Here is a 114,247-nt window from a genome sequence, read left to right on the forward strand (position 1 = left end):
CGCCCGAGATCGAGGACGTGCTGGTCGAGGCCGAAGGTCGCCATCGCAACGATTACCGCAAGCAGATCAACGTCATGCGCGGCGGAACCGAACGGACGCTGAACGTTCAGGTGACGCGGGAAGAGGGCGGCGAGGCGAACGAATCCTACGTCATCACCATCGACGACATTACCGATCTCGTGATTGCCCAGCGCTCGACCGCCTGGGCGGACGTGGCGCGCCGCATCGCGCACGAGATCAAGAACCCGCTGACGCCGATCCAGCTTTCGGCCGAGCGCCTGAAGCGGCGATACGGCAAGCAGATCAACCAGGAAGACAAGGCCGTCTTCGACCAGTGCACGGACACGATCGTTCGCCAGGTGGAAGATATCGGCCGCATGGTGGACGAGTTCTCGGCCTTCGCGCGCATGCCGAAGCCGACCAAGGAACGGGCGGATCTTCGCGCGATCCTGAAGGATGCAGTGTTCCTGCGCGAAATGGGCAACAACCACATCAACTTCGTGCGCGACTTCGGCGACGAGCCGCTTGAAGGCCTGTTCGACGGGCGCATGCTCGGCCAGGCCTTCGGCAACATCGTCAAGAACGCGGTGGAATCGATCGAGGCGGTGCCGGCAGATGCAGTCCGCGGCCAGCCGATGGTTGTGGCGCGTGCTCGAACTGATGCGGCAACCGGCCTGTTCGTCGTCGACATCATCGACAACGGCAAGGGCCTGCCCACGGAAAACCGGCACCGCATTCTGGAGCCGTACATGACGATGCGCGAGAAGGGCACGGGCCTGGGTCTCGCCATCGTCAAGAAGATTATCGAGGACCATGGCGGACAATTGGAATTGCACGACGCGCCTGCCGAATACGACGGCGGTGTCGGCGCGATGATCCGCGTGATCCTGCCGCCCGCCGGAGAAACCGGGGGCGAAGACAGTTTGAAGGATGAGGGTGCGAGCGATGGCCGCTGATATTCTGGTTGTGGACGATGAGGAAGATATCCGCGAGATCGTGTCGGGTATCCTGTCCGACGAGGGGCACGAAACACGCACGGCCTTCGACAGCGACAGCGCGCTGGCGGCGATCAGCGATCGTGTGCCGCGGCTGGTCTTCCTCGACATCTGGATGCAGGGAAGCCGCCTCGACGGCCTCGCGCTGCTCGACGAGATCAAGGGGCGGCATCCCGACCTTCCGGTCGTGATGATTTCCGGCCACGGCAACATCGAAACCGCCGTCAACGCCATCAAGCGCGGCGCCTATGATTTCATCGAGAAGCCTTTCAAGGCGGACCGCCTGATCCTGATTGCCGAGCGCGCGCTGGAGAATTCCAAGCTCAAGCGCGAAGTCTCGGAGCTGAAGAAGAAATCCGGCGATCCGGTCGAGCTGATCGGCACGTCCGTCGCCGTCTCGCAGCTTCGCCAGACGGTGGAAAAGGTCGCGCCGACCAACAGCCGCATCATGATCCAGGGCCCGTCCGGCTCCGGCAAGGAGCTGGTGGCGCGCATGATCCACCGCAAGTCGACGCGCTCGGCTGGGCCCTTCGTGGCGCTCAATGCTGCGGCGATCACGCCAGACCGGATGGAAATCGCGCTCTTCGGAACCGAAGGCACGCCGGGCCAGCCGCGCCGTACCGGCGCACTCGAGGAAGCCCATGGCGGCATTCTCTATCTCGACGAGATCGGCGAAATGCCGCGCGAGACGCAGAACAAGATCCTGCGCGTGCTCGTCGACCAGCAGTTCGAGCGCGTCGGCGGCACCAAGCGCGTCAAGGTGGATGTCCGCATCATCTCGTCGACCGCCTACAACCTCGAGAACATGATTTCGGAGGGGCTGTTCCGCGAGGACCTGTTCCACCGGCTTGCGGTCATTCCGGTGCGTGTGCCGGCGCTTGCAGAGCGGCGCGAGGACATTCCGTTCCTCGTCGACATGTTCATGCGCCAGGTCAGCGAACAGGCCGGTATCCGCCCGCGCAAGATCGGCGACGATGCCCTGGCGGTACTTCAGGCGCATGACTGGCCGGGCAACATCCGCCAGTTGCGCAACAACATCGAGCGCCTGATGATCCTTGCCCGCAGCGACGGTCCGGATACGCCGATCTCGGCCGACATGCTGCCGACCGAAGTGGGCGACACCCTCCCGAAGATCTCGGCTCAGGGCGATCAGCACATCATGACCTTGCCGTTGCGCGAGGCTCGCGAAATGTTCGAACGTGATTATCTGATCGCGCAGATCAACCGATTCGGCGGCAATATTTCGCGCACGGCGGAGTTTGTCGGCATGGAGCGGTCGGCGCTGCATCGGAAGTTGAAGTCGCTGGGCGTCTGAACCGGATTTTCCGGCCAAACCGCTCGCGCTTGCATGTGAAAGAACGACATGAAGGTAGTCATTTGTGGCGCGGGGCAGGTCGGATACGGCATTGCCGAGCGGCTGGCGCAGGAAGACAACGACGTTTCGGTGATCGACACGTCGGCGGCGCTGATCGCCAACATCACCGAGAGCCTCGACGTGCGCGGCTATGTCGGCCACGGCGCGCATCCGGACGTGCTCGCCAAGGCCGGTGCCGACCAGGCCGACATGCTGATTGCGGTCACGCTGTCCGACGAGGTCAACATCGTCGCCTGCGAGGTGGCGCACGCGATCTTCAACGTGCCGACCAAGGTCGCGCGCATCCGGGCGCAGAGCTATCTCGCACCCGAATACGCCAACCTTTTTTCGCGCGAGAACGTGCCGATCGACGTTACCATTTCGCCCGAAGTCGAAGTCGGGCGGCTGGTGCTGCGGCGTATTTCCTTTCCCGGCGCCATCGACGTCGTGCGTTTCGCCGACGACCGCATCGCCATGGTCGCCTTCGAGTGCCTGGAAGACTGCCCGGTCGTCGGCACGCCGCTGCAGCAGTTGAGCGAACTGTTCCCCGATCTGCTCGCGACGGTCACCGGCATTTTCCGCAACGGCAAGGTGATCGTGCCGCATTCCGACGATCAGTTGCAGGCGGGCGATATCGCCTATGTCGTCTGTGACCGGGATCATGCGCGCCGCACGCTGACCCTCTTCGGGCACGAGGAACAGGAAGCCCGGCGCATCATCATCTTTGGCGGCGGCAATGTCGGCTACTTCGTTGCCAAGGCGATCGAGGAGCACCAGCCGCGCACGCGGGTAAAGCTGATCGAGAGCGATCGCGACCGCGCGGTGATGATGGCCGACAAGCTGAGCAGCACGGTCGTTCTCAACGGCTCGGCCATGGACCAGCGGATCCTCGCCCAGGCCGACGTTCAGGATGCCGATCTCGTCGTGGCGCTCACCAACAACGACCAGATCAACATCCTCGGCAGCATAATGGCGAAACATCTGGGCGCGAAATCCACGCTCGTGCTCATCAACGAGCCGTCCTACCAGGAGTTTGCCGCGACCGCCGGCGTCGATGCCTATGTGAACCCGCGCGCCGTCACGATCTCGCGCGTGCTCCAGCATGTGCGCAAGGGGCGTATCCGCTCCGTCTATGCGGTGCAGAAGGGCATGGCCGAGGTCATCGAGGCCGAGGCGCTGGAAACGTCGCCGCTCGTCGGCAAGGCGCTGCGCGACCTCGAATTGCCCGATGGCATCCGCATCGGTGCGCTCTATCGCGACAAGACGTTCATTCGTCCTGACGGCAACACGAAGATCAAGGCGAAGGATCGCGTCGTGCTCTTCGCCACCGCCGACGCCGTGCGCCACGTCGAGCAGCTTTTCCGCGTCAGCATCCAGTATTTCTAAGGTCGAGACGATGCCCAGAATTGCCTATGTCAACGGCGCCTACGTGCCGCACGCAGACGCCGGCGTCCACATCGAGGACCGCGGCTACCAGTTTGCCGATGGCGTCTACGAGGTCTGCGAAGTGCGTCACGGCTATATCGTCGATCTCACGCGCCATCTCGATCGCCTCGACCGGTCGCTCAGCGAGCTGCGCATCGCGTGGCCGATGAACCGGGCAGCGCTCGTCCATGTCATCCGCGAGGTCGTCCGGCGCAACCGGGTGAGAAATGGCCTGTTCTATCTGCAGGTCACGCGCGGCGTGGCGCGCCGGGATCATGTGTTCCCAGCCAAGGGAACGACGCCGACTGTTGTCGTGACGGCGAAGCGCACCGATGCTGAAGCCATCGCCAGGAAGGCGACCCACGGAATAGCGGCGATTACCGTGCCGGAAAACCGCTGGGACCGGGTCGATATCAAGTCGGTCGGGCTTCTGCCAAACGTGCTCGCGCGCCAGAAGGCGAAGGAGGAAGGCGCGCAGGAGGCGATCTTCGTTGATGCCGACGGCACGGTGAAGGAGGGTGCGGCCACCAATGTCTGGATCGTCGATCGCGACGGAACCCTGCGCACGCGGCCTGCCGAACACGGGATTCTGCGCGGCATTACCCGTACGACACTGATGGATGTCGCAGTACCGCTGGGGCTCAAAATCGAGGAGAGGGCATTCTCGCTAGACGAGATGCTCGCAGCGCGCGAAGTCTTCATCACGGCTGCCACCAGCATCTGTTTTCCGGTCGTTTCGGTCGACGGCAGGCCGATCGGCAACGGTCATCCGGGAAGCATAGCACAGAATATTCGCGAAGCCTTTTTCGGCGTTGCGGAAAAGACATTGATTTGATACCAAACTCTGACGGGGTGTCGGGGAAGGTACTTGTGGCGCCTCGGATTGCAGAATTTGACAAAAATGCACCGGCGCGAAACGCCGGCAAATAAGAAAGAAGCGGCGCGATGGCGGAACGTTCTCAAAACTTGCAGGATCTCTTTCTCAACACGGTCCGCAAGCAAAAGATTTCATTGACAATTTTTCTCATCAACGGCGTCAAGCTCACCGGCGTCGTGACCTCGTTCGACAACTTCTGCGTCCTGCTGCGTCGCGATGGCCACTCGCAACTGGTCTACAAGCACGCGATCTCGACCATCATGCCCGGCCAGCCGCTGCAGATGTTCGAGAACGAAGAAGCCGCATCCTGACGGGACGTTAGGCACATTACCAAACGGGATTCAAAATCGTCGTCGATCATTCCGGAGCTCGAGAAGCTCCGCGACGACATGCGCGCGGTCGTCATCGTTCCGGTCTTGAAGAAGACCGGGCGGCAGTCCGCAGAGATTCTTGCCACGACGACCACGCGATCGGACGAAAGCCGCCTCGAAGAGGCGACCGGTCTTGCCATGGCGATCGATCTCGACGTCGTGCACGGCGCCATCGTTCCGGTCTCGCAGCCCAAGCCCGGCACCCTGCTCGGCAGCGGCAAGATCGAAGAGATCGGTCATATCCTCGTCGAGCTCGATGCCGGCCTTGTCATCGTCGATCATCCGCTGACGCCGGTGCAGCAGCGCAATCTCGAGAAGGAATGGAACGCCAAGGTCATCGACCGGACCGGCCTCATTCTCGAAATCTTCGGCCGCCGCGCCTCCACCAAGGAAGGCACGCTGCAGGTCGATCTGGCGCATCTCAACTACCAGAAGGGCCGCCTGGTCCGAAGCTGGACCCACCTTGAGCGCCAGCGCGGCGGTGGCGGCTTCATGGGCGGTCCGGGCGAAACCCAGATCGAAGCGGACCGGCGCTTGCTGCAGGACCGCATTGTCAAGCTCGAACGAGAATTGGAGCAGGTGCGCCGCACCCGGCAACTGCACCGTTCCAAGCGCAAGAAGGTGCCGCACCCGATCGTCGCGCTCGTCGGCTACACCAACGCCGGCAAGTCGACGCTGTTCAACCGCATGACCGGCGCAGGCGTTCTGGCCGAGGACATGCTGTTTGCGACGCTCGACCCGACGCTGCGGCGTCTGAAGCTGCCGCATGGCCGCATGGTCATCCTCTCCGACACCGTCGGCTTCATTTCCGACCTGCCGACGCACCTCGTCGCCGCCTTCCGCGCGACGCTCGAAGAGGTGCTGGAGGCGGACCTGATCCTGCACGTGCGCGATCTCTCCGACCCGGACAACCAGGCGCAGGCAAGCGATGTTCTCAGGATTCTTGGCGATCTCGGTATCGACGAGAAGGAAGCGTCCGAACGGCTGATCGAGGTCTGGAACAAGATCGATCGGCTCGACGCCGAATCGCGCGAGGCGCTGCAGGGCAAGGCGGCGACGTCTGAAAACACCGTCGCCGTTTCGGCGATATCGGGCGAAGGTGTCGATGATCTGCTCGCGGAAATCGGCCGTCGCCTGTCGGGTGTGCTGACCGAGTGCACCGTCGTTCTCGGCATTGATCAGTTGCAGCTTCTGCCCTGGATCTATCAGCACGCCATCGTTGATGGCCGCGAGGATCTGGAAGACGGGCGCGTCAGCCTCGACCTTCGCTTGACCGAAAACGAGGCCTCAGATCTGGAGCGTCGTCTCGGCAACGGACCGAAGCCCGTCGCGGAAGACTGGTAATCCAAAAACCGATTGGTTTGGGCGACTTGCTCAGATGCGTGCGCGGACGATTCGTTGGCCGTTTGCGAGGGACGCATCGCGAACATGCGTCCCGCCGCGCTTAGCCGAGCTGCCGCTCGATCGCCTTTGCCGCCTGCCAGAGCTCTTCCATCCGATCCAAGGTTGCTCCGTCGAGCGTCTCGCCGCCAGCTTCGAGCTCGCGCTCGATATGGGCGAACCGTCGGCGGAACTTGGTGTTGGTGCCGCGCAGCGCCATCTCCGGGTCCGTGCCCACGTGGCGGCCGATGTTGACGACCGCGAAGATCAGGTCGCCCAGCTCGTCGCTGACCTTGGCGCGGTCCTTCTCGCGTAGCGCCTGGCGCAGTTCGCCGATCTCCTCCTCGATCTTGTCGAGGATCGGTTCCGGCTCCGACCAGTCAAAGCCGACCTTTGCTGCGCGTTCCTGCAGCTTCAGGGCCTCCACGAGGGCGGGAAACGAACGCTGCACAGAGCCGAGATGGGTTGCCGCGCCATCCGGTGTCAGGCCGCGCCGGGCGCGCCTTTCCTGGCGCTCGGCCTTTTCGGCCTGCTTGATCTCATCCCATTGCAGCTTCACCGCCTCGGCTGTGTCCGCGTCCGAGCGGGCAAAGACATGCGGATGGCGGCGGATCATCTTGCGGGTGACTGCCTCGACGACGTCGCCGAAGGCGAACTCGCCGGCTTCCTCGGCCATGCGGGCGTGGAAGACCACCTGCAGGAGCAGGTCTCCGAGTTCGTCGCAGAGGTCGTGCATGTCGCCACGCTCGATGGCGTCGGCGACCTCATAAGCCTCTTCGATCGTGTAGGGCTTGATCGTCTCGAAAGTCTGGACGATGTCCCAGGGGCAGCCGGTCTCCGGTTGGCGGAGCGCCGCCATGATGTCGAGCAGGCGCTTGATGTCGCGTGAAGGTTCCATGGATCTCAGTTCAGCGGAATGGCGTTGTCGTCCTTGCCCGACTGATAGCTGTCGGAAAGGCTCTGGTAACGGGCGCGGATGCGGGCGTCCTGGGCGGCAAGGCGGTCGCGGGTTTCGGGATCGGCATCCTTCGCAAGGGCTGCGATCGAGGCCGAGTGCCAGAAGGCATTGTCCTTTGCGTAGCCGCCCGGCTCCAGGCGGAAAACCTCTTTCAGGATCTTCAGGTCGTGCGGGATCGCGAAGGAGTCGCGGGAATCCTCGTGACTGAAAAAGTAGTAGAAATTGTCGAAGCCGGCCCAGGTGATCGCCGAAAGACACATGGAGCAGGGCTCGTGCGTGGACAGGAAGATGAGATCGCGCGTATCCGGCTTTTCCGTCATCTCGTAGAAACGCTTCAGCGTGTGCACTTCGCCATGCCAGAGCGGATTTTCCGTCTCGTTGTTGGTTTCGGCAAGCACCAGCGACAGGTCGGACTTGCGCAGAATCGCAGCGCCGAACACCTTGTTGCCGGCGGCGACGCCCCTTTCGGTGAGCGGCAGGACATCGTTCTCGATCACGGTCAAAAGCCGTTCGGCGAGTTCGGGTTGTGTCATGTCAAAAGCCTCCGGCAGGTCATTGACCGCATTTAACGGAGGTTGCCCATGCGGCGCAATGGCCGTGGGGAGGCCGAGGTTTTTGTGAGCCCGGAGATATTTGCTCAAAATGATGCGGCCCCGAGCAAAACAATACGGGACCGGAAAGGCATTGAAATTTCTGTTCCTTCAATTGTCGTGCCGCATGCGGGATATTCGCCGCAGCCTGTAGAAGGAACCGTTTGCCAGATCATGACGCAGCAACTCGCCGTTTTCCCCGCATTCTTTCGCGTCGCGCAAAAGCGCGTGGCGGTTTTCGGCAATGGCGACGAGGCTTTTGCCAAGGTGCGGCTGCTTTTGAACACCGAAGCGTCGATCGTCGTCTACGCTGACGAGCCGGCGGCGGAATTCGCTGAGTATCTGCGTGCCCGTGGCGTCGAGCATGTGGCCGCGCCCTTTGCGCCCGAACAGCTTGAAGGTGCCATTCTCGTCTTCGCTGCAACCGGTGATGCTGCCAGCGACCAGCGCATCGTCACCGCCGCGCGCAAACACAAGATCCCGGCAAATGCCGTCGACCAGCCCGATTTCTGCGATTTCTTCACGCCTGCTCTCGTCAATCGGGCGCCGGTCGCCGTCGCCATCGGCACGGAAGGGGCAGGGCCGGTACTGGCGCAGATGATCCGCGCCCAGATCGATCAGCTGCTGTCGCCCTCCCTTGGCGTCGTCGCATCGTTGGCAGCAAGCTACCGTGAGGCGGTCGATCGCCTGGTGCCGCGCGGCGTCGCCCGCCGCATGTTCTGGCGCCGGTTTTTCCAGGGTCCGGTGGCCGACAAGGTCGCCGGCGGCGATCTGGCCGCTGCCCGCCGTGAGGCTTCGCGCCTGCTCGACGCGCCCGAGAAGGCAGCGGGCCATGTCTGGCTCGTCGGTGCCGGTCCAGGGGCCGAGGATCTGCTGACGCTGCGCGCCCAGCGCGTGATGATGGAGGCCGATGCGATCGTTTATGATGCGCTGGTGCCGCAGGCGATCGTCGATATGGGCCGCCGCGATGCCGAGCGCCTGTCGGTCGGCAAGCGCAAGGGCTGCCACACGAAGTCTCAGGACGAGATCAACCAACTGCTGGTGAGACTCGCCGCCGAAGGCAAGCGCGTCGTCCGCCTGAAGTCCGGCGATCCGCTGGTTTACGGCCGCGCCGGCGAAGAGATGGCGGCACTGCGCGAAGCCGGCATCAGCTACGAGATCGTGCCCGGCATCACGTCGGCCTTTGCCGCGGCCGCCGATTTCGAGTTGCCGCTGACCCTGCGCGGCGTCGCGTCTTCTCTGGTCTTCACCACCGGCCACGACCTGACCGGCGAAGTTCTGCCCGACTGGGCGCGGCTTGCCGTGTCCGGCGCAACCATCGCCGTTTACATGGGCCGCACCGTGGCTGCCTCGGTCGCCGGCCGCCTGATGCAGGCCGGTCTTCCCGCGGAAACGACCGTCGCCGTCATCGAGAATGCCAGCCGCGCGGATCGCCGCCTGCTGCACGGCATCCTGAAGGACCTGCCGGACCTGGAAAATCGGACTGAGCTTTCCGGTCCGGTCATGGTGATCATTGGAGATGCAGTCGCCGGTGCCAACTTCGCTCGTTCCGAACCGCTCGTGGTCGGCAGCAGGCGTCGCACCGACAATGCTATTGACGTTGCTGCTGCGCGCAACGAACACGTACTGAACTGAGGACGAGGTCATGGTGAGCAAGGTTTTGACGGCAAATCGACTTTCGGACGGTATTTCCGTCTGGCTGGACGCCGCTGGCAACTGGGTCGAACAGCTTCAAGACGCGTTCGTCGCTCGTCATGCAGAGGCGGTGACGGCGCTCGAAGCCACGGGCAAACAGGCGTTTGACGACAACAAGGTCGTCGACGCCAATGTCGTCGATGTCGAAGAGGTCAATGGTACGCTTCGGCCGCTGCGCATGCGCGAACGCATCCGCGCCGAAGGCCCGTCGATCCCGTACGCTGCCGGCTACAATGGCCTTTCCGGCCCGAAACACGCTGCCTGAGGAAACGATACCCGATGTACCGCTACGATGAATTCGACCACGCCTTCGTTTCCTCCCGCGTCGAGCAGTTCCGTGATCAGGTCGAGCGCCGCCTGAGCGGCGAGCTCGCCGAGGACGCCTTCAAGCCGCTGCGCCTGATGAACGGCGTCTACCTGCAGCTTCACGCCTATATGCTGCGCGTCGCCATCCCCTATGGCACGTTGTCGAGCCGGCAGATGCGCATGCTCGCCCATATCGCGCGCAAGTATGACCGCGGCTACGGCCACTTCACCACACGCCAGAACATCCAGTACAACTGGCCGCGTCTTTCCGACACGCCGGATATCCTCGACGAACTGGCAAGTGTCGAAATGCATGCACTGCAGACCTCGGGCAACTGCATTCGCAACGTGACCGCCGATCACTTCGCCGGTGCGGCTGCCGATGAAGTCGCTGATCCAAGGCCTTATGCCGAAATCTTGAGGCAATGGTCGAGCGTGCACCCGGAATTCTCGTTCCTGCCGCGCAAGTTCAAGATCGCCGTCACGGGTGCCGAGCGTGACCGTGCAGCGATCCAGGTCCACGACATCGGCCTGCACCTGAAGAAGGATGAGGACGGCCGCATCGGCTTTGCCGTTTATGTCGGCGGAGGCCAGGGCCGCACGCCGATGATCGCCAAGAAGATCCGCGACTTCCTGCCGGAAGAGGATCTGCTGTCCTATACGACCGCGATCATGCGCGTGTACAACCTGCATGGGCGTCGCGACAACAAGTACAAGGCGCGCATCAAGATCCTCGTGCACGAGACCGGTGCCGAAGAACTGTCCCGTCAGGTCGAGGTCGAATTCGCGGCGCTCAAGGACACCGAGCTGAAGCTGCCCGAAGTGGACATCCAGGCGATCTCCACCTATTTCGCGCCGCCGGCGCTCGAAAACCGCGCCGAAGGCTGGGAAAGCCTTGCGCGCTGGAAGAAGACCGACCCGGAGTTCGCCCGCTGGGTGCAGCAGAACGTGCAGCCGCACAAGCACCCGGACTACGGCATGGTGACGATCTCGCTGAAGCCGATCGGCGGCATCCCGGGTGACGCAAGCGACGCGCAGATGGATGCCGTTGCCGACATCGCCGAGGAATACGCCTTCGACGAGATCCGGGTCAGCCACGAGCAGAACCTGATCCTGCCGCATGTGGCGCTGGCCGATCTCGAGCCGGTCTACCGTGCGCTGGTCGCCTCAGGTCTTGCCACTGCCAATGCCGGCCTGATCACCGACATCATCGCCTGTCCCGGGCTGGACTACTGCGCCCTTGCCAATGCGCGCTCCATTCCGGTGGCGCAGGAGATTTCGACCCGCTTCGGTTCGCCCGAGCGCCAGGCCGAGATCGGCGAGTTGAAGATCAAGATCTCCGGCTGCATCAATGCCTGCGGTCACCACCATGTCGGCCATATCGGCCTGCTTGGCGTTGAAAAGAAGGGTGCGGAACTGTATCAGATCACGCTCGGCGGTTCCGGCGACGAGAACACCTCGATTGGCGAGATCATCGGTCGCGGTTTCGAGCCGGAGAAGGTGACCGACGCCGTTGAGACGATCGTCGACACCTATCTCGGACTGCGTCGCGACGGCCAAGAGACCTTCCTCGAAGCCTATCGCCGCGTCGGCCCGCAACCCTTCAAGGATGCGCTCTATGGCAGCGCGCAGGAAGCTGCCTGAGGCGCTGAGGAACGGACATGACGAAAATCTGGAAGGAAACCGGCTTCGTGAGCGATGATCCCTGGATCATCGAGACCGAGGAAACCAAGGCAGGCTCGAACGAAAAGGCGATCTTCGGCCTCGATGCGTTCCTTGCCAAGGTCGCAGACAGCGACGAGTCTGGCCTCGGCGTCGTCATCGCACCGGCGGACGACGTCACCAAGCTTGCGCCGCATCTCGATCGGCTCGCGCTGGTGGCCGTGGCATTCCCGGCCTTTAACGACGGCCGCGCCTTCAGCCATGCGTCGCTGTTGCGCGCGCGGCTTGGCTTTGGCGGCGAGGTGAGGGCGGTCGGCGACGTCTTGATCGACCAGATCCCGCTGATGCTGCGCTGTGGCGTCGACAGCTTTGCCGTCAGCAATGCGACGGCTCTGAAGCGTCTTTCGGAAGGACGCCTGCCTGGTATCGCGGTGCATTACCAGCCGACGGCAAAGCCCTCCACTGACGCGAAATCCTATAGCTGGCGACGGGTGTCGTAGGGTAGGATTGGCCGCGACAGTGTGAAGCACGCCGAAATCCCGGAAAGCGACTATATTTGGAAGAGATTTCCTTTCAACAAGGCGCGGCTTGGAATATTGGCTTATTGTTGATAGACAGGGTCATCATTTACAGGACTTGTAGCTAAAATGAATGCTCCGGCAAAAACGGAAGATTTCGCGATCCAGGCACCGGCAGGCGTCTACGTCGAGACGGTAACCAGCGTTGAACACTATACGGATCGGCTCTTCCGCTTCCGCATGACCCGCCCTGCCGAATTCCGCTTCCGCTCGGGCGAGTTCGCGATGATCGGCCTGATGGTCGGCGACAAGCCGGTCTATCGCGCCTATTCGATCGCCAGCCCCGCCTGGGACGAAGAACTCGAGTTCTTCTCGATCAAGGTGCCGGATGGCCCGCTGACCTCGCATCTCCAGGCGATCAAGCCAGGTGACAAGGTGCTCATGCGCAAGAAGCCGACCGGCACGCTGGTGCTTGACGCGCTCGTTCCCGGCCGCCGCCTCTACATGTTCTCGACCGGCACCGGCATTGCGCCCTTCGCAAGCCTCATCCGCGACCCCGAGACCTATGAGAAGTTCGAGGAAGTGATCCTCACCCACACCTGCCGTGACGTTGCCGAACTGAAGTACGGCTTCGACCTCGTCGAGGAAATCCGCAACCACGAATTCCTGAACGAGATCGTCGGCGACAAGCTGCGCCACTACGCGACGGTGACCCGCGAGGATTTCGCCTTCAAGGGCCGCATCACCGACCTGATGGTCAACGGCAAGTTCTTCTCCGATCTCGGCCTGCCGCCGCTCGATCCGGCTGTCGATCGCGGCATGATCTGCGGCTCGACGGCGATGCTGAAGGACACCAAGGAAATTCTTGAGGCTGCCGGCCTGACGGAAGGCGCCAACAACAAGCCGGCCGAGTTCGTGATCGAACGCGCCTTCGTCGGCTGACGGTTTTTTGTGCAGTTTAACGTTCGAAGGGCGTGCCTTGGGCGCGCCCTTCGTCGTTTCTGGCTGAACGTCTGCCGAGCTATGCGCGCGCGGTAGCCCCGCATTTCCAATTCTGCGTACCGCCCGGCGCTTCCAGGAGATATCGTGCTCCCGCAAATCTTCATAGCGTGCGCACGCAGCCATGCGAAAACAAGCGCACGACGAACCAAGCCCGCGCCGTCCTGAATGAGCCTCGTGGGCCATTGCTGGGAGTGCCCGATGAGCCGAGTTCCGCTAACCGCCCTGGAAACCAGGATCCGCTGCAAGCCGTTGCGCGACCGTATCGCCACCCCGGAAGAAGCGGCCAGCCTCATCAAGGATGGCATGACCATCGGCATGAGCGGCTTCACCAAGGCCGGCGATGCCAAGGCGGTGCCGCTTGCCATGGCCGAGCGGGCAGCCCGCGAGAAGTTTCGCATCACGCTGATGACCGGCGCTTCGCTCGGTCATGACATCGACAAGACGCTGACGGAAGCCGGCGTCCTTGCCCGCCGCCTGCCGTTCCAGTCGGATCCGGTGCTGAGAGCTGCGATCAACCGTGGCGAGGTGATGTTCATCGACCAGCATCTTTCGGAAACGGTCGAACAATTGCGCTCCGGACAGATCAGCCCGATCGACTATGCGGTGGTCGAGGCGGTGGCGATCACCGAGGACGGCGGCATCGTGCCGTCGACATCGGTCGGCAATTCCGCAAGCTTCGCGATCCTGGCAAGGAAAGTGATCGTCGAGCTCAATCTCAGCCACAGTCCGGCGCTCGAAGGGCTGCACGATATCTACATTCCGGCGAAGCGCCCGAGCCGCACGCCAATTCCCGTCGTCGCCTGCGACAGCCGCGCGGGCACGCCCTACATTCCCATCGATCCCGAAAAGATCGTCGCGATCGTCGTCACCGAAAAGGAAGACAGCGCCGCGCGGATCTCGCCGCCGGATGCCGAGACGACGGCGATCGCCGGCCATCTGATCGGCTTCCTGCAGGAGGAGGTGCGCAAGGGGCGCCTCGACATGACGCTCAATCCGCTGCAGGCGGGCATCGGCGTGATCGCCAACTCGGTCCTGAGCGGCCTCGTCGACAGTCCCTTCCATGACCTGCGCATGTATAGCGAGGTGCTGCAGGACAGTACGTTCGAGCTTTTCGAGGCCGGCAAGCTGAGCTTTGCTTCGGCATCGTCGATGACACTCTCCAGTGCCTGGGCAGACCGGGTATTTCGCAACATCGGCGCCTACAAGGACAGGCTGGTGCTGCGGCCGCAGGAGGTGAGCAACCATCCGGAGATCATTCGGCGCCTCGGCGTCATCGGCATCAACACGGCGCTCGAGTTCGATATCTATGGCAACGTCAATTCGACCCATGTCGGCGGCACAGACATGATGAACGGCATCGGCGGTTCCGGCGATTTCGCGCGCAACGCCTTCCTGTCGATCTTCGTCGCCAAGTCGGTTGCCAAGGGCGGGGCGATTTCATCCGTGGTGCCGATGGTCTCCCACGTCGACCACACGGAACACGATGTCGATATTCTGGTGACCGAGCACGGCCTTGCGGACCTGCGCGGCCTGGCGCCGCGGGAACGCGCGCCCGTCGTCATCGAAAACTGCTGTCATCCGGCCTATCGCAACTTGCTCTCCGACTACTTCAGCCGCGCGGTCGCCTCCCGTGGAGGCCAGACACCGCATATTCTGGAAGAAGCCTTCGATTGGCATGTGCGCCGCCTGAAGACCGGGAGCATGATGCCCGCCGGCTGAGGTGGATTAATGAAATCATTGTGAAAACAATTTCTTGCAGTGATTTCTTTTGTTAGAGGCAGCGCCTCCTCAGGCGTCTGAAAGATAGGTCATCAGCTCCGCCATCGCTACCGACGCGCCATCGGCGTCTGCGCTTTCGATCGCATCGATCACGGTGACGTGGCGGCGGACCGATCCGGCCATCTTTTCAGGCGAGGACGAGGCAAACCAGATGCGCCGGGCGTGTGTCTGCAAGGGGGCAAGGGCTGCGGTCAGGAAGCGGTTCGGGCAGGCTTCCTCCATCAGTTCGTCGAACACCTTGTCGGCGACGAGGAAACCTCCCATGTCACCAGCACCGAGGCAGGCGGTCATCTCCGCGCCGCAGGCCTTCATTGCATTTCGATCATCGGGACTTGCGTGCGCAGCGACGAGGGCGGCCGCGAGCGGCTCCAGCTTCTGGCGCGTCTGCATGACATGCACCTGGTCATCGGGGCGGATCCTGCTAATTTGCAGGCCGACCCGTGGGCGAACTTCCATGAGGCCCTGCCAGGCCAGTTTCTGGATCGCCTCTCGAACCGGTGTTCGTCCGAGCCCGGCAAGTTCGATCAATTGGCGCTCGGTGACCAAGGCGCCGGGCTCGAGCTTCAACGTGACGATCAGGCGTTCGAGCGCGAGATAGGCGAGATGAGCCTGGGATTGCGGTGACATGCAGATCCTTCATTGTGATATATCAGTAGCTTGCACGATTTTCGGCAGTGAGGCAAGCGCGCCGCTCGTCCTGCGCAAACAGGTCATGAGGGGCGTTTGCGCGCACGGACATAAAAATAAGCGAATGCTTAAAAAATACGAATTTCAAAGGCATGAATAAAAGAACCTCATAGGCCGTTTCCAATAGAATTCGTGTTGACGAAGAGGAAGGTGCTTGCCACTCTCCCCAAAGGGCCGCGTGTGAAAGGGCCGCGAAGGCCGTTGTCGCACAGAGTTCGGTTGCATGCTGGTCGGCTGAGATCGAAGGCAATGGGCAGAGGGCAAAAGGCAACAACCGTCAGCCATCGGCGTTGAGGGGCGCAAGATGCAAGTGGGCGCGTTTCTGGTCTGGTCGTTGATGGCATTTGCGACACTGCTGGCCGTGCCGGCGGTCAGCCACACCAATGCGCTGACGACGTTCTCGCTGATGGCCTCGTCGGCCGCCTTCGTCGGCATGGCGATTGCCCAGTTCATGGCCGCGCGTCCGCCCTTTGTCGAAGGCCTGTTCGGCGGGCTCGATCGCGTCTACCACTTTCATCGCAGGATCGGCATCTCTGTGCTGGTCCTTATCCTCATCCATTATTTCCTGAAGCCCGATTTCAAGGGGTTGGCGCTGACGAGCGGTCTGAACCAACTGGCAGCTTCCGCAGGGAAGTACGCCTTCTACGCTTTCGTCGTTCTGCTCGTTCTCAGCATTGTCAAGATTATCCCGCGCACGAAGATCGAGATCCCCTACCACCTCTGGCGCTATGCGCACCGTTTCATCGGCCTGCTCTTCGTGATGGTCGCCTTCCACCAGATGTTCATCAAACGCCCCTATGACGGCACCGCGCTCCTGGCGGTCTACCTCAACGCCTTCGCAGCGCTCGGCATTCTGAGCTATGCCTACACCCAGCTTCTACCCTGGCTCAGAACCCGCGGTTACGAGGTTTTCGAGGTGGTGCGCGAAGACGGAGCGACGGTGATCGGTGCGCGGCCCCTGCGGCGCCCCTTGCGCGCCAAGCCTGGCCAATTCGGCTTTCTGCGCGTGCTGAAACCAGGACTGCGTGAGCCGCATCCGTTCACGATCGCCGGCATCGAGGCCGATGGCACCGTCCGCTTCGCGGTGAAGCCGCTCGGCGATTACACGAAGGCGCTTCGGGACAGTATCGCGGTCGGCGACCGGTTGAAGCTCGAAGGCGGCTATGGCCGCTTCAACCATCGCCGCGGCGGCAAGAAGCAGATCTGGCTTGCCGGCGGTATCGGCGTCACGCCGCTCCTGGCGATGGCGCGGCATCTGAGGGGCGACGAGGGACAGGAGATCCATTTGGTCTATTGCGTGCGTGATCGGCGCGAGGCGATCGGTCTGGATACCTTCGAGGCGCAGGCCGGAAAGCTCGGAAACTTCAGTTTTGTCCTGCACGACAGCTCCGTGGACGGACGCCTGGACGCGGCCAGGCTTGCGAGCAGCAGCACGATCGATCCGGCCGACGCCGATCTCTGGTTCTGCGGCCCGCCACCCCTCAGGGAAGCGATTCTCAAGGGCCTGAAAGATCTTGGCAAACGGCCGAAGCGGGTTGAGTTCGAACAGTTTCAGTTTCGATAGAGCAGCTTATTTCAGTAGCGATTCTATTGTTTTAGGGAGTAGATTTCATGCGCGGTCTGCAGAGAAAGCGAGAAGGCGCCTCGTTATTGTCCGGCCTTGGCCGCGGATCCTTGGCCGTTTCATTGACGGCGCTGATCGCCATCTCGCTCTGTCCCTCTGCCGCTTCGGCGCGTGATGCTTTTGCCGAGGATGCCTTCTCCACCTACAAGGCGAATGTCGACAACGGCAAATACATGTTCAACGCTGCGGGCTGCGGCGCCTGCCACGGATCCGGCGACAATACAGAACTGCTCTCCGGCGGCATGCAGATGAACACGGCGATCGGCACCTTCTATGCGCCGAACATTTCGCCGCACGCCAATGGCATCGGCGGCTGGACCAATGCGCAGTTTCTGAACGCCGTGCTGGTCGGTCTCGACCGGGAGGGTAACAACCTCTACCCGGTGATGCCCTACACCTCCTATGGCGGGATGAAGCCGGAGGATGCGCTCGACATCAAGGCCTATATCGAGACGCTGCCGCAGGCGGACGCGGCATCGAAGGAGCATGAGATCGCTTTCCCCTTCAGCCGGCAGACGACGATTACGCTGTGGAAGCGCAGCCATTTCACGGTCCCGGCCTATCAGCCGCGCAAGGAGACGCAGGCCGAGCGCGGTCGTTATCTGGTGGAGAATGTCGGCGGCTGCGGCGATTGTCACACGCCGCGCACGACCACCTACGGGGTGGACCTGGAGCGTTCCTATGAGGGCGAGAAGGATCTGACCGGTGCGGTCGCGCCTGACATCAGCAAGACGAAGATTGCCGCTCTTGCGTCGCCCGAGGTCTTTACCAGGGGTCTTATCGAGGAGGGTAAGAAGCTTTCAGGCGCGCCGATCAGCGATCCTGTGATGCGGCGTATCGCCAAGGGGCTAAATGTTCTCTCGGACGACGATCGCCGCGCGATCTATGCCTTCCTCGCCGATCGCGAGGTGAAGGCGCCGGCGCCGGTGGCGCAGTCGGTCACCGCCGTCTGCAAGGAGAATACCGCGACCGAAGCGCTGGGTGGCGGCAATGCGGCGCTGGCGCAGCAGGCCGACGCCTTCATCGGCAGATATTGCCGTAACTGTCACGGGCCGGGTGAAAGCTCGCAAGGAAGCTATCCGGCCGGTGACCTCGCATCGATTGCAGCCGACGCCAATTTTGTCGTTCCCGGGGACGCCGCGAAATCCCGCCTCTACACGACCGTCGTCAGCGGTCGCATGCCGCTCGGCAAGCGTCCGTCCGCCGACGAGATCAAGGTGTTGGAGGATTGGATCACGGCGCTGAACGAAGAGAGCCTGCCGCAAACGGCCGCTGCCAAACCGGACCGGGCACGGCCGATACTGACCTATGACCAGTTCGTCGCGGCGGCGCTCAAGGACATAGGGACGGTCAGCGCACTCGACCGGCCGTTCATGCGCTACTTCTCCTATCGCGACCAGTACAACGGCATGATGGGCTGCGAGGATGACCAGACCTTCATGAAACGCATGGACGTGCTTGCCGGCGGCTTCAAGAAGCTTCTGAATTCGCTGTCCTACGGGCCAGAACTGGTCCTGCCGACGGAGGTCGACGGCACCAACGGCTTGCTGGTACGGGTCGATCTGCGCGAATTGCAATGGGACGCGGCGGACTACGATTTCCTGATCAGGCGCTATTTCTATGGCGCCGATCCCGAGAGCGACGCGTCGCTTTCCGCACTCTCGAAGGAAACAGCGACGCAGTTGCCGATCATGCGGGTCGACTGGTTCATGAGCAACGGTGCACGACCGGAGATCTACAACCGGCTGATGCGGCTACCAACCGAGATCGGCGAACTGGAAAGGCGCTTCAACATCGACGTGGCCGACAACATACGCCGCCGCAACGTGCTGCGCGCCGGTTTCGCCGACGGCTCCTCCGGTGTTTCCGATCACAACCGCATGCTGGAGCGGCATGACATGCCCTTCGGCGGATACTACTGGAAGTCCTATGATTTCGGCGGCGACGTCGGCAAGCAGGTGCTGAAGCGCTTCCCGCACGGACCCAAGGAGCTGGCCCCGCTCGCCGCAGGACTTATGCCTTTCGAACACGACGGCGGCGAGATGATCTTCTCGCTGCCGAACGGCCTGCAGGGCTATTACCTCTCGACATCCGCTGGCAAGCAGCTTGATGTCGGGCCGACGACGATCGTGTCGTTCCGCAAGCGTCCGATCGGCAAGGGGGTCGAGATCATCAATGCGCGTTCCTGCGTCGACTGCCACGCCGACGGCATCCTTTCGAAGCGCGACCAGTTGCGCGAGCAGATCGAGACATCGACGCTGTTCAGCAAGGACCAGCAGGACGTGCTGCTCGCCATGTATGTGAAGCAGGAGGAGCTGGACGAAGCCTATCGCAAGGACCGCGAGCGCTTCGTCAACGCGCTGGACGCGCTCGGGGTGACAGAGCCGACGCCTGATGGCGGCCTGCAGAGCAGGCACGCGCCGGGCGAGGCGGAGATCATCACCTATTTTGCCGACAAATACGAAGACGAGCTCGATTTCGACGCCCTGGCGGCCGAGTTCGACATGACGCCGAAGCAGTTTTCGGAAGCGATCAGGCGGGTGACGGACAGCGATGTCCTGCGCCTCGGGCTCGACTGGGTAACGACGCTGGAGGCGGGGGGAACCATTCCGCGCAACGAGGTCGAGCAGCAATATGCATTGCTGCTGGAGCCGCTCAGCCAACGCCGTCCGCTCGATACGGCGGCGCTGATCGTCGCCGGTGCCGAGCCGGACGACGCAAAGCCGCAGTCGATCGCAGCTGCTGTTCCCGACTATCGCAAGCAGGATGCAGATTCTGGCAGCAAGCTCGCGCTGGTGCTGAACGTGAAGTCGACGACGGCAAAGGTCGGCGACGAGCTTTCCTTCGAACTCAGCGCCAACCAGGCCTGCGAGCTGCAGATCCTCTATATCGAGGAGAACGGCAACGTCGAGGTCATTCCGGATGTGATGATCGGCAACACGACATTGCAGCCGGGCGAACATCGTATGATCCCGCAGCCGGGGACGGGCACGCTTGCCTTCGATACACCGGCGCCGGCCGAAACCATGCTGGCCTTCTGCCGGGCCGGCGGACTTGGCGATCAGAAGCTCACGGTGGAGAAGGCACGTGAATATGTCGCGAAGTCGCGGTTGCCGCCGACACGGGGGCTGGCGATCAATCTGGCCAAGCGGGCGCAAGGCGATGGCGGCGCCAGCAGCGTTCAGATGGTGACGTTCGAGATCACGGAATGATGGGCAAGCCATGGCAACGGTGATGAAGCCCCTCATACTCGCCTCGCTGTTGGCGCTCCCTGTGGCCCTGCCGGCGACGGCCTGCGACGCCGTTCGCCAGGCGTCCGAAGCGCTGAACAGCGGCGACAAAACGACGGCGCGCGCGGCGGCCGGTCCCGACCGGACGGCTGGGTGCTCCGCTGCCGAAATCGCGCTGACCCGTCGCGTCGCGGCGCTTGCGACCTTCAACCGCGTGGTGGCGGCCGTGGGGCAGGGCGCCAAGCTTGAGAGCTTCGAAACAGAACTCACGTCTGCCAGCCGCGATGCCGGCGGCCCCTGGCAGATCCTCGATGCGCTCGGCGACATCAACCGCGAGCGCAAGGACTATGATGCGGCAGGGACCTTTTATCAGCAGGCACTGGAGGATGCGGCCAACGAAGAGCTGACGCCCGATTGGATGGCGCCGGATAGGGCGTATATCGAGCGGCTGGACCGGTTGGCTTCGGAAATGCGGCTCGCTGCGAGCAAGCCCGTCAAGCTTGCCACACGCGGTGCCTGCAGGTTCTCCTATCGCGGTGTTGCGATCCGGAAGAAGGCGACGCCGGTGCGTTACGTCTTCGGCACCGCCGAGTTTACGCCCGAAGGCCTAGAGTCGGCCAAGGATCTGTTCGAGTGCCTGAAATCGGCAAAGCCGGCGGCGATTACGCTGATCGGCCATACGGACCCGGTCGGCACCCCTGAGGCAAACATGGCGCTCTCCGTCGCCCGCGCAGAGGCCTTGGCGCAGTATCTCGTCGATGCCGGCTACCCCGGCAGCTGGAGCGTGGTTGGCAAGGGCGAGGAGGAGCCGTTCAAACCGGATGACCCGAGCGCCTATAGCGAGGAGATGCTGCACCAGCTCGACCGGCGCGTGGAAGTGGACGTGGGGAAATGACGGTCACGCGCAAGATCCTTCTGGCCACAGCCTTGCTGGCCTTGCCCGCAGCCTCGGCAATGGCTGCGACCTCGGCGCTGGTCGTCGGCGTCGATACCTATCCGCATGAAGTAAGCCTCGATGGCGCCGTCCGCGACGCGCGCGACGTCACGCAGGCGCTGAAGGCGGCTGATGTCGGCCCGATCCGCCAGTTCATCAATGACCAGGCGACCAAGGAGGCGATCCGCACGGCCTGGGTGGAACTCGTGACGGCTGCAGCTCGCGGCGACACGATCCTCTTCACCTATGCCGGCCATGGCGCGCAGATGCCGGAACTGGTCGCCGGCAGCGAGGAGGACGGGCTTGACGAATTCCTGGAACTGCCGGGCTTCGACCGGGCTCGCCTGGAGCAGACGGCAGGCGAAGTCATCATCGACAACGAACTCAGCGCCTGGTTTGCCGAAGCCGAGGCCAAGGGCATTCATGTGCTGTTTGTCTCCGACAGTTGCTATTCCGGCGGTATGAACCGATCCATATCCGGAAAGACGCGGCTGGCGCCGATGGTTCGCGCCAAGGTGCCGCCGCCGTCCAAGGAGGCGCTTTCCGGCGCCAAGGTGAGGGATGTGGAGCTGTCGCAGGTGACGATCCTCGCGGCGTCGCTCGAAAGCCAGCCGACGCCTGAGGTGGTAATCGGCGGCGAGCCGCGTGGCGCACTGAGTTGGAGTTTTGCCCGCGCGCTTGAAGGCGCAGCCGATCTGGATGGCGACGGGCGGATTTCCCGGGTCGAACTCGAGGATTACGTTTTCTCCAACGTCAAACTGCAGTCGGAAGCCTTGCAGATACCGAACTTCACGCCGCAACTGCCGCGATCCGACAAAGAGATCGTGCTGTCCCTGCCGCGCAGCGCCAAGGTCGGCAGCGCGGGAACGGCGGGCGCGACGATGTCCGGACTGACGTCGCCGCGCGATCTCGGATGGACGGGCAAACTGCCGTTGAGCGTCGTCGGTGAAAGGCCTGATCTTGCCAATGTCGGTGGCGATGGCGTGCCATACCGGTGGGAGGAGGCGTCCGGTGTATTCTATACGCCGAACGGTGATGTCGCCGGCGAGCACGTTGCGCCGGATATGGTGCAGCGCGTCGTCGACAAGTTCATCCTCGTCGATTTCCTGAAGGCGATGGCAGCACAGAGCCCCGGAACGGTTTCGCTGAAGCCTTTCAAGGATATCTACCTTGCCGGCGATCGGCTGACATTCGAGGCCGATCAGGGCCGCTACGCAAACATGCTGGTTTTCAACCTGGCAAACACCGGCGAGGCGCAGCTTCTCGACGTGCAGACTGCCGGAAGCGACAGCCACACCTTCAGGCTTCAGGGGCTGGAGGTGGTGAAGCCATTCGGCGCCGATCACCTCGTGGTGATATCGACCGACGCGCCGATCGATGCGATCGCCGCTGCCTTCTCCAACTCCAGCCTCGATTCAGCATCGCTGCTGCGGCTGCTGGAAACCCGGTTGGAGGGCAGCGAAAGTACGATCGCGATCCAGCCACTGTACACGAGGGATCAGGGTCAATGACCAGGTGCTGCGACAGGTGGATTTCGGGGCTGATCGCGCTTGTCTGCGTGATGACGCTTGCCGCTCCGGTCTTGGCGGCTGACCGGGCGCTGCTCATCGGGATCGGGCGCTTCGAGAACTTGCCGGCAAGGTTCGCGCTGAATGGTCCACCGAATGATCTTCGGGCAATGCAGGCGCTCCTGACGGAGCGGTTCGGTTTCGATGCCTCGTCGATCCGCGTCTTGCAGGATGAACAGGCGACGCGCGCGGAGATACTTGCATCGATGAACACCTGGCTCGTCGATGAGACCGAGCCGGGCGATCGCGTCTATCTCTATTTCTCGGGCCGTGGCCTGCAAGTGAAAGATGCGGACGGCGACGAGGAGGACGGACTGGACGAGGCGTTGGCGCCGTTCGATATCGGTGAAGGCGAAAGCGAGTGGCAAGGAGCGATCCTCGACGACGAAATCGACCGGACACTCGAGCGCCTGAAGGGGCGGGCCGTTACGGTGGTGATCGATGCCTGCCATTCCGATACGATCTCGCACCCGCGCGCCGGAGATAGCGCAGCGGGCGCCGAAGGCGCGCGTTTCCTGCCGCGCCCCGGCGCCAAGCCGGTCGAGCGAACCCTGACCCGTGGCCTTAGAATTGACCTTGCGGTCATCGACAAGCCGCAGCTGCTGGACACCGGAGTGACCGCCTGGAGTGCGGCCGCGCCCCAACAGGTGGCCTGGGACGACATGCGGCATCCCGCGCCCGAGCGGCATGGCGTGTTCACGTCCGCTTTCATTGCCGGTCAGATGGACAGTGTTGCGGACGGCAACGGCAACGGGCTGACGAGCAACGCCGAACTGCTCGAGTTCGTGAAGGCGCAATCGAACGCATACTGCGCGTCGCAGCAGACGTGCGGCAACCTCGATCCTCAACTGGAGACCAAGGCGCAAACGCTGGGCGACAGCGTCGTGGCGCCGGACGGGGCCGGCGGCAACGGGCCGGGCACCTACCAGCAGGCGAACGGCGAAAGCGTGGCCCACCCGGTCTATCAGGATGCCAATGCGGTCTACGCCGTCAGCGACATCGTCGGCAAGGCCGAGACCGGCGACGTCGACATTGCCCTTGATCGTCCGACGACGATGAGGGCCGGTGACGTTTTCAAGCTGACCGTCATCAGCCGAACCGGGGGCGACCTGCTGCTTTTCGATGTCGACGCCAAAGGAAAGGCGACGCAGATTTTTCCGAACGAATTCGCGCGGACGATTACGCCCCTTGCACCGGACGTGCCGCTGACGCTGCCGGACGACTATTACGGTTTCGATTTCGAGGCTTCGGGCGAGGGGGAAAACGTCTTCGTCGCGCTTGTCGTCAGTGACGCCGTCGATCTGAACGAGGTTGCGCCACGGGAGCGCGGGCTCAAGGTCGAGCTGAACGCGCGGGAAACCCTGGGCGAGGTCGTGGCGCGGCTGCAGAAAACCTGGGCGGATGATCTCGACCGGCGCGGCATCCGCTGGTCCGTTGGCACGTTGCGCTACCGTGTGGAGTAGGGTGGGCGTGCGATCTCCCAACTGAAAAAGCCCGCCTGGATGGGCGGGCTTTCTTGTGAGGCTCTTGCCGATCCTAGTGCAGGATCTGGCTGAGGAAGAGCTTGGTGCGCTCGTGCTGCGGATTGTCGAAGAACTCGGCCGGCGAGTTCTGCTCGACGATCTGGCCCTGGTCCATGAAGATCACGCGGTTGGCGACCTGGCGGGCGAAGCCCATTTCATGGGTCACGCACAGCATGGTCATGCCTTCTTCGGCGAGCGACACCATGGTGTCGAGCACTTCCTTGACCATTTCCGGGTCGAGTGCCGAGGTCGGCTCATCGAACAGCAGGATCTTCGGCTTCATGCACAGCGAGCGGGCGATCGCCACGCGCTGCTGCTGACCGCCGGAGAGCTGGCCCGGATACTTGTTCGCCTGCTCGGGGATCTTGACGCGCTTCAGGAAGTGCATCGCGATTTCTTCGGCCTGCTTCTTCGGCATCTTGCGCACCCAGATCGGTGCAAGCGTGCAGTTTTCGAGGATCGTCAGGTGCGGGAAGAGGTTGAAGTGCTGGAACACCATGCCGACTTCGCGGCGCACTTCGTCGATCTTCTTGAGGTCGTTGGTGAGCTCGATGCCGTCGACGACGATCTTGCCCTTCTGGTGCTCTTCAAGGCGGTTGATGCAGCGGATCATCGTCGACTTGCCGGAGCCCGACGGGCCGGCAATGACGATGCGCTCACCCTTCATAACCTTCAGATTGATGTCACGAAGGACGTGGAAGTCCCCGTACCACTTGTTCATTCCAGTAATTTCGACTGCGACATCCGTTGCGGAAACAGTCATTTTGGAAGCAGTGGCTGCGTTTGCCATGCGATCCTCCCCTCATTTTATCGTTTATGGGCCGTGTCGAGCACGCGTTCCATGAAACCTGAATAGCGCGACATACCAAAGCAGAAAAGCCAGAATATGAAGCCAGCGAAAATTAGGCCGGAGATCGGCGTGACCGAAGAGGCCCAGTTGGCGTCGGTGAAGTTGAAGCGGACGATGCCGAGCAGGTCGAACATGCCGATGATCGACACCAGCGACGTGTCCTTGAAGAGACCGATGAAGGTGTTGACGATGCCGGGGATCACCAGCTTCAGCGCCTGCGGCAGCACGATGAGGTTCATCTTCTGCCAGAAGCTGAGACCGAGCGAATCCGCGCCTTCATACTGCCCCTTCGGGATCGCCTGCAGGCCGCCGCGCACCACTTCCGCCATATAGGCGGAGGCAAAGAGCGAGACGCCGATCAGTGCGCGCAGGAATTTGTCGAAGGTGACGCCCTGCGGCAGGAACAGGGGCAACATGACGCTCGCCATGAAGAGCACGGTGATCAGCGGGATGCCGCGCACCAGTTCGATGAAGGCGGTGCAGAGCATCTTGATCACAGGCATGTGCGATCGCCGCCCCAGGGCCAGAAGGATGCCGAGCGGCAAGGACACGGCGATGCCGACGAACGAGAGGATGAGCGTCACCATCAGGCCGCCCCAGAGCGGCGTTTCGACGAAGGTCAGCCCGAACCAGCCGCCGGGAAGCAGGATCAGGGAGATGATCGGCAGCACGGCGAAAAGCAGGATGGCGTTGATGCCCTTGAATGGCGCCTTCGGGATCAACATCGGAACGAGGAAAAGCACGAAGAGGATACCGACCAGCGTCGGCCTCCAGCGCTCGTCGAGCGGGTAACGCCCGTAGGCGAACTGGTCGAGTTTTGCGTTGACGAAGGCCCAGCACGCACCGCTCCAGCCATCCGGCTGCGAGCCTCCCTGCGCAACCGTGGCGCAAACGCCGCGGCCGCCGCCGGTCCAGGCGGCGTCGATGAAGAGCCATTGGATCGCCGGGGGCACGAACCACGCAAGCGCAAGCAGGCTGACGATGGTAAGCACCGCATCCTTTGGCGTCGCGAACAGGTTTTCGCGCAGCCAATGGACGACGCCACCCTCCGCGACCGGCGGGGCGGACCCCTCGATCATCGAGGCACGAACGAAAGTTCCCTGGTGTGTGTTCATTGTCTTATCTCTCCACCAGGGCCATGCGGGCATTGAACCAGTTCATGAACAGCGATGTCGTCAGGCTCAGCGACAGGTAGACGATGATCCAGATCGTGACGATTTCGATCGACTGCCCCGTCTGGTTGAGGATCGTTCCGCCCACAGCCACGAGATCGGCGTAGCCGATGGCGACGGCGAGCGAGGAGTTCTTGGTGAGGTTCAGATACTGGCTTGTGAGCGGCGGAATGATGATCCGGAGCGCTTGCGGAACCACCACCAGCCGCGTCGTGAGGCCCGGGCGGACACCGAGCGCGTGCGCGGCTTCCGTCTGCCCCTTGGATACGCCGCGGATGCCGGCGCGCACGATTTCTGCGATGAAGGCGGCCGTGTAGAACGAAAGCGCCAGGAACAGCGACAGGAATTCCGGGCCGATGACCGAGCCGCCGGTGAGGTTGAACTTGCCGGCGACGGGGACGTCGAACGTGATCGGCGATCCCGTGGCAAGGAAGACCAGCAAGGGCAGGCCGATTATCAGGCCGACTGACGACCAAAGAACCGGGAAACGCTGTCCGGTAGCCTCCTGCTTCTTGCGCGCATAGCGTGCCAGGAGGAAGCTGGCGACGATCGCGAGGACAAGGGCAAGAACCGTGTACAGCGAGCCGTCGCCAAAGATCGGTTTGGGAAAGGCAAGGCCGCGGTTGTTGAGGAACATGTTGAACGGCAGGGCTGCCGATTCACGCGGCTGCGGCAAAATAGCCAGGACGCCGCTGTACCAGAAGAAGATGACCAGCAGCGGCGGGATGTTGCGGAAAATCTCGACATAGGCGAGCGACAGCTTGGCGATCAGCCAGTTGTGCGACAGGCGGCCGATACCGACTGCAAAGCCGATGATGGTGGCGGTGAAAATACCGCAGACGGCGACCAGCAATGTGTTGAGCAGGCCGACGACAAGCGCGCGCTGATAGGTGGAATCGCTGGTATAGGCGATCAGCGACTGCCCGACGTCAAAGCCGGCGCGTCCATTCAGGAAGCCGTAGCCGGAAGCGATATTCGCCCGTTTGAGATTCTCGATCGTGTTGTCGGCCACCCAATAGACGAAGGCCCCGAGTAGGACGACGGTGATGACCTGATAAAAGATGCCGCGGACCTGCGGGTCGTTGATGATCGACCCGGACGGTTTCGATTTCTCAGGCGTAGTTGTGACGCCAATCGCCATGCAATGCCTCTTTCCCCTTTTCACCCTTATGGGTGTTTTTATCGTTGGGATGGGGAAGCGGTTGTCCGCTTCCCCTGGTCGTGTCGGCTCGCCTTAGCGGACCGGCGGAGCGTACTGGATGCCGCCCTTGTTCCACAGCGCGTTGAGGCCGCGCTCGATCTTGAGCGGGCTGCCGGCGCCGATGTTGCGATCGAAGACTTCGCCGTAGTTGCCGACGGCCTTGATCACGTTCACGGCCCACTCGTTGGTGAGGCCAAGGTCGGTGCCGATCTTGGTGTCGGCCTCGACGCCGAGGAAGCGCTGAACGTCCGGGTTGGTGGACTTCTTCATTTCTTCGACGTTGGCCTGGGTGATGCCGAATTCTTCAGCCTGGATCAGGGCGTAGTGGGTCCAGCTGACGATATCGAACCACTGGTCGTCGCCCTGGCGCACGGCCGGGCCGAGCGGCTCCTTCGAGATGATTTCCGGAAGGATCATGTGATCGTCCGGCTTCGACAGCGTCAGACGCAGCGAATAGAGGCCGGACTGGTCGGTCGTGTAAACGTCGCAACGGCCGGCGTCATAGGCGGCGTTGACTTCTTCAAGCTTCTCGAAGACGACCGGATTGTACTGCAGGTTGTTCGACTTGAAGTAGTCGGCGAGGTTGAGTTCGGTGGTGGTGCCCGTCTGCACGCAGACAGCCGCGCCCGAAAGCTCCAGCGCCGATTTCACGTTCAGGCTCTTGCGAACCATGAAGCCCTGGCCGTCATAATAGTTGACCGGGCGGAAGTTGAAGCCGAGCGCGGTGTCGCGGTTGATCGTCCAGGTGGTGTTACGGGCAAGTACGTCGACTTCGCCCGACTGCAGCGCCGGGAAGCGTTCCTTGGCGGAGGTCGGCGTGTACTTCACCTTGCTGCCATCCGCGAAGATCGCGGCGGCGATTGCCTTGCAGTAGTCTACGTCGAAGCCGCTCCAGTTGCCCGAAGCGTCGGGCGCTGCAAAGCCGGCGAGGCCGGTGTTCACGCCGCACTGGACGAAGCCCTTTGCCTTGACGTCATCAAGAGTAGCGCCCGAAGCCGCCTGTGTGCCAATCCCCATGACAGCGGCGCCAACGAGAGCTGTCAGAATTCTTTTTGCCATTTTTAGAACCTTTTTCTGTTGTCGTTAGTTCCAGTCTGCACCGGCGCGTCTCCCAGCGCGGTGAGCCTCCGCCACCCTCCTGGCGCGAGTGTCGGCTATCTCATGCTCAAATTCCATGAGGGTCAAGAGAGGCCGCCGATTTTCTGGTTTTGCATGTGAAAAACTCGAAACAAGCCAGAAAGTTAGGCAGATTTTGGGGGTGAAAGGCACGCTCTGGCGGAAAAATCGTCAGAAGGCGCCTGGCAACGGCCAAAACGACGCTTCTTGATTTTTGCCACTTGACCGCGATTGAGGCTCGTTCGAAGAGTTTCGCATTCGAAATCTACAAGCGGAATGAGCAATGGCAGACAGTGGCAATGTGAACGACAAGGCAGGTATCAACACGCGTCTCGCCCACAGCGGTAACAATCCCTCCGACTATTTCGGCTTCGTCAACCCGCCGGTGGTACACGCCTCCACGGTGCTGTTCCCGAACGCCAGGACCATGGAGACGCGGGCGCAGAAATACACCTACGGCACGCGCGGAACGCCGACGACCGATGCGCTCTGCGATGCCATCAACGAGCTCGAAGGTTCCGCCGGAACGATCCTCGTTCCCTCGGGGCTGGCTGCCGTCACGGTGCCGTTCCTTGCCTATCTCTCGGCCGGCGACCACGCCCTGATCGTCGATTCGGTTTATTTCCCGACGCGCCACTTCTGCGACACAATGCTGAAGCGTCTCGGGGTCACGGTCGAATACTACGATCCGATGATCGGTGCCGCGATCGAGAGCCTGATCCGCCCGAACACGCGTCTGGTGCATACCGAGGCGCCGGGCTCGAACACGTTCGAAATGCAGGACATTCGGGCCATCGCCGACGCCGCCCATCGTCACGGCTGCATCGTCACGATGGACAATACCTGGGCGACCCCCGTCTATTTCAAGCCGCTCGATCACGGCGTCGACGTGTCCATCCATGCGGCGACCAAATATCCGTCCGGTCATTCGGACGTGCTCTTCGGCACCGTTTCGGCCAACGCCGAGCACTGGCCGGCCCTGACCGAGGCGATGGTGACGCTCGGCGTCTGCGTTTCGCCCGATGACAGCTATCAGATCCTGCGCGGCCTGCGCACCATGGGCATCCGCCTCGAACGGCACCAGGAGAGCGCGCTTGCCCTTGCGAGATGGCTGGAAACGCGCGACGAGGTCGCCCGCGTCCTGCATCCGGCCCTGCCGAGTTTCCCGGGGCACGAGCTCTGGAAGCGCGACTTCACCGGCGCAAGCGGCATCTTCTCCTTCGTCCTGAAGGCGCAGAGCCCCGACCGCTTCAAGGCCAAGGCGCATGCGTTCCTTGATGCGCTGAAATTGTTCGGGCTCGGTTATTCCTGGGGCGGCTTCGAAAGCCTGGCCGTCCATGTCGGTCTCGGTGACCGCAAGGTGGCGCTGGCCCCGACCGAGGGACCGGTCCTGCGCCTGCAGATCGGCCTTGAGGATGTGCCGGACATCCGCCGCGACATAGAAGCGGGCCTGGCGGCGGCGAACGCCGTTTGACGAAGGCAATGACGGGCGCCGCGGTCATCCGCGGCGTCTCGCTTTTCGGGGCCAGGTCTTGGAGCTTGGTGGGGCAATCGCGGCGGATGCCGGCGGCTTCTCAGCGCAACGGCGCCCCATAGCCATAAAGCCAGTCGAGGTCGGCCGCGAGCGCGTCGGGACCTTTCAGTTTCAGCACCATGTCGCGGCCGATACGGACCGGGCCGCGGGCGTGATAGGCAAAATGGTTGAACGCCGCGCGGCGGCGGACGCGCGCGATGCGAGGGCGGCGTTCCGCTTCGAATTTCTGCAGCGCATCCGCGACGCTGACGTTTTCGGACAGGCTGGCCGCAAGCGCAAACGCATCCTCGATGGCCATGGCCGCACCCTGCGCCGCAAAGGGCGTCATCGCATGGGCCGCGTCACCGATCAGCACGGTCTTCGTTCCATCCTGCCACGCGCCGTCGTCGACGGTGCAGAGCGGCCAATAGGTGGGCGCCGCAGCCTTTTTAAGAAGCGAGCGAATGCCGGCGTTCCAGTCCGCGAAGGCGTTCAGGCAATCCTGGCGCCGCTCGTCGGAATCCTTTCCGACCCACACCGCGTCGGTCTCCTTGCCCTCGATAATGGCGACGAGATTGAAACCGCCGGCGTCCCGCAAGGGGTAGGCGACGAGATGGGCGCGAGGCCCGAGGAAGGCGGTGACCTGCTCGCTGTTGAGAACGCCTGCGGCCATGTCGCTCGCAAGCGTCATGCGCCAGGCGATGTTGCCGGAAAAGCGGATACGCCCGGCGCCGGGCACGGCCTCGCGCAGCCGCGACCAGATGCCGTCGGCGCCGATGATGATGTGCGGCAGGTGTCCCGTCACCGCAGCGATCGTCTGTTCGTCGGGCTTGCCGATTTCGCGTCCGAGGTGGAGGCGGCAACGCGGTTCAGATTGAACGGCGGCCAGCAGGATTCTCTGAAGGCTGGCCCGGTGCAGGACGGCATAGGGCGCATGCCAGCGGCGGCGTGCGAAGGCGCCTGCCGACACGCTGGCAAGCGCACGCAAGGAGCGGCCGTCAACGAGCCCGATGCGCTCGGGTTCCGTCCATACGCCTTCAAGCTGCGAAAGCAGGCCGAGTTCGATGAGGATGCGGGAGGCGTTGGGAGAGAGCTGAAGGCCGGCGCCGACCTCGGTCAGCGCCGTCGCCCGCTCGATGATGTCGACTTCGAAGCCGCGTCGGGCAAGGCACAAGGCAGCCGTAAGCCCGGCGATGCCGGCGCCGATGATCGCGACCGGGCGCGACATCGAGGCTTGTCAGGCGGCTTTGTGGGCGAACAGGCAGCCGGGGGGATTGGTTTCGGTCGCCTTCAGCTTCGGATTGTAGCGGTAGAGCGTCGAGCAGTAGGAGCAGACCTTCTCGTTGTCGTCACCCATGTCGATGAAGATATGCGGGTGATCGTAGGGAACGGATGCGCCGGTGCACATGAATTCCTTGACGCCGATTTCGACTGCCTGATGTCCGCCGTCATTCTGGAAGTGGGGGATGCTGTGGCCGGCCATGTCATGCTCCGATGAATGCAAGTCTGAGAGGTCAAATTTGGCGGCACCATAGTCAGCTTTGCCGGAAATGTGTAGCGGCAAAGCTGCCGCAGCTGTGGTTTTTGCCGGTGCGGGGTTTCGCCCGCCAAAGCGACGAACTAGGTTGCGCCGGATCGATATGCCGAGGATGAATAGATGGATCTCAACCCGCCGCCGTTTTCCCGCTTCAATCATGACGGTCTGGAGATCGCCTTTTTCGATGAGGGCGACCCGTCCGGTGCGCCCATCCTGCTCATCCACGGTTTTGCCTCCAGCGCCAACGTCAACTGGGTGTTTCCGGGCTGGTTGAAGACCTTGGGCGATGCCGGCTATCGCGTCATCGCCCTCGACAATCGCGGCCATGGCAAGAGCAGCAAGCCCTACGATCCGGAGCTCTATCATCCGCAGCAGATGGCGGGCGACGCAGTCGCGCTGCTCGACCATCTCGGCATCGCCGAGGCCCATGTGATGGGCTATTCGATGGGCGCGCGCATCTCCGCCTTCATGGCGCTCGCGCATCCGCATCGCGTGCGTTCCCTCATCTTCGGCGGTCTCGGTATCGGCATGGTGACGGGAGTGGGGGACTGGGACCCGATCGCCGACGCGCTGGTGGCGCCGTCGCTCGATGACGTGAGCCATGCCCGCGGCCGCATGTTCCGCGCCTTTGCCGACCAGACCAAGAGCGATCGGCAGGCACTTGCGGCCTGTATCTCGACCTCGCGGGATCTGCTGACGCCGCAGGATATGGCGCGCATCGAACAGCCGACGCTGATCGGCGTCGGGACGACCGACGACATCGCCGGATCGGCGGAGGAACTGGCGGCGCTGATGCCGGATGCGCGTGCGCTCGACATTCCCGGCCGGGACCACATGCTTGCCGTCGGCGACCGGGTTTTCAAGAAAGCGGCGCTCGAATTTCTGGCAGAAATCGATCGCGCCTAGCGGATCGTCATTGCCGGCAGACGCCATTTAAGTCACGCCTGATTTCCCCTATAGTGATGGCAGGCACGGACAAGGAAGGAGAGCGACGATGGTCGCCAAGACCGAACTTCGCCAGGCAGAAGCGCTGCAGGTGATGGACCCGATCTGGAATAGCCTGCGCGAAGAAGCCCGCGTGGCCGCCGAGCAGGATCCCATGCTTGCGGCCTTCCTCTATTCCACCGTGGTCAACCAGCATTCCCTCGAAGAAAGCGTGATCTACCGCATCTGCGAAAGGCTGGATCACCCCGATCTCCAGGCAAACCTGTTGCGCCAGACCTTCTGCGAGATGCTTGAGGACTGGTCGGAATGGGGCACTATTCTGCGCGTCGATATCCAGGCCGTTTACGACCGCGACCCCGCCTGCACCCGCTTCATCGAACCCGTGCTCTATTTCAAGGGCTTCCATGCGATCCAGACCCATCGCCTGGCGCACTGGCTGTTGAAGCGCGGCCGCAAGGATTTCGCCTTCTATCTGCAGAGCCGCGCGTCGAGCGTCTTCCAGACGGACATCAACCCCGCCGCCCGCATCGGGCGGGGCATCTTCCTTGATCACGCCACCGGCCTTGTCGTCGGCGAGACGGCCGTCATCGGCGACAACGTCTCGATCCTGCATGGCGTGACGCTCGGCGGCACGGGCAAGGAAGGCAGCGACCGCCATCCGAAGATCGCTGATGGCGTGCTCATCGGTGCCGGCGCCAAGATCCTCGGCAACATTCACATCGGGCACTGCTCGCGCGTCGCTGCCGGTTCGGTCGTGCTGAAACCGGTGCCGCCGAAGTCGACGGTCGCCGGAGTCCCGGCAAAGGTCGTGGGCGAAGCCGGCTGTTCCGAGCCGTCGCGCCAGATGGACCAGATCCTTGCCAGCTTCGACATCTGACATGCGGGAACCGGTGCGTAGCCTCTTTCGAGGGGTTTACACCCGCCGATGCAGCATGCGAGAAGCGCCGCACAGTTAAACGGCTACGGAGACGTGTTTTGAAGCCCGAAGAAATCCGCAAGCTTGAAGCCTATTTCAAGCGCACCTTCAATCAGCAGATGGTCGTCAAGGCTCGCCCGAAGAAGGACGAGTCCGCTGAAGTCTATCTCGGTGACGAGTTCCTCGGAGTTGTCTTCCGCGATGAGGAAGATGGCGAGCTTTCCTACAATTTCTCCATGGCGATCCTCGACATCGACCTCTAAGGTCCGGCGCCGGAAGCCTTCAATATAAACCCCGAAAATCCCTAGGATTTTCGGGGTTTATTGTTTTGGGTGAAATGTTGTTGTCTTGCTGGGCAATTGCTCGTCATCGCTCATCTTCTGGCTGCGGGGACGCGACAAGAATTTTTGCGTCGACCGGCGATATTTCATCAAGTTGTTGCATCTGTTGTATTTTATTGCGTCGCACACTTGTCTTGACTTTTTGTGCAGTGCACATAAACTGAAGCCTTCAGATCAGGCCGTCACCAAGGAGACACCGGATGTTCAACTTCGATGATGCAAACAAGAAGAGCAAGGAAGCCATTGACGTGGCTGTAAAGAGCTATTCCGCTTGGACCAAGGGTCTCCAGGCTATCGCGACCGAAGCCGCCGACTATTCCAAGAAGTCCTTCGAAGAAGGCGTGGCGCATGTCGAAAAGCTGACCAGCGTCAAGAGCGTTGAGGCTGCTTTCGAACTGCAGACCAACTTCGTGAAGTCGAGCTACGAAGGCTTCGTCGCCGAAGCGACCAAGCTCGGCGAAATGTATGCCGACCTCGCCAAGGATGCTTACAAGCCCTACGAGGCGCCGGTTGCCAAGGCAACGGCAGCAGTCAAGGCCGCCGCTGCAGCAGCCTGATCCCCGGCTAAAACAAACTCCGAATAAAAAGGCCGGTCGCAGCGCTTGCGACCGGCCTTTTTGTTTTTCGCATAAGCTGTGCGCAGCCCAAAGAAAGTTGATCAATCTTGCGAGCCAACGTGCGATTATGATTGCAGTGTGTTGGTTCGGTCTTAAAATCTGAAAACGAACCATTAGATAAAGGGCAAGCAGGCTGCGGCCGCGTTCGATGGGTCGCTGCTGTACAAGGAACTGACAAGAATGATCGCCATGCCGGTCCGGATGCAGCAAGGTAGCGACGATGAGGGGAACGGCAACAACCGCAGCACGTCCGTCATCACGCGTACCAAGCCGAAGACCAAAAAGCCGAGTTTGTATCGTGTTCTGCTTTTGAATGACGATTACACGCCGATGGAATTTGTCATCCATATTCTGGAGCGCTTCTTTCAAAAGAACCCGGAAGAGGCGACCCGCATCATGCTCCACGTCCACAATCATGGCGTGGGAGAGTGCGGCGTCTTCACCTATGAGGTCGCCGAAACCAAGGTGACGCAGGTGATGGATTTCGCCCGGCAGCATCAGCATCCGTTGCAATGCGTCATGGAAAAGAAATGAGGAACTAACGTGCCAACATTTTCGCCCAGCCTCGAAAAGGCGCTGCACCAGGCACTGACTTTTGCCAACGAGCGCCACCATGAATACGCCACGCTCGAGCATCTGCTTTTGGCATTGATCGACGATGCCGACGCGGCGGCCGTGATGGGCGCCTGCAACGTCAATCTTGAGACGCTGCGCAAGACCGTGACCGACTACGTCGACAATGAACTGTCGAACCTCGTGACCGGCTACGACGAAGATTCCAAGCCGACGGCCGGGTTCCAGCGCGTGATCCAGCGGGCAGTCATCCATGTGCAATCGTCCGGCCGCGAGGAAGTGACGGGTGCCAACGTGCTGGTCGCGATCTTTGCCGAGCGCGAAAGCCATGCGGCCTATTTCCTGCAGGAACAGGAAATGACCCGCTACGACGCGGTCAATTTCATCTCCCACGGCATCGGCAAGCGGCCAGGCAGTTCCGAGTCCCGTCCGGTGCGCGGCGCGGACGATCATGAGAGCGAGCAGAAGCCTGCGCGCGACAACGAAGAAACCGGCGCCAAGAAGCAGCAGGACGCGCTGACCGCCTATTGCGTCAACCTCAACGAAAAGGCGAAGTCCGGCAAGATCGACCCGCTGATCGGGCGTCACGCCGAGGTGAACCGCACCATCCAGGTGCTCTGCCGCCGTTCCAAGAACAATCCGCTCTATGTCGGTGACCCCGGCGTCGGCAAGACGGCGATCGCCGAAGGTCTGGCCAAGCGCATCGTTGAAAAGAAGGTTCCCGAAGCGTTGCAGGATGCAACGATCTTCTCGCTCGACATGGGTACGCTTCTCGCCGGCACGCGTTATCGCGGCGATTTCGAAGAGCGGCTGAAGCAGGTTGTCAAGGAACTCGAGGACTATCCGGGCGCCGTGCTCTTCATCGACGAGATCCATACGGTCATCGGCGCCGGAGCTACGTCCGGCGGCGCGATGGATGCGTCCAACCTTTTGAAGCCGGCGCTTTCCTCCGGCGCGATCCGTTGCATCGGTTCGACCACCTACAAGGAATACCGCCAGTTCTTCGAGAAGGATCGGGCGCTGGTCCGCCGTTTCCAGAAGATCGACGTGAACGAGCCGACGATTGCCGACGCGATCGAGATCATGAAGGGGCTGAAGCCTTATTACGAGGAATATCACCACCTGAAATACTCGAACGAGGCGATCAAGGCCGCGGTCGAGCTTTCGGCGCGCTACATCAACGACCGCAAGCTGCCGGACAAGGCGATCGACGTGATCGATGAATCCGGTGCCGCACAGATGCTGCTGCCCGCCAGCAAGCGCCGTAAACTGATCACCGAGAAGGAGATCGAGGCGACGATCGCGACGATGGCGCGCATCCCGCCGAAGACCGTCTCCAAGGACGACGAGGCCGTGCTTGCCAATCTCGAGAGAGAGCTGCGCTCGGTCGTCTACGGCCAGGACCTGGCGATCGAGGCGCTCGCTTCGTCGATCAAGCTGGCGCGTGCCGGCCTGCGCGAACCGAACAAGCCGATCGGCTGCTACGTCTTCTCCGGCCCGACCGGCGTCGGCAAGACGGAAGTCGCCAAGCAGCTTGCGACCTCGCTCGGCGTCGAGCTCCTGCGCTTCGACATGTCGGAATACATGGAGCGGCACACGGTTTCCCGCCTGCTCGGTGCACCTCCCGGCTATGTCGGCTTCGACCAGGGCGGCCTCCTGACCGATGGCGTCGACCAGCATCCGCATTGCGTGCTGCTGCTCGACGAAATCGAGAAGGCGCATCCGGATCTGTTCAACATCCTGCTGCAGGTCATGGACCACGGCTCGCTGACCGATCACAACGGCAAGAAGATCGACTTCCGCAACGTCATCCTGATCATGACGACCAATGCCGGCGCATCGGAAATGGCCCGGGCCGCCATCGGCTTCGGTTCTTCCAAGCGCACGGGTGAAGACGAAGAGGCGCTGAACCGCCTGTTCACGCCGGAGTTCCGCAACCGTCTGGACGCGGTCATTCCCTTCGCCTCGCTGCCGACCCCGGTCATCCACCAGGTGGTACAGAAGTTCGTCATGCAGCTCGAAACCCAGCTTGCCGAGCGCAACGTCACCTTCGACCTCGCGGCCGAGGCGATCGCCTGGCTCGCCGAGAAGGGCTACGACGAAAAGATGGGTGCACGGCCACTGGCTCGCGTCATTCAGGAAAACATCAAGAAGCCGCTCGCCGATGAAATTCTCTTCGGCAAGCTGAAGAAGGGCGGCGTCGTCAAGGTGACGATCGGCACGAAGGCCGACGGCACCAAGGGTCTGCTGCTCGATGCGGTTCCGGAGACGACGCCGATCAAGCCGAAGGCGGAAGTTTCCCGCCCGGCGATGAAGGCGGCAAAGCCGAAGAAGGCCGAGGACAAGGAAGAGGTGGCCGCCGAGCCCGCGCCGAAGTCGAAGCCGAAGAAGGCGGCTGCCAAGGCGTCTGCCGATGGCGAAGCCGGGGCGGGCGACGCGGCTCCGAGAAAGGGCCGCACGGTGCCGAAGGTGCCGCGCAAGAAGTAGGCTGCTATTGCAGGAAATGTTCGACGGTGCCGGATGCAAACCATCCGGCACCGTTTTTCTGTGGGGCCAAATGGGCAAACCCTGCGCGATTTTTCGCCCACGTCCCGGTCTGATAACCTATGTTCGGGCCCGATGATCCCGGGTGATTCGATCCGAGGTCGTCGGGATCGATAGTCAACAATCCGGAATTGCCGATGAAGAGGGAAGAAGACGGGCAATCTTCGCTCGCCTGGTTCGGGAAAGGCATGCGCGGCATATTCAGCTTGCCGGCCTTCATCCTCATGCTGTCGTTTGTCGGCTTCTGTTCGCTGACGGCCCAGGCCGGTATCCCGGTCGAGCAGGCGGTCTTCATGGTCGGCATGGTCTGGGCGCTTCCGGCCAAGGTCATTCTCGTCAGCTCGATGATGAGCGGGGCCGGGCTCGCAACCGCTTTCCTGGCGGTATCGCTGTCGTCCGTTCGACTGATGCCGATGGTCGCAGCACTGATCCCGGAGCTGCGCGGGCCGCGCACGCCGACCTGGCTCCTGCTCTTCCTGTCGCATTTCGTCGCGATCACCGCCTGGGTGTTTGCGATGGAGAAGGTGCCGCAGGTCCCGCGTGAACGGCGCGTCGCCTTCTTCGCCGGCTTCGGCATCACGCTGGTGGCTGCCAATATGCTGCTGGTCGCCGTCGTCTACCATTTCGTCGCGGACTTCCCGCCAATCGTCGCCGGCTGCCTGTTCTTCCTGACGCCGGTCTATTTCCTCGCCTCGATCTGGCACTCGGCGCGCCACCCGGTCGTCTACATCGCGCTGCTGTTCGGCCTTGTTGGCGGGCCGCTGTTCTATTGGCTGTTGCCGGAGTTCGACATCCTGCTCGCCGGCCTTGTCGGCGGCACGCTCGCCTGGTTCGTCGAGCGCCTGTGGCGCCGACGCAAGGAGGTGGGGGCATGACGTGGCACGACGGCTGGTGGGCCTATGCCTTCATCGCGATTGCCGGCTGGCTGGCGACCGACGTCTGGCGATGGCTGGGCGTGATCGCCGGTAACAAGCTGCGCGATGATTCCGAGGCGCTGAACTGGGTGAGGGCAGTGGCGACCGCGCTGGTCGCAGCGGTGATCGCAAAGCTCATTCTCTATCCGACGGGCGTGCTCGAACAATCGCCGCTATGGCTGCGCGCAGGGGCGGTTGCGCTCGGGGCGGCCGCCTTCTTCCTGTTCGGAAGAAAACCGGCGGTCGGGATCGCGTCAGCGATTGCCGCGTTGGCGTTGGGCCTGTGGTGGTTGGGTTTTTAGGCGGGGCGAGGTGCTTTCACCTGACCGTCGGTTAAAGAGCCGGCGACGCGCCGGCTCCCTGGCTCCTGCGTGGATAGTATGAGCGCGATTACAGCGCCTGACGGACCTTTTCGGCATTGGCCGCCAGAACGGCGCCGTCTTCCATCGTGCCGGAATGCGGCTTCAGCGGCACGCCTGCTTGCCGCGGAATGACGTGGAAGTGCAGGTGGAAGACCGATTGTCCGGCCGGTGCTTCGTTGAACTGCATGATCGTCACGCCATCGGCGTCGAAAGCTTCCTTGGCGGCAACGGCCAGCTTCTGCACGGTGGCAATCAGCGCCGGCAGCGTTGCGGCATCGGCGTCGAGCAGGTTGCGCGAGGGGGATTTCGGCAGGACGAGCAGATGGCCTTCGGCCTGCGGCATGACATCCATGAACGCGATCGTTGCGTCGTCCTCGTAGACGCGATGCGAGGGGATTTCGCCACGCAGGATCTTGGCGAAGATGTTGTTGTCGTCGTAGCTCATTGTTCTTCCTCGTGTATTGAAGCCGGCCTTCACGGAAAGCGGTTCAGTCGTCCTGCCGTTCACCTTTGCGGAAAGGTCCGTGTTCTGCAAGAATCTCAGCCGTTTCCTCCACATCCCTGCGCTCGCGCTGAAGATAGTCGCCGACGGCGCGGGCAAGCCCCGGATGTGTGATGAAATGGGCGGAATGGGTGGTGACGGGCATGTAGCCGCGCGCAAGCTTGTGTTCGCCCTGGGCGCCGGCCTCGACCCGTTTCAGCCCCTTGGCGATCGCGAAATCGATCGCCTGGTGATAGCAGACTTCGAAGTGCAGGAATGGGTGATCCTCGATGCAGCCCCAGTGGCGACCGTAGAGCGCATCGCCGCCGATGAAGTTGATCGCGCCGGCGATGTAGCGGCCGTTGCGGCGTGCCATCACCAGCAGAATGTCGTCGGCCATGCGCTCGCCGATCAGCGAATAAAACGCACGCGTCAGATAGGGGCGGCCCCATTTGCGTCCGCCGGTGTCCATGTAGAAGGCGAAGAACTCGTCCCAGATCGCTTCCGTCAGGTCGCTGCCGGTCAGCCAGTCGATCGAAATGCCGTTTTCGAGCGCAGCCCTGCGCTCCTTCTTCAGAGCCTTGCGCTTGCGTGAGGCAAGGGTCTCCAGAAAATCGGCGTGGGAGCCATAGCCGTCATTGGTGAAATGGAACTGCTGGTCTGTGCGGTGCAGGAATCCGGCGCGCTCAAGCGCAGGGATCTCGGCTTCGGGCACGAAAGTCACGTGTGCGGACGAGACATCGTGTCTGCGGGCAAGCTCTTTCAGGCCCGCGGCAAGCGCATCCTGAACGGCGCTCGTGTTTTCATCCGGTGCTGAAAGCAGCCGTGGTCCGGTCGCAGGCGTGAAGGGGATGGAACTTTGCAGTTTCGGATAGTAGCGACCGCCGGCGCGCTCGAAGGCGTCTGCCCAGCCATGGTCGAAGACATACTCGCCCTGGCTGTGGTTTTTCAGGTAGCAGACCAGCCCACCCCGCAGGTGGCCGTCTCCGCCTTCAAGCAACAGATGCTGGCCGAGCCAGCCGGTCTTGGCCGTCGCCGACCCGGACTCCTCGAGCGCCGAGAGGTAGGCATGCGAGAGGAAGGGATTGTAGACGCCGCCAGGAAACGCCTTCGATGCACCGGACAGCACATTCCAGCGTGCCGCTGGTATATCGGTGAAGGATTGCGCGATGCGGAGGGTGACGGCGTCTGACATTACGTTAGGAAACCAGGGCCTCCCGCGGGTCGAAACCCTCGAAGGTCATCTGATCCGCATGGGCGAACGTATAAGCCTCGGCCTGCCGGTCGCGCACGGTCCAGGTGATGATCGTCTTGCCGAGCGTCCGTTCCTTGGTGATGAACGAATTGGGCAGGTGACCGTAGTGGTAGGAGATGAAGTCGAGCCCGAGCTGCATCGCCTCTTCGTGCACGAAGAAGGTCTCGGGATTGGCGCCTTCCGCGGTGAGACCCAGCGGGTAGGGCGCGTCGAGCGCCTTCAGGTCCTTGAGCAGCCAGTGGTCAAAGCTCATCAGCGCAACGTGACCCTTGTAGCCTTCGAGCGTTTCGAGCACGGCGGCGGCAAAGCCCTCGTCGTCGTCCTTGCGGCCCTTGAGCTCGATGACGAGCGGCACCTTGCCGGCAACCAGCCGCAGCATCTGCGTCAGCGTCGGCACCTTGTCCTTCGTCCCGCCTATTGCCATCAGGCCGAGTTCTCCGGCGGTGCGCGACCGCACATCGCCCTTGATGCCGCAAAGGCGCTCCGTGTCATCATCGTGAAAGACGACCGGAATGCTGTCGGCGGTATACTGCAGATCGCATTCGATCGCGAAACCGGCTTCGACGGCGCGCGAGAACGCCGATAGCGTGTTCTCCCACACTTGCTTGTTCATGTCGTGATAGCCGCGATGGGCGATCGGTTGGGCCTTCAGCCAGGAAATGTCAGTCATGCCGGGCACTCTGTCAGGCGATTTCGATGACGGCGTCGATCTCGACGGCGGCGTTGAACGGAAGCGAGGCCATGCCGACGGCGGCACGCGCATGCTTGCCGGCCTCGCCGAGCACGGTGGCGAGCAGGTTGGACGCGCCGTTGATGACCAGATGCTGCTCGACGAATTCCGGCGTCGAGGCGACGAAGCCGTTGATCTTCACCAGGCGACGGATGCGCCCGAGGTCGCCGCCGAGCGCGGACTTGGCCTGCGCGAGGATGTTGATCGAGCAGAGTTCGGCGGCGCGCTGGGCCCGGGCAACATCGACGTCCTTGCCGACGATGCCGGTTACCGCGACCTTGCCGTCTTCCATCGGAAGCTGCCCGGAGATGTAGAGCATCGAGCCGCTGATGACGTAGGGCACGTAGTTTGCGACCGGGGTCGCAGCCTGGGGAAGGGTGACGCCGAGGTCCTTGAGACGCGCTTCGATCTCTGCCGACATGGAAAGCTCCATTGTTGTCTTTTGTGTTAAAATCCTGCATTCAGGCCGGATCGCGGCGGGCGCCGGCTTTTTCCTGCAAGCACCGCCTCGCTTCTGCCGAACGCTTGTTTATAGCATTGCCGGCGAGTCCAACAGGAGGAAACGGATGTTTCATAAAGGCTTCGGTCTCGTCACCTTGGGCAGCGCCTGTTTCGCCGTCATGACCGTATCGGGCGCCACGGCGTCATACGCAAATGCCCTCGTGCCGCACCGTGCCGTCTATGATCTCGAGCTCAAGGATGCATCGGACCGTTCGGGCATAGCCGGGATGTATGGTCGCATGGTCTACGAGTTCAATGGCTCGGCCTGCGAGGGCTATACCGTCAGCTTCCGTTTCGTCACCCAGGTCGACACCGGCGAGGAAGTTCGCCTCACCGACCAGCAGACGACCACCTACGAGGATCTGAAGAACGGCAACTTCCGTTTCCTGACGCGCTCCTTCACCGACGAGAAGCTGGACAAGGAGGTGCGCGGCACGGCGCACGAGGAAAAGGCGGGCGTCAAGGTCGAGCTGACCGCGCCTGACAAGCGCGAGGTCGAACTCGCGGCGAGCCGGTTTCCGACGGCCCACATGATGGAAGTGATCTCGCGGGCGAAAAAGGGCGAGGGCCTGTTCGAGGCGCGCATCTTCGACGGTTCCGATTCGGGCGACAAGACCTTGATCACCTCGACCTTCGTCGGCAAGTCGCGCAAACCCACGGCGGACGAGCCGGACGCCGGCAAGGCGGGCAAGTTCGGCAGCGAGAATTACTGGCCGGTGACCATTTCCTATTTCAATGACGACAAGAGCGGCGATGCACTGCCGATCTACCGTATGTCGTTCAAGCTTTACGAGAACGGGATTACCCGCGACCTGACGATGGACTACGGCGATTTTGTCTTGAGCGGTAAGCTTGCGGACCTCGAAGTGTTCAATTCGGAGGACTGCAAATAGCCGATCGCTGCAAAAAGCGGCGTTTGCGGCTTGATTTCTCGGGCGGTTGCCGTTAAGGGGCTGCCCATTCCACACGTGAAGCATGGGATGTTCCGGGAGAAATCCGGACCGTTCCGCCGGTGGGCCGGTCGAAAGACCATGCTCGACGCTTCGCGGAGGTTCAACCGGAAAAGGAGAAAAGGCATGGCATTGCCTGATTTTAGCATGCGTCAGCTTCTGGAAGCTGGCGTTCACTTCGGCCACCAGACGCACCGCTGGAACCCGAAGATGAAGCCGTACATTTTCGGCGATCGCAACAACGTCCACATCATCGACCTCGCTCAGACCGTGCCGATGCTGTCGCGCGCCCTGCAGATCGTCAGCGACACCGTTGCCAACGGCGGCCGCGTTCTGTTCGTCGGCACCAAGCGCCAGGCTTCCGAAATCATCGCTGACGCTGCCAAGCGCTCGGCCCAGTACTATGTCAACGCCCGCTGGCTCGGCGGCATGATGACCAACTGGAAGACGATTTCGAACTCGATCCAGCGCCTGCGCAAGCTCGACGAAATCCTCGCTTCGGAAGCTTCGGGCTTCACCAAGAAGGAACGCCTGAACCTCGAGCGCGAGCGCGAAAAGCTGAACCGTGCTCTCGGCGGTATCCGCGATATGGGCGGCACCCCGGACCTGATGTTCATCATCGACACCAACAAGGAATCGATCGCGATCGACGAAGCCAAGCGCCTCGGCATCCCGGTTGTCGCAGTCATCGACTCGAACTGCGACCCGGACCAGATCGACTATCCGATCCCGGGCAACGACGACGCTTCGCGCGCCATCGCTCTCTACTGCGACCTCATCGCTCGCGCAGCCATCGACGGCATCGCACGTCAGCAGGGCGCATCGGGCCGTGACCTCGGCGCCTCCGCCGAAGCTCCGGTCGAGCCGGCGCTCGACGAGGCCTCCGACGCCTGATCGGGCCTTGGCGGCAGGTAATTCTGCCGCCCCCAATGAAATGTCGGGACAAGGCCGTTTGTGATGAAAGTCAAAACGGCCTTGTTCTTTTCTGCCGGGGATGGTGCCGATCGGCTCGGATTGTTGGTTCCGAGCAAAAGCAGCGTGATTCAGTCATCACGATGTCACATTGAAAAGCCATTCCCTGCCACACCTCCTGGTGCCGCGCCTCCAGCGGGCAGCGCGCCAGCCAAACACGCAAAGAGGCAATAAGATGAGTGTAACTGCAGCAATGGTGAAGGAACTGCGCGAAAAGACCGGCGCAGGCATGATGGATTGCAAGAAGGCGCTCGCCGAAACCAATGGCGACATGGAAGCTGCGATCGACTGGCTGCGTGCCAAGGGCATCGCAAAGGCCGACAAGAAGTCGGGCCGCACGGCTGCTGAAGGCCTCATCGGTATTGTCAGCGGCGGCGTCAAGGCTGTCGTCGTCGAAATCAACTCCGAGACCGATTTCGTTGCCCGCAACGAAGCCTTCCAGGAACTCGTCCGTGGCGTTGCCAATGTAGCGCTGACCACCGACGGCTCGGTCGACGCCATCGCGGCTGCAAACTACCCGGCAACCGGCAAGTCGGTCGATGAGACCATCAAGGACGCGATCGCCACCATCGGCGAGAACATGACGCTGCGTCGCGCAGCCCTGCTCAAGGTCGAAGACGGCGTCGTTGCCACCTACATCCACAACGCTGCCGGCGACGGCATCGGCAAGCTCGGCGTTCTCGTCGCCCTGAAGTCGGTCGGCGACAAGGAAGTCCTGTTCTCGGTCGGTCGTCAGATCGCCATGCACATTGCTGCGACCAACCCGCTCGCGATCCGTGCGGACGAAGTCGACGCTGCCGTCGCCGAGCGCGAGCGCAACGTCTTCATCGAGCAGTCGCGCGCTTCGGGCAAGCCGGACAATATCATCGAAAAGATGGTCGAAGGCCGCATGCGCAAGTTCTTCGAAGAAGTTGCCCTGCTGTCGCAGGCCTTCGTCATGAACCCGGAAATCACCGTCGGTCAGGCCGTCAAGGACGCTGAAAAGCTCGCTGGCGCACCGATCGAAGTCACCGGCATGGCTCGCCTGCTGCTCGGCGAAGGCGTCGAGAAGGAAGAGTCCGACTTCGCTGCAGAAGTTGCAGCCGTCGCCAAGGGCTGATTTCTTCACCCATATTGGGAAAACCTTGGGGCATCGCGTGACAACGCGGTGCCCTTCGTGTATCCGGCTTCGTCAATGCGCTGGACCCGCCGGAAAACACACCGCTGCGGTTGAAACCATGGTGCGCAATGTGTCCTTATGCGCTGTGCGCCGCCATCGTGCGCACGCGCGCCGATCTGTTCAGGAGCGATGATGCCGGCCGAGCCACTCTACAAACGCGTTCTACTCAAAGCCTCCGGTGAAGCCCTGATGGGCAGCCAGGGCTTCGGCATCGACGTGGCCGTTGCCGACCGCATTGCCGCGGATATCGCCGAAGCGCGTGCCATGGGCGTCGAAGTCGGCGTGGTTGTCGGCGGTGGCAACATCTTCCGCGGCGTCGCCGTTGCGTCCAAGGGTGGCGACCGGGTGACGGGCGACCACATGGGCATGCTGGCAACCGTCATCAACGCGCTGGCGCTCGCCACCTCCCTGCGCAAGCTCGACATCGATACGGTCGTGCTCTCGGCGATCGCGATGCCCGAGATCTGCGAGAGCTTCTCGCAGCGCGCGACGCTCTACCATCTTTCCCTCGGCCGCGTGGTGATCTTCGCCGGCGGCACTGGCAACCCCTTCTTCACGACCGATTCGGCGGCGGCCCTTCGCGCCGCCGAAATGGGCGCGCAGGCGATCTTCAAGGGCACCCAGGTGGACGGCATCTATTCCGCCGACCCGAAGAAGGATCCGACCGCGACCCGCTTCGACCGCCTGACGCACAGCGAAGTCCTCGAGAAGGGCCTTGCCGTCATGGATGTTGCCGCCGTCGCGCTTGCACGCGAAAATGCCATTCCGATCGTTGTCTTCTCCATTCATGAGAAGGGTGGGTTTGCGGAAATATTGACCGGCGGCGGTCGCGCGACCATCGTTACAGACAACTGAGAAGCTGCAGAACGGCCCTTGGGGCTGGCGAATGATAGAACGGGAGTTTCGACCATGAGTGAAGGTGTTGACCTGAAGGAACTGAAGCGTCGCATGGATGGCGCCATTTCCGCATTCAAGAGCGATATCGCGTCGCTCCGTACCGGCCGCGCATCGGCGAACGTTCTGGACCCGGTGACCGTGGAAGCCTATGGCTCGCGCGTGCCGCTCAACCAGGTGGCGAACATCACGGTTCCCGAGCCGCGCATGCTGTCCGTCTCCGTATGGGACAAGCAGATGGTCGGCGCCGTCGATCGTGGCATTCGCGAGTCGAACCTCGGCCTCAATCCGATCATCGACGGCCAGAACCTGCGCATCCCGCTGCCCGAACTCAACGAAGAGCGCCGCAAGTCGCTCGTCAAAGTGGCACATGATTACGCGGAAAAGGCGAAGGTCGCCGTCCGTCACGTTCGCCGCGATGGCATGGACGACCTGAAAAAAGCCGAAAAGGATGGCGACATCGGCCAGGATATCAGCCGTTCTCAGTCCGAGCGCGTGCAAAAGATGACCGACGAAACGATTTCCGATATCGACCGCTTGCTCGTCGAGAAGGAAAAGGAAATCATGCAGGTCTGATCTGCTCGTGATCTGAGTCTCCTTTCGCGGACGCCTTATGCAAAACCTCACAGCCACGACCGTTCCGGAACATGTTGCCATCATCATGGATGGCAACGGACGTTGGGCAAACGCGCGCGGATTGCCGCGCACCATGGGGCACCGCAAGGGCGTCGAGACCGTTCGGGCCGCCGTGAAGACGGCGGGCGAACTGGGGATCCGCTATCTCACGCTCTTTGCGTTTTCCTCGGAAAACTGGAGCAGGCCGGCGGCGGAAGTCAGCGACCTCATGGGGCTGCTCAAGACCTTCATCCGCCGGGATCTTGCCGATCTGCACCGCGAGAATGTGCGCATCCGCGTCATCGGTGACCGTTCCAACCTCAGGGGCGATATTCTACCCTTGCTGGTGGAGGCGGAGGAAACGACGCGGGCGAATACGGGGATTACCCTCGTCATCGCCTTCAATTATGGCGCACGGGACGAGATGACACGGGCCATGCGGCACCTGGCGGCGGAAGTCGCAGAAGGGCGGCTGCGCCCGGAGGATATCAATCCCCAGCGTATCGCCGCAACGCTCGACACCTCAGGTATTCCGGACCCGGATCTGATCATCCGCACCAGCGGCGAAGAGCGTCTTTCCAATTTTCTTCTGTGGCAGGGTGCCTATTCGGAACTGATCTTCGTCCCGGAGTTGTGGCCGGACTTCACCCGTGAGACGTTCCTTGCGGCGCTTGAGAAGTACGCCTGCCGGGAGCGCCGCTTCGGCGGCGTGTCCGAACCCACGCTGGCGGTTGGATCCTGATGCAGACTGAACTCAAGCTTCGTATCGCTTCGGGCGTGGTGCTCGCGGCGGTGACACTCGCGGCGACCTGGTTCGGCGGTTTGGCGTTTCAGCTCCTGTCGGCGCTGATCGCCCTGCTCGTCTACTACGAATGGTCGACGATTACCGGTCTCCACGAACGGGATTTCCAGGGCAACGCTCTCGGTTGGCTGGCCCTTGCCGTGATCGCTGGGCTGATCGTCACCGGTTACATCGGCTACAGCCTGCCCGTGCTGGCGGTCTTCGTCGTGCTCGCCTTGCTTTGGGTGTTTCTGCAGAAGACCAGCTGGTGGCTGCCGGGCGGCATTGCCTATGGCGGGCTGACCGGCATCTCGCTTGCAGCGCTCCGTGGCGCCGACGATCTTGGCCTGATGGCGACGCTGTTCGTCTTCGCCGTCGTCTGGGCGACCGATATTTTTGCCTATTTTACCGGTCGCGCGATCGGTGGTCCCAAGCTCGCGCCGCGCATATCGCCCGGCAAGACCTGGTCGGGCGCCATCGGCGGCACAATTTGCGGCATCGTTGCCGGCGTTGCCGTCTTTATGGCTTATTTTTCGCTGCAAGATCTCCGGATTCCGATTATCGCGCTGGTGCTTTCCGTCGCCAGCCAGGTGGGAGACTTGTTCGAATCTTTCATCAAGCGCCGATTTGGGGTGAAGGATTCCAGCCGCCTCATTCCAGGGCATGGCGGCGTTATGGATCGGGTCGACGGGTTGATATTCGCGTGTGTCGCGGCGTTGATTCTGGTCATGGTTCAGTATTTCGTCAGCGATGGGCGCCAGATCGCTTTCGGATCAGTCCTGTATAGCCTTTAACCCAGGCCCGCGGGTGCTTGAGGAACGTTCATGACATATCTGCTTGATGCCCTTCAGATTCTGACCGGCTACGTTGTCCCATTCCTTCTGGTGCTGACGCTTCTGGTCTTCGTGCACGAGATGGGCCACTACCTCGTCGGCCGCTGGTCGGGCATCCGCATCCTCGCCTTTTCGATCGGCTTTGGACCCGAGCTTGTCGGCTGGACCGACCGGCACGGAACCCGGTGGAAGCTGGCGGCAATCCCTCTTGGCGGCTACGTCAAGTTCTATGGCGACGAGGATGCGGCAAGCATACCGGATTACAAGCGCCTGGAGGCGTTGGCGCCGGAAGAGCGCAGCCGGACCTTCCTCGGCGCCAAGCTGTGGAAGCGGGCGGCAACCGTAGCGGCCGGGCCGATCGCGAACTTCATCCTCGCCATCGCCATCTTTGCCGTTCTGTTCTCCGTCTATGGGCGTCAGGTCGCTGACCCCGTCGTTGCGCGGGTGAACGAGAACAGCGCCGCCGCACAGGCTGGCGTCGTTCCAGGGGATCGCCTGATCTCGATCGACAATACGCCTGTTGTCACCTTCGACGACGTCCGCCGCTATGTCAGCGTTCGTCCCGAGATGCCGATCTCGATCCGAATCGAACGCAACGGCGCGATGCTCGATCTGTCGATGGTGCCGCAGCGCACCGAGCTCACGGACCAGTTCGGCAACAAGATGGAAATCGGCGTCATCGGTATCCTGACCGATCAGGAGGCCGGCAACTTCCGCACGGTCACCTATGGCCCGATCGAGGCCGTCGGACAGGGCGTCCTGCAAAGCTGGCACGTTGTCACCGGCACGTTCGACTATCTTTCCAATGTCGTGACCGGTCGGATGAAGGCGGACCAGATCGGTGGGCCGATCCGCGTGGCCAAGGTTTCGGGGCAGATGGCGACGCTTGGAATTCCGTTTTTGCTGAATATTGCTGCGATCCTGTCTGTTTCCATAGGATTGCTTAACCTCATGCCCGTTCCGGTGCTTGATGGCGGCCACTTGATGTTCTATGCGGTTGAGGCCTTGCGCGGAAGGCCGGTGGGCCCGGCCGCGCAGGATGTCGCCTACCGGATCGGTTTTGCCATGGTGCTGATGCTCATGGTGTTTGCCACCTGGAACGACATATCGATGTTCTTCGGCTAGCGTTCGGCCGGGGAAACGGCGAGGGGGATTTCGACGGATACTGTGAACGATTGGTTTTCAACGGCTTGCGACGAAAGGTTTTGTTTACGATAAATCGAAGCTGTAGTGGCCGTTAAGCCACGGTTCGAATTGAAGTAAACAGAAATTAACGAGCTGGCTTGCTTGTATGGGAAAAGCGGTTAAAACGGCAACCGTGACCGGAGTCGGCACGAAATTGCCGCGCGACGTTTGGAAAAGGTAAGATTTGAACATGAAAGCTGGTTCAAGGTTTTTGAACGCGGTGTCGGCGGCTGCGCTGTCAACAAGCATTGTTGTTTCCGGCGCTGGTGTTGGGTTGCTCGCAGGCACGTCCGTTGCAGAGGCCGCCACCATCAGTCGTGTCGAAGTGCGCGGCGCCACGCGCGTCAGCGCTGAAACGGTTCGCGCAAACATCACGATCGTTCCGGGCAAGAGCTTCAGCAACGCCGACATCGACGCTTCCGTGAAGCGCCTGTATGCGACCGGTTACTTCTCCGACGTCAGCATCAACGTGTCCGGTGGGACGCTGGTTGTCAGCGTCAGCGAGAATCAGTTGGTCAACCAGGTCGTCTTCAACGGCAACCGCAAGATCAAGGACGACAAGCTCCAGGGCATCGTGCGCACACAGCCGCTTGGCCCTTACAGCGAAGCGACCGTCGAGACGGACATCCAGAACATCAAGGATGCCTATGCCGCCATCGGTCGTGGCGACGTCACGGTGACGACGCAGGTCGTTCCGGTCGCCGAAGGTCGCGTCAACCTCGCATTCGTCATCAACGAAGGCGAGCGCACCAAGATTTCCCAGATCAACTTCGTCGGCAACGAGGCTTACAGCGACGGTCGCCTGCAGTCCGTTATCGCGACGAAGGAATCGGGTATTTTCTCCTTCATTACCCGCAAGGACGTCTACAACCCGGACAAGCTGCGCGCGGACGAAGAACTGCTGCGTCAGTTCTACTACAACCGCGGTTATGCTGACTTCCAGGTCGTTTCCTCGGATGCCACGCTCAACGAAGCGACCAACGAGTACACGGTGACGATCACCGTCGAAGAAGGTCCGCGCTATGATTTCGGCTCCGTCAACGTCGAATCGACGGTTGAAGGCGTCAATGCCGAAGAACTGAAGGGTCTCGTTCTGAGCCGTGAGGGCTCGGTCTACAAGGCCAAGGACGTTCAGGCGACGATGAGCGAGATTTCCAAGCGTGTCGCTTCGGAGGGCTATCCTTTTGCGCGCGTTACGCCGCGCGGCAACCGCGACCTCGCCAATCACACGATCGCCGTCGACTACCTCGTCGACCAGGGCGAACGTGCCTACGTCGAGCGCATCGAGATCCGTGGCAACACCCGCACGCGCGACTACGTCATCCGTCGCGAGTTCGACATGGGTGAAGGCGACGCCTTCAACCAGGAAATGGTCGCGCGCGCCAAGCGTCGCCTGGAGGCGCTCGGTTACTTCTCGACCGTCAACATCTCGACCGCACCGGGCAGCGCTGCTGACCGCGTCGTCGTCATCGTCGACGTTCAGGACCAGTCGACCGGTTCGTTCGGTATCGGTGCAGGTTACTCTGCCGGTAGCGGCGGTGGCTTCCTCGTCGAAGCGTCGATCGAAGAAAAGAACTTCCTCGGTCGCGGCCAGTATATCCGCGTTGCTGCCGGTCGGGGCGACGAAAGCCGCACGTACAACGTTTCGTTCACGGAGCCGTACTTCCTTGGCTACCGTCTGGCCGCAGGCTTCGACGTCTTCAAGAACGAAAACGACTTCGATGACGACAACTACAGCTACGAAGATCAGGGCTTCAGCCTGCGCGTAACGGCGCCGATCACCGAGAACCTGTCGACGACGCTGCGTTACAACTTCACGCAGTTCGACTATAGCGGCAACGTCGCGAAGCTGTCTTCGCCTTACGTTCGCGCGGTCGAGGGTGGCAACTGGGTTCGTTCGTCGATCTCGCAGTCGATCACCTACAACACGCTCGACGATGCGCAGCTTCCGCACGACGGTATTCTTGCGACCTTCACGCATGAATTCGCCGGCCTCGGTGGTGACTCCGACTTCTACAAGATGACCGGTAAGGCCAAGTGGTACTACACCGTCAACGACGAAGCCGACATCATCGCGTCGCTCGGCGGTAGCGCCGGCCATATCTTCGAAACCGGCAGCGACCTGCAGGTTTTCGACCAGTTCCAGCTCGGTACCAGCGACATCCGCGGCTTCGAGCGCAATGGTATTGGTCCACGCGACAAGGCGACGGGCGACTCGCTCGGTGGCACGACCTACTTCACGGCTTCGGCCGAGGCGACGTTCCCGCTTCCGGGTATCCCGCGTGACAGCGGCTTCCGCGGTGCGGTCTTCGCCGATGCTGGCACGCTCTACAGCAACCAGGTCAAGATGGCTCCGGGCGAAACCGTGCAGGGCAACAACTCGTCGCTGCGTGCGTCGGTCGGTATCGGCCTGATCTGGGCTTCGCCGTTCGGTCCGCTGCGTGTCGACTACGCGTGGCCTGTCGCCAAGGAAGATTTCGACCGGGTGCAGAACCTGAAGTTCGGTATTTCCTCGTCGTTCTGATAAGAAGCAGTCCAGAACTGCCAAAAAAGATCGTTCTGGAGTGTCCATGGAACAGAACTGGTTTTTTCCACCCCATGATGGGATCCGCCTGGGTGACCTGGCGGATCAGATTGGGGCGGAGTTGGTGGATGTCGCGGTCGCAGACCGCGCCGTCCGTTCCGTAGCGCCGGTCTATCGGGCGAAGCCCGGTGACGTCTGCTACATGTTGTCTCGCAAGAGCCGCGCCGAACTCGAAACCTGCGAGGCGTCGGCGATCATCTGCGACAAGGCGATTGCGTCGCTCGTTCCTTCCCATATCCCAGTCCTTCTGACGGCCCGCCCGCATACCGCCTTTGCGCTTGCCGGCACGCTGTTGCACGAGATTGCGATGCGCCCGGCACGCAATACGAGCCTGCGCGGCATCGCGCCCGGCGCGTTTGTGGACCCGACGGCAAGGCTTGAAGACGATGTCGAGGTCGAGCCGATGGCTGTCATTGGTGCCGGCGCCGAGATCGGCCGCGGCACGCGGATTGCAGCCGGCGCGATCATCGGTCCGGGCGTGCGCATCGGTCGCGACTGCACGATTGCCGCAGGCGCGAGCGTGCTCTGTGCGCTCGTCGGCAACAGCGTCATCATCCACCCCGGCGCTCGCATCGGGCAGGACGGCTTTGGCTATGCGCCGGGTCCGAAGGGCGGGATGATCAAGATCGTCCAGGTCGGGCGCGTGATCATCCAGGATCATGTCGAGATCGGCGCGAATACGACGATTGACCGTGGCACGATGGATGACACGGTGATCGGCGAGGGCACCAAGATCGACAATCTCGTTCAAGTCGGTCACAACGTGCGCATCGGTCGCTATTGCGGCATCGTCAGCGGTGTCGGCATCGCCGGTAGCACGAAGATCGGCGACGGCGTCATGATTGGCGGCGGCAGCGGCGTCAATGGCCACATTACCGTCGGCGACGGCGTCCAGATCGCTGCCATGAGCGGCGTGGCGGCCGATGTTCCGGCCGGCGAACGTTATGGCGGTATTCCGGCGCGCCCGATGCGTGATTTCCTGCGCGACGTTGCGGAAATGGCCATGCGGGCAGAGGAAAGACAGAAAAAGAAGAAGGGCGGCGCGAATGAGTGAAGCAGCAACGGTTCTCGGTACGGCGGATATTCAGGAAATCCTGAAACTGCTTCCCCATCGCTACCCATTTCTGCTCGTCGATCGCATCATCGAGATCGACGGCGACAATTCGGCGATCGGCATCAAGAACGTTTCGGCGAACGAGCCGCATTTCACCGGCCACTTCCCCGAGCAGCCGATCATGCCTGGCGTCCTGCTCGTCGAGGGCATGGCGCAGACGGCCGGCGCGATCTGTGCCCGCAAGGTCGGAACCGGCACGAACCTCGTCTATTTCATGACCATCGACAATGCGCGTTTCCGCAAGCCGGTCGTGCCCGGCGATCGCGTCGAGTTCCATGTCGTCAAGCAGAAGCAGCGTGGCAATATCTGGAAATTTCACTGTGATGCAAAAGTTGACGGGCAACTTGTCGCAGAAGCTGATATCGGCGCGATGATAGTCAGCAAGGAAGACGCCTGAACATGATTGCAGCATCTGCGAAGATCCACCCGTCCTCGATCGTCGAGAGCGGGGCTGTGATCGGCGAGAACGTCAAGATCGGCCCGTTTTGCTTTATCGGGCCGAAAGTCGTTCTGGGCGACGACGTCGAGCTTCTCAGCCATGTCGTGGTGTCCGGCCGCACGAGCGTCGGCAAGGGCACGAAGATTTTTCCGAACGCCGTGGTCGGCGGCGATTCGCAAAGCGTTCATCACAGCGCCGTCGATACCGAACTGCTGATCGGCGCCAACTGCACGATCCGCGAAGGCGTGACGATGAACACGGGGACCGTCGAACATGGCGGCAAGACGATCGTCGGCGACAACAACCTCTTTCTTGCCAATTCGCACGTGGCGCATGATTGCCGCCTCGGCAACAACATCATCCTGTCCAACAACGTGATGCTGGCCGGCCATGTCACGGTCGAGGACCGCGTCATTCTCGGGGGCGGCTGCGCGGTGCACCAGTTCACGCGCGTGGGCCGTCAGGCCTTTATCGGCGGTCTGTCGGCCGTCAGCTACGATGTCATTCCTTATGGCATGCTCAACGGCAACCCCGGTCTGCTCAGCGGGCTGAATGTTGTCGGCATGACCCGGGCCGGCATCGATCGCGCCACGATCCACGTGGTCCGCCGGGCCTACAAGCAGATCTTCGAAGGGCCGGAATCGATCCGCGCCAATGCCGCAGCGATCCGCGAAGACTATATTGATTGTGCGCCGGTCATTGAAATTCTCGATTTCATCGGCGCCGAGAGTGATCGGGCGCTGTCGTCGCCGCAGCGCGGCAAGGCCTGACCGTGATGTCTTCTGCCGCGAGCCGTGCAGCGACCGGCGGCCGGCTCGCAATCATCGCTGGGGGGGGCGCACTGCCCCATCACGTCGCCGAAGCGGTTCGCGCACGCGGCGAGGATCCCTACATCATCGCGCTCTCGCGTGAAGCGGAAGAAGCCGATTGGGTCGGTTTCGACCACTCGGTGCTGGCGATCGGCGATTTCGCCAATATCAGCCGCACGTTTCGCGACGAAGGGATCGACCGCGTCGTTTTGTCCGGCTGGGTTCGGCGCCGTCCGGAATGGCGTGATATCCGCCCGACGCTGCGCACCCTTGCAAAGATACCGTCCGTTCTGAAGACATTGGTCTCGGGCGGGGACGATGCTGTCCTGCGCATGGCGATGCAACTGATCGAGGCAAGCGGCGCGCATGTCATCGGCGTGCACGAGGTGGTTCCCAATCTGCTGGCCGAGCCGGGCCCCATAGGGGCTGTAACCCCCGACGGCGACGACCGGCGCGATATAGAAGCGGGTATAGCCGCCGCCAATGCGCTCGGTACGCTCGACGTGGGGCAGGGGGCTGTTGCGATTGGCGGGCGTGTCGTGGCGCTCGAGGGGGCCGAAGGCACGGATGCCATGCTTGAGCGCGTCGCCAGGCTGAAGGCCGAGGGGCGTGTCTCCTCCCGCCGGCGCGGCGTCCTCGTCAAGCTTTGCAAGCCCGGACAGGATCTGCGCGCCGATCTGCCGTCGATCGGTCCGTCGACCATCGCCCTTGCCGAGCGGGCCGGTCTCGCCGGCGTTGCCGTCGAGGCCGGGCGGGCGCTCGTGCTTGAACGCGATGAAGTGGTCGAGGTCGCCGATCGCGCGGGGCTGTTCGTCGCCGGGGTCGAGCGCACACCTGGAGGCATCGGGAGATGAGCGCGCCGCGCTACAAGCTTGCGGTCATTGCCGGCGAAGTTTCCGGCGATCTTCTCGGCGCCGACCTCGTTCGCGCCCTTCGGACACAGGGCCGTTCCGAAGTCGAGCTGGTCGGCGTTGGCGGCGAGGCATTGGAGGCCGAAGGTCTTCGCTCGCTCTTCGACTACTCCGAACTGTCGATCATGGGCTTCACGCAGGTGCTGGCGCGTCTCCCGAAGCTGATCATGCGCATCCGGCAGACGGCAAAGGCGATCATCGCGGCCCGGCCCGATGCGCTTCTGATCATCGACAGCCCGGATTTCACCCACCGCGTCGCGCGCAAGGTCCGCGCCGCGCTGCCGGATCTGCCTGTCATCAACTACGTCTGCCCGAGTGTCTGGGCCTGGAAACCGGAGCGGGCGCCGCGCATGCGCGGTTATGTCGATCACGTGCTCGCGGTCTTGCCGTTCGAGCCGGAAGCGATGGAGCGGCTGCAGGGCCCGCCGACCACCTATGTCGGCCACCGCCTTGCAAGCGACGCCAACGTGCTTGCCGTGCGTGCCAGCCGACAGCAGCGCCTTGCCGGCGCCAGCGACGGGCGCATTTCGACGTGCCTTCTCCTGCCGGGCTCACGCTCAAGCGAAGTCGGCCGCTTGCTGCCGATCTTCCGCGCGACGGTCGACGAACTCGCCGCCCGCCATCCGGGCATTCGCTTCCTGCTGCCCACCGTGCCGCGCCAGGAGAGATTGGTGCGGGAAATCACCGCATCCTGGGCGATCCAGCCGGAGATTTCCGTCGGTGCGGCCGACAAATGGGCCGCCTTCGACCGAGCCGACGCGGCGATCGCTGCTTCCGGCACGGTCATTTTGGAACTCGCTCTGGCCGGCGTGCCCGTCGTCTCGACCTATGCGCCTGACTTTCTGGTGAAGCTCCTGCACAAGCGCATCCGCATCTGGAGTGGAGCGCTGCCCAACCTGATCGCGGATTTCCCGATCGTCACGGAATACTTCGGCGAGTCGATCCGTCCCGGTGCATTGACGCGCTGGATGGAGCGGCTTTCGGGTGCAACGGCGCAACGCGCCTCGATGCTGGACGGCTACGCGCTCGTGCAACAGCGCATGGCGACCGATCAGCCGCCCGGCGAGATGGCAGCCGGGATCGTTCTTGGCTATCTCAATCGAAACAATCTGAATTCATAGCCCCTTGAGCGGGGCGCCGGCTCCCTCAACACATCGAACCCGCCAGCGTGCGGCACGCCGAAGGCTGCCTGCGGCCGAGATCGTTGCCGGCTTCCATCGATCAGCGAAATTCGAACGAAACTCTAGAAAAACAAAAGCCCGGTCATTGATGACCGGGCTTTGTTTGTTTGTCTTGGCTGATGCCGATTAGCGCTTGGAGACCGGCACGTAGTCGCGCTGCGGAGCGCCGACATAGAGCTGGCGCGGACGGCCGATGCGCTGTTCCGGATCTTCGATCATTTCGTTCCACTGCGCGATCCAGCCGACGGTGCGGGCGAGCGCGAAGAGCACGGTGAACATGGTGGTGGGGAAGCCGAGCGCCTTCAGCGTGATGCCCGAGTAGAAGTCGATGTTCGGGTAGAGCTTCTTCTCGATGAAGTACTCGTCGGTGAGCGCGATGCGCTCGAGTTCCATCGCCACTTCGAGAAGCGGATCGTCCTTGTGACCGAGTTCGGCGAGCACTTCATGCGTGGTCTTCTGCATGATCTTGGCGCGCGGATCGTAGTTCTTGTAGACGCGGTGACCGAAGCCCATCAGGCGGAACGGGTCATTCTTGTCCTTGGCGCGGGCGATGAATTCCGGGATGCGGTCGGCCGTGCCGATTTCGGCGAGCATGTTGAGCGCCGCTTCGTTGGCGCCGCCGTGGGCCGGGCCCCAGAGGCAGGCGATGCCGGCCGCGATGCAGGCGAACGGGTTGGCACCCGACGAGCCGGCGAGGCGAACGGTCGAGGTCGACGCATTCTGCTCGTGGTCGGCGTGCAGGATGAAAATACGATCCATGGCGCGCGACAGAACCGGGTTGACGACATATTCTTCGCACGGAACGGCAAAGCACATGCGCAGGAAGTTCGACGCGTAGTCGAGATCGTTCTTCGGGTAAACGAAGGGCTGGCCAATGTGGTACTTGTAGGCCATCGCCGCGATCGTCGGCATCTTGGCGATCATGCGCAGCGAAGCGACCATGCGCTGGTGCGGATCGGTGATGTCGGTCGAGTCATGGTAGAACGCCGACAGGGCGCCGACGCAACCGCACATGACGGCCATCGGGTGTGCGTCGCGGCGGAAGCCGGTAAAGAAGCGCGACATCTGCTCGTGCACCATGGTGTGGTGCGTGACACGATAGTCGAAGTCGGCCTTCTGCGCCTTCGTCGGCAGTTCGCCGTAGAGCAGCAGGTAGCAGACTTCGAGGAAGTCGCCGTGCTCGGCAAGCTGTTCGATCGGATAGCCGCGATGCAGCAGCACGCCTTCGTCGCCGTCGATATAGGTGATCTTGGATTCGCACGATGCCGTCGACGTGAAGCCCGGATCGTAGGTGAACATCTTCGTCTGCTTGTAGAGCGAGCCGATGTCTACGACGTCTGGGCCGATGGACCCAGATCGCACCGGAAGATCCGCCGACTTTCCATCGAGTGTTACAACCGCGGTTTTATCAGTCATCGGACCCTCCGTCTTATGGCAACGTGGCACACAGACGTGCCACGACAATGAACGTTGCGAATTTGCTATATGATTTATTTTCGACTGCCAAGCTGTACGAAAGGCAAATTGTGCGATGCGAAAATGTGCATATGGCGACGCAATAAGGGCATGTTACGGCAATAAGTCCAAAGAGATCAATAAGCTCGTCCGATGATGGTGCGGTACCATTCTATATAGGTTTGCCGCTTTTTTCGGCAGATAGCGCCTCGGTTGCAGTTGCGTGACGTTGGTTGCATGATCGGCCGCGAACTTAGGGGCCAAAGTGCGGGCGCAATGAGCGAAACGGAAATGCGGCAAGGGTCGCTCGACGTCGAACGCGACAGCTTCAGGCTGCCCGGATCCGATGCCGCCGCCGTCGCCCCAGCCTCGGCCACAAGCGGGCGCCGGGCCCCGTTTCTCGGGCAGCCATGGCGGGAAATCGCGGCTCGCATGGCGCGCTTGCGGCCCGCCGCGCTGAAGCCGGTGTTCCTCGCGGCGATCGAAGAGGAGAGGGCATTCGGTCACGGTTTCGTGTTGATCCCGGTGTTCATGATCTTCGGCGTGCTTGCCTGGCTGGCGTTGCCCTTCGACCTCCGGATTGCCAATCTTGCAGTGCTGCTTTGCATTTTCGGAATGGCAGCGCTGGCGTGCAGGGGGAGGCTCGGCTCCTTGAGGGGCCCGTTGACCGCGGTGTCTCTGTTCATGACAGGCATGCTGCTGGTCGCGGTCGAGACATGGCGCACCGACACGGTTGTTCTTGATGCACCGGTGACGACTGACGTGCGGGGCGTGGTTTTTTCCCGCGAGCAGGACGACCGTGGCCGATGGCGGTACGGGGTAGACGTCGAGGAAACGAGCAGGCCGAAGCTGCGCCGCCAGCCGCTGAAGGTGACGCTGGTGGCGCGGAACTCCGGGGATCCGTTCCCGCTCGGCGCCTCGATCGAGGGCAGGGCGCGGCTGTCTCCGCCGTCGGGCCCGGCGCTGCCCGGTCTCAACGATTTCGCCTTCGACAGCTATTTCAAGGGCGTCGGCGCCGTCGGATTTTTCTACGGTGCGCCCAGGCAATCCGAGAAGGCTGCAACCGGGGATCCCGGCACGACGGGTTCGCTGCTTTCGGCGGTGGCGACCAGCATGGCCGCAATGCGCGAGACGGTCGGCGAGAGGATCCGCGCGGCGATCGGAGGCGATACCGGCGCGCTGGCAGCGGCGCTCGTCACCGCCGAGGAGCGGGCAATCAGCCGGCAAACGGTCGAGGTGCTGCGGCAGGCGGGGCTCGCGCATGTGCTGGCGATCTCCGGTCTCAACATGGCGCTCGCGGCCGGAACGTTCCTGATCGGCGCACGCACTGTTCTCAGCATGGTTCCCGGGCTGGCGCATCGTGTGCCGATCAAGAAGATCGCTGCGGCCGGCGCGCTGCTGATGGTCTGCCTCTATATTCTCATCTCCGGCGGGGCCGTGTCGGCGCTTCGCGCCTGGATCATGATTTCGATCATGCTGGTCGCGGTGTTCTTCGATCGCATGTCGATCAGTCTGCGCAACGTTGCGCTTGCCGCAATCGTCATCGTGGTTCTCATGCCTTCGGCGGTGGCGGGGCCCGGTTTCCAGATGTCGTTCGCCGCGACCCTGGCGCTCGTAGCCGGTTATGGACGCTGGCGTGAGCGGCGTGCAACGCAGACCGAAGTGGCCGACCGCGGCGCGAAGGGGCGTCTGCTTGCCGGCATCGCCGCAGGCATCCTCGTCACGTCACTCATCGGCGGCCTGGCAACGTCGGTCTATTCGATCGCCTACTTCCACAGGCTGCCGGCCTATGGGCTGCTTGCGAACATTCTCACCATGCCGCTGATCAGCATAGTGATCATGCCGTTCGGCCTGTTCGCCATGCTGCTGATGCCGTTCGGGCTCGAGCAATTGCCTTTGGCGGCGATGGCATGGGGCCTCGACCGGATGCTCGATGTTGCCCGCTTCGTGACCTCGCTCGACGGCGAAGTCGTTACCGGCCGGATCGGTTCTATCGGCTTCGTGCTGATCGCGATCGGCGGCGTCGTTGTCTGCGTGCTGCGCAGCTGGCTCGCCATCTCTGGCCTGGTGCTGATCTGTGCGGGTTTGTTCAGCCTGACACTCGAAGATGGCAGCCTGCCCGACATCGTGATCGCCGAAGATGGCCGGCTCGTCGGTCTGGTTACGGATAGCGCCATCGCGACGAACCGTCCACGCCCGCCGGACTTCGTGTTTTCACAATGGCAACGGGCGCTCGCCGTGGGAAAACACGCGCCGCCGGCCATGCTTGCCCCTGCGGTCGACGATCTTTATCCGGCTATGGACAAGGCGGCCGGAAAGGCGCCGCCGATAGGCGGGGAAAAGGTCGCTGCGATCCGCGCGGATTTTTCATCGGCCATCAATACAAGCACGGAAGGCAGTTTCGTCTGCCGCGAAAAGCAGTGGTGCGCGGCGCGCAACGGCATTGGCTGGACGATCGTCACCCTCGAAAACCCGCGCCTTTTTCCCGCGTTGTGCGATCAGGCGGACCTGGTCATCGTTGCCGCCCGGGTCGATGTCGAAGCATGCCGGGCGAGCCGCGCCCGCATCGTGGATGCGCGGATGCTTCGCCGCACGGGCGCGATCGAAATTCGAGCGGAACCGCGAAAAGGGCAGGGCACGCCTCTCCTGCAGTTCCGGTCGGCCTTCACGACGCTTGCCCGCCCTTGGGAGCGCCATCGCACCTATGATTGGCGCAGCGGTGCCTTCGTCGAAGAGCAGCCTGCGTTCTGAAAACGCCGGCGCGATTGCGGCAATGGAAGGTTGCGAAATTATTCTTGATTGATAAACTCCACAAATCCTTGTCATCCGGTTTTCCTTTGCGTAAAGAGCCCCGGAAGCGCGCAAGGGTAGCGGCGGATGACGGCAAGACCCTTCGCCACGACATGACGATATCGACCAGTACGTGAGGAACGAGATGCCGAGACGAGCCCGACCGACGATCAATTTGCTGGGAGCCGCGATGTTGGTCCTGTCCTCGGCCGCTTCGCCGACGGTTGCCTTTGCGCAGGCGACGAGCGAGGCAGCGACGCCGGCACCCGTGGTCAACGGCACACAGGGCGGCGCAGCCACGCCGACAGCGTCGGCGCCAACCGCATCGGCGCCAGTGGAAGGCCAAGGCACGGTAGAAACCGTTCCGGCGACCGACTCGGCGGCGCAGGCGCAGCCGGCGCTGCAAGTCGCTCCGGCCGGCTCGGGTGACGCGTCTTCAGCGGCGGGCGCCGCGACCGCGGTGGAAAGCGCGCCGGCAGCTGCCGAAGGCGGGGCAAGCCCGGTCTTGCCGCACGACCTCTCGCCGATCGGCATGTTCATGGCCGCCGACGTCGTGGTGAAGAGCGTGATGATTGGCCTGGCGCTGGCGTCCGTCGCCACCTGGGCAATCTTCCTGGTCAAGTTTCTGGAGCTCGTCGGCGCCAAGGCGCGGCTCACGCGGGCGGTACGCCTCCTGTCGGCCGCCAACGGCCTGGCAGACGTGAAGGCGGCCTTCGACGGGAAGTCGGGACCGGCGGCCGAGATGGTTGCCGCCGCGATCGACGAAATGGCCCGCTCGGAGGCGGTGATCGATCATGCGCCGGCAGGCGGGCTGAAGGAACGTGTCACCTCGCTCTTGACCCGCATCGAAGTTCGCGCCGGCAAGCGCATGACGAGCGGCACCGGTATTCTCGCCTCGATCGGTTCGGTCGGCCCGTTCGTCGGCCTCTTCGGCACGGTCTGGGGGATCATGAATTCCTTCATCGGCATCAGCAAGGCGCAGACGACCAATCTGGCAATCGTGGCGCCGGGTATCGCCGAGGCGCTGCTGGCGACTGCCATCGGCCTGGTGGCGGCAATCCCCGCCGTCGTCATCTACAACTATTTTGCCCGCTCGGTCGGCGGCTACAAGGTGGTTCTCGCCGATGCTGCGGCAGCCGTGGAGCGGCTCGTCAGCCGCGACCTCGACCATCGCCTGGCCCGCAAGGCGCAGCCGCGCCGTCAGGACTTCGGTCATGCGGAGACAACCATCGCAAGGATCGGGTGACCCATGGCTGGAAAAATCAGCGACGGCGGCGGCGATCTCGACGAAAACAGCGAGATCAACGTCACCCCCTTCATCGACGTCATGCTGGTGCTGCTGATCATCTTCATGGTGGCAGCGCCGCTCGCGACCGTGGACATGAAGGTGGATCTGCCGCAATCGGCCGCCAAGCCCACGCCACGCGACGACAAGCCGGTCTTCGTGACCTTGAAGGCTGATCTGGTGCTGGCGATCGGCAATGAGGAAACGGCGCGCGAAAGTTTTCCGGAAGAGCTGAAGCGGCTGACAGACGGCAATACGGAGACGCGTATCCTGCTGAGGGCGGACAAGGCCGTGGACTATGGTGAACTGATGACGGTGATGAACCTCATCCAGAACGCCGGCTATACCAAGATTGCTCTCGTCGGCTTGGAAGGTGCGCCGGGGCGCTGATGCCGGGACGGCAGTCGCGTTGCCCGCGACTTCGCCGTTTGCCGTGCAATTCCCTCCCGTTTTTCCGGCGCATTTTGCCGCTGTCGCTTGAAACCGGCCGGACGCCGATTTATGAGCTTACCTCAAAGGCTTTCCGATGGGAGCCAGAAGACGATCGTGCGCGCTTGCCCGAAAGGCGGGCGCCGCGCCTATCCGGACACGAGGGCACTACCATGAATTTCGAAGCAGCGCGCACCAAGATGGTGGACAACCAGATCCGGACGACGGATGTCACGTCCCACTCGGTCCTGTCCGCGTTCCTCACCGTGCCGCGCGAGGAGTTCGTGCCTGCCAAGATGAAGGAACTCGCCTACATCGACACCGATATCGCGCTCGACGTGGCCAGTGGTAGCGCGCCGCGCTACCTGATGGAGCCGTCGCCGCTCGCCAAACTTCTCCAGCTGGCCGAAATCGCCAAGTCCGATGTGGTCCTGGAAATCGGCTGCGGCACCGGCTACGCGTCGGCATTGCTGTCGCAGGTTGCAGGGTCCGTTGTCGCGCTCGAAAGCGATGAGGGGCTTGCGGCCACCGCGACCGAAACGCTGTCACGCCTCGGCTACGACAATATCGCCGTCGTGACCGGCGAACTCGAGAAGGGCTATGCCGCCGAGGCGCCCTACGACGTCATCTTCGTTCACGGCTCGGTCGAGGTCCTGCCGGCCGATCTGTTCGCTCAACTGCGCGACGGCGGCCGACTTGTCGTCGTGGAAGGATTTGGCAACGCTTCTCGCGCTAAACTCTATGTACACGAGCACGGAAAGACCTCCGAGCGACCCGACTTCAACACCGCGGTCAAGCCGCTTCCCGGCTTCCGCCGTGCACAGGAATTTGTCTTTTGAGGTCCCTCTTGTTGAGGGATATCAACAATTATTTGTGCTGCTAAAATGACAATGTTGCCAATTCGCAACGGGGTACTTGTTTCTTTTTGAAATGGCTGCGCAGAGTATGGCTCGCCAGTTGTCGGAATCCTGATTCCGGGTTTCAAAGAGTGCAGTGGTAGTGATTTGCTCACCAGTGGGCGGTGTGAGCGCTTTCATCGCCGTGTCTAGGCGGCGCCGTTCTTCGCAAAGGGAACAGCGCCGCGGAATTAGAGGGCAGGCTTTGCCGCCCCGATCGGAGAGAGAAGTAATGGTGTCGATTGTCCGCAAAGCGGCCCTCTTGGCCGCCGTTTCGACGAGTTTGCTGCTTGCCCCGCAGGCAGTGATGGCCGAAACGATCTTCGGCGCAATGGCCAAAGCCTACGCAAACAACCCGGACCTGAACGCCGCGCGGGCCGGCCTGAGGGCGACTGACGAAAGCGTGCCGATCGCCAAGTCCGGCTTTCGGCCCCAGGTTGCAGCTTTCGCCTCAGGAACGCTTTCGACCGTCGAACGCGAGAAGAGCACTTCCGCCGATTTCCACCAGGGACAGGTCGGCATCACCATAAACCAGATGGTCTTTGACGGCTTTCAGACGCTGAACAATGTCCGCGCCGCCGAATCGAACGTGTTTGCGACGCGCGAATCGCTGCGCGCCAACGAGATATCGATTCTGCTTTCGGCCGCGACCATCTACTCCAACATTGCGCGCGACCAGCAGCTCGTCTCGATCCGCAAGCAGAACATCGCCTTCCTTCAGGAGCAGGTGAACGCGGCGAAAGCCCGCCTCGACGTGGGTGAGGGCACTCGCACGGACGTCAGCCTCGCCGAGGCGTCGCTCGCCAACGCCCAGTCGCAGCTCATCGTCGCTGTTGCACAGTTGAAGCAGAGCGAAGCGACCTATGTGCAGATCGTCGGTGACGTGCCGCGCGGCATCAAGCAGGCTTCGCCGGCCTCAAAGGCCCTGCCGCGTTCGCTCGATCAGGCCGTCGCGACCGGTCTGCGCGAAAGCCCGATCATTCTCTCGGCCCAGTACTCCGTTGATTCGGCCGGGTATCAGGTCAAGTCGGCGGAAGGCTCCATGCTTCCCGGCGTGACCCTGCAGGGCCAGGTCGGCCGCACCACCGGCAATACCGGCACCGATGGCCTCGACAGCAACAGCTCCAGCATCACGGCGCGCCTTGAAGTGCCGATCTACCAGGGCGGCCGCGAATACGGCCAGATCCGTCAGGCAAAGGAACGTCTCGGCCAGCAACGTATCCTGGTCGATTCCGCCCGCGCTTCGGTGCAGCAGACCATCGTTTCCGCCTATGCCCAGCTCGAAGCGGCGATCGCCCGCATCTCCGCAAACAAGGCGCAGATCTCCGCCGCCAAGCTGGCGCTCGACGGCGTGATCGAAGAGCGCAAGGTTGGCCAGCGCACGACCCTCGACGTGCTCGATTCGCAGCAGGATGTGCTTCAGGCGCAGGAACTTCTCGCGCTGGCGCAGCGCGACGCGGTCGTTGCCAGCTATTCGCTGCTTGCCGCTTCTGCGCGGCTGACGGTCAGGGATCAGGGGCTACAGGTTGCCGAGTACCGTGCCGAAGAGCACTACGAGGTCGTCAAGGACAAATGGTTCGGTCTGCGAACCGTCGACGGTCGATAAGAGCGTCTTCTCGTCTATCTGGACATTGCAGCAACGCCCTGGGTATTCCCGGGGCGTTTCTATTTTTTCCCCTGAAAACAAATCTGTGCAAGAATCTGAGTGGCTGATTCGTGGCGTATGTTTCGTCCGCGAACTCACTTAAGGTTTGTCGGAAATCGGCGCATGTCCAGTTTTGGAACACATGTCTGCCGCGTCAAACGAGGATGGAAATGGCACAGCTCAATGTCGCGCGTGAACCGTCGATGGATGAAATCCTGGCATCCATCCGCAAGATCATTGAGAGCAACGAGCCCGGGCAAGCCGGATTTTCGCCGCAGGAGCAGTTCGAGGACGAGACGAGCGACGAGATCGAGCTGACCATCGACAGCGAGATCGAGACGATCGCTTTTGGCCGGCGGGACGAGCGCGACGAGGCGCAGCAGCCGGTCTCTGCCGCGCCGGCCACCGAAAGCTCGGCTGTTTCGTCGGAAGCGTCGTCGGTGGCACAGCCGCCACTTTCGCTTGCCGATGTCGCGGCACGGGTTCGCGCCGCATCCGAGCGTCACGCGACGGGCTTTACCGGACGCGAGGTCCCGCCCGCACCGCAGGTCGTCGCCATTCAGGACAGCCCGGTGGTCACCGCGCGCATGGCGGCGGTTTCCGCGCCGAAAACGCCGTTGATCGAGCCGGTTGTTGCCCCGCCTGTGCGGGTAGAGCCGGACGTGGCCGCAACGCCGGCGGTCGAAGAGGTCCGCGAAGTCGCAAGCGCTGCACCCCCGGTGGCCGCTGTTTCGCTGGACGTGCCCGCGCCTGAGAAAGCGCTGGCCGCGATCCTCTCTCCGGAAGTCGGCCGCAAGGTGGCCCAGTCCTTCGGCGATCTCGCCCACGCCGTGGACCAGGGGTCGCGCCGCTCGTTCGATGAAATTGCCGAGGCGATGCTTCGTCCGATGCTGCAGGAATGGCTGGACGACAATCTGCCGACGCTCGTCGAACGGCTCGTTCGCGAGGAAATCGAGCGCGTCGCGCGCGGTCCGCGCCGCTAAAACTGCGGAACCGTAATCAAAGAAGCCGCGCGATCGTCGCGGCTTTTTGCGTTCGTGTTGACTTGCACCGGCCGTTCCGGTTTACAAGACGTTGACATCAATCTCCTAAATTGGCTCCAAAATGCTTGATAAGACCTACGATTCCGCATCCGTCGACCCGCGTATCGCTAAGAAGTGGGACGAAGAAAACGCGTTTCGTGCAGGGGCGGGTGCCAAGCCCGGCGCCGACAGTTTCTGCATCGTGATCCCGCCGCCGAACGTGACCGGTTCGCTGCACATGGGACACGCGCTCAACAACACGCTGCAGGACGTGCTGGTGCGTTTCGAACGCATGCGCGGCAAGGACGTGTTGTGGCAGCCGGGCATGGACCATGCGGGCATCGCCACCCAGATGGTCGTCGAGCGCAAGCTGATGGAGAGCCAGCAGCACCGCAGGCAGATGGGCCGCGAAGCCTTCATCGAAAAGGTCTGGGAATGGAAGGCCGAATCCGGTGGCCTGATCTTCAACCAGTTGAAGCGGCTCGGCGCCTCCTGCGACTGGTCGCGCGAACGCTTCACCATGGACGAAGGGCTGTCCGAGGCCGTTCTGGAGGTCTTCGTTTCGCTCTACAAGGAAGGCCTGATCTACAAGGACAAGCGCTTGGTCAACTGGGATCCCAAGCTTCTGACCGCAATTTCGGATCTGGAGGTCGAGCAGCACGAGATCAATGGCAACCTCTGGCACTTGCGCTATCCGCTCGAGCCCGGCGTGACCTTCGATTATCCGGTTGCCTTCGATGAAGACGGCAAGGCGACCGAGTGGGAGAAGCGCGACTACCTCGTCGTCGCCACCACGCGTCCCGAAACCATGCTCGGAGACAGCGGCATCGCCGTCAATCCGGAGGATGAGCGCTACAAGCCGCTGATCGGCAAGCACGTCATCCTGCCGATCGTCGGCCGTCGCATCCCTGTTGTCGCAGACGACTATGCCGACCCGACCGCCGGCACCGGCGCGGTGAAGATCACGCCTGCGCACGATTTCAACGATTTCGACGTCGGCAAGCGCGCGGGCCTGCGTGCGATCAACATCATGACGATCGAGGGGCGCATCACCATCAAGGACAACGAGGATTTCCTCGAGGGTCTGGCCGAGCCGGCTTCCCTGCATGGTGCCTGGGACGAGCTTGAGGGCAAGGACCGCTTCGAAGCGCGCAGGATCATCGTTCGCATCTTCGAAGAGGCAGGTCTGCTCGACAAGATCGAGCCGCACAAGCACATGGTTCCCCATGGCGACCGCGGCGGCGTGCCGATCGAGCCGCGCCTGACGGAACAGTGGTACGTCGACGCCAAGACGCTCGCCAAGCCGGCGATCGCTGCGGTCAAGGAGGGGCGGACCAACTTCGTTCCGAAGAACTGGGAGAAGACCTACTACGAGTGGATGGAGAACATTCAGCCCTGGTGCGTTTCCCGCCAGCTCTGGTGGGGACATCAGATTCCGGCCTGGTACGGCCCGGACGGCCAGGTCTTCGTCGAGAAGACCGAGGAAGAGGCACTGCACGCGGCGATCCAGCATTATCTGGCGCATGAAGGCCCGATGAAGGCCTATGTCGAGGACCTGCTTGAAAACTTCAAGCCGGGCGAGATCCTGACGCGCGACGAAGACGTTCTCGACACCTGGTTCTCCTCGGCGCTCTGGCCGTTCTCCACGCTTGGCTGGCCGAACGAGACGCCGGAACTGGAGAAATACTACCAGACCGACGTGCTGGTCACCGGCTTCGACATCATCTTCTTCTGGGTCGCCCGAATGATGATGATGGGCCTGCATTTCATGAAGGATGCGGACGGCACCCCGGTCGAACCCTTCCATACGGTCTACGTCCACGCGCTCGTTCGCGACAAGAACGGCCAGAAGATGTCGAAGTCGAAGGGCAACGTCATCGATCCGCTCGAGCTGATCGACGAGTATGGCGCCGACGCCTTGCGCTTCACGCTCGCGATCATGGCGGCTCAGGGACGCGACGTGAAGCTCGACCCGGCCCGCATTGCCGGCTACCGCAACTTCGGTACCAAGCTGTGGAACGCGACGCGTTTTGCCCAGATGAACGGTGTGACCAGCAGCGATGGCTTCATTCCGGAAGCTGCGTCGCTGACCATCAACCGCTGGATCCTTACGGAGTTGTCGCGCACCATCCTCGACGTCACCGAGGCGCTCGATGCCTATCGCTTCAACGACGCGGCTGGCAGCCTCTACCGCTTCGTCTGGAACCAGTTCTGCGACTGGTACCTCGAACTGCTGAAGCCCGTCTTCGGTGGCGAGGACGAAGCGGCGAAACGCGAATCGCAAGCGTGCGTCGCCTATGTTCTCGACGAGATCTACAAGCTGCTGCACCCGTTCATGCCGTTCATGACGGAAGAGCTCTGGGCGCAGACGGCAGGCGAAGGACAGGAGCGTCCGACGCTGCTGTGCCACGCGGAATGGCCGGCGCCGTCCTATGCCGACGACACTGCCGCCGACGAGATCAACTGGCTGATCGATCTCGTATCGGGCATTCGCTCGGTCCGTTCGGAGATGAACGTCCCGCCGGCAGCAACGGCACCGCTGATCGTCGTCGGCGCCAACAACCTGACGCGGGAGCGCCTGCAGCAGCATGCCCAGGCCATCGGCCGCCTGGCGCGCGTCGAACACATCGACCATGCCACTGTTGCGCCGCGCGGCAGCGCCCAGATCGTCATTGGCGAGGCGACGGCCTGCCTGCCGCTCGGCAACCTGATCGACCTCTCCGCCGAAAAGGCGCGGCTTGAGAAGGCCATCGCCAAGGTGGAGGCAGAGCGCGAGCGGATTCTCGGAAAGCTGGCCAATGAAAAGTTCGTGGCCAACGCAAAGCCGGAACTGGTCGAAGCGGAGCGTGAACGCCTCGTCGAGCTCGACCTTCAGAAGGACTCGCTCGGCGTCGCGCTCACGCGCGTCGCCGAGGCCGGTTGACACGGGCAATTCAGCCGGGGTGAACAAGCGCCAAGAGAGCGCCCAGCCCCCAAAAGATCGAAATCCGCGGCAGAAATGTCGCGGATTTCCTTATTTTAGAAATGCAAAATAGTCTTACTCTTCCGAGGCTTGGGATTGATTCGCCCAGCTGAATCCGATGCGGCGGCAAGAAACCGCCCGTGGCTTTTCAGCGGAACTTCAACGGAGTTTTTCGCTGTTCTACCGCAAAAAGCGATAATGTTGTCCAAGTGACACAGCTTTCAGATGATTTGGAAATCCATTCTAATTTAGTGGATTTCGTGCGCACTTTTAGCAAAATGGTTTCGATTTGGCGCGATTGTGTCTAAATCATGAGAATCTTACGTAAATTTTGCGACCGATCGTGTCGGGCACCTGCAACATCTCGCATTTGCGATTTCACAGGATCGTGAGAATACTTCCGCCACACGACATGAGGTGGAATGTCGCAGGTTGCAGTGCAGGGGGAGGAGCTGGATGGCTCACATGAATTTTAAGCGGGGCGTTCTGTCGGTTGCGGCTGGATTGCTGTTCGCGTCGGCGGCTCATGCGGGCGGTCTTGAGCGCGGTGGTTACAACATCGATCTGCTGTTTGATCCGTCGGACTATGCCGCAGAAGCATCGGCGACCTATGTCAATCCGCAGCGCGAACTCAACAACGTTGAAGATATCAATCCGGCCAACGGCGCGCCTGGCGGTCCGTCTGACGGCGTTCGCGATACCGAGAGCTACTGGGTGCCGCGCGTTGGCATCAAGGCCGCCATTGGCGATAGCTTCGACTGTATGGCTGACTATTCGCAGCCCTGGGGCGCGCACTCCAAGCCCGGCGTCAACTGGGCCGGTGCCAATGACAACACCGAAACCAAGGTTGAGAGCGACAACTACGCTGCGACCTGCTCCTATAAGTGGGCGGTCGGTCCGGGCCAGTTCCGCGTCATCGGCGGCGTCTTCTACCAGGAAGTCAGCGGCTTCAAGGAGCGCCTTGTTCGGCCGCCGGTTCCTGCATTTGGAACGAGCGGCATAGGCCGTCTCGATCTCGAAGGGGACGGATGGGGCTGGCGTGCGGGCGTGGCCTACGAAATTCCGGAATATGCCGTTCGTGCGAGCCTCGTTTACAATAGCGCGGTCGATCTCGACAACCTCTCGGGTTCGATCGATCTGCGAGACGCGCTTCCCGTCGTCGGGACGAAGTATGGGGTCTCGGGCTTTGCTTCAATGCCCGATTCGCTGGAGTTGAAGGTGCAGTCCGGTATCGCGCCGGATTGGGTGGCCTTCGGTTCGGTCAAGTGGACCGACTGGAGCCAGCTTCAGGTCCTGAAGTTCTGCCCTGGCCCGGGCGCGAATCCGATTACTCAGCCGTGCACGAGCCTCAACCTGCTTTACCGTGACGGCTGGACGATTTCGGGCGGTATCGGTCACAAGTTTACCGACAAGCTCAGCGGCGCGGCCAGCATCACCTGGGACCGAGGCACCAGCCACGGCTTCGGCACGCAGACCGACACCTGGAGTTTCGGCAGCGGCCTTTCTTATGCGGCGACCGAAAACCTCGAGTTTCGCCTTGCCGGTGCAGTCGGCATCCTGACGGGCGGCAGCTCGGGTCCGCAAACCTTCAACGGTGAACCGGTCGGCAACGACGTGAAATATGATTTCGACGACGATTTCTTCGCGGCCGTCTCGACCTCGATCAAGATCAAGTTCTGATCTTTCACTTATCTAGCAGTTAAGGGCCCGGTTTTTACCGGGCCTTTCTTTTGTGTGGAACCCCTTAACCAAGCGTCCGCACTGTCTCGCAATGTGACGATTCAGCAACACTTTTAATGCTAGAGTTTGCTAGGATCAGACTCGTCCCGGCTATGTCCATTTCCCGCCACAAACAGGGAGCAGCGATATAGGGACAAGCCTGCAATGTGAGTGCGATACCTGCAGCGTTTGGGGTGAAATGAAACTTGGACCGACGACCGTCATAAGAGATGTGGCCTCCGGCACGCCCGTGCAAGTGGTCCATTAAAATGACTGCTTCGGGGACTATGTCGAAGTTTCATTGTGGAAAGGTTGCGCCGACTTTGTCGGCGGAGTTGGTGCAGTTCCCGGCGGCGGGTCGTCCGGGCTTGTGTGTTTGCAGCGGTGATGGGTTCGGCGTGGCCGGCTGGAACGGAAGAATTAGACTGTGATGCTTGCGGGTGAACTAAAGTCACTAAAGGTTGCGATACTCGGCGTGTCGCTGGCGGTCTGCGGGACCTTCGCCATGCCGGCCTACGCTTTTGATCCCGGCGCGGGTGTCACCAAGGAATCAGGTCCTTTTGCGCTCTTCAAGTTCGGATTTTCCGCCTACAAGAACGGCCGCAAGGACGAGGCCGTAGAGGCCTACAAATACGCGGCCGAGAAGGGCCACACCGGCTCCCGCTGGGCTCTCGCCAACATGTACGCCTATGGCGATGGCGTCGCCGAGAATGACCTCGAAGCCTTCAAGATCTACAGCGAGATCGCCCAGCAGGGCGTCGAGCCGGGCTCGGAAGACACCGGCTATTTCGTCAACGCGTTGATCTCCCTTGCCGGCTACTACCGCCGCGGCATCCCCGACAGCCCGATCAAGTCCGATATGGCCCAGGCGCGGCAGCTCTATTTCCAGGCGGCATCGACCTTCGGCGTCTCCGAAGCGCAGTTCCAGCTCGCGCGCATGCTTTTGTCGGGCGAGGGCGGCAGCGTCAACGTTCAGCAGGCCAAGAAGTGGCTCAACCGTGCGCGCAAGAGCGGTCACGCAGGTGCCATGGGGGTCTTTGGCAACGTGATTTTCCAAGAAGGCCAGACCGTTCGTGGTCTCGCGTTCATGACCGCGGCACTCGACCAGTGTTCGCCGAAGGATCGACCCTGGATGCAGTCGATGCAGGAGCAGGCCTTCTCGCTGGCGAGCGAGGATGATCGGCGCATGGCGATTTCGCTGTCGCAGAACCTGCACATGCAGGGCGACGACGACTGAGCGACTGGCGCTCCTGTTTTCAGGTGGGAACACTGGAGGCGGAAAGCTGCTCCAGAGAGATGGTCCCTAGACCGGCAGCCGGCTCAGGGACGAAATCCCGGGCAAAAGAACGGCAAGCGACTGCCGAACTTCAAGCGGCGGGCGAAAACGCAAACTTCCCGATAACGGGCACGTGGTCCGAAGGCTTCTCCCAGGCGCGCACGTGTTTGTCGATGGAAGTCGACACAAGGCGATCGGCGGCCTCCGGGGACAGCATCAGATGGTCGATGCGGATCCCGAAATTCTTCGGCCAGCAGCCGGCCTGATAATCCCAGAACGTATAGAGCGGCACAGCGTCCGATGTCGCGCGCACCGCGTCGGTGAAGCCGAGGTTGCGCAACCGGCGAAATGCGGCGCGTGTCTCGGGCAGGAAGAGGGCGTCGTTCTGCCAGACCTTGATGTCCCAGCAGTCGTGCTCCTCCGGGATGACGTTGTAGTCGCCGGCAAGGATGAACGGCTCCTCGAGCAACAGGCGCTGCTTCGCATAGGCCTCAAGCCGGCGCATCCAGGCGAGCTTGTAGGGGTATTTCTCGCTATCAACAGGGTTTCCGTTCGGTAGGTAGAGCGAGCAGACGCGGATCACGCCGCCCTCGACCGAGAAGACACCTTCGATGAAGCGTGACTGCTCGTCCGCCTCGTCGCCGGGCAGGCCGCGATTGACCTCGTCCGGCCTGAGCTTGGAGAGCAGCGCGACGCCATTGAAGCCTTTCTGGCCGTGCGTTTCGACGTGATAGCCAAGCGCCTCGATCTCGAAGCGCGGAAAGCCTTCGTCCACCGACTTGATCTCCTGCAGGCAGACGATATCGGGTCCGCCTTCCTTCAGCCAGGCCAGCAGGCTGTCGATTCGCGCCTTGACGCCATTGATGTTCCAGGTGGCAATCTTCATGGCTCGAAACGCCCTTCCGTGTCGGTTATGTCCTTGGCGGGCTCAGTTCTAGCCGCTCCGGATTCTTTTGACAAATCCGTTACCTGCGGGATTTTCAACTGGGCGAATGGCGCCCGCGGGCGGCCCGCCTCGGGAGGTCACGGCCGATACGGTATACGCCACCGGCATCGAATTGATTCCGCCCGATGGCCGGCTATAGTCCCGCCCATGATCGATCTCGTGCAGAATTACTGGCCGCATATCCTGGCGCTCTTGTCCTTCGCGCTTGGCATCCCCGCGGCCATTCATGCCGCGATGACGAAGGACGACGTTCGTGCCGCGGCTGGCTGGGTCGGTATCGTCCTGCTCTCGCCGATCGTCGGCGCGCTGATCTATGCCGTTGCCGGCATCAACCGTATCCGGCGTTCTTCGATTGGCTCGCAACGCGCCCTGTTGCGCGGGCAGGGGCCGGATCAGTTCGGCCGCTTCGATGTTTCGGAGACTGACATATCCGGGGAGTTCGGCGAGCGATTTGCAGCGATGAAGATCCTCGGCGACCGCGTTTCGCGCCATAGCATATGCACGGGAAACCGTATTTCGGTGCTCGCTGGCGGCGATGCCGCCTATGCCGCGATGCTGGACGCGATCGCAGGCGCACGGCGTTCGATCCTTCTGGAAAGCTACATCTTCGATCGCGACGTCATCGGACTGCGCTTTGCCGATGCCCTGATCGCCGCGGTGGCGCGCGGCGTCGAGGTGCGCGTGCTGATCGACGCGGTTGGCGCGCGCTACTCGGTGCCAAGCATTGTCGGTCACCTGGAGGCGGCGGGCGTTCCGACGGCGGTCTTCAACGGCAACATCATCATGGGGTTGCGGCTGCCCTATGCCAATCTGCGCACGCACAGAAAGATCCTCGTCGTCGATGGTCAGGTCGCCTTTGCCGGTGGAATGAACATCCGGGCCGGCTTTACCAGCGAGATTGCCGGTCAGGAGCCGGCGCAGGACACACATTTCCGCATGGTCGGGCCGGTGGTCGCCGATATCTTCCAGGTCTCCGCCGAAGATTGGCAGTTCTCCAGCGGCGAGGTTCTGGCGGGCGGCGCATGGACGATCGAGGAGGCGCCGCTGCCGGTGGCTGAGCCGTCGGTGCTGATGCGCGCCGTGCCATCAGGACCCGACGCCACCAACGAGACCAATCACAAGATGCTCATGGGCGCGTTCTCGGTCGCGCAGAAGAATATCCGCGTGATGTCGCCTTATTTCCTGCCGGACCGCGAACTGATCAGCGCGCTCGTTACCGCGGCACGCCGAGGCGTGGAGGTGGACATCATCGTCCCTGCGGTCAACAATCTGCTGCTGGTTGACCGGGCGATGACGGCGCAGTTCGACCAGGTGCTGAAGGGGCATTGCCGCGTCTGGCGGGCCAAGGGCGCCTTCAACCATTCCAAGCTTTTGACGGTGGACGAGCGTTGGGCCTATGTCGGGTCCACCAATCTCGACCCGCGTTCATTGCGCCTCAACTTCGAGTTCGACCTTGAGGTTCTCGACCATGGCTTCGCCGAGGCGATCAACGGCACGATCTCCGACATTCTCGCCTCCGCCGAACCGGTCACCCTTGAGAGGTTGCGCAAGAAGTCCTTCGCCGATCGACTGGCGAACCGCATTCTCTGGCTCGGATCGCCCTATCTCTGATGTGAACAGCTCCGTTCGTCGCTGGAACGGAGCCGGCCAAGAAAACTCCAGGAAACTGGCGTCAGATGGAAAAACTCGTTCCGCACCCGCAGCTTGCGACCGCGTTCGGATTCTTGATCTGAAACGACTGGCCGAGCAGATTGTCGACGAAGTCGATTTCCGAGCCGCCCATATAGACGAGCGACAGGCTGTCGATCAGGACCTTGGCTTCGTCCTTTTCCAGCACCAGGTCATCGTCATTGCTGCTGTCGACGAGGTCGAATTTGTAGGAGAAGCCCGAGCAGCCGCCGCCTTCGACGGACACTCGCATGGCGTTGTTGTGGCTGTCGGAGCGCAGGATCGTGGCGATCCGCCTTGCAGCAGCGTCCGAAAGGGTCACGGTTTCATGCGTCATTTCTGCCTCCTGCCGGGGTCAAGAACCGGAGAGAATTGCCTTGTGTTCAAGCATTCGACCTGGCCGTTTCCGGGGGCTTTTCAAGACCGGCGGCCAAGCCGTTGCTTCCGCTTGCGGAATCGGTCGATCTTGCGTCACGCGCTTCCGTAGCTTTCACTATAGGTATGAAGGCTTGAATGCCCCGTCAATGGGACGATGAATTAGGTGGAATATGACATTCGACAAAAATGCGCTCGGCTTCGGTTATGGTGAACATGCGCCCTTTGCGTCGAATCCCTGGATGACGCGCGGCAGGCTCTTTCCTGAAGCGACGAGCGCCACACGCTCCGATTTCCAGCGTGACCGCGACCGCATCGTGCACACGACTGCATTTCGCCGGCTGAAGCACAAGACGCAGGTCTTCATCGCCGCAGACGGCGATCACTATCGCACACGCCTGACGCACACGATCGAGGTGGCGCAGATCGCCCGCGCTCTGGCGCGCGCGCTCAAGCTCGACGAAGATCTCGCCGAAGGCGTCGCGCTCGTTCATGATTTCGGCCACACGCCCTTTGGCCACACTGGCGAGGATGCGCTTCACGAGATGCTGAAGCCCTATGGCGGCTTCGATCACAACGCCCAGTCCCTTCGCATTGTCACCAAGCTCGAGCGGCGCTACGCCGAGTTCGACGGGCTGAACCTGACCTGGGAGAGCCTGGAAGGTCTGGTCAAGCACAATGGTCCGTTGTTGACCGCGGACGGTGAGGGCACGCGAGGGCCCGTGCCGCAGCCGATCCTCGATTATTGCGCGCTGCACGATCTGGAGCTTGCGAGTTTTGCAAGCCTTGAGGCGCAGGTCGCCGCCATCGCCGACGATATCGCCTACAACACCCATGATATCGATGACGGTCTGAGGGCTGGCTATCTCACCTTCGAAATGCTCGAAGACGTGCCGTTTCTCGCGCGCCTGATGCGCGAGGTTCATGATCGCTATCCCGGTCTTGAAAGCAGCCGCTTTACGCATGAGATCATGCGTCGCCAGATAACGGCGATGGTGGAGGATGTGATCGGCGTCGCCCAGCAACGGATCGCCGAGATACGCCCGCAAAGCGCTGCCGACGTGCGCCAGGCCGGTAGGGTGATGGCGACCTTCTCCGAGGAGATGGGCGAGACGGACAAGCAGATCAAGCGCCTGCTGATGACCCGGATCTACCGCCATCCTGAAGTCATGCGCGTGCGCGAGAATGCCGCCTCGATCGTCTGCGATCTCTACCGTGCCTTCATGAACGATCCGCAGTTGATGCGCGAGCACTATTGGATCGACCAGATTGCTGGAATGGCCGAGCCGGCGCGGGCGCGGCACGTGGGCGACTACCTCGCCGGGATGACCGACACATTCGCGATCAGCGTGCACAAGCGCTTGTTTGACCATACGCCGGATTTGCGCTAGGGACGCCCCGCCCGGAGGCTTGCGGTTCGGCCGAACCGAGCCTCCTTTTTGAGTTTTGCACCGGTCACGCGTGGCCGGGAAAAGCGGACGGATCAGATGAATCTCTTCACGGACTTCGAATCAAGAATTAAGGACATTCTCGAAACGCTTGAAAGCGTTCGAGAAAAGCGATCCGAGCTTGACTTCGGCCGTGTCAATGTCGAGCCCCCGCGCGATCCGAGCCACGGTGATGTTGCGACCAATGCTGCGATGGTGCTGGCAAAGCCGCTCGGCATGAACCCGCGCGCGCTTGCCGAACTCATCGTCGAGAAGCTCAAGCAGGATCCGGAAGTCACCGACGTCTCCGTCGCCGGCCCGGGCTTCATCAATGTCCGGCTTTCTGTCTCCTATTGGCAGAAGCTGCTGTCGGCTATGGTGCGTTCCGGTCTCGACTACGGCCGCAGCGTTGTCGGTGGTGGCCGCAAGGTCAACGTCGAATACGTATCGGCCAACCCGACCGGCCCGATGCACGTCGGTCATTGCCGTGGCGCCGTCGTCGGTGACGCGCTCGCCAACCTCTTGGCCTTTTCCGGTTACGAGGTGACGAAGGAATACTATATCAACGACGCCGGTTCGCAGATCGACGTCCTCGCACGGTCGGCTTTCCTGCGGTACCGCCAGGCGCTCGGCGAAGAGATCGGCGAGATCCCGCCGGGTCTTTATCCGGGCGACTATCTCGTGCCGGTGGGCGAGGCGCTGGCCGACGAATTCGGCACCAGCCTCCGGCTGATGCCCGAAGACAAGTGGATGCCGCTTGTCAAGGACCGGACGATCGACGCGATGATGGCGATGATCCGCGAGGATCTGGCGGCGCTGAACGTCAACCACGACGTCTTCTTCTCCGAGCGTACGCTGCACGCGAACGGTGCTGCCGCCATCCGCACGGCGATCAACGACCTGACCTTCAAGGGCCACGTCTACAAGGGCACTCTGCCGCCGCCGAAGGGCCAACTGCCGGAGGATTGGGAAGATCGCGAGCAGACGCTGTTCCGCTCGACCGAAGTCGGCGACGATATCGACCGCCCCCTGATCAAGTCGGACGGCAGCTACACCTACTTCGCAGCCGACGTCGCCTACTTCAAGGACAAGTTCGACCGCGGCTTCGACGAGATGATCTATGTGCTCGGCGCCGATCACGGCGGCTACGTCAAGCGCCTGGAAGCGCTGGCACGGGCCGTCTCCGGCGGTTCGTCGAAGCTTACGGTTCTCCTGTGCCAGCTGGTCAAGCTCTTCCGCGACGGCGAGCCGGTGAAGATGTCGAAGCGTTCGGGCGACTTCGTCACGCTGCGCGACGTCGTCGACGAAGTCGGTCGCGATCCGGTTCGGTTCATGATGATCTACCGGAAGAACTCGGAACCGCTCGACTTCGACTTTGCTAAAGTAACAGAACAGTCCAAGGATAACCCGGTCTTCTACGTGCAGTATGCGCATGCGCGCTGCCGGTCGGTGTTCCGTCAGGCGGCGGAAGCATTTCCGGGCCTGAACCTCGAATCGGTCGATCTCGCCGGTGCCGTTGCGGGCCAGATCATGGATCCGGCGGAGCTCCAGCTCGTCGCCAAGCTCGCAGAATATCCGCGGGTCATCGAGGCCGCGGCACTGGCTCAGGAGCCGCATCGCATAGCGTTTTACCTGTATGATCTTGCCGCCGCCTTCCACGGACATTGGAACAAAGGTAAAGAGAATCCGGAATTACGTTTTGTTAACGATAAAAATAGAGAATTAAGTACTGCCAGACTCGGGCTGGTGCATGCTGTCGCTTCGGTATTGAAATCCGGCCTGTCTATTACAGGCACCTCCGCACCGGAGGAAATGCGATAAGTATTGTCACCATTTTCCCACAATGCACTGGCACAGCGATACAGGCAATTGTGAGTGGAGAGCATGGCAGACAAACAATTCGCACGAAGCGGGCCGGCTGAATTCGATGTATTGGCAGACGATGATCCGTTGGCCGAACTCGCCCGGATCGTCGGTTACGATGCCCGGCCGGCCGTCCAACAGTTGCAGGAACTGCAGCGACACCAGGAGGCGGTGCGTCAAGACCCCGCCTTCGATCTCGAAGACGAGCTTCTTCGCGCCTTCGACAGCTACGACGCGCCGCGGTCCACGCCGCAGCCGGCTCCAATCCAGTCGGCTCCGGTCGAAGAGCCCCGGTTCGAACCGGTAGCCGAACACGTCGTCGTTAACGAAGAGCCGGCGGCGGAACCCGTCGTCGAGCTTGAAGAGCCGGTGTTCCTCCAGCCCGAGCGCGTCGAGGCAGCTCCGGCGCCCGTCGTTGACGAGGACTATGCCGAGGTTCACGCCTTCTCCGTGGCGCCGCAGGTTGCCGAAGCCGGCAACGTCGAGGCCGTCGTTGACGAGCCGGCGTTCGACCTTGAGCGCGAACTCGAGTTGTCGCTTGGCGAAGCCGATCTGTTGTCGGACGACGTTGCCGAGGTTGCAGCGCACGTCGAGCCGCAGGATATCGATCCGCGTGATCAGTTCGTCGATGCACGGCAGGCGCCGGCCGTCGAAGCTGCTTCGGTCTGGGCCGAGCCGGCTCCGGAAGCATTTTCGGCCTATGAACAGCCGAGCGTCGATGTCGTGGCCGAAGAGCGCGAAATTGAGCCTTCCTACCAGGAAGACGTGGCCGCAGCTCAGGCAGTTATCGAGCAGGACGCTGTCCGCGACGATCTCCTGGCCGATATCGAACGGTTCCCGGTTCCTCCGGTCAGCGCGATGGTTGCCGCTGCGGTTTCTTCGCATCCGGCCCTCCATGCGGAAACGCATCCTGTCGTGGCACCGGTGGTGACGCCCGTCGCCGCGACGGCTCCGGTCAAGAAGAGCCCTTATCCGTTTACGCCGACCTTCAGCCGGGCGACGCCGGTCGCATCCGCCTCGGGTGCCAGCCAGCAGCGTGCCTTTGCAGGTCCGTTGGTGTCGTCGGTCGCCCCTGTCGCGGCACCGGTTGCCACTGTGGCCGCTGCCCCCGTTCAGGTCGCCGAGCCCGTGGTCGAAGTGGCCGGGCCAGTTGCCCAGCCGGAGCACGAGCCGAGCTTGGACATCGAGAATTTCGAAATGGCGCTCTCCGACGAGGCGCTGAAGCTCGACTTCGCCGACATCGCCGCAGATGAGCCGGTTGTCGCCGCGGTCGTACCGCAAGCGCCGGTACAGCCGGTGGTGCAGGCCGTTGTTCCTCAGCGTGAGCCGGAGCGGTTCGTCGAGCCTTACGTCGCGCCCGCGCCTGTCGAGCGCCAGGAAGTACAGCCCGAGAGCACGCTGCCCTTCGACCCGTCGATGATTGCCGAAGCCGAAAACGGCGTCGCGCCGATCGCCGACATGGACGTTCCGCAGTTGCCGGTGATCGAAACGGAAAAGCCCGTTGCCTATCCCGCCGACTACGATCTCGATATCGATGCGGAAATGGCGCAGCTCTTCGGGACGCCGGCTCCGGTCAAGGAAGCCCGCTCGGCTCCCGCCGAGAAGGCAGAGTCTGCTCGTCCGGCGCCGGCCGCAGCCGTTGCTCCGGCCCTTGGCCAGGGTTCGCTCGACGATTTCGACGAGTTTGAGAAGGCGATGGAAGAAGACTTCCGCCGCTCGATCGTCGAGCGTCCGGCGGTTGCCCGCGACGCCGAACGGCTTTCGGCCGCGCAAAGCCAGCAGGATGCCGGCGAGTACCGCGAGTATGGCACCGGCCGGCGTTCGCAGCGCACGATGCTGCTGGCGGCAAGCGTTGCCGGCGTCATCATCCTTGGTGGCGCTGCCGTCTACGCCTGGATGGGCGGTAGCGGCGCGGTTAGCTCGGCCGAAGGTCCGAAGATCATCCTGGCCGACAAGGCTCCGGTGAAGATCGTTCCCGAGGAGAAGGGCGGCAAGACCGTCCCGAACCAGGACAAGGCGGTTTATGACCGCGTCGCCGGCGCGCAGGCCGGAGCGCCGCAGCAGGAAGCACTGGTTTCTTCGACCGAGGAGCCGATGGATGTCGTCCAGAAGACGCTGACCCCGGAGACCCTGCCGCTCGAGGGCAACGACGAGGCCGAAACCCTGCAGACGGCACTGCCGACGGACGAGGACGGCGATCGCTTGCTGCCGGATGGCACCAATGCCGAGACCGCTGCGCAAGATGAAGACAAGACGCCCGCCGTCGCACCGAGGAAGGTGCGCACGATGATCGTCAAGCCGGATGGAACGCTCGTCGCTCGCGAAGAGCCGGTTGCCGCACCTGCGACCGACGTCGCCGGCACGACCCAGCCGCTGCCCGCGACGCCTTCGAACGACGTCGCCGCGGCTGGCCAGGCTTCGGCCAACACCGACCAGGTAGCGCTTGCCGCAACGGGCAACGCCAACATCGAGCAGGTTCCGGTCCGTAGCGTAACGACAACGGCTTCTGCCGGTGGCGACAAGGCGCCGACGCCGCAGACCCGGCCGGCGGCAAAGCCGGTCGAAAATGTCCAGCCGGCGCAGGAACAGGCCGCTCTCCCGGCCGAGACGCAACCGGCCCAGCAGGTTGCCACGGCATCGGTTCCGGCCGGTGGTTACTTCATCCAGGTCGCGTCCCTGCCGTCCGAGGCCGAAGCACAGAAGTCCTACAACAGCCTTTCCAACAAGTTTGGAAGCGTCATCGGCGGCCGCGGTGTCGATATCCGCAAGGCGGAAATCGCCGGCAAGGGCACCTACTACCGCGTCCGTATCCCGGCCGGTTCCAAGGAAGAAGCAAACGCTCTGTGCTCCAAGTACAAGGGCGCCGGCGGAAGCTGCCTGGTTACCAAGTAAGCCTGGCATGACGGATAGAGTTGGAGAAGGGCGCGGCTCAGGAGCCGCGCCCTTCGCCTTTTCAGGGCTTTGATTGTCCCCGGGCCTGATGTCGGGCTTTGTGCAGGGCCTTGTGCATGAGTGGCGGGGCTTCGTCTTTGTGGCTTCGCGCCGGGCGGCGCGCGCTCTATGCTCTTTGAATGAGCGAATCAAAAGCATTTATCTCCGGCTGCAAGGGCCTTTCCCTGACGAATGAAGAGCGCGACTTCTTCGCAGGAGAACGCCCCTGGGGCTTCATCCTGTTCGGCCGCAACATTGGCGAGGAGCGGCAGATCTCGGATCTGGTGGCTGCCCTTCGCGACAGCATCGGCAATCCGAACGCACCCGTGCTCATCGACCAGGAAGGCGGACGCGTTCAGCGCATCCGCCCGCCGCTCGTACAGCAGTATCCGAATGGGGCGGCGATCGGCGAAATCTATCGCCGCGACGTGCAGCTTGGCCTGCGTGCCGCGTGGCTGATGGGCCGCCTGCATGCCTTTGACCTGATGCGCTTCGGCATTACCGTCGATTGTTTGCCGGTGCTCGACGTGCCGGTGCCCGGCAGCCACGACGTCATCGGCAATCGTGCCTACGGCCATGATCCAGAGACAGTCACGGCAATCGGCCGTGCGATGGGCGAGGGGCTGAAGGCCGGCGGCATGCTGCCCGTGATGAAGCACATGCCCGGCCACGGTCGTACCTTCGTCGATTCGCATCACAACCTGCCGGTCGTCAGCGCCACATTCGATGAGCTTGCCGCGAGCGACTTCCTGCCCTTCGTTGCGATGAAGGACGAGGTGATGGCGATGTCGGCACATATGGTGTTCACGACGATTGATCCGGACAATCCCGCGACCACGTCGGCGAAGGTCGTGCGCGAAATCATCCGCGGCCATATCGGTTTCGATGGCCTGCTGATGTCGGACGACGTGTCGATGAATGCGCTGGCGGGCGACATGACGACCCGCGCGCGCAACATCATCGCCGCAGGACTTGATCTCGTCTTGCATTGTCATGGCATAATGGAGGAAATGAAGGCCGTCGCGGATGTCGTGCCGGTGCTGGCCGGCGAGAGCTTGCGCCGGGCGAGGGCCGCGCAAGCGGCCTTCCGGGCGCCGGATGGTGAGAACGAAGTCGATCTTCGGGCGGAATTCAACGCCCTGTTTGCAACGGTCTGAGGCAAGCAGAAGGCTGAAGGAAAGGATCGGGCTGCCAGTGAGCAATGCGGGCGAAAGACAAGGCAAGCCTGCGTCGAAGGCGCCGATGGAGCCCCTGTGGCAGGACGAGACGTCCGAGCGCGGATTGCATGAGGAAGCGCTGGTGGTTGATATCGCCGGCTTTGAAGGCCCGCTTGACCTCCTGCTGCACCTCGCCCGTAGCCAGCGTGTCGACCTTTCGCGCATTTCTGTGCTGGCGCTTGCCGAACAATACATCGCCTTCATCGAGCGGGCGCGCAGCATCCGCATCGAGCTCGCCGCCGACTACCTCGTCATGGCGGCATGGCTCGCCTACCTGAAATCGCGGCTGCTGATCCCGCAGCAGGCGAAGGATGAGGGACCGTCCGGCGAGGAGATGGCTTCGGCGCTGGCCCTCCGGCTGAAGCGCCTGGAGGCGATGCGCGAGGCGGCGACGCGGCTCATCAACCGAAACCGTCTGGGGCGGGACGTCTTCGTGCGCGGCGCGCCGGAGCATATCGTCACCGAGAAGAAATCGGGCTTCGACGCCTCGCTTTATGATCTCCTGAGCGCCTATGCGAGCCTGCGTCAGCGGCAGGCCGTAACCCAGGTGACGATCGAGAAGCGCCACGTCTGGTCGCTGTCGGATGCGCGGCTGATCCTGGCGCGCATGATCGGCGAGCTCGACGACTGGACCGCGCTCGACCACTTTTTGATCCGCTACATGGCGACACCGAAGGAGCGGGCGACGGCGATTGCCAGTTCTTTTGCCGCGTCGCTCGAAATGGTTCGCGAGGGGCGCCTGGAGATCCGGCAGGAGGCGGCTTTCGCGCCGATCTATCTGCGGCGCGGACCGAACCCGATCGATGCGGAGACACTTGCCGAAATGGAGGCAGCCCGTGGCTGAAGCCCAGAAGTATCTGCCCGGCGTTCCCGACGATGACGATGAAATCGAGGCGGCATCCTTCGATCCCCGGCTCGAGCAGGAAGCCGAGCGGATCGCCGAAGCCCTCGTGTTCGCTTCGGCGCAACCGGTGTCCGAGGCCTATATCGAGAGCCGCCTGCCGCGCGGCGCCGATGTTCGCGGGATCATGCTGCGGCTGAAGGCGCTCTATGCGACTCGCGGCGTCAACCTCGTCCAGGTGGCCGACCATTGGGCCTTCCGCACCGCCGCCGATCTCTCCTTCGTCGTTCAGACGGACGAACCGGAGGTCCGCAAGCTTTCGCGCGCTGCCCTCGAAGTTCTGTCGATCATCGCCTACCATCAGCCGGTCACGCGCGCCGAGATCGAGGATATCAGAGGCGTGCAGACCTCGAAGGGCACGCTCGATGTGTTGATGGAAGCGGGCTGGGTCCGCTTTCGCGGGCGCCGGCGCACGCCCGGGCGTCCGGTGACCTTCGGCACGACGCGCGATTTTCTGGATCACTTCGGGCTCGAGGAACTGCGCGACCTGCCGGGGATCGAGGAACTGAAGGGGGCGGGCCTGCTCTCGGGCCGCGTGCCCTCGAACCTCAATATCCCCGTGCCCACCGGTGACGACGACCTGGCCGAGAACGAGGATCCGATTACCCAGCTCGATCTGGAGGAACTGGGGCTCTTGACACCGAAGGGCGAAGAAGCCGATTAGAAAAACCTGATTATAGATATCGGCTTTCCAAGGCGTCGGGCCGCTCTGGCCCTGCGCCACTGGTGTCAAGGAATACAAGAGCATGGCTTCAGATCCGCAGGACGCCCCCGTCATGACCACGCGACGGACAGCGGGTGTATCCTTCGCGGCGAGCCTGACCTTCGACGATATCCATCACAGCTATCACGCCAAGGAAACGATCAAGGGCGTCAGCCTGGCAGCCAAGGCGGGGGAGGTCCTGTGCCTGCTCGGCCCGTCCGGGTCGGGAAAGACGACCTTGCTGCGTATTGCCGCGGGGATCGAGCGGCAGAGCGCCGGACGTCTGATGCTCAACGGTCAGGAAATCTCAGGCCCTTCGGTCTTCCTGCCGCCGGAAAAGAGGGGCGTCGGGCTGATGTTCCAGGACTTTGCGCTCTTCCCGCACATGACGATCCGCGACAATGTTCGCTTCGGCCTGACGGCGATCCCCAAGAAGGAGGGGCTGATCCAGGCGGACGCGGCACTGGAGCGTGTCGGTCTGTCGCATTACGCCGACCAGTATCCGCATGTGCTCTCCGGCGGCGAGCAGCAGCGCGTGGCGCTCGCCCGCGCGCTGGCGCCGCGTCCGGCGGTGCTGTTGATGGACGAACCCTTTTCCGGTCTCGACTCGCGCCTCAAGGATTCGATCCGTGCCGATACGCTCGCCATCCTCAGGGAAACGCGGGCAACGGCGATCGTCGTCACGCATGATGCCGAAGAGGCGATGCGCATGGCGGATCGCATCGCACTCCTGAAGGACGGGCGGCTCGTGCAGGTCGGAACGGCCGACGAACTCTATCGTGAGCCCAGCAACCTCTTTGCCGCCGGCTTCTTCTCGGAGATCAATGTCTTCGACGCACAGGTCCGCGGCGGCCGGGTCGAAACGCCGGTTGGAAGCGTGGCCGCGGGGCGGCATCCGGAAGGCAAGCGTCTCTCCGTTGCCGTCAGACTGTCTGGCGTGCGCGTCGGCGAAGAGGATGGCGACATTCCCGCGCGCATTCTCTCGCGGCGCTTCATCGGCGTGGTCGAACTGCTGGAACTCGCCGTGCCGCGTTGCGAAGAGGTTGTCAGGGCCCGCATTCGCGCGGACCGTTTGCCGCATGGATTGCGTGATGTAATGCTTTCAGTTAACGAGCGGGATATATTACTGTTTGAAAAAGACGGTTCAGCATCTTAGGTTCTGTCACGACGTAGCGCGTGCGTGAGGCACGCCTGAAAATTGACATGTGATAGAGCCTAAATCGGGGAAGGCTCAGAGGAGTAAGAGCATGGGTTCGTTAAGCATTTGGCACTGGCTGATCGTTCTGGTCGTGGTGCTGCTCTTGTTCGGTCGTGGCAAGATCCCCGAACTGATGGGCGACGTTGCCAAGGGCATCAAGAGTTTCAAGAAGGGCATGACCGACGATGAGGCGGCTGCTGCCGACAAGACGCTCGACGGCAAGACCGTAGATCACAAGTCTGACGAAGTTCGCTAACGGTCTGGTGTCGGTGAAGCCTGTCCGGTGTCCATACCGGGCCGGCGGCATCAAGGGTTTGCAGGACATATCGCATGCTTGATATCGGCTGGACCGAGCTCGTCGTCATCGCAATCGTTTTGATCGTGGTTGTCGGGCCGAAAGATCTTCCGCCAATGTTGCGGGCTTTCGGCCGCATGACTGCGAAACTGCGCGGCATGGCGTCGGATTTCCGTCAGCAGTTTGATGAAGCGCTGCGTGAGGCGGACCTCGACGAGGTCCGCAAGACCATCAGCGATGCGCAAAGTCTCAACCCGGCCAATGCGTTGCGCGATGCGATCAATCCGTTGCGCCAGATGGGCAACGAGATCAAGGCCGACCTGCAGAAGGCGGCAACACCCGACCGGCCTGAGGCAACGAGCAGCGTCGATCCGGTGACTGCCGTCGAGCCGGTCGCGGCGCCAGCTGCGCCGGCAGTGGTGGAAGCGAAGCCGGCAGATGCGGTTGCCGCCGCAGCGATCGGCTCGGCCAACCGCCAGATCGAGCGGGCCGAGGCCGCGGCCGTACCGGCAGAAAAGCCGAAACGTGCGCCGAAGGCGAAGGTCGATGCGGCGCCGGCGGCAAAGAAGGCCGCGTCCAAGACTGCAGCGGCAGCGCCCAAATCCACGGCAAAGTCTTCTGCAAAGGCGCCTGCAAAGCCGGCCGCCGAAAAGAGCAAGGTGACGCCGGCAGCAGCGGAGCCCGCTGCCAAGACGTCCAAGCCGCGCACCACGGCGCGCAAGAAAGGTGAAGCATGAGCGGCGACATCGAGGATCGGCCGCAGCCGCTGATCGAGCATCTGATCGAGCTGCGCAGGCGCCTGATATGGGCCGTCGGCGCGTTCTTCGTTGCCTTCCTCGTCTGCTTCTATTTTGCCAAGGGTCTGTTCAATCTTCTGGTGCTGCCCTTCAAATGGGCCGTGAGCTGGGCGGGGCTCAGCCACCGCAACGTCGAACTGATCTATACGGCGCCGCAGGAGTTCTTCTTTACACAGATCAAGGTGGCGATGTTCGGTGCGCTGGTTATCGCCTTTCCCATGATCGCGGCACAGATCTACAAGTTCGTTGCGCCGGGGCTCTACAAGAACGAGCGCGCAGCGTTCCTGCCGTTCCTGATCGCGTCACCGCTCCTGTTCCTGCTTGGCGGCGCGCTTGTCTATTTCTTCTTCACCCCGATGGTAATGTGGTTCTTCCTTGCCATGGAGCAGGGTGGCGGCGAAGGGCAGGTGGCCATCCAGCTCCTGCCGAAGGTCTCGGAGTATCTGAGCCTCATCATGTCGCTGGTCTTTGCGTTTGGCCTTGTCTTCCAGCTTCCGGTAATCACCACGCTTCTTGCCCGCGTCGGGTTCGTGAGCTCGCAGGGGCTCGCCGAGAAGCGGAAATACGCGATCGTGATCGCCTTCGTTGTCGCGGCCGTGCTTACGCCGCCCGATCCGATTTCCCAGATCGGCCTTGCGCTGCCAGCCATCCTTCTCTACGAAATTTCGATCTATACGGCGCGACTCGTCGAAAGGCAGCGGGCAGCGGACGCGCTCAAAAGCGAGGCTGCCGAGTCGCAGGAAGGATCTTCCGGAGAGGTCGGCCCCGCCAAGGGCTGAGCATTCGAGATTTCGCGCCGTGATCTGACCAACGCGTGGAACGACAATGCTTGATATCAAATGGATCCGTGAGAATGCCGAGATGCTGGACGCTGCCCTGGCGAAGCGGGGCGCGGAGCCTTTGTCGGCATCTCTCATCGCCCTCGACGAACGCCGTCGCGCGAACCTTCAGGCGCTGCAGGACATGCAGTCGCGCCGCAATGCGGCGTCGAAGGATATCGGCGCTGCCATGGCGCAGAAGAACGCCGAGCTCGCCGATAAGCTGAAGGCCGAGGTGGCCGATCTCAAGAACGCCATGCCGGCGCTCGAAGAGGACAGCCGCAAGATCGAGGCGGAGCTCAACGATGCGCTCTCGCGCATTCCGAACATCCCGCTGGACGATGTTCCGGTTGGCGCCGACGAGACCGGCAATGTCGTCAAGGCCGTCGTCGGCAAGAAGCCGAGCTGGAACCACCAGCCGCGCGAGCACTTCGAGATCGGCGAAGCGCTTGGCCTGATGGATTTCGAGGGAGCGGCCCGCATTTCCGGGTCGCGCTTCACGATCCTCAAGGGACAATTGGCCAGGCTCGAGCGCGCGCTCGGCCAGTTCATGCTCGACCTGCACACCCAGGAACATGGCTACACCGAGGTGCAGCCCCCGCTTCTGGTGCGCGACGATGCGATGTACGGCACCGGCCAGCTGCCGAAGTTTGCCGAGGATCTCTTCCGCACAACGGATGGCCGCTGGCTGATCCCGACCGCTGAGGTGCCGCTCACCAACATCGTCCGGGAGCAGATCCTGGAAGGCGAAAAGCTGCCGCTGCGCTTTACCGCCTTGACGCCGTCCTTCCGCTCGGAAGCTGGTTCCGCCGGCCGCGACACCCGCGGCATGCTGCGCCAGCACCAGTTCAACAAGGTGGAACTGGTCTCGATCACCGATGCCGAAACGTCCGTTGCCGAGCATGAGCGCATGACCGCCTGCGCCGAGGAGGTGCTGAAGCGCCTCGGCCTGCATTACCGCGTGATGACGCTTTGCACCGGCGACATGGGCTTTGGCGCCCGCAAGACCTACGACCTCGAGGTCTGGCTGCCGGGACAGGATACGTTCCGCGAGATTTCGTCCTGCTCGGTCTGCGGCGATTTCCAGGCGCGCCGCATGAACGCCCGCTACCGCACCAAGGAAGACAAGGGAACCCGCTTCCTTCACACGCTGAACGGTTCGGGCGTTGCCGTCGGCCGCGCGCTCATCGCCGTTATCGAGAACTATCTGAATGATGATGGTTCGATATCGGTGCCGGAAGTGCTGGTCCCCTACATGGGCGGCCAGACGCGCATCGAAAAGGCTGCCTGACCAACGTCGAAGGGAGTACGGCACCATGCGGATCCTGCTGACAAACGATGACGGCATTCACGCGGAAGGCCTGGCGGTGCTCGAACGGGTCGCCCGGACGATCTCGGACGATGTCTGGGTCGTCGCACCGGAAGCGGACCAGAGCGGCCTTGCCCATTCGCTGACGCTGTCGGAGCCGCTGCGGCTCCGACAGATCGCGGAAAAGCGCTTTGCGCTTCGCGGCACACCGACCGATTGCGTCATCATGGCGGTTCGCAAGGTGCTCGACCGCAAGCCCGATCTCGTGCTCTCCGGCGTCAACATCGGCGCCAACATGGCCGACGACGTGACCTATTCCGGTACCGTCGCCGGCGCCATCGAAGGTACGCTGCAGGGCATCCGCTCGATTGCACTGAGCCAGGCCTACCATCACGCGCCGGGAAAGACCGTTCCGTGGGATGTCGTCGAAACACACGCGCCGGCCTTGATCCGCAAGCTGGTGAAGGTGGATCTGCCTGACGGTACGCTGCTCAACGTCAATTTCCCGAACTGCGCGGCGGACGCCGTTGCCGGTACCGAGGTTACGTCGCAAGGCAAGCTCGACTTCGGCCTGTCGATCGACGAGCGAACCGATGGTCGTGGCTTTCCTTACTTCTGGCTGCGTTTCGGCGAACGTTTTGGCGATTTCCGCGCTGGCACCGACATTCATGCGCTGCGCGAAAACATGATCTCGGTCACGCCGCTCAAGCTCGACCTCACCGATTACAGTGTCCAGGATCGGCTGGCGCGGGCGCTCAGCGACGGAGCCGTTGATTGAGCGCGCGGGTGACGGAACAGGAAGGCTTTGCCAAGATGGTGCTGCGGCTGCGGGCCGAAGGCATCGTGAACCATGACCTGCTGAAGGCGGTCGAGCAGACGCAACGCAGCCATTTTACGCCACCGCAGTATCAGGCCGATGCCTATTCGCAGCGCACGATCCCGCTCGATTGCGGCTCCTTCATGGAGGGATACGACTTTGCGGTGCGCCTGCTGCACAGCCTCAATCTGAAATCCGGTCAGCGTATTCTCGAAGTCGGCACCGGCAGCGGCTTCACCGCCGCGGTCATGGGGCGCGTTGCCGAGCGCGTGCTGACGATCGACCGTTACCAGACGCTTGTCGGCACCGCGCAGAAGAACCTTGAAAAGTCAGGCGTTCGCAATGTCGTCGTCCGGCATGCCGACGGCAGCGCCGGCGCGCCGGGTGAGGGCACGTTCGATCGTATCCTCATCACTGCCGCCTTCAACAGCCTGCCGCGCATGTTCTCCGACCACCTCGTTTCCGGTGGCACGTTGCTGGTTCCGATCATGATGAGCGAGACCCATTGCCGGGTCGTTCGCGTCAGCCGCACGGGCAGCCGCTTCGACCGCGAAGATCTGTTCGACGCGCCTTACCTTCCGATCGTGCCGCAGCTGGCGTCGTTTCTCTGATCATTGCCCCCTTGGAGCGGGAGAGGCGCGCCGGCCGCGCTGATTTCGGATTATTAACGAAGCCTTAACCTGCTCCAGCCTCGCGCAAGCTTCGCGCCATACGCCTCCCTTTGCACGGACAGGGTTCCGCCTGCGAGTCGTCGCTGCCTGCGACGTCGGCGGACACCGGGTCGCGAGGTACGGAGACGGCACATGCAGATCGCGAACAGGTTGACGGCGGCGGCATCGGGCGACGGGCTGAACAATCTTGCAGGGCGCAATGGCGGCCAGACGAATTCCGCGGTTAGGGATGAGCAGGCAGCACAGGCGCTCGCCACGACCTTCTTCGACCCGACGCCGCGCATCTCGCTTTCTGCTGACGCCCTGCTTTACCTAAGCCAGACGAAGAAGGCATCGGACGGTCAGCCGGCGCTCACGCGCGACGAGTGGAACAATCGCTTGTCGCCGCAGCTGGCCTCGCGCGAATACCAGGCCTTCGGCAAGTTTCTCGATTCCGGCGATCACCAGGCCTACTACAAGAACTTTATCGACTATTACGACGGCCTTCGGCCGGAGGACCAGAACAGTCTGCGCTATTTCGGGACACGCGAGGCGGCTGTCGCCGGCCTGCGGTCGCTCGAATACGAAGAAGCAAGCGGTGCGGACGGAGACGCCGCGTTCCAGACGCTGGTCAGCGTGCTGCTCGAAGAGGACAAGACGGCGCAGTCCGAAACCCTGGCCAATCCGGCAGGGCGACAGATCTTTGCCTGGGACCTGACAAGCATCAGCTATGAAGAGAACCAGACGGAACGGAGTTCCGTGTCTGAGATCGAACGTCTCTATTCCGAACTGATCTAGGATGGGGCTCTTTGAGGCCGTGCAGCCCCCTGCGGCTGTCCCGCTGGCATGCCCTTGTAAGGCGATGGTCGGCCTATGGTTAGCATTTGGTCAAATTAGTCCTTTGGTGGGGTCAACCTTAACCACGCGGTAACTCTAATACGCTTTAATCAACCCACATCGAGTTGCGTTCGGAGTGGGTAAGCGTCATGCGTAAGTTTGTATCTCCCGGGGTTGGAAAGTCGACGATCCGCCTTTGCGTGGCGGTCCTGCTGGCAGGCGTCGCAACAGGCTGCAGTTCGGATGCCAGCCGGTTTGACGGCCTGTTCTCCCGATCCGACAACATCACCACCAATTCCATCCCCCGAGACGCAACGCCGGTTCCTCGCGGCGATGTGTCTGTCGGCCAGATGGCGGCAGCGCCGGTCGATAGCCGCGGTTCGGCTCTCGGTCAGCCCTATCCGGCAGCGGCCGGGCAGGGTGCCTACGATCCGGTAAACACGGCATCCACGCCCGTATCCAATGCCCGCGTCGCCTCGACCCCGATCTCCGTTCAGCGCAACACTCTGGCTGATCCAAGCGCTGGTGGACACCAGCGCGCCGAAGCCCAGCCGTTCCCGGCAGCACGCCAGCAGACGGCGCTCGCCACGCAGCAGACGCTTCCGGCAACGGTCAAGGAGACAGCAAGCAAGAGCGGCTGGACGACGCAGAACGCCCCAACGATCATGGTTCGCCCGGGTGACAGCGTTGCCGTCCTCTCGAAGCGCTTCGGTGTGCCGGAAAAGGAAATCCTCAAGGCCAACGGCCTGCAGTCCGCGGCGCAGGTCGAGACCGGCCAGCGCCTCGTCATCCCGACCTTCGGCGTCGCAGGCAGTGCTGCCAAGGCGGCCGCCACCAACTCGATCGCCGATCTCGACGGCAGCAACCGCCAGCCTTCGCCGCTGCCGGTCAACCAGCGTGACGTTGCGATCCTGCCGGGCTCGTCCCAGTCCCGCGAGAAAGGCGAAGGCAAGTCTGACGTCGTTGCGGGCAAGCCGGCAACGAACGGCGAGGGCGCCGGCGGCGGATCCTACACCGTCAAGCCGGGCGACTCGCTGAACCGCATCGCCAAGGCGACGGGCGTGTCCGTTTCCGCCCTCAAGCAGGCAAACGGCCTGACCGCAGAATCGATCCGCGTCGGCCAGACCCTGCAGTTGCCGGGCGCAGGCGGTGCTGCACTGGATCAGGTCAAGACGGCCTCCGTTCCGAAAAAGGCCGAGCAGCCGCAAGTTGCTTCGCTCGACAAGAACAAGCCGGCGGAATACCAGGCGCCGGTTGCCAAGCAGAGCGTCACGGAAGTCGCGAGCAAGACGACGGAGATCGACGAAGATTCTCCGAAGTCGACGGGCATCAGCAAGTACCGCTGGCCGGTGCGCGGCGCCGTCGTCGCCGGCTACGGCGCCAATGTCGACGGCAACCGCAACGACGGTATCAACATCTCGGTGCCCGAGGGCACGCCGATCAAGGCGGCCGAAAACGGCGTCGTCATCTATTCGGGCAGCAGCCTGAAGGAACTCGGCAATGCGGTTCTGGTGCGCCACGACGACGGTACGGTCACGGTGTACGGCAACGCTTCCGAACTCAAGGTTCAGCGCGGCCAGAAGGTTCAGCGCGGTCAGACGCTCGCAGCCTCGGGCATGACCGGTCGGGCAAGCCAGCCGCAGGTTCACTTCGAGGTGCGCAAGAACGCCACGGCGGTAAACCCGGCGACCTTCCTCGAATAGGGCCGCCGCAGCCGCGACAGGCGCGCGGAGCGATCCAGATCCGATGTTTTACGGCACCGCTTGTCCTTTTGGGCAGGCGGTGCTCTCATTTTCCCGATGTCTGCGTCGCTTCGCGTTCGCGAAGCGCCGGTTAGCCTTCGAGCCGGTGGCGCAGGCGGCCGGCGAGATCCTGGATGAACTGCCAGGCGACGCGGCCGGACCTTGCGCCACGGGTCGTTGCCCATTCGAGCGCCTCGGCGTGCAGGGTCTCGCTGTTGACCTTGAAGCCATAGTGCCGCGCGTAGCCGTCGATCATCGCCAGATAGTCATCCTGGCTGCATTTGTGGAAGCCGAGCCACAGGCCGAAGCGATCGGACAGCGAAACCTTCTCCTCGACCGCCTCCGAAGGGTTGATCGCGGTCGACTGCTCGTTCTCCATCATGTGCCGCGGCAACAGGTGGCGCCGGTTCGAGGTGGCGTAGAGAAGCACGTTGGACGGCCGCCCCTCGACGCCACCGTCAAGCACGGCTTTCAGCGACTTGTAGGACGTGTCGTCATGATCGAAGGACAGGTCGTCGCAAAAGACGATCACGGGAACCGGCGCGGTCTTCAGAATGTCCATCAGCGCCGGCAGCGTGGCGATGTCTTCGCGATGGACCTCGACCAGCTTGACGGCAATCCCGGTCTCGCGGGCAACCTGTGCATGGACCGATTTCACCAGCGAGGATTTGCCCATGCCACGGGCGCCCCAGAGAAGCACGTTGTTGGCCGTGAAGCCCTCGGCGAAGCGGAGCGTGTTGTCGAGCAGGATGTCGCGGACGTGGTCGACCCCGGTGATGAGCGACAGTTCGATACGGTTCGGCTTGGCGACCGGCTGCAGATGGTGCGTTGCCGGCGCCCAGACGAAGCACTCGGCAGCGGTCCAGTCGTTGGTTGCCGCGCCGGGCCCTGCCATGCGCTCGATCGCCGCGGAAAGCTTCTGCATTTCCCTGATGAGAACGTCGATCTTTGCTTCCGGCATTTGTCTCTCTCCACTCGCTGAATCAGGTGTTTGGCCGTAGCCGTCAAGGTTTTGGGCGGCGCGGCCCAGGTGTTTACGGTAACCGCGTCGCGGCCATGTCCCACCAGAAACCCGGTAGCACGCAGGTTTACGCTGGAAAAGGTCACCGAGGCCCGCGCGAGGGGTTCTCCTCTTGTGTAAATTGTGTCAGAGGCACAGGAACGCGTACGGGTGCCCGCGGCTTTGCAGAGCGGCCGGGCGTCCCTATATTCCGGCCGATTTGGCGCGGAGGAACCGCCGATATTTGAACTCAAGGAGTGATCGATGTTCATTACCGAAGCTTTTGCGCAGACTGCCGGCGCCCCCTCCGCTGGCGGCGCGGACATTCTCATGTCCATCCTGCCGTTCCTGCTGATTTTTGTCGTTATGTATTTCCTGATCATCCGTCCGCAGCGCGCTCAGATGAAGCGCCGCGAGGAGCTCCTGAAGAACATCCGTCGCGGTGATCAGGTCGTGACCGGCGGCGGCATCGTCGGCAAGGTCACCAAGGTCGTCGACGACAACGAACTCGAAGTCGAAATCGCCGAAGGCGTGAAGATCCGCGTCGTTCGCAGCGGCGTGTCGGAAGTTCGCGTCAAGGGCGAACCTGTCAAGGAATAAGGCAGGAACAGCCACCACCAGCAGAGCAACTGGAGCGTTTGAGGCATGCGCAGATTACCGCCGTTGAAACGTATCCTCGTCTGGTTGGTGGCGCTTGCCGGCATCGCCTTTGCGTTGCCGAATGTTCTTTCCCGCGAAGAGGCAGCCGAACTTCCGTCCTGGCTGCCTCATCGCCAGGTGGCGCTCGGGCTCGATCTCCAAGGCGGTTCGCACTTCATGTTGCGCGCCGCACGCAGCGACATCGTCGCGGAACGGCTCGAAACGATCGCCAACGAGGTCGGCAAATCGCTGCGCGATGCCGACATCGCCTATATCGGCCTTTCCGGTGAAGGTCAGTCGATTGCGTTTCGGGTTCGCGACCGATCGCAACTTTCAGCCGCTCGCGAGCGGCTGAAGCCGCTGGCGGCACCTGTCGATATCGGCGGCTTCGGCTCCGAGCCCATCTCCGAAGTCGTGTTCGACAGCGCCGAACCCGATGAACTGGTTCGCCTGCGCCTGACCGACGAAGGCATCGACTACCGGCTGTCGCTGGCCGTGGCGCAGTCCATAGACGTGGTGCGTCGCCGCGTTGCCGAAGTCGGCGCCATCGAGCCACTGATTCAGCGTCGCGGCGAAGACCGCCTCATCGTGCAGGTGCCCGGCCTCGGTGATCCGCAGCGGTTGAAGGATCTGCTCAGCCAGAGGGCCAATCTGGCCTTGCGGATGCTGGATACGTCCGTGCCGGTGCAGCGCGCCGTGGAGGGCCAGCCGCCTGCAGGGACAGAGGTCCTCTATTCCTTCGACGATCCGCCGGTGCCCTATCTTGTCGAAAAAGCGCCGCTGCTCGCCGCGGCAAATTTCGTTGGCGCCCAACCGGAAGCCGATGCCTCCGGCGAAAGCGCGTCGGTCGCCATCAAGATCGATGCTGGCTCGCAGCAGCGCGTCGCCGCGCTTGCGGCGCAACAGCCGCCGAGGGATGCCGCGATCGTTCTCGACGGCCAGGTCATCGCGACGCTGAAGCTGACGGACGCGGTCAATGGCGACACATTGCGCATCTCCGCAGACCTGCCGACCGAAGGTGCGGCCGACCTTGCCGCCCTGGTCAGGACGGGACCGCTTCCGACGCCGCTGACCTTCGTCGAGGAGCGGACCGTCGGCCCGGGCGTCGGTGGCGACGCCATTGCCGATGGACTGACGGCCGGCCTGGTTGCCGCCGTCGCGGTCGCTGCCTCGATGATCTTTTTCTACGGGGTCTTCGGCGTCTTTGCCGTCATCGCGCTGGCGTTGAACATTGTTCTGATCATCGCGGCGCTCTCCGTCTCGGGCGCGACGCTGACGCTTCCGGGCATCGCCGGCATCATCCTGACGATCGGCGTCGCCGTCGATTCGAACGTGCTGATCTATGAGCGCCTGCGTGAAGAGGTGCGCGGCGCCGAGCCGCTGCGGCGCACGATCAACAACGCCTTTTCTCGCGTCTTCAGCAGCATCTTCGACGCCAATCTGACGATGCTGATCGCGAGCGCCATCCTCTTCTACCTCGGCTCTGGCTCGGTGCGCGGCTTTGCCGTGACGCTGGCGATCGGCAGCGTCACGACGCTTTTTACCGCCTATACGGTCACCCGCCTGATCGTGAAGCGCTGGCTGCGCCAGTGGAAGTCGGAACGCCTGCCAAAGGGTATCCGGACCGGCCGCTTCAGTGATCTGGACATCCGCTTCATGCGGATCCGCAACCCGGTCTTCATCCTGATGGCGGCCCTGTCGCTCGCTTCGGTCCTGCTCCTTGCCGGCATCGGGCTCAATCTCGGCGTCGACTTCAAGGGCGGTTCGATCATCGAGCTGCATTCCAAGGGCGGCCCGGTCGATGTCGCCGATCTTCGCGCGCGTCTCGACGAACTGAATTTCGGCGAGGTCCAGGTGCAGCAGCTCGGCTCGGGCGAGGACGTTCTGGTGCGGGTGCCGTCGCAGGAAGCGGGCGATAATGCCGAGCAGACGGCCGCCGGCGTCATCCGGGCGGAACTTTCGGACGAGTATGATTTCCGCCGCGTCGAGGTGGTCGGTCCCGTTGTCTCCGGCGAGCTGACGCGCGCCGGCACCATTGGGCTCGCCGTGTCGTTCCTGGCCATCCTTCTCTATGTGTGGCTGCGCTTCGAGTGGCGCTTCGCCGTCGGCGCGATCATCGCCACGACGCACGACGTCCTGCTGACGATCGGCTTCCTCGTGCTGACCGGAATCGAGTTCAATCTCGGCAGCATCGCAGCAGTCCTGACCATCGTCGGTTACTCGCTGAACGACACCGTCGTCATCTACGATCGCATCCGCGAGAACCTAAGCCGCTACCGGCGCATGCCGTTGTCGGTGCTGATCGACACCTCGATCAACCAGACGCTGTCGCGCACCATCCTGACGGCGCTGACGACGGTTCTGGCCCTGGCGGCGCTTTATCTCTTCGGTGGCGGCCTTATCCGCGCCTTCAGTGTTACTATGCTGTTTGGCGTTATCGTCGGAACGATCTCATCCATCTACATCGCCGGGCCGATCCTCATCCTCTTCAGGAAGCGCACCGACCACATTCCGGGGGACGAGAACGCCTCTGGCGCGGATACGGGTGCTGCCGGCGCAGCAAAGGGTGCTGTCTGAAATGCCCAAGGGAATTGAAATTCGCGAAGCCCATTTTCCGGGACGTGCCCCGATTGATGCCTATGGCAATGGCGGCTTCCGCTTCGCGGACATGTCGCACCGCGGCTCGATCCTGATGCTGCCGTCAGGCGTCTACGCCTGGGACGTTGCCGAAGGCGACGCGCTCGATGTCGACCAGTTCCGCAAGGTTCTCGACGAGGCGCAGGACATCGAAGTGCTGCTGGTCGGCACGGGCAAGGACATCCGCCCGCTGCCAGCCGACCTGAAGACGGCTTTGCGCGCCGTCAACATATCGTCCGATCCGATGAGCACCGGGGCTGCGGTTCGGACCTACAATGTCATGCTGGCCGAATCGCGAGCCGTCGCCGTCGCGCTGATCGCCGTCTGATCGGATCCGGAGAAGACGACGTGCACGACATTACCGCCCAGATCCTGGCCGACCTGCGGGACACGGACCGCGACCGCTATCTCGCCTGCCTGCTTGCGCCCGCCGACAAACAGCCCGCGCTGGCGGCGCTCTATGCCTTCAATGCCGAGATCGCGCGCATTCGCGATCTCGTGCACGAACCGATTCCCGGCGAGATCCGCATGCAATGGTGGCGGGATCTCATCGGCAACGACGCATCGACCGGGGAAGGGCATCCGCTCGCCGAAGCGCTCCTTGGCTGCATTCGTGCGCACCGGCTGCCGGTTTCCGTCTTCGAGAACATGATCGACGCACGGATCTTCGACCTTTACGATGATCCGATGGAAGATCGCTCGGCGCTCGAAGGTTATGCCGGCGAGACCGCCTCTGCCCTGATCCAGCTCTCGTCCCTGGTGCTTGATCCGGAGAACGCCGCAAAGTCGGCGGAGGCCGCCGGTCACGGCGGGGTCGCGCAGACAGTCGCTGGCCTCCTCATGCTGCTGCCGATCCATTTGCGCCGCGGCCAGGTCTACCTGCCGGCCGAATTGCTGCGTGCCACCGGTCTCGATCGCGATACGTTGATCGCCGGTGAAGACACGGCTGCGATCAGCCGCGCGATCAGGGCCTTTGCCGGGTTCGGACGGGATCATCTCGTCAAGGCGCGCGCGCAGATGGGAAAGATCGCGCCGTCGAACTTCCCCGCCTTCATACCGCTCGCGCTCGTCGAGCCGGTGCTCGATCGTGCAGAGGCTGCGGGCGCCGGGCTTCTGCAAAAGCCCATACGCCCGGCCCAATGGCAGCGGCAATGGTGGATGTGGCGTGCCGCGCGCCGCCATCGCTTCTGATTTAGCCGGACAATCGGCCAGAGGTTCGCCTGATCGGATCTCCGCGTGGCTCCTTGCGTTGGCGCACCGGTCATGACGACAAATTGGCACAAGCCTCGCAGCGTATAGAAGCGCTTTATCGGCGTCACGCCGAGCGAAGGGGAGCGCCCGCGGATGCTTTGGTTATTGCTCATCGCCGTCATCGTCCTGGTCGGCGCATTCTACATGTGGATGAACGCCCGCGCCGAGCGGGACTGGGACAATCCCGATGCCGGCTCGGCGATGGTGGAATTTGGGCGCGCCTTTCCGGACGAGGCGATCCGGGCGCTGCATTCGACGGCGGACCGCAAGGCGATCTTCCTGCGGCTGCACGACGGCAAGGCTGGCTTTATCCAGTCGCACGGCACGCACTACGTCTGCCACGTGATCCAGCCCGGTAAGGTCAGGGTCAACAGCTCCGAGACCGGCCGCGGCCTCATCGTGCATTTCCCCGATTTTGCCTATCTCGACAACGATTTCGAGTTTCAGAGCGCCGGCGAGGCGGCAGAAGTTTCGCTCTGGCTGCTTGGCAGCTTCAGCCCGAAGTCGGAGTTCGAGCAGCCCGCCGCCGAGCCGCCGCACACGGCGCAGGCGACCGAATAGCTCCCGCCGCTTCTCCCCCAAAAAAAGGCCCGCTTGCATCGCTGCAGGCGGGCCTTTTGTCGTTGCCTTGCTTTCCGTCCGAGCGTCAGGCGGACTGGTCGAGCCAGGCGGCGCAATCGGCAAGCGCGCGCGCGGCCGTTGCCTGTTTCTTGGCGACCGCCTTCTCCTTGCCGCGGAAACGCTTGACGCCTTCCGGCTTGGTGATCGCACCCGGATCGAGCGGCGGGAACAGGCCGAAATTGACGTTCATCGGCTGGAATGAACGCTTGCCCGGCTCGTCGTCGGAAACGATGTGCCCGCCGGTGATGTGGTTGAGGAGCGCGCCGAAGGCGGTCGTCGCCGGCGGAGCCGCCAGCGTCTCGCCCTTGCGCTCGGCAGCGGCGAAACGGCCGGCGAGCAGACCGATGCTGGCGCTCTCGACATAGCCCTCGCAGCCGGTGATCTGGCCGGCAAAGCGCAGGCCCGGGCGCGACTTCAGCGTCAACGTTCCGTCAAGCAGCGTCGGCGAGTTGATGTAGGTGTTGCGGTGCAGGCCACCGAGGCGGGCGAATTCGGCATTCTCCAGGCCCGGGATCATGCGGAAGACCTCGGCCTGGGCGCCATACTTCAGCTTCGTCTGGAAACCGACCATGTTGTAGAGCGTGCCGAGCGCATTGTCCTGGCGCAACTGCACGACGGCGTAGGGCTTGACGGTGGGGTTATGGGCATTGGTGAGGCCCATCGGCTTCATCGGACCGTGGCGCAGCGTCTCGCGGCCGCGTTCGGCCATCACCTCGATCGGCAGGCAGCCGTCGAAGTAGGGCGTGCCTTCCCATTCCTTGAAGCCGGTCTTGTCGCCGGCGATCAGGGCGTCGACGAAGGCGTTGTACTGCTCTTCGGTCATCGGGCAGTTGATGTAGTCCTTGCCGGTGCCGCCGGGTCCGACCTTGTCGTAGCGCGACTGGTACCAGCAGACGTCCATGTCGATCGTCTCGGTGTAGACGATCGGCGCGATGGCGTCGAAGAAGGCGAGTGCATCGGCGCCGGTCTCCGTGCGGATCGCTTCGGCAAGGTCGGGCGCCGTCAGCGGGCCGGTCGCGATGACAGCGAGATCCCAGTCCTTCGGCGGCAGGCCGGTTACTTCTTCGCGCACGACCGTAATCAGCGGGTGGGCGGCGATCGCCGCGCTGACCGCATCGGAAAAGCCGTCGCGATCGACTGCGAGCGCGCCGCCGGCCGGCACCTGGTTGGCGTCGGCCGATTTCATGATCAGCGAGCCGGCAAGCCGCATTTCCGCGTGCAGCACGCCGACCGCATTGCTGGTCGCGTCATCCGAGCGGAAGGAATTGGAACAGACGAGCTCGGCAAGGCCGTCGGTCTTGTGCGCGTCGGTGCCGCGCACGCCGCGCATCTCATGCAGGATGACCGGCACGCCGGCTTCGGCGATCTGCCAGGCGGCTTCCGATCCGGCAAGGCCGCCGCCTATGACGTGGATGGGGGAATGGGAAGAGGTGTCTTTGCTCATGGCCGGCTTCCTACCACGGCTCGGCCCTTGGTTCCAACGCCTATAAACGAAAACGGCGCCCTGAAGGCGCCGTCTTGGAAGTCCTGGTCGTTCGTTCCGATTAACGGAAGGAACGGGCCGCAATGTTGCGGATGTCGTAGCGGGTGATGCCGATGTCATTGAGAGCGTGGTTCGACAGGTTGCCGAGCTCGCTGACAGTGCGGCGGTAGTTGATCCAGCTTTTTGCGATACGAATCGGGTTCATGGTCTTTTCCTCAAATCAGGTTGTCGCGACAGCCATCTGTCTGCGTCGTTGAGGTTCTTATACGCTTGTCTAATTAGAAGGTGGAGTGCAAAGAAAATGCAGCTGCTATGCATTTGTGCAGTGCATCGCCGCATAGATGGGCAGCGCTTCAAAAGGCAGCATCGATTAATGATTGATTAAAATCTTAATTGTGCGCTGATAAGCGATTGTTTTCAAATGTATTTACGGACTGCCGACGAGCGACACCGCAGCACCTTTCGATGGGCGTCGTACCCTTCACGCAGGTTGCTGCGGTGGCGAGAGATCGGGTGCCTCTCGCACCTGCGAAGACGCGATTGGATCGGTACCGGCTGCGACAAAAAGAAAACGCCCCCCGGAACGAACCGGAGGGCGTTTACTGGAGGTCGGTTGCGCCTAAAGCGCAGCCAGAATTACTTGATGGCCTGGCGGGCAACGTACGGGATGTCGCCGCGGCCGATGCCGAGGTCAGACAGTTCGCGGTCGGTCATGCGGCCGAGTTCGTTGCAGGTCTGACGATACTTGCGCCAATTGTTGAAAGAACGTGCGAGGTTCATGATCCTATCCTTTCTAGGGTCGTGTGCCAGCGCTTAATCTCTCTTGCTGGCCGTCATCTGATGAGCTGGAATATAATCATTTTGAGCAGAAGTTACAGAGACAATGCTGCATCGCACCCATGCAGGCCGTGCAAGCCTCTGCGCAATGGCGCGATCACCGGTGGCGTTGGAACGCGCGGCGCGATCGGGTTTTATCGGTTGGGGATGCTGCCCGAAATCGAGGGCCAAAAAACAAACAACGCCCGCTGGGGGAGGAGATCCAGCGAGCGTCGCTTTGTTCTGATCGGCAACCGGGAGGAGGAGTGTCGCCGATCCAAATCGAGGGGCGCTGGGAGGAGGAGTGCGCCACCCCGATCGATGAGTTGAAGATAGTATGGAGCCGGGCAAAAGGGTAGCGCCGTTCCAGAATGGCACCTATGCGCCGAACGCATGGCAGAGAGCAGGCGCAACGAAACTATGCACGAATATTGTGCAATTGCGCAGACGGAGGCTTCTTCATGGAGGGGAGGGCCGAAAAAGAATAACGCCCGCTGGGGGAGGAGATCCAGCGAGCGTCATTTGGGGTGATTGGCAACTGGGAGGAGGAGTGTTGCCAATCTGATCGGAAGAGCGCTGGGAGGAGGAGTGCGCTCGTCCGAATTCCGTCGGTTTTACCCGGGCCTTTCCCAGCAAACTGAGGCGGTTGGCCATTTCCGCTGGCGACCGTCTGGCTTCATGCCTTCGTTCGCCTTTGATGATCTGAATATAGGACGTTTAAATCGATTTGTGCAGTGCAATATCCGCATGGAAGATATGCGCATTGCGCAAGCCGTTCATTCGTCCTTATCGGTTTGGTGCCCAACCATGAGAGAGCGATTGTGTTTCCGCGCCGATACGTGGTTAGTTGGGAACTGAACCGGACCATTTCAAGCATCGGATTCTAGGCTGGGGGCAGGATGTACCGCGCGCGTCTCGAACGAGACTTCAAGCACTGGGTCGACAAGGGGCTGCTGCAGGAGAATGCGGCGCGCGCGATGCTGGCCGAGTATGACGGTCGCGAGTCGACCTTCCGCGCCGGACGGGTCCTGCTCATTCTCGCCGCGCTCCTGTTGTCCGCTTCCATCCTGTTGCTTGTCGCCGCCAACTGGGAGGCGCTGCCGCGCCTTGCGCGGGTGGCCGGCATCATCGCCCTCGTCTGGGGCTTCCATTTCGCCGCCGCCTGGCTGACCCAGACCGGCCGAACGACGCTGGCTGCGGCCGCGCTCGTCCTGGGAGCGGCCGCCTTCGGTGGCGGCATCGCGCTCATCGGGCAGATGTATCACCTCTCTGGGGACGCGGCCGATGCCGCGCTGCTGTGGTTTGCCGGCGCCGTCCTCTCGGCCCTCGCGTTTCGTTCCGCGGCAATGGCGGCGGTTGCGGGCGGGCTTGCCTGGTTCTATTTCGCCACGGTGCTGAAAGACGACGGATTCAACGGCGCGGCGGACTGGCGCATGTGGTCCGTTCCGGCGCTCGCCGTGATCGTCGTTCTGCTGGTTCGCTTCACGTCCGCCGATAGAGTCCGTCACCTCGCCTATCTGCTCGTGCTTTCGTGGCTCGCCTGGCTTTACCTCGACAACGCGTCGCTCGCTTTTTCCATCGGTCTGGCGGCATTGGGCCTCGTGGCTTTTCTGGCGGCAACCCTGCCGGGGTCGCCGCTTCGCGCGCTTGCGATCGATGCCGGATCGGCGCCTGCGTTCTATTCCTTCGCACTGGCGCTGCTCGGCTTCACGACCCTTCAATATGAGGCAGAGGGGCTGACGACGGAGGTCCTGACCGGGGCAGGCACGCTGCTGGTGGCCCTTCTCGGAATCGCGCTGGCCGGCGCCCAGAACGGCGCCGTGCGCTATCTCGGCTACGTGGCCTTTGCCGGCGAGCTTCTCTATCTCGCCTTCGAAACGCTTGGCTCCATGCTTGGGACGTCGGGCTTCTTCCTGATTTCGGGCCTGGTCGTTGCCGGCATCGCCTGGATCGTCATCCGCATCGAAGGCCATCTGGCGAATGCGCGCCGGACGGAGGCGCCACAATGACGAAGTCGGAACAGAAATCCCGTTGGCTGAACCCGCTGCTGGCGGCCCTGTTGGTTGCGGGCGTGCAGACGGCGGCACTTGGCTACATGATCGAGGGTAGGGCATCGATCCTCAGAAGCGGCCGGGACGTTCTCCTGAAGACCGTGCCGGTCGACCCGCGCGATCTGCTTCGCGGCGATTATGTGATCCTGAACTACGATATTTCCCGGCTCCAGCCGGAATTGTTCAAGGGCGACACGCCCAGGGAGCAGGAACAGGCGCAGGTCTACGTTCGGCTGGAAAAGCAGCTCGACGGTTTCTGGGCCGCGACCGAAGCCTCCTTCCAGCCGCTGGCATCCGCGGGCGACAGCGTCGTCCTTCGCTCGCTGCCGTTTGCCTACTATCCATCGTCATCGTCATCGTCAGTCGATGTCGAATACGGCATAGAGCGCTTCTATGTGCCGGAGGGCGAGGGGCGCACGCTGGAGGAGGCGCGCAACGCGCAGGCGCTCTCCGTCAACATCCGCGTCGATGCCAAGGGAAAGGCGCAGATCCGCGAGATCGCGGTCAATGGCAGCCCGGTCTACGAAGAACCTCTCTATTGACACGCGCGATACGTGCCCGGCGTATCCGATCGGTCGTGGAATTCCCGCATTTTCCCTTTGATCCCGCGAGAACGAGTGATATAGAGACGCCGCGCTCGGGAAAGCCCTGAACTTTCAGCATGCCCATTGTATCCGCGGTATTCCGCAGGTTGGACTTGCGGGAATACGTACAGGCGGTGCGATTGTCTGAACGCGGGTATGGTGAAATTGGTAGACACGCCAGATTTAGGTTCTGGTGCCGCAAGGCGTGGGAGTTCAAGTCTCTCTACCCGCACCAGACAGCGATCGCACCTAAAGTCCGGATTCTGCAAGGATGAAGGCGGCTGGAGTGCCATTTTGCTTGCAAAACGGTAACGGAATTGCGTAAAGCCACTCCCGGCAAATGGATCGGCTCACGTGCTCGCCAGACCTTTCGAAGGGGAAGAGCACAGTCAACGTGAAATGAAGGTTTGAACATGCAGGTTATCGAAACGCTCGCTCAAGGGCTGAAGCGCGAACTCAAGGTCGTTATCCCGGCCAAGGACATGGAAGCTCGGATGAACGAGCGTCTGGCCGAAGTGAAGGACCGTGTGAAGATCAACGGCTTCCGTCCGGGCAAGGTGCCGGTTGCGCATCTGAAGAAGGTCTACGGCAAGTCGATCATGGCTGACCTCGTCAACGAGATCGTCCGCGACAAGCCGACGGAGATCCTGTCTGGCCGTGGCGAAAAGTCGGCGACCCAGCCGGAAATCGCGATGACCGAGGACGAGGCCGAAGCCGACAAGATCCTCAACGCTGAAGCTGACCTCGAGTTCACCGTTGCCTACGAAATCATCCCGGCGATCGAACTCAAGGACGTCAGCGGCATCAAGGTGACCCGCGAAGTCGTCGAAATCGCTGACGAAGAAGTCAACGAGCAGATCCTGAAGATCGCCGAAAGCGCTCGCAGCTACGAATCGAAGAAGGGCAAGGCTGCCAACGGCGACCGCGTCACGATCGATTACCTCGGCAAGGTCGACGGCGTTGCCTTCGACGGCGGCAAGGACGAAGACGCTGAGCTGGTTCTCGGCTCCAACCGCTTCATCCCGGGCTTCGAAGAGCAGCTCGTTGGCCTGAAGGCTGGCGACGAGAAGGTCATCACCGTTACCTTCCCGGCTGATTACCCGGCTGCAAACCTCGCCGGCAAGGAAGCGACCTTCGACATCACCGTCAAGGACGTCGCTGCCGCCCAGGACATCGAAATCAACGACGAACTCGCCACCAAGCTCGGCCTCGAATCGGCTGACAAGCTGAAGGAAATCGTCCGCGGCCAGATCGAAAGCCAGTACGGCAACCTGACCCGCCAGAAGGTCAAGCGTCAGATCCTCGACCAGCTCGACGAACTCTACCAGTTCGAAACGCCGGGGCGCCTCGTCGAAGCCGAATTCGAAAACATCTGGCGCCAGATCAACACCGACCTGCAGCAGGCCGGCAAGACCTTCGCTGACGAAGAAACCACCGAAGAAGAAGCCCGCGCCGAATACCGCAAGCTCGCTGAGCGTCGCGTCCGTCTCGGCCTCGTTCTCTCGGAAATCGGCGAAAAGGCCGGCGTTCAGGTCAGCGACGACGAACTGCAGCGTTCGCTGTTCGAACAGCTCCGCCAGTTCCCGGGCCAGGAAAAGCAGATCCTCGACTACTTCAAGAACACCCCCGGCGCCGCTGCATCGCTGCGCGCTCCGCTGTTCGAAGAAAAGGTCGTCGACCACCTGCTCGGCGAAATCTCGGTAACCGACAAGAAGGTTACCAAGGAAGAGCTGACGGCTGACGACGAAGAGGGCGAAGGCAAGGCTGCCAAGAAGGCGCCGGCCAAGAAGAAGGCTACCGCCAAGGCTGAAGCTGCCGAAGGCGAAGAAGCTGCCGCTCCGAAGAAGAAGGCTCCGGCCAAGAAGAAGGCCGCTGACGACAGCGCCGAGTAATCGGATCGAAGCCTTGAGAATAGAAAGGCCCTGCCGCTCGCGGCGGGGCCTTTTTCGTTTGGGCGCTTCTGCCCGGCGAAAACACTGAAATGCCGCGCCGTCACCGGTCGGACTTCGCGCTTCTCGAGGCGTCTTCCGACGGCAACAAAACCGCTCTAAGCGATATCGAGCAGAAGCGCTCGATGGTCGGAGACTTCCGGCTGGGGGACGACATCGAAGCCTGCGATATCGACCTGCTCGTTGACGAGAAGATAGTCGGCAAAGCGGCCATCCTTCATATAGTGCGACGTCCGGGTGTCCGTGTGCCCGCGCGAGACCACGAGGTCCGTCAGCCCGAGTTCGCCGAGCACCTCAAAGGTGACGCTGCCGGGAAGCACGTTGAAGTCGCCGCACACGACAAGCCGCTCGCCACCCGGCCAGACCTGGCGGATTAGATCCGTCAAGGCGCTTGCCTGCGCGCGCCGTGCCGGCGTGTCATGTTTGCCGCCGACCTCCCTGAGGCCGTGCATCTGCGCAATGGTGATCGTGGCGCCGGCATCATGGTCGAACAGGCGGATGCAATGCGCGTTGCGCGCGCGCGGATGTGGCCCCCAGCCGCCGGACGAGAAGCTGCCATGCACGAAGCCGAGCGCCTGGCCGATGACGGAATGGGACCGCCGGACGAAAGTCGCAAGCCCGAACTCGGAGGCCACAAGCCGGTCGTCGTCGAAGAGCGCCCCGCGCGCCGTCGGGCAGAAGAAGCCGTCATGGCCTGGAAGTGCTGCCGCGATCTCGTCGAAGAGGTTGGCTCGCTGCGGCAGTTCGACGTCACCATCGCGATAGGTCAGCCACTCGGCCCTTGTCGTCGGCGAGCGGGCGATTTCCTGCAGGCAGAGAACATCGGCGTCGACGTCGGCAAGGTACTTTATCAACGGCGAATGGAGCTTGCCGCCCCAGGCATTGAGCGAAAGGATGCGCATGGCGTTCGTGTCTCTTCCTCAGGAGAGGGGAAACTACCCGATTCGCAAACGTCTGGGACATGGACGCAGTTTCTGCGCGCCGGTTCGCGAGCTGGACGCGCAGACTTCGACAGGTGAGAGCACTGCGCTCCTCGCGTGTCGGAGACGATCGGTGCCGTCAACGCGTCGTCGTTGTCAGCCCGGGTGTGTCGTCAGCAGCTTACGCTTTCGGCACTTCCTGCTTGATCTCACCCATGCGGTTCCAGGCATCGAGGCCGGCGATCTTGTAGGCTTCGGCGAGCGTCGGGTAGTTGAAGGTGTTCTCGACGAAATATTCGACCGTGCCCTTGAGGTTTAGCACGGCCTGGCCGATATGCACCAGTTCGGTCGCGCCTTCGCCGATGATATGCACCCCGAGCAGACGTCGGGTCTTCATTGAGAAGATCATTTTCAACAGGCCCGAATCGAGGCCCATGATGTGGCCGCGCGAGGTCTCGCGGAAGCGCGCAATGCCGCATTCGTAAGGGATGCCGCGTTCCTTGACCTCTTCTTCGGAAAGGCCACAGGTGGAGATTTCCGGGACGGCGTAGATGCCGTAGGGGAAATACTTCTGCGGCTCCATGGCCATCGCGCCGACGGCAACGCGGGCGGCGATGCGGCCCTGTTCCATCGAGGTCGAGGCAAGGCTCGGGAAGCCGACGACGTCGCCTGCGGCGTAGATGTTCGGAACCGAGGTCTGGAACGTCTCGGGATTGACCTTGAGCCGTCCGCGGTTATCGGCCTCGAGGCCTGCCGCGGGAAGGTTCAGCGTATCGGTGGCGCCCATGCGGCCGGCGGCGAAGAGCACCATGTCGGTGACGATCTTGCGGCCGTTGTCGAGCGTTAGCAACACCTTACCATCGTCGAGCCTCTCGACGGTTTCGGCCTTCTGGCCGAGGTGAAGCTTCATATTGCGGTCGCGCAGCTGATAGGTGAAGTCCTCGACGATTTCCTTGTCGATGAAGTCGAGCATCGTCGTCTTCGGATCGATGACCGTCACCTGGGTGTCGAGCGCGCTGAAGATCGTCGCGTATTCGATCCCGACGACGCCGGCACCGATCACCACCAGCGAGCGCGGCAGGGTCGCGATATCGAGCAGCTCGTCGCTGTCGAGCACGGTCTTGCCGTCGAACGGCATGTAGTCCGGGCGGAAAGGCTTCGTGCCGACGGCCAGCATGATGCTGGTGCCTGAAACGAGGATGGTTTCGCCATCGTCCTTGACGACCTCGAGCGTGGTCGAATCGACGAAGCTTGCCTTGCCGCGCATCTGCTGCACGCGGTTGCGCGCAAACTGATGCTCGAGAACCTCGACCTCGTGATTGAGGGTGATGATCAGCCGTTGTCTGAGATCGTCGGCGCTGATTTCCTGCTTGACGCGATAGGAGCGCCCGTAAAAGCCGCGTTCGCGCCAGCCCGAAAGATTGAGCGCCGTTTCGCGCAGGGTCTTGGAAGGGATCGTGCCGGTATGAACCGAAACGCCGCCGACGCGTTTTCCCTGTTCGATGACGAGAACCTTCTTGCCGAGCTTGGCTGCCTGAATGGCGCCGCGGCGGCCGGCAGGTCCGCTTCCGACAACGATGAGATCGAACTGGTTCATGGACGTTTCCGTTAGAAGGTGGAATCTTTGTGCGCTGCGAAAATTCGCTTGCAAGCCTCTATACCGTCAATGGCACGATTTGATGAAGTGGTTTTCATAGCCGAAACAGCCGGATGAGAATATATAAGGGAATGCGCGTATGCTTGGCTTCGTTACGACATGCCGAGCCCATCGGTGTCGTGTTCGCCTGGGAGGGTCGCGATGGGACTGGAGCTGACGAACAGGGTTGTGCCGCAGTCCGACAGCGAGGGCACAGTCCCGCAATCGGAGCAGAGGCCAGGCGTCGTTGCCGCTGCCGTCTACGAAAACGGCGTGCGTGTGCGCGATATTCGCGTCGAAGACTCCGGCAAGTGGCGAGAACGCCCGGGCACGGTGGTCTGGATTGGCCTGCATGAGCCGGACGCGGATCTGCTGAAGCAGATACAGCAGGAATTCGATCTGCATGATCTGGCGATCGAGGACGCCTGCAAGGCGCACCAGCGGCCGAAGCTGGAAATCTACGGCGAATCGATTTTCGTCGTCGCCCGTACCGCCCACATGGTCGGTGACGAAATCGCCTTCGGCGAGACGCATCTCTTCGTCGGTCGCGGTTACGTCGTCTCTGTCAGGCATGGCGCATCGACATCCTACATGGCCGTGCGCCAGCGCTGCGAATCGTCGCCGGCAGCCCTTGCCCATGGCGAAAACTACATCCTCTATTCGATCCTCGATTTCATCGTCGACAACTATATGCCGGTGATCGAGGCGATCCACGAGGAGGTCGAGGAACTCGAAGATCGGCTATTGCGGGAGCGGCTGGTCAAGGGCGACATCGAGCGGCTCTATCTGCTGCGGCGCAATCTCCTGAGACTAAGAAACGCGGTGGTGCCGCTGGTCGACGTCTGTCGGCGGCATGAGCACATCGATCTGCCAGGCATGGATGCGGCCCTGCAGCCGCTCTTTCGCGACGTGACGGACCACGTGCGTCGCGTCCAGGAAGATATCGACGCATTGCGCGAGGTCCTGGCCTTCACCTTCGAGGCGAGCCTGATGGTCGGGCAATCCGAGCAGACGGAGATTTCCCGCAAGCTTGCGTCCTGGGCCGCGATCCTCGCCGTGCCGACGGCGATTGCCGGCATCTACGGCATGAACTTCGACGACATGCCGGAACTCAGGTTCCGCTACGGCTACTTCGTCGTGTTGGCGGTCATCATCGGCCTTTGCGGCACACTCTACCGGTTCTTCCGCCGCGCGAAATGGCTTTAAGCCGGGGCACTGACCGGCCGACATTGCCAATTCCCGAACTCGGAGGATCTAGTGGCAAGCCTTCTGCAAACGCTCAGCGACTTGATCGGTACGAACTGGAAACACCGCGACGTAAGCAAGCGGTACTCGCGTACCTTTGTGTGCCGCTGTGGCAGTCACGTGTTTTTCGGAAACATGCTGTGTAACAGTTGCCAGGCGCCGCTTGGATATCTGCCCGGAGAAGACGCGCTGCTGCCGCTCGACCCCGGCCCACAGCCAGGCACCTGGACCGCAGGCGGGGAACGGCCGTTGCTGAAGTATTGCGGCAACCGCGACACGCCGGCGCATTGCAACTGGATGCTCACGGCCAGCGAACCGGGGGAACGTTGCATCGCTTGCCGGCTGAACCGGACGATTCCGAACCTCGATCGTGCGGACGATGCCCGCTACTGGGGGCTGCTTGAGGCGGCGAAGCGACGGCTCGTATCACAGTTGCTGGCACTCGGCTTGCCCGTGAAGTCCAAGGTCGACGAGGACGAGGAAGATGGTCTGATGTTTGATTTCCTGCGTTCGCCGGAACAAGGGCCGCGCGTGCTGACCGGGCACGCCGACGGCCTGATTACGGTCAACATCGAGGAGGCGGATTCAGTCCAGCGCGAAAAGATGCGGCTCGAACTGCATGAACCCTATCGCACGCTCCTTGGCCATTTCAGGCACGAGGTCGGCCATTACTATTGGAATCGGCTCGTTCTGAACGGTCCCTGGCTGGAGCCGTTTCGCGCACTTTTCGGGGACGAGCGTGCCGACTATGCGGCGGCATTGAAGGCGAACTATGAGAACGGCCCACCCGCAGACTGGGCCGATCGGTACATCAGTTCCTACGCTTCCACTCATCCCTGGGAAGACTGGGCCGAAACCTGGGCGCACTACCTGCATATGATTGATAGCCTTGGAACGGCGTTCGGCTTTGGGCTCGACGCAGAGGATCTCGAAGCGGTGATCGAACCGTTCGAACGCGACGCCTTGTATGCGCCCGACGATGCCGCCGCTGACGGGTTCCTGTCGCTGCTGAACTCCTGGATCGAGATGACGATGGTGCTCAACGAACTGGCGCGCAGCATGGGCCAGCCGGACTTCTACCCCTTCGTGATGCCGAAGCCCACAGTGGCCAAGCTGCAGTTCGTGCATCTGGTCGTTGAAGACTTCCGTTCGGCGGCGAATACGTCCGGAGGCGGTGGCCCCATCGGGTGATGCCTTCACTCTCGTGTCTTGCCTCGGACCGGCGTCAGCGCAAGGCTGATCTTTCCGGCGTGTGAAGCAGCCAGCGCCGGATCGATCAGAACAGCCGCAGCCCTTTCAGGCTCACGTGGCCGTCCTTCCCGATGATGATGTGATCGTGCACGGCGATCCCCAAAGGTTTCGCCGTTTCGACGATCAGCTTGGTCATGTCGATATCCGCGCGCGACGGCGTCGGATCGCCGGACGGATGATTGTGCACGAGGATGATCGCGGTTGCGGAGAGCTCCAGCGCCCGTTTGACCACTTCGCGCGGATAGACCGGCGTATGGTCGATGGTGCCCTGTTGCTGCACCTCGTCGGCAATCAGCGTGTTGCGCTTGTCCAGGAACAGGATGCGAAACTGCTCCTTGGTCTCATAGGCCATCGCCGCGTGGCAATAGTCGATGACGGCGCTCCAGGACGAGAGAAGCTGCTTCTGGCGAAGCTCGCTCTTCAGGGTGCGGTGACCGATCGTCGAAATCAGCTTGAGGTCGAGTGCGACGGCCTCGCCGATGCCGTCTACTTCCTGCAGCAGCGCAATCGGCGCGCCGAAGACCCCGGCGAGCGTGCCGAAACGGGCAAGCAGCGCTTTCGCGATCGGCTTGGTATCCTTGCGCGGGATCAGCCGGAACAGCAGCATCTCCAGGATTTCGTAGTCGGCAAGCGCCGCATCACCGTTTTCGCGGTAGCGCGCCCTGAGGCGATCGCGATGGCCGTGATAGTGTGCCTCGGGCGCCGGCGCCTTCTTGGCTGCCGGCGCGTTGTCCAGCTGCAGTTGCGGGAAAAACGTCCTCTCGTCCGCCGATGGCGCCATGTCGCCGTCAGGGGAGATCGGACGCTTCGTCATGCAGCGCCAAGCGTGCTGACGCCAGGCTTGAACAGGCCGGCGGGCGACAGCGTGAAGATTTCGCAGCCGTCGGCAGTGACGCCGATCGTGTGTTCGTATTGCGCCGAAAGCGAGCGGTCGCGGGTAACGGCGGTCCAGCCGTCGGAAAGCACCTTCACGTGCGGACGGCCGAGGTTGATCATCGGCTCGATGGTGAAGATCATGCCTTCGCGCAGCTCGGGCCCCTCATTGGCGCGGCCGTAGTGAAGAATATTCGGCGCATCGTGGAAGAGCTTGCCGACGCCATGGCCGCAGAAGTCACGCACGACGGAGCAGCGCTCCGCTTCGGCATAGGCTTGGATCGCCTCGCCGATCGCGCCGGTCCGGGCACCGGGCCGCACGGCGGCAATGCCGCGCATCAGGCTTTCATGGGTGACGTCGAGCAGCCGTTCGGCCGCGCGCTTGATCTCGCCGACCGGATACATGCGGCTCGAATCGCCATGCCAGCCATCGAAGACATAGGTGACGTCGATATTGACGATGTCGCCCTCGCGTAGCGGCTTGTCGTTCGGGATGCCATGGCAGACGACGTGATTGATCGACGTGCAGGATGACTTCGTATAGCCGCGATAATTGAGCGTGGCCGGCAGGGCGCCATTGTCCATGCCGAACTCGAAAACGAAGCGGTCGATCTCGTCGGTGGTGACGCCCGGCTGTACCCGCGAGACGAGCTCGTCCAGACAGCGCGCGGTCACCTGGCAGGCCTTTCGCATGCCCTCAAAGCCTTCCGGTCCGTAGAGCCGGATGACGCCGGTGTTCTTGTAGGGCGCAGACCCTGCCTCGATGTAAGTCACCATTCCAAAGCTTTCAGTTGTTCCAGTGGGATTTCATAGAGCAGCGAGGGCCGCTTCGTCCACTGTCATCAGTCCGGTCGGGCGGATTTGCGTTGGCGAAACCTGACATTTGACGGCATAGGCCTCGACCCCGCGCGCCATGGCACGGTCGAAGGCGCGTGCATAGGCCGGGTCATAGTCACGGCAGATCCTCAAATGGTCGCAGTCTCCACGCTGAACAAGGTAGAGCATGACGGCGCGGTGGCCGGCCTCGACCATGTCGCCGAGCTCGTCGAGATGTTTCGCGCCGCGAGTGGTCGGACTGTCAGGAAATTCGGAGAGGCCGGGTGTGCGGCTGAAATGCACGTTCTTGACCTCAACATAGGCAAGGCCGCGTTCGGGGTCGCTGAGGAGAATGTCGATACGGGAATTGCGACCGTATCGCTGCTCGCGAGCGCTATGCGCATAGGTATGAAGATCGGATACGAGGCCCAGCCGGATGGCCTCCTCCGCAAGCCGGTTGGGCAGGCCGGTGTTGATGCCGACCATGGTCCCGTCTGCTTCGACAATCTCGAGCATGTGGCGGTATTTGCGCGTCGGGCTGTCGTGTTCCGACATCCAGATGCGTGAACCGGGTGTCGTCAGCCCGCGCATCGACCCCGTGTTGGGGCAGGATCCGGTCATGGCCGTGCCATCAGGCAACAGGGCGTCGAAGAGAAAGCGCTTGTAGCGCTGCACAAGGGTTGCGGTCGTCAGCGGAGGATCGAAGATCAAGGCAGGTCCTGCGAATGATTCAGGCGCGAGCGCGTACGTAGGAGCCCGGCGCTTCCTCGAGCGAGTTCAGCGGACCGCCCGGCTTGCGGGGCGCAACGCGTCGCTTGTCGAGTTTCTCGATCCACTGGTGCCAATGCGGCCACCAGGATCCCGGTGTTTCCTTGGCGGCCTTGAACCAATCGTCGAAGTCACCCTTGGGCGCGCCGCCGGTCCAGAACTGATACTTGCCCTTGTCCGGCGGGTTGACGACGCCGGCAATGTGGCCCGAACCCGAAAGAACATAGGTGACCTTGCCGCCGAACGAAGCGCTGCCGAGAAATACAGAGCGTGGCGGTGCGATGTGGTCTTCCTTGGTCGCGAGATTGTAGATCGGGATCTTCACGTCGCCGAGCGATACCTGCTTGCCGGCAAGAACCATCTCGCCCTTCGAAAGCTTGTTATCGAGGTAGCAGTTGCGCAGATAGAAGGAATGGTTGGCGGCCGGCATCCGCGTCGAATCGGAATTCCAGTAGAGCAGGTCGAAGGGCAGGGGCTCCTGGCCCTTGAGGTAGTTGTTGACGAAGTAGGGCCAGATCAGCTCCGAGGCGCGCAGCATGTTGAAGGCGGTCGCCATCTTCGAGCCGTCGAGATAGCCGGTCACGCTCATGTTCTGTTCGATCTGGCTTATCTGGTCCTCGTCGACGAAGACCTTTAGGTCGCCCGCATGGGTGAAATCGACCTGCGTCGTGAACAGTGTCGCCGAGCGGATGCGATCGTCGCCTTCGGCCGCATGCAATGCGAGCGTCGCGGCAAGCAGGGTGCCGCCGACGCAGTAGCCGATGGCGTTGACTTCACGCTCACCCGTGGCCTGCTCGACGATATCGAGCGCAAAGCCGATACCTTCGCGGGCATAGGCTTCCCAGTCCTTGGTCGCGTGCCGTTCGTCCGGGTTCACCCAGGAGATGACGAAGACTGTGTGTCCCTGGTCGACCGCCCATTTGATGAAGGATTTCTGCGGGTTGAGATCGAGCACGTAGAACTTATTGATCCAGGGCGGGCAGATCAGCAGCGGCCGCTTCAGCACGGTTTCCGTCGTCGCCTCATATTGCAGCACCTGGCAAACGTCGCTCTGGGCGATGACCTTCCCCGGCGTCATCGCGATATTTTCGCCGATCGCAAACTTGCTGGTGTCCGTTTGCCGGAGCTTGAGGTCGCCGCGACCGGCGGCGATGTCCTCGGCAAACATCTGCATGCCCTTGACCAGGTTGGCGCCGCTTGAGGCAACCGTCTCCCGGTAGAGCTGCGGATTGGTGGTGACGAAGTTGGTCGGAGACAGCGC

Annotated in this window: 101 protein-coding genes and 1 tRNA gene (2 of these 102 running past the window's edge); 76 read left to right on the forward strand and 26 right to left on the reverse strand. The window is 62.4% G+C overall.

Annotated features, from left to right (window positions below):
• The 6 genes from C1A35_RS26415 to hflX form a co-directional block, all read left to right on the forward strand.
• Positions 1-956: the 3' portion of a sensor histidine kinase NtrY-like gene (locus C1A35_RS26415; protein ID WP_104667218.1), read on the forward strand. The gene continues 1,315 nt to the left of window position 1, outside the view; the window shows 956 of its 2,271 coding nt (coding positions 1,316-2,271); the start codon falls outside the window, past its left edge; the stop codon is at positions 954-956.
• Positions 946-2,310, forward strand: a complete 1,365-nt coding sequence (gene ntrX / locus C1A35_RS26420; RefSeq protein WP_043622069.1) for a two-component system response regulator NtrX — start codon at positions 946-948, stop codon at positions 2,308-2,310. Before C1A35_RS26415 ends, ntrX begins: the two co-directional genes overlap by 11 nt.
• Positions 2,311-2,358: 48 nt before the next feature.
• Positions 2,359-3,735 carry a Trk system potassium transporter TrkA gene (gene trkA / locus C1A35_RS26425; RefSeq protein ID WP_104667219.1) on the forward strand — a complete coding sequence of 459 codons (1,377 nt, stop codon included), beginning with the start codon at positions 2,359-2,361 and terminating at the stop codon, positions 3,733-3,735.
• A gap of 10 nt (positions 3,736-3,745) precedes the next feature.
• On the forward strand, positions 3,746-4,609 hold the full coding sequence (locus C1A35_RS26430) for a D-amino-acid transaminase (RefSeq protein WP_104667220.1): 864 nt from the start codon (positions 3,746-3,748) through the stop codon (positions 4,607-4,609).
• Positions 4,610-4,719: 110 nt separating this feature from the next.
• The gene (gene hfq / locus C1A35_RS26435) at positions 4,720-4,962 is read left to right on the forward strand and encodes an RNA chaperone Hfq (RefSeq protein ID WP_003535434.1); all 243 of its coding nucleotides are present in this window, start codon (positions 4,720-4,722) and stop codon (positions 4,960-4,962) included.
• A gap of 78 nt (positions 4,963-5,040) precedes the next feature.
• Positions 5,041-6,366 carry a GTPase HflX gene (gene hflX, locus C1A35_RS26440; RefSeq protein WP_104667221.1) on the forward strand — a complete coding sequence of 442 codons (1,326 nt, stop codon included), beginning with the start codon at positions 5,041-5,043 and terminating at the stop codon, positions 6,364-6,366.
• A gap of 100 nt (positions 6,367-6,466) precedes the next feature.
• Here the strand turns inward: hflX and mazG are convergent, their stop codons facing one another.
• Together mazG and C1A35_RS26450 are read right to left on the reverse strand one after the other, a co-directional pair.
• Entirely contained in the window at positions 6,467-7,300 is an 834-nt protein-coding gene (gene mazG / locus C1A35_RS26445) for a nucleoside triphosphate pyrophosphohydrolase (RefSeq protein WP_104667222.1), read from the reverse strand.
• Between the two features lie 5 nt (positions 7,301-7,305).
• On the reverse strand, positions 7,306-7,893 hold the full coding sequence (locus C1A35_RS26450; RefSeq protein ID WP_104667223.1) for a deaminase: 588 nt from the start codon (positions 7,891-7,893) through the stop codon (positions 7,306-7,308).
• Positions 7,894-8,124: 231 nt separating this feature from the next.
• On the opposite strand from C1A35_RS26450, the gene cysG reads away from it, so the two are divergent.
• From cysG to C1A35_RS26480, 6 genes are all read left to right on the forward strand, one after another.
• On the forward strand, positions 8,125-9,585 hold the full coding sequence (cysG, locus tag C1A35_RS26455) for a siroheme synthase CysG (RefSeq protein WP_104667224.1): 1,461 nt from the start codon (positions 8,125-8,127) through the stop codon (positions 9,583-9,585).
• Positions 9,586-9,595: 10 nt separating this feature from the next.
• Positions 9,596-9,910 carry a DUF2849 domain-containing protein gene (locus C1A35_RS26460; protein ID WP_104667225.1) on the forward strand — a complete coding sequence of 105 codons (315 nt, stop codon included), beginning with the start codon at positions 9,596-9,598 and terminating at the stop codon, positions 9,908-9,910.
• Between the two features lie 14 nt (positions 9,911-9,924).
• Positions 9,925-11,595 carry a nitrite/sulfite reductase gene (locus tag C1A35_RS26465; protein WP_104667226.1) on the forward strand — a complete coding sequence of 557 codons (1,671 nt, stop codon included), beginning with the start codon at positions 9,925-9,927 and terminating at the stop codon, positions 11,593-11,595.
• Between the two features lie 17 nt (positions 11,596-11,612).
• On the forward strand, positions 11,613-12,113 hold the full coding sequence (locus C1A35_RS26470) for a DUF934 domain-containing protein (protein WP_104667227.1): 501 nt from the start codon (positions 11,613-11,615) through the stop codon (positions 12,111-12,113).
• A 147-nt stretch (positions 12,114-12,260) separates the two neighbouring features.
• Positions 12,261-13,073: a ferredoxin--NADP reductase gene (locus C1A35_RS26475; protein WP_104667228.1), complete on the forward strand. Its 813-nt coding sequence runs from the start codon at positions 12,261-12,263 to the stop codon at positions 13,071-13,073.
• A gap of 258 nt (positions 13,074-13,331) precedes the next feature.
• Positions 13,332-14,852, forward strand: coding sequence for an acetyl-CoA hydrolase/transferase family protein (locus C1A35_RS26480; protein ID WP_104667229.1), 1,521 nt, complete (start codon positions 13,332-13,334; stop codon positions 14,850-14,852).
• Between the two features lie 69 nt (positions 14,853-14,921).
• On the opposite strand, the gene C1A35_RS26485 is transcribed toward C1A35_RS26480, so the two are convergent.
• Complete coding sequence (locus tag C1A35_RS26485) at positions 14,922-15,539, reverse strand: GntR family transcriptional regulator (RefSeq protein ID WP_104667230.1); 618 nt, start codon at positions 15,537-15,539, stop codon at positions 14,922-14,924.
• A gap of 364 nt (positions 15,540-15,903) precedes the next feature.
• Between C1A35_RS26485 and C1A35_RS26490 the strand changes: the two genes are divergently transcribed.
• From C1A35_RS26490 to C1A35_RS26510, 5 genes are all read left to right on the forward strand, one after another.
• The gene (locus C1A35_RS26490; protein WP_104667231.1) at positions 15,904-17,163 is read left to right on the forward strand and encodes a ferredoxin reductase family protein; all 1,260 of its coding nucleotides are present in this window, start codon (positions 15,904-15,906) and stop codon (positions 17,161-17,163) included.
• A 110-nt stretch (positions 17,164-17,273) separates the two neighbouring features.
• A complete protein-coding gene (locus C1A35_RS26495; protein ID WP_158665173.1) occupies positions 17,274-20,435 on the forward strand; it encodes a c-type cytochrome in 3,162 nt (1,053 codons plus the stop codon).
• A 22-nt stretch (positions 20,436-20,457) separates the two neighbouring features.
• Complete coding sequence (locus tag C1A35_RS26500) at positions 20,458-21,348, forward strand: OmpA family protein (RefSeq protein WP_158665174.1); 891 nt, start codon at positions 20,458-20,460, stop codon at positions 21,346-21,348.
• Positions 21,345-22,898, forward strand: coding sequence for a caspase family protein (locus C1A35_RS26505; RefSeq protein ID WP_104667234.1), 1,554 nt, complete (start codon positions 21,345-21,347; stop codon positions 22,896-22,898). The genes C1A35_RS26500 and C1A35_RS26505 overlap by 4 nt, the downstream gene beginning before the upstream one ends.
• Positions 22,895-24,418, forward strand: coding sequence for a caspase family protein (locus C1A35_RS26510; RefSeq protein WP_104667235.1), 1,524 nt, complete (start codon positions 22,895-22,897; stop codon positions 24,416-24,418). The genes C1A35_RS26505 and C1A35_RS26510 overlap by 4 nt, the downstream gene beginning before the upstream one ends.
• A 73-nt stretch (positions 24,419-24,491) precedes the next feature.
• Here C1A35_RS26510 and C1A35_RS26515 read toward each other — a convergent pair whose 3' ends face one another.
• From C1A35_RS26515 to C1A35_RS26530, 4 genes are all read right to left on the reverse strand, one after another.
• The gene (locus C1A35_RS26515) at positions 24,492-25,268 is read right to left on the reverse strand and encodes an amino acid ABC transporter ATP-binding protein (protein ID WP_064816988.1); all 777 of its coding nucleotides are present in this window, start codon (positions 25,266-25,268) and stop codon (positions 24,492-24,494) included.
• Positions 25,269-25,285: 17 nt separating this feature from the next.
• Positions 25,286-26,443: an amino acid ABC transporter permease gene (locus tag C1A35_RS26520; RefSeq protein WP_104667236.1), complete on the reverse strand. Its 1,158-nt coding sequence runs from the start codon at positions 26,441-26,443 to the stop codon at positions 25,286-25,288.
• Between the two features lie 4 nt (positions 26,444-26,447).
• Positions 26,448-27,641 (reverse strand): amino acid ABC transporter permease, encoded by a 1,194-nt coding sequence (locus tag C1A35_RS26525; RefSeq protein ID WP_104667237.1) that lies wholly within the window; start codon positions 27,639-27,641, stop codon positions 26,448-26,450.
• A gap of 93 nt (positions 27,642-27,734) precedes the next feature.
• A complete protein-coding gene (locus C1A35_RS26530) occupies positions 27,735-28,760 on the reverse strand; it encodes an amino acid ABC transporter substrate-binding protein (RefSeq protein WP_104667238.1) in 1,026 nt (341 codons plus the stop codon).
• Positions 28,761-29,100: 340 nt separating this feature from the next.
• On the opposite strand from C1A35_RS26530, the gene C1A35_RS26535 reads away from it, so the two are divergent.
• Complete coding sequence (locus C1A35_RS26535; protein WP_104667239.1) at positions 29,101-30,291, forward strand: cystathionine beta-lyase; 1,191 nt, start codon at positions 29,101-29,103, stop codon at positions 30,289-30,291.
• Between the two features lie 100 nt (positions 30,292-30,391).
• On the opposite strand, the gene C1A35_RS26540 is transcribed toward C1A35_RS26535, so the two are convergent.
• Both C1A35_RS26540 and C1A35_RS26545 read right to left on the reverse strand, forming a co-directional pair.
• Positions 30,392-31,558: an FAD-dependent oxidoreductase gene (locus tag C1A35_RS26540; protein ID WP_104667240.1), complete on the reverse strand. Its 1,167-nt coding sequence runs from the start codon at positions 31,556-31,558 to the stop codon at positions 30,392-30,394.
• A gap of 9 nt (positions 31,559-31,567) precedes the next feature.
• Complete coding sequence (locus C1A35_RS26545) at positions 31,568-31,813, reverse strand: zinc-finger domain-containing protein (protein ID WP_104667241.1); 246 nt, start codon at positions 31,811-31,813, stop codon at positions 31,568-31,570.
• A gap of 174 nt (positions 31,814-31,987) precedes the next feature.
• Between C1A35_RS26545 and C1A35_RS26550 the strand changes: the two genes are divergently transcribed.
• The 8 genes from C1A35_RS26550 to C1A35_RS26585 all read left to right on the forward strand — a co-directional run bounded on the left by C1A35_RS26550 (position 31,988) and on the right by C1A35_RS26585 (position 39,019).
• Positions 31,988-32,773, forward strand: a complete 786-nt coding sequence (locus C1A35_RS26550) for an alpha/beta fold hydrolase (protein WP_104667242.1) — start codon at positions 31,988-31,990, stop codon at positions 32,771-32,773.
• A gap of 88 nt (positions 32,774-32,861) precedes the next feature.
• Positions 32,862-33,689, forward strand: a complete 828-nt coding sequence (gene cysE, locus C1A35_RS26555; RefSeq protein WP_104667243.1) for a serine O-acetyltransferase — start codon at positions 32,862-32,864, stop codon at positions 33,687-33,689.
• A gap of 98 nt (positions 33,690-33,787) precedes the next feature.
• The gene (locus C1A35_RS26560) at positions 33,788-33,991 is read left to right on the forward strand and encodes a DUF3126 family protein (RefSeq protein WP_034796738.1); all 204 of its coding nucleotides are present in this window, start codon (positions 33,788-33,790) and stop codon (positions 33,989-33,991) included.
• Positions 33,992-34,269: 278 nt separating this feature from the next.
• Positions 34,270-34,626 carry a phasin family protein gene (locus tag C1A35_RS26565; protein WP_104667244.1) on the forward strand — a complete coding sequence of 119 codons (357 nt, stop codon included), beginning with the start codon at positions 34,270-34,272 and terminating at the stop codon, positions 34,624-34,626.
• A gap of 240 nt (positions 34,627-34,866) precedes the next feature.
• Positions 34,867-35,220: an ATP-dependent Clp protease adapter ClpS gene (gene clpS, locus C1A35_RS26570; protein WP_043622145.1), complete on the forward strand. Its 354-nt coding sequence runs from the start codon at positions 34,867-34,869 to the stop codon at positions 35,218-35,220.
• Between the two features lie 9 nt (positions 35,221-35,229).
• Entirely contained in the window at positions 35,230-37,746 is a 2,517-nt protein-coding gene (gene clpA / locus C1A35_RS26575) for an ATP-dependent Clp protease ATP-binding subunit ClpA (protein WP_104667245.1), read from the forward strand.
• A gap of 194 nt (positions 37,747-37,940) precedes the next feature.
• The gene (locus C1A35_RS26580) at positions 37,941-38,678 is read left to right on the forward strand and encodes an AzlC family ABC transporter permease (RefSeq protein ID WP_104667246.1); all 738 of its coding nucleotides are present in this window, start codon (positions 37,941-37,943) and stop codon (positions 38,676-38,678) included.
• Complete coding sequence (locus C1A35_RS26585; RefSeq protein ID WP_104667247.1) at positions 38,675-39,019, forward strand: AzlD domain-containing protein; 345 nt, start codon at positions 38,675-38,677, stop codon at positions 39,017-39,019. Before C1A35_RS26580 ends, C1A35_RS26585 begins: the two co-directional genes overlap by 4 nt.
• A gap of 88 nt (positions 39,020-39,107) precedes the next feature.
• Here the strand turns inward: C1A35_RS26585 and C1A35_RS26590 are convergent, their stop codons facing one another.
• Genes C1A35_RS26590 through C1A35_RS26605 form a run of 4 tightly spaced genes read right to left on the reverse strand, consistent with a single transcriptional unit; the run spans position 39,108 to position 41,966 of the window.
• Positions 39,108-39,524, reverse strand: a complete 417-nt coding sequence (locus C1A35_RS26590; RefSeq protein WP_104667248.1) for an HIT family protein — start codon at positions 39,522-39,524, stop codon at positions 39,108-39,110.
• 43 nt (positions 39,525-39,567) lie between these two features.
• Complete coding sequence (locus C1A35_RS26595) at positions 39,568-40,755, reverse strand: GNAT family N-acetyltransferase (protein ID WP_104667249.1); 1,188 nt, start codon at positions 40,753-40,755, stop codon at positions 39,568-39,570.
• A gap of 4 nt (positions 40,756-40,759) precedes the next feature.
• The gene (locus tag C1A35_RS26600; protein WP_104667250.1) at positions 40,760-41,485 is read right to left on the reverse strand and encodes a glycerophosphodiester phosphodiesterase; all 726 of its coding nucleotides are present in this window, start codon (positions 41,483-41,485) and stop codon (positions 40,760-40,762) included.
• A 13-nt stretch (positions 41,486-41,498) separates the two neighbouring features.
• Positions 41,499-41,966, reverse strand: a complete 468-nt coding sequence (locus C1A35_RS26605) for a RidA family protein (RefSeq protein ID WP_104667251.1) — start codon at positions 41,964-41,966, stop codon at positions 41,499-41,501.
• 145 nt (positions 41,967-42,111) lie between these two features.
• On the opposite strand from C1A35_RS26605, the gene C1A35_RS26610 reads away from it, so the two are divergent.
• The 14 genes from C1A35_RS26610 to lpxB all read left to right on the forward strand — a co-directional run bounded on the left by C1A35_RS26610 (position 42,112) and on the right by lpxB (position 56,413).
• Entirely contained in the window at positions 42,112-42,939 is an 828-nt protein-coding gene (locus C1A35_RS26610; protein WP_104667252.1) for a cell envelope integrity EipB family protein, read from the forward strand.
• Between the two features lie 183 nt (positions 42,940-43,122).
• Positions 43,123-43,890: a 30S ribosomal protein S2 gene (gene rpsB / locus C1A35_RS26615; RefSeq protein WP_043622167.1), complete on the forward strand. Its 768-nt coding sequence runs from the start codon at positions 43,123-43,125 to the stop codon at positions 43,888-43,890.
• A 253-nt stretch (positions 43,891-44,143) separates the two neighbouring features.
• Positions 44,144-45,067, forward strand: a complete 924-nt coding sequence (gene tsf, locus C1A35_RS26620; protein WP_104667253.1) for a translation elongation factor Ts — start codon at positions 44,144-44,146, stop codon at positions 45,065-45,067.
• Positions 45,068-45,259: 192 nt separating this feature from the next.
• On the forward strand, positions 45,260-45,982 hold the full coding sequence (pyrH, locus tag C1A35_RS26625; protein WP_043622205.1) for a UMP kinase: 723 nt from the start codon (positions 45,260-45,262) through the stop codon (positions 45,980-45,982).
• 54 nt (positions 45,983-46,036) lie between these two features.
• Entirely contained in the window at positions 46,037-46,597 is a 561-nt protein-coding gene (gene frr / locus C1A35_RS26630; RefSeq protein WP_034796704.1) for a ribosome recycling factor, read from the forward strand.
• A gap of 37 nt (positions 46,598-46,634) precedes the next feature.
• Complete coding sequence (locus C1A35_RS26635) at positions 46,635-47,378, forward strand: isoprenyl transferase (RefSeq protein ID WP_104667254.1); 744 nt, start codon at positions 46,635-46,637, stop codon at positions 47,376-47,378.
• Complete coding sequence (locus C1A35_RS26640) at positions 47,378-48,211, forward strand: phosphatidate cytidylyltransferase (protein WP_104667255.1); 834 nt, start codon at positions 47,378-47,380, stop codon at positions 48,209-48,211. Before C1A35_RS26635 ends, C1A35_RS26640 begins: the two co-directional genes overlap by 1 nt.
• Before the next feature lie 30 nt (positions 48,212-48,241).
• Positions 48,242-49,375, forward strand: coding sequence for an RIP metalloprotease RseP (rseP, locus tag C1A35_RS26645; protein WP_104667256.1), 1,134 nt, complete (start codon positions 48,242-48,244; stop codon positions 49,373-49,375).
• 250 nt (positions 49,376-49,625) lie between these two features.
• The gene (bamA, locus tag C1A35_RS26650) at positions 49,626-51,959 is read left to right on the forward strand and encodes an outer membrane protein assembly factor BamA (RefSeq protein ID WP_104667313.1); all 2,334 of its coding nucleotides are present in this window, start codon (positions 49,626-49,628) and stop codon (positions 51,957-51,959) included.
• Positions 51,960-52,005: 46 nt separating this feature from the next.
• Complete coding sequence (lpxD, locus tag C1A35_RS26655) at positions 52,006-53,073, forward strand: UDP-3-O-(3-hydroxymyristoyl)glucosamine N-acyltransferase (protein ID WP_104667257.1); 1,068 nt, start codon at positions 52,006-52,008, stop codon at positions 53,071-53,073.
• Positions 53,066-53,530, forward strand: coding sequence for a 3-hydroxyacyl-ACP dehydratase FabZ (fabZ, locus tag C1A35_RS26660; protein ID WP_034796695.1), 465 nt, complete (start codon positions 53,066-53,068; stop codon positions 53,528-53,530). The genes lpxD and fabZ overlap by 8 nt, the downstream gene beginning before the upstream one ends.
• On the forward strand, positions 53,527-54,342 hold the full coding sequence (gene lpxA / locus C1A35_RS26665; RefSeq protein WP_199773035.1) for an acyl-ACP--UDP-N-acetylglucosamine O-acyltransferase: 816 nt from the start codon (positions 53,527-53,529) through the stop codon (positions 54,340-54,342). Before fabZ ends, lpxA begins: the two co-directional genes overlap by 4 nt.
• Before the next feature lie 5 nt (positions 54,343-54,347).
• Complete coding sequence (locus C1A35_RS26670; RefSeq protein ID WP_104667259.1) at positions 54,348-55,235, forward strand: LpxI family protein; 888 nt, start codon at positions 54,348-54,350, stop codon at positions 55,233-55,235.
• Complete coding sequence (gene lpxB / locus C1A35_RS26675) at positions 55,232-56,413, forward strand: lipid-A-disaccharide synthase (protein WP_104667260.1); 1,182 nt, start codon at positions 55,232-55,234, stop codon at positions 56,411-56,413. The genes C1A35_RS26670 and lpxB overlap by 4 nt, the downstream gene beginning before the upstream one ends.
• Before the next feature lie 186 nt (positions 56,414-56,599).
• Here the strand turns inward: lpxB and gltA are convergent, their stop codons facing one another.
• Complete coding sequence (gene gltA / locus C1A35_RS26680) at positions 56,600-57,889, reverse strand: citrate synthase (RefSeq protein WP_034796688.1); 1,290 nt, start codon at positions 57,887-57,889, stop codon at positions 56,600-56,602.
• 315 nt (positions 57,890-58,204) lie between these two features.
• On the opposite strand from gltA, the gene C1A35_RS26685 reads away from it, so the two are divergent.
• The 9 genes from C1A35_RS26685 to exoR all read left to right on the forward strand — a co-directional run bounded on the left by C1A35_RS26685 (position 58,205) and on the right by exoR (position 71,913).
• Entirely contained in the window at positions 58,205-60,679 is a 2,475-nt protein-coding gene (locus C1A35_RS26685; RefSeq protein WP_234823025.1) for a ComEC/Rec2 family competence protein, read from the forward strand.
• 184 nt (positions 60,680-60,863) lie between these two features.
• Positions 60,864-61,964: a tonB-system energizer ExbB gene (gene exbB, locus C1A35_RS26690; RefSeq protein WP_199773033.1), complete on the forward strand. Its 1,101-nt coding sequence runs from the start codon at positions 60,864-60,866 to the stop codon at positions 61,962-61,964.
• A 3-nt stretch (positions 61,965-61,967) separates the two neighbouring features.
• Positions 61,968-62,393 (forward strand): TonB system transport protein ExbD, encoded by a 426-nt coding sequence (gene exbD / locus C1A35_RS26695; protein ID WP_104667261.1) that lies wholly within the window; start codon positions 61,968-61,970, stop codon positions 62,391-62,393.
• Positions 62,394-62,605: 212 nt separating this feature from the next.
• Positions 62,606-63,271 (forward strand): protein-L-isoaspartate O-methyltransferase family protein, encoded by a 666-nt coding sequence (locus tag C1A35_RS26700; RefSeq protein WP_104667262.1) that lies wholly within the window; start codon positions 62,606-62,608, stop codon positions 63,269-63,271.
• 289 nt (positions 63,272-63,560) lie between these two features.
• The gene (locus C1A35_RS26705; RefSeq protein ID WP_104667263.1) at positions 63,561-64,934 is read left to right on the forward strand and encodes a TolC family outer membrane protein; all 1,374 of its coding nucleotides are present in this window, start codon (positions 63,561-63,563) and stop codon (positions 64,932-64,934) included.
• A 209-nt stretch (positions 64,935-65,143) separates the two neighbouring features.
• Positions 65,144-65,956 (forward strand): PopZ family protein, encoded by an 813-nt coding sequence (locus tag C1A35_RS26710; RefSeq protein WP_104667264.1) that lies wholly within the window; start codon positions 65,144-65,146, stop codon positions 65,954-65,956.
• A 121-nt stretch (positions 65,957-66,077) separates the two neighbouring features.
• Complete coding sequence (locus C1A35_RS26715; protein WP_104667265.1) at positions 66,078-68,918, forward strand: valine--tRNA ligase; 2,841 nt, start codon at positions 66,078-66,080, stop codon at positions 68,916-68,918.
• A gap of 495 nt (positions 68,919-69,413) precedes the next feature.
• Positions 69,414-70,637 carry an OmpP1/FadL family transporter gene (locus C1A35_RS26720; protein WP_104667266.1) on the forward strand — a complete coding sequence of 408 codons (1,224 nt, stop codon included), beginning with the start codon at positions 69,414-69,416 and terminating at the stop codon, positions 70,635-70,637.
• A 469-nt stretch (positions 70,638-71,106) separates the two neighbouring features.
• On the forward strand, positions 71,107-71,913 hold the full coding sequence (gene exoR, locus C1A35_RS26725) for an exopolysaccharide production regulator ExoR (protein WP_104667267.1): 807 nt from the start codon (positions 71,107-71,109) through the stop codon (positions 71,911-71,913).
• A 130-nt stretch (positions 71,914-72,043) separates the two neighbouring features.
• Here exoR and xth read toward each other — a convergent pair whose 3' ends face one another.
• Positions 72,044-72,838: an exodeoxyribonuclease III gene (gene xth / locus C1A35_RS26730; protein ID WP_104667268.1), complete on the reverse strand. Its 795-nt coding sequence runs from the start codon at positions 72,836-72,838 to the stop codon at positions 72,044-72,046.
• A 207-nt stretch (positions 72,839-73,045) separates the two neighbouring features.
• Here xth and C1A35_RS26735 point away from each other — a divergent pair, with 207 nt between their 5' ends.
• Positions 73,046-74,509, forward strand: a complete 1,464-nt coding sequence (locus tag C1A35_RS26735) for a phospholipase D-like domain-containing protein (RefSeq protein ID WP_104667269.1) — start codon at positions 73,046-73,048, stop codon at positions 74,507-74,509.
• A gap of 61 nt (positions 74,510-74,570) precedes the next feature.
• On the opposite strand, the gene erpA is transcribed toward C1A35_RS26735, so the two are convergent.
• Positions 74,571-74,903 (reverse strand): iron-sulfur cluster insertion protein ErpA, encoded by a 333-nt coding sequence (gene erpA, locus C1A35_RS26740; protein ID WP_104667270.1) that lies wholly within the window; start codon positions 74,901-74,903, stop codon positions 74,571-74,573.
• A 211-nt stretch (positions 74,904-75,114) separates the two neighbouring features.
• Between erpA and C1A35_RS26745 the strand changes: the two genes are divergently transcribed.
• The 15 genes from C1A35_RS26745 to C1A35_RS26815 all read left to right on the forward strand — a co-directional run bounded on the left by C1A35_RS26745 (position 75,115) and on the right by C1A35_RS26815 (position 92,407).
• Positions 75,115-76,332: a deoxyguanosinetriphosphate triphosphohydrolase gene (locus C1A35_RS26745; protein WP_104667271.1), complete on the forward strand. Its 1,218-nt coding sequence runs from the start codon at positions 75,115-75,117 to the stop codon at positions 76,330-76,332.
• A 96-nt stretch (positions 76,333-76,428) separates the two neighbouring features.
• On the forward strand, positions 76,429-78,189 hold the full coding sequence (gene argS / locus C1A35_RS26750; protein WP_104667272.1) for an arginine--tRNA ligase: 1,761 nt from the start codon (positions 76,429-76,431) through the stop codon (positions 78,187-78,189).
• 63 nt (positions 78,190-78,252) lie between these two features.
• Entirely contained in the window at positions 78,253-81,123 is a 2,871-nt protein-coding gene (locus C1A35_RS26755) for an SPOR domain-containing protein (protein ID WP_104667273.1), read from the forward strand.
• A gap of 179 nt (positions 81,124-81,302) precedes the next feature.
• On the forward strand, positions 81,303-82,319 hold the full coding sequence (gene nagZ, locus C1A35_RS26760) for a beta-N-acetylhexosaminidase (protein WP_104667274.1): 1,017 nt from the start codon (positions 81,303-81,305) through the stop codon (positions 82,317-82,319).
• A gap of 37 nt (positions 82,320-82,356) precedes the next feature.
• Positions 82,357-83,223 carry a segregation and condensation protein A gene (locus C1A35_RS26765; RefSeq protein WP_440271566.1) on the forward strand — a complete coding sequence of 289 codons (867 nt, stop codon included), beginning with the start codon at positions 82,357-82,359 and terminating at the stop codon, positions 83,221-83,223.
• A complete protein-coding gene (gene scpB, locus C1A35_RS26770) occupies positions 83,216-83,944 on the forward strand; it encodes an SMC-Scp complex subunit ScpB (RefSeq protein WP_104667275.1) in 729 nt (242 codons plus the stop codon). Before C1A35_RS26765 ends, scpB begins: the two co-directional genes overlap by 8 nt.
• An 82-nt stretch (positions 83,945-84,026) precedes the next feature.
• Positions 84,027-85,139: an ABC transporter ATP-binding protein gene (locus tag C1A35_RS26775; RefSeq protein ID WP_104667276.1), complete on the forward strand. Its 1,113-nt coding sequence runs from the start codon at positions 84,027-84,029 to the stop codon at positions 85,137-85,139.
• Positions 85,140-85,230: 91 nt separating this feature from the next.
• Entirely contained in the window at positions 85,231-85,437 is a 207-nt protein-coding gene (locus tag C1A35_RS26780; protein ID WP_104667277.1) for a twin-arginine translocase TatA/TatE family subunit, read from the forward strand.
• Positions 85,438-85,511: 74 nt separating this feature from the next.
• A complete protein-coding gene (gene tatB, locus C1A35_RS26785; protein WP_104667278.1) occupies positions 85,512-86,213 on the forward strand; it encodes a Sec-independent protein translocase protein TatB in 702 nt (233 codons plus the stop codon).
• Positions 86,210-87,052 (forward strand): twin-arginine translocase subunit TatC, encoded by an 843-nt coding sequence (gene tatC / locus C1A35_RS26790; protein ID WP_104667279.1) that lies wholly within the window; start codon positions 86,210-86,212, stop codon positions 87,050-87,052. The genes tatB and tatC overlap by 4 nt, the downstream gene beginning before the upstream one ends.
• Positions 87,053-87,098: 46 nt before the next feature.
• Entirely contained in the window at positions 87,099-88,382 is a 1,284-nt protein-coding gene (gene serS, locus C1A35_RS26795) for a serine--tRNA ligase (RefSeq protein ID WP_104667280.1), read from the forward strand.
• Positions 88,383-88,407: 25 nt separating this feature from the next.
• Positions 88,408-89,178 (forward strand): 5'/3'-nucleotidase SurE, encoded by a 771-nt coding sequence (surE, locus tag C1A35_RS26800; protein ID WP_104667281.1) that lies wholly within the window; start codon positions 88,408-88,410, stop codon positions 89,176-89,178.
• On the forward strand, positions 89,175-89,828 hold the full coding sequence (locus C1A35_RS26805; RefSeq protein WP_104667282.1) for a protein-L-isoaspartate(D-aspartate) O-methyltransferase: 654 nt from the start codon (positions 89,175-89,177) through the stop codon (positions 89,826-89,828). Before surE ends, C1A35_RS26805 begins: the two co-directional genes overlap by 4 nt.
• A 192-nt stretch (positions 89,829-90,020) precedes the next feature.
• On the forward strand, positions 90,021-90,665 hold the full coding sequence (locus C1A35_RS26810; RefSeq protein WP_104667283.1) for a biotin biosynthesis protein BioC: 645 nt from the start codon (positions 90,021-90,023) through the stop codon (positions 90,663-90,665).
• Between the two features lie 188 nt (positions 90,666-90,853).
• Entirely contained in the window at positions 90,854-92,407 is a 1,554-nt protein-coding gene (locus C1A35_RS26815; protein ID WP_104667284.1) for a peptidoglycan DD-metalloendopeptidase family protein, read from the forward strand.
• Positions 92,408-92,537: 130 nt separating this feature from the next.
• On the opposite strand, the gene C1A35_RS26820 is transcribed toward C1A35_RS26815, so the two are convergent.
• Positions 92,538-93,407: an ATP-binding protein gene (locus tag C1A35_RS26820; RefSeq protein ID WP_104667285.1), complete on the reverse strand. Its 870-nt coding sequence runs from the start codon at positions 93,405-93,407 to the stop codon at positions 92,538-92,540.
• A gap of 303 nt (positions 93,408-93,710) precedes the next feature.
• Here C1A35_RS26820 and yajC point away from each other — a divergent pair, with 303 nt between their 5' ends.
• From yajC to C1A35_RS26845, 5 genes are all read left to right on the forward strand, one after another.
• Complete coding sequence (yajC, locus tag C1A35_RS26825) at positions 93,711-94,046, forward strand: preprotein translocase subunit YajC (RefSeq protein ID WP_065376915.1); 336 nt, start codon at positions 93,711-93,713, stop codon at positions 94,044-94,046.
• Positions 94,047-94,091: 45 nt separating this feature from the next.
• On the forward strand, positions 94,092-96,662 hold the full coding sequence (gene secDF / locus C1A35_RS26830) for a protein translocase subunit SecDF (protein WP_104667286.1): 2,571 nt from the start codon (positions 94,092-94,094) through the stop codon (positions 96,660-96,662).
• A gap of 1 nt (position 96,663) precedes the next feature.
• A complete protein-coding gene (locus C1A35_RS26835) occupies positions 96,664-97,050 on the forward strand; it encodes an Mth938-like domain-containing protein (RefSeq protein ID WP_104667287.1) in 387 nt (128 codons plus the stop codon).
• Between the two features lie 20 nt (positions 97,051-97,070).
• Complete coding sequence (locus C1A35_RS26840; RefSeq protein WP_104667288.1) at positions 97,071-97,913, forward strand: phytoene/squalene synthase family protein; 843 nt, start codon at positions 97,071-97,073, stop codon at positions 97,911-97,913.
• Positions 97,914-98,066: 153 nt separating this feature from the next.
• Positions 98,067-98,534: a hypothetical protein gene (locus tag C1A35_RS26845; RefSeq protein WP_104667289.1), complete on the forward strand. Its 468-nt coding sequence runs from the start codon at positions 98,067-98,069 to the stop codon at positions 98,532-98,534.
• A gap of 85 nt (positions 98,535-98,619) precedes the next feature.
• On the opposite strand, the gene trmFO is transcribed toward C1A35_RS26845, so the two are convergent.
• The 3 genes from trmFO to C1A35_RS26860 all read right to left on the reverse strand — a co-directional run bounded on the left by trmFO (position 98,620) and on the right by C1A35_RS26860 (position 100,857).
• A complete protein-coding gene (gene trmFO, locus C1A35_RS26850) occupies positions 98,620-100,038 on the reverse strand; it encodes a methylenetetrahydrofolate--tRNA-(uracil(54)-C(5))-methyltransferase (FADH(2)-oxidizing) TrmFO (RefSeq protein WP_104667290.1) in 1,419 nt (472 codons plus the stop codon).
• Between the two features lie 100 nt (positions 100,039-100,138).
• On the reverse strand, positions 100,139-100,282 hold the full coding sequence (locus C1A35_RS37275; protein WP_064816989.1) for a DUF1127 domain-containing protein: 144 nt from the start codon (positions 100,280-100,282) through the stop codon (positions 100,139-100,141).
• A gap of 431 nt (positions 100,283-100,713) precedes the next feature.
• Positions 100,714-100,857 carry a DUF1127 domain-containing protein gene (locus tag C1A35_RS26860; protein WP_064816990.1) on the reverse strand — a complete coding sequence of 48 codons (144 nt, stop codon included), beginning with the start codon at positions 100,855-100,857 and terminating at the stop codon, positions 100,714-100,716.
• Positions 100,858-101,792: 935 nt separating this feature from the next.
• Here C1A35_RS26860 and C1A35_RS26865 point away from each other — a divergent pair.
• From C1A35_RS26865 to tig, 4 genes are all read left to right on the forward strand, one after another.
• On the forward strand, positions 101,793-102,902 hold the full coding sequence (locus C1A35_RS26865) for a DUF2157 domain-containing protein (RefSeq protein ID WP_104667291.1): 1,110 nt from the start codon (positions 101,793-101,795) through the stop codon (positions 102,900-102,902).
• Positions 102,899-103,486: a GDYXXLXY domain-containing protein gene (locus C1A35_RS26870; protein WP_104667292.1), complete on the forward strand. Its 588-nt coding sequence runs from the start codon at positions 102,899-102,901 to the stop codon at positions 103,484-103,486. The genes C1A35_RS26865 and C1A35_RS26870 overlap by 4 nt, the downstream gene beginning before the upstream one ends.
• Positions 103,487-103,678: 192 nt before the next feature.
• A tRNA-Leu gene (locus tag C1A35_RS26875) sits at positions 103,679-103,763 on the forward strand.
• Positions 103,764-103,941: 178 nt separating this feature from the next.
• Positions 103,942-105,420, forward strand: coding sequence for a trigger factor (gene tig, locus C1A35_RS26880; protein WP_104667293.1), 1,479 nt, complete (start codon positions 103,942-103,944; stop codon positions 105,418-105,420).
• A gap of 155 nt (positions 105,421-105,575) precedes the next feature.
• Here the strand turns inward: tig and C1A35_RS26885 are convergent, their stop codons facing one another.
• Together C1A35_RS26885 and sthA are read right to left on the reverse strand one after the other, a co-directional pair.
• Entirely contained in the window at positions 105,576-106,379 is an 804-nt protein-coding gene (locus C1A35_RS26885) for an endonuclease/exonuclease/phosphatase family protein (RefSeq protein ID WP_104667294.1), read from the reverse strand.
• A 199-nt stretch (positions 106,380-106,578) separates the two neighbouring features.
• Positions 106,579-107,994 (reverse strand): Si-specific NAD(P)(+) transhydrogenase, encoded by a 1,416-nt coding sequence (sthA, locus tag C1A35_RS26890; protein WP_104667295.1) that lies wholly within the window; start codon positions 107,992-107,994, stop codon positions 106,579-106,581.
• 201 nt (positions 107,995-108,195) lie between these two features.
• Between sthA and C1A35_RS26895 the strand changes: the two genes are divergently transcribed.
• Entirely contained in the window at positions 108,196-109,239 is a 1,044-nt protein-coding gene (locus C1A35_RS26895; RefSeq protein ID WP_104667296.1) for a magnesium and cobalt transport protein CorA, read from the forward strand.
• Positions 109,240-109,290: 51 nt separating this feature from the next.
• On the forward strand, positions 109,291-110,469 hold the full coding sequence (locus tag C1A35_RS26900) for a zinc-binding metallopeptidase family protein (RefSeq protein WP_104667297.1): 1,179 nt from the start codon (positions 109,291-109,293) through the stop codon (positions 110,467-110,469).
• An 85-nt stretch (positions 110,470-110,554) separates the two neighbouring features.
• On the opposite strand, the gene radC is transcribed toward C1A35_RS26900, so the two are convergent.
• The 4 genes in view from radC to phaC are tightly spaced (at most 30 nt apart) and all read right to left on the reverse strand, a layout consistent with a single transcriptional unit that may run on beyond the window.
• Entirely contained in the window at positions 110,555-111,343 is a 789-nt protein-coding gene (gene radC, locus C1A35_RS26905; protein ID WP_104667298.1) for a RadC family protein, read from the reverse strand.
• Positions 111,340-112,179: a type I methionyl aminopeptidase gene (map, locus tag C1A35_RS26910; protein WP_104667299.1), complete on the reverse strand. Its 840-nt coding sequence runs from the start codon at positions 112,177-112,179 to the stop codon at positions 111,340-111,342. The genes radC and map overlap by 4 nt, the downstream gene beginning before the upstream one ends.
• A 30-nt stretch (positions 112,180-112,209) precedes the next feature.
• Complete coding sequence (gene sfsA, locus C1A35_RS26915; RefSeq protein ID WP_104667300.1) at positions 112,210-112,929, reverse strand: DNA/RNA nuclease SfsA; 720 nt, start codon at positions 112,927-112,929, stop codon at positions 112,210-112,212.
• Positions 112,930-112,948: 19 nt separating this feature from the next.
• A protein-coding gene (phaC, locus tag C1A35_RS26920; protein WP_060583199.1) for a poly(3-hydroxyalkanoate) polymerase subunit PhaC crosses the window boundary here: on the reverse strand, positions 112,949-114,247 show its 3' portion. The gene runs 540 nt beyond the window's last position; only the last 1,299 of its 1,839 coding nucleotides appear in the window; its start codon lies beyond the right edge, outside the window; the stop codon is at positions 112,949-112,951.

Origin of the sequence: Ensifer adhaerens (assembly GCF_002940685.1) — a bacterium.
Lineage (GTDB): Bacteria > Pseudomonadota > Alphaproteobacteria > Rhizobiales > Rhizobiaceae > Ensifer > Ensifer adhaerens_E.

What these genes read in the sequence shown, in the direction of transcription:
- C1A35_RS26475 (WP_104667228.1), top strand. Translation starts at nt 12,261, where the DNA reads ATGAATGCTCCGGCAAAAACGGAAGATTTCGCGATCCAGGCACCGGCA.
- C1A35_RS26780 (WP_104667277.1), top strand. Translation starts at nt 85,231, where the DNA reads ATGGGTTCGTTAAGCATTTGGCACTGGCTGATCGTTCTGGTCGTGGTG.
- C1A35_RS26515 (WP_064816988.1), bottom strand. Translation starts at nt 25,268, where the DNA reads ATGGCAAACGCAGCCACTGCTTCCAAAATGACTGTTTCCGCAACGGAT.
- C1A35_RS26520 (WP_104667236.1), bottom strand. Translation starts at nt 26,443, where the DNA reads ATGAACACACACCAGGGAACTTTCGTTCGTGCCTCGATGATCGAGGGG.
- C1A35_RS26565 (WP_104667244.1), top strand. Translation starts at nt 34,270, where the DNA reads ATGTTCAACTTCGATGATGCAAACAAGAAGAGCAAGGAAGCCATTGAC.
- C1A35_RS26745 (WP_104667271.1), top strand. Translation starts at nt 75,115, where the DNA reads ATGACATTCGACAAAAATGCGCTCGGCTTCGGTTATGGTGAACATGCG.
- exoR (WP_104667267.1), top strand. Translation starts at nt 71,107, where the DNA reads ATGCTTGCGGGTGAACTAAAGTCACTAAAGGTTGCGATACTCGGCGTG.
- argS (WP_104667272.1), top strand. Translation starts at nt 76,429, where the DNA reads ATGAATCTCTTCACGGACTTCGAATCAAGAATTAAGGACATTCTCGAA.
- C1A35_RS26590 (WP_104667248.1), bottom strand. Translation starts at nt 39,524, where the DNA reads ATGAGCTACGACGACAACAACATCTTCGCCAAGATCCTGCGTGGCGAA.
- yajC (WP_065376915.1), top strand. Translation starts at nt 93,711, where the DNA reads ATGTTCATTACCGAAGCTTTTGCGCAGACTGCCGGCGCCCCCTCCGCT.
- C1A35_RS26845 (WP_104667289.1), top strand. Translation starts at nt 98,067, where the DNA reads ATGCTTTGGTTATTGCTCATCGCCGTCATCGTCCTGGTCGGCGCATTC.
- C1A35_RS26610 (WP_104667252.1), top strand. Translation starts at nt 42,112, where the DNA reads ATGTTTCATAAAGGCTTCGGTCTCGTCACCTTGGGCAGCGCCTGTTTC.
- C1A35_RS26870 (WP_104667292.1), top strand. Translation starts at nt 102,899, where the DNA reads ATGACGAAGTCGGAACAGAAATCCCGTTGGCTGAACCCGCTGCTGGCG.
- C1A35_RS37275 (WP_064816989.1), bottom strand. Translation starts at nt 100,282, where the DNA reads ATGAACCCGATTCGTATCGCAAAAAGCTGGATCAACTACCGCCGCACT.
- frr (WP_034796704.1), top strand. Translation starts at nt 46,037, where the DNA reads ATGAGTGAAGGTGTTGACCTGAAGGAACTGAAGCGTCGCATGGATGGC.
- exbB (WP_199773033.1), top strand. Translation starts at nt 60,864, where the DNA reads ATGCCGAGACGAGCCCGACCGACGATCAATTTGCTGGGAGCCGCGATG.
- C1A35_RS26505 (WP_104667234.1), top strand. Translation starts at nt 21,345, where the DNA reads ATGACGGTCACGCGCAAGATCCTTCTGGCCACAGCCTTGCTGGCCTTG.
- C1A35_RS26540 (WP_104667240.1), bottom strand. Translation starts at nt 31,558, where the DNA reads ATGTCGCGCCCGGTCGCGATCATCGGCGCCGGCATCGCCGGGCTTACG.
- rpsB (WP_043622167.1), top strand. Translation starts at nt 43,123, where the DNA reads ATGGCATTGCCTGATTTTAGCATGCGTCAGCTTCTGGAAGCTGGCGTT.
- hflX (WP_104667221.1), top strand. Translation starts at nt 5,041, where the DNA reads ATGCGCGCGGTCGTCATCGTTCCGGTCTTGAAGAAGACCGGGCGGCAG.
- C1A35_RS26735 (WP_104667269.1), top strand. Translation starts at nt 73,046, where the DNA reads ATGATCGATCTCGTGCAGAATTACTGGCCGCATATCCTGGCGCTCTTG.
- C1A35_RS26605 (WP_104667251.1), bottom strand. Translation starts at nt 41,966, where the DNA reads ATGTCGGCAGAGATCGAAGCGCGTCTCAAGGACCTCGGCGTCACCCTT.
- C1A35_RS26545 (WP_104667241.1), bottom strand. Translation starts at nt 31,813, where the DNA reads ATGGCCGGCCACAGCATCCCCCACTTCCAGAATGACGGCGGACATCAG.
- cysE (WP_104667243.1), top strand. Translation starts at nt 32,862, where the DNA reads ATGGTCGCCAAGACCGAACTTCGCCAGGCAGAAGCGCTGCAGGTGATG.
- C1A35_RS26820 (WP_104667285.1), bottom strand. Translation starts at nt 93,407, where the DNA reads ATGCCGGAAGCAAAGATCGACGTTCTCATCAGGGAAATGCAGAAGCTT.
- hfq (WP_003535434.1), top strand. Translation starts at nt 4,720, where the DNA reads ATGGCGGAACGTTCTCAAAACTTGCAGGATCTCTTTCTCAACACGGTC.
- tatB (WP_104667278.1), top strand. Translation starts at nt 85,512, where the DNA reads ATGCTTGATATCGGCTGGACCGAGCTCGTCGTCATCGCAATCGTTTTG.
- surE (WP_104667281.1), top strand. Translation starts at nt 88,408, where the DNA reads ATGCGGATCCTGCTGACAAACGATGACGGCATTCACGCGGAAGGCCTG.
- C1A35_RS26715 (WP_104667265.1), top strand. Translation starts at nt 66,078, where the DNA reads ATGCTTGATAAGACCTACGATTCCGCATCCGTCGACCCGCGTATCGCT.
- sthA (WP_104667295.1), bottom strand. Translation starts at nt 107,994, where the DNA reads ATGAACCAGTTCGATCTCATCGTTGTCGGAAGCGGACCTGCCGGCCGC.
- radC (WP_104667298.1), bottom strand. Translation starts at nt 111,343, where the DNA reads ATGACGAAGCGTCCGATCTCCCCTGACGGCGACATGGCGCCATCGGCG.
- C1A35_RS26720 (WP_104667266.1), top strand. Translation starts at nt 69,414, where the DNA reads ATGGCTCACATGAATTTTAAGCGGGGCGTTCTGTCGGTTGCGGCTGGA.
- C1A35_RS26700 (WP_104667262.1), top strand. Translation starts at nt 62,606, where the DNA reads ATGAATTTCGAAGCAGCGCGCACCAAGATGGTGGACAACCAGATCCGG.
- trkA (WP_104667219.1), top strand. Translation starts at nt 2,359, where the DNA reads ATGAAGGTAGTCATTTGTGGCGCGGGGCAGGTCGGATACGGCATTGCC.
- tsf (WP_104667253.1), top strand. Translation starts at nt 44,144, where the DNA reads ATGAGTGTAACTGCAGCAATGGTGAAGGAACTGCGCGAAAAGACCGGC.
- bamA (WP_104667313.1), top strand. Translation starts at nt 49,626, where the DNA reads ATGAAAGCTGGTTCAAGGTTTTTGAACGCGGTGTCGGCGGCTGCGCTG.
- C1A35_RS26710 (WP_104667264.1), top strand. Translation starts at nt 65,144, where the DNA reads ATGGCACAGCTCAATGTCGCGCGTGAACCGTCGATGGATGAAATCCTG.
- lpxD (WP_104667257.1), top strand. Translation starts at nt 52,006, where the DNA reads ATGGAACAGAACTGGTTTTTTCCACCCCATGATGGGATCCGCCTGGGT.
- ntrX (WP_043622069.1), top strand. Translation starts at nt 946, where the DNA reads ATGGCCGCTGATATTCTGGTTGTGGACGATGAGGAAGATATCCGCGAG.
- serS (WP_104667280.1), top strand. Translation starts at nt 87,099, where the DNA reads ATGCTTGATATCAAATGGATCCGTGAGAATGCCGAGATGCTGGACGCT.
- C1A35_RS26685 (WP_234823025.1), top strand. Translation starts at nt 58,205, where the DNA reads ATGAGCGAAACGGAAATGCGGCAAGGGTCGCTCGACGTCGAACGCGAC.
- C1A35_RS26885 (WP_104667294.1), bottom strand. Translation starts at nt 106,379, where the DNA reads ATGCGCATCCTTTCGCTCAATGCCTGGGGCGGCAAGCTCCATTCGCCG.
- C1A35_RS26430 (WP_104667220.1), top strand. Translation starts at nt 3,746, where the DNA reads ATGCCCAGAATTGCCTATGTCAACGGCGCCTACGTGCCGCACGCAGAC.
- C1A35_RS26895 (WP_104667296.1), top strand. Translation starts at nt 108,196, where the DNA reads ATGGGACTGGAGCTGACGAACAGGGTTGTGCCGCAGTCCGACAGCGAG.
- C1A35_RS26775 (WP_104667276.1), top strand. Translation starts at nt 84,027, where the DNA reads ATGGCTTCAGATCCGCAGGACGCCCCCGTCATGACCACGCGACGGACA.
- lpxB (WP_104667260.1), top strand. Translation starts at nt 55,232, where the DNA reads ATGAGCGCGCCGCGCTACAAGCTTGCGGTCATTGCCGGCGAAGTTTCC.
- clpS (WP_043622145.1), top strand. Translation starts at nt 34,867, where the DNA reads ATGATCGCCATGCCGGTCCGGATGCAGCAAGGTAGCGACGATGAGGGG.
- tig (WP_104667293.1), top strand. Translation starts at nt 103,942, where the DNA reads ATGCAGGTTATCGAAACGCTCGCTCAAGGGCTGAAGCGCGAACTCAAG.
- C1A35_RS26585 (WP_104667247.1), top strand. Translation starts at nt 38,675, where the DNA reads ATGACGTGGCACGACGGCTGGTGGGCCTATGCCTTCATCGCGATTGCC.
- C1A35_RS26635 (WP_104667254.1), top strand. Translation starts at nt 46,635, where the DNA reads ATGCAAAACCTCACAGCCACGACCGTTCCGGAACATGTTGCCATCATC.
- C1A35_RS26510 (WP_104667235.1), top strand. Translation starts at nt 22,895, where the DNA reads ATGACCAGGTGCTGCGACAGGTGGATTTCGGGGCTGATCGCGCTTGTC.
- map (WP_104667299.1), bottom strand. Translation starts at nt 112,179, where the DNA reads ATGGTGACTTACATCGAGGCAGGGTCTGCGCCCTACAAGAACACCGGC.
- xth (WP_104667268.1), bottom strand. Translation starts at nt 72,838, where the DNA reads ATGAAGATTGCCACCTGGAACATCAATGGCGTCAAGGCGCGAATCGAC.
- C1A35_RS26580 (WP_104667246.1), top strand. Translation starts at nt 37,941, where the DNA reads ATGAAGAGGGAAGAAGACGGGCAATCTTCGCTCGCCTGGTTCGGGAAA.
- mazG (WP_104667222.1), bottom strand. Translation starts at nt 7,300, where the DNA reads ATGGAACCTTCACGCGACATCAAGCGCCTGCTCGACATCATGGCGGCG.
- erpA (WP_104667270.1), bottom strand. Translation starts at nt 74,903, where the DNA reads ATGACGCATGAAACCGTGACCCTTTCGGACGCTGCTGCAAGGCGGATC.
- C1A35_RS26460 (WP_104667225.1), top strand. Translation starts at nt 9,596, where the DNA reads ATGGTGAGCAAGGTTTTGACGGCAAATCGACTTTCGGACGGTATTTCC.
- C1A35_RS26640 (WP_104667255.1), top strand. Translation starts at nt 47,378, where the DNA reads ATGCAGACTGAACTCAAGCTTCGTATCGCTTCGGGCGTGGTGCTCGCG.
- tatC (WP_104667279.1), top strand. Translation starts at nt 86,210, where the DNA reads ATGAGCGGCGACATCGAGGATCGGCCGCAGCCGCTGATCGAGCATCTG.
- secDF (WP_104667286.1), top strand. Translation starts at nt 94,092, where the DNA reads ATGCGCAGATTACCGCCGTTGAAACGTATCCTCGTCTGGTTGGTGGCG.
- C1A35_RS26490 (WP_104667231.1), top strand. Translation starts at nt 15,904, where the DNA reads ATGCAAGTGGGCGCGTTTCTGGTCTGGTCGTTGATGGCATTTGCGACA.
- C1A35_RS26600 (WP_104667250.1), bottom strand. Translation starts at nt 41,485, where the DNA reads ATGACTGACATTTCCTGGCTGAAGGCCCAACCGATCGCCCATCGCGGC.
- C1A35_RS26500 (WP_158665174.1), top strand. Translation starts at nt 20,458, where the DNA reads ATGAAGCCCCTCATACTCGCCTCGCTGTTGGCGCTCCCTGTGGCCCTG.
- C1A35_RS26865 (WP_104667291.1), top strand. Translation starts at nt 101,793, where the DNA reads ATGTACCGCGCGCGTCTCGAACGAGACTTCAAGCACTGGGTCGACAAG.
- C1A35_RS26530 (WP_104667238.1), bottom strand. Translation starts at nt 28,760, where the DNA reads ATGGCAAAAAGAATTCTGACAGCTCTCGTTGGCGCCGCTGTCATGGGG.
- C1A35_RS26810 (WP_104667283.1), top strand. Translation starts at nt 90,021, where the DNA reads ATGCAGATCGCGAACAGGTTGACGGCGGCGGCATCGGGCGACGGGCTG.
- cysG (WP_104667224.1), top strand. Translation starts at nt 8,125, where the DNA reads ATGACGCAGCAACTCGCCGTTTTCCCCGCATTCTTTCGCGTCGCGCAA.
- pyrH (WP_043622205.1), top strand. Translation starts at nt 45,260, where the DNA reads ATGCCGGCCGAGCCACTCTACAAACGCGTTCTACTCAAAGCCTCCGGT.
- C1A35_RS26860 (WP_064816990.1), bottom strand. Translation starts at nt 100,857, where the DNA reads ATGAACCTCGCACGTTCTTTCAACAATTGGCGCAAGTATCGTCAGACC.
- C1A35_RS26480 (WP_104667229.1), top strand. Translation starts at nt 13,332, where the DNA reads ATGAGCCGAGTTCCGCTAACCGCCCTGGAAACCAGGATCCGCTGCAAG.
- C1A35_RS26815 (WP_104667284.1), top strand. Translation starts at nt 90,854, where the DNA reads ATGCGTAAGTTTGTATCTCCCGGGGTTGGAAAGTCGACGATCCGCCTT.
- C1A35_RS26835 (WP_104667287.1), top strand. Translation starts at nt 96,664, where the DNA reads ATGCCCAAGGGAATTGAAATTCGCGAAGCCCATTTTCCGGGACGTGCC.
- gltA (WP_034796688.1), bottom strand. Translation starts at nt 57,889, where the DNA reads ATGACTGATAAAACCGCGGTTGTAACACTCGATGGAAAGTCGGCGGAT.
- C1A35_RS26670 (WP_104667259.1), top strand. Translation starts at nt 54,348, where the DNA reads ATGTCTTCTGCCGCGAGCCGTGCAGCGACCGGCGGCCGGCTCGCAATC.
- nagZ (WP_104667274.1), top strand. Translation starts at nt 81,303, where the DNA reads ATGAGCGAATCAAAAGCATTTATCTCCGGCTGCAAGGGCCTTTCCCTG.
- C1A35_RS26485 (WP_104667230.1), bottom strand. Translation starts at nt 15,539, where the DNA reads ATGTCACCGCAATCCCAGGCTCATCTCGCCTATCTCGCGCTCGAACGC.
- C1A35_RS26450 (WP_104667223.1), bottom strand. Translation starts at nt 7,893, where the DNA reads ATGACACAACCCGAACTCGCCGAACGGCTTTTGACCGTGATCGAGAAC.
- C1A35_RS26470 (WP_104667227.1), top strand. Translation starts at nt 11,613, where the DNA reads ATGACGAAAATCTGGAAGGAAACCGGCTTCGTGAGCGATGATCCCTGG.
- trmFO (WP_104667290.1), bottom strand. Translation starts at nt 100,038, where the DNA reads ATGAGCAAAGACACCTCTTCCCATTCCCCCATCCACGTCATAGGCGGC.
- C1A35_RS26550 (WP_104667242.1), top strand. Translation starts at nt 31,988, where the DNA reads ATGGATCTCAACCCGCCGCCGTTTTCCCGCTTCAATCATGACGGTCTG.
- fabZ (WP_034796695.1), top strand. Translation starts at nt 53,066, where the DNA reads ATGAGTGAAGCAGCAACGGTTCTCGGTACGGCGGATATTCAGGAAATC.
- C1A35_RS26535 (WP_104667239.1), top strand. Translation starts at nt 29,101, where the DNA reads ATGGCAGACAGTGGCAATGTGAACGACAAGGCAGGTATCAACACGCGT.
- C1A35_RS26595 (WP_104667249.1), bottom strand. Translation starts at nt 40,755, where the DNA reads ATGTCAGACGCCGTCACCCTCCGCATCGCGCAATCCTTCACCGATATA.
- exbD (WP_104667261.1), top strand. Translation starts at nt 61,968, where the DNA reads ATGGCTGGAAAAATCAGCGACGGCGGCGGCGATCTCGACGAAAACAGC.
- C1A35_RS26525 (WP_104667237.1), bottom strand. Translation starts at nt 27,641, where the DNA reads ATGGCGATTGGCGTCACAACTACGCCTGAGAAATCGAAACCGTCCGGG.
- rseP (WP_104667256.1), top strand. Translation starts at nt 48,242, where the DNA reads ATGACATATCTGCTTGATGCCCTTCAGATTCTGACCGGCTACGTTGTC.
- C1A35_RS26755 (WP_104667273.1), top strand. Translation starts at nt 78,253, where the DNA reads ATGGCAGACAAACAATTCGCACGAAGCGGGCCGGCTGAATTCGATGTA.
- C1A35_RS26705 (WP_104667263.1), top strand. Translation starts at nt 63,561, where the DNA reads ATGGTGTCGATTGTCCGCAAAGCGGCCCTCTTGGCCGCCGTTTCGACG.
- C1A35_RS26465 (WP_104667226.1), top strand. Translation starts at nt 9,925, where the DNA reads ATGTACCGCTACGATGAATTCGACCACGCCTTCGTTTCCTCCCGCGTC.